This is a genomic window from Undibacterium sp. Ji83W (assembly GCF_049340385.1).
GTDB lineage: Bacteria > Pseudomonadota > Gammaproteobacteria > Burkholderiales > Burkholderiaceae_D > Undibacterium.
On the sequence record NZ_JBMPOZ010000001.1, the window covers coordinates 230,686 to 346,028 of the forward strand.

106 protein-coding genes, 7 tRNA genes and 1 riboswitch (2 of these 114 only partly in view) are annotated in these 115,343 nt (G+C 49.7%); of the genes, 44 read left to right on the forward strand and 69 right to left on the reverse strand.

Features of this window, described 5'->3' with window-relative positions:
• From tpiA to ACO0LD_RS01100, 9 genes are all read right to left on the reverse strand, one after another.
• A protein-coding gene (gene tpiA, locus ACO0LD_RS01060) for a triose-phosphate isomerase (protein ID WP_423002883.1) crosses the window boundary here: on the reverse strand, positions 1 to 411 show its 5' portion. Its footprint begins 333 nt before the window's first position; only the first 411 of its 744 coding nucleotides appear in the window; its start codon is at positions 409 to 411; its stop codon lies off the left edge, out of view.
• 189 nt (positions 412 to 600) lie between these two features.
• Positions 601 to 1,581: an NAD(P)H-quinone oxidoreductase gene (locus ACO0LD_RS01065; protein ID WP_423002885.1), complete on the reverse strand. Its 981-nt coding sequence runs from the start codon at positions 1,579 to 1,581 to the stop codon at positions 601 to 603.
• 155 nt (positions 1,582 to 1,736) lie between these two features.
• Positions 1,737 to 3,878 carry a polyribonucleotide nucleotidyltransferase gene (gene pnp, locus ACO0LD_RS01070; protein ID WP_423002887.1) on the reverse strand — a complete coding sequence of 714 codons (2,142 nt, stop codon included), beginning with the start codon at positions 3,876 to 3,878 and terminating at the stop codon, positions 1,737 to 1,739.
• Positions 3,879 to 4,103: 225 nt separating this feature from the next.
• Complete coding sequence (rpsO, locus tag ACO0LD_RS01075; RefSeq protein ID WP_110253976.1) at positions 4,104 to 4,373, reverse strand: 30S ribosomal protein S15; 270 nt, start codon at positions 4,371 to 4,373, stop codon at positions 4,104 to 4,106.
• Positions 4,374 to 4,514: 141 nt separating this feature from the next.
• Entirely contained in the window at positions 4,515 to 6,053 is a 1,539-nt protein-coding gene (locus tag ACO0LD_RS01080) for a 2-isopropylmalate synthase (protein WP_423002889.1), read from the reverse strand.
• A gap of 534 nt (positions 6,054 to 6,587) precedes the next feature.
• Positions 6,588 to 7,457, reverse strand: coding sequence for a CDP-diacylglycerol--serine O-phosphatidyltransferase (gene pssA / locus ACO0LD_RS01085; protein ID WP_423002891.1), 870 nt, complete (start codon positions 7,455 to 7,457; stop codon positions 6,588 to 6,590).
• A 439-nt stretch (positions 7,458 to 7,896) separates the two neighbouring features.
• Complete coding sequence (ilvC, locus tag ACO0LD_RS01090) at positions 7,897 to 8,913, reverse strand: ketol-acid reductoisomerase (protein ID WP_110253979.1); 1,017 nt, start codon at positions 8,911 to 8,913, stop codon at positions 7,897 to 7,899.
• A 59-nt stretch (positions 8,914 to 8,972) separates the two neighbouring features.
• Positions 8,973 to 9,464: an acetolactate synthase small subunit gene (gene ilvN / locus ACO0LD_RS01095; RefSeq protein WP_110253980.1), complete on the reverse strand. Its 492-nt coding sequence runs from the start codon at positions 9,462 to 9,464 to the stop codon at positions 8,973 to 8,975.
• Complete coding sequence (locus ACO0LD_RS01100; protein ID WP_423002893.1) at positions 9,464 to 11,179, reverse strand: acetolactate synthase 3 catalytic subunit; 1,716 nt, start codon at positions 11,177 to 11,179, stop codon at positions 9,464 to 9,466. The genes ilvN and ACO0LD_RS01100 overlap by 1 nt, the downstream gene beginning before the upstream one ends.
• A 207-nt stretch (positions 11,180 to 11,386) precedes the next feature.
• On the opposite strand from ACO0LD_RS01100, the gene ACO0LD_RS01105 reads away from it, so the two are divergent.
• From ACO0LD_RS01105 to ACO0LD_RS01165, 13 genes are all read left to right on the forward strand, one after another.
• Positions 11,387 to 11,689: a hypothetical protein gene (locus ACO0LD_RS01105; RefSeq protein WP_423002895.1), complete on the forward strand. Its 303-nt coding sequence runs from the start codon at positions 11,387 to 11,389 to the stop codon at positions 11,687 to 11,689.
• Between the two features lie 27 nt (positions 11,690 to 11,716).
• Positions 11,717 to 12,289, forward strand: coding sequence for an RNA polymerase sigma factor (locus ACO0LD_RS01110; RefSeq protein WP_423002897.1), 573 nt, complete (start codon positions 11,717 to 11,719; stop codon positions 12,287 to 12,289).
• Positions 12,286 to 12,702, forward strand: coding sequence for a DUF3619 family protein (locus ACO0LD_RS01115; protein ID WP_423002899.1), 417 nt, complete (start codon positions 12,286 to 12,288; stop codon positions 12,700 to 12,702). The genes ACO0LD_RS01110 and ACO0LD_RS01115 overlap by 4 nt, the downstream gene beginning before the upstream one ends.
• Before the next feature lie 2 nt (positions 12,703 to 12,704).
• The gene (locus ACO0LD_RS01120; protein ID WP_423002901.1) at positions 12,705 to 13,415 is read left to right on the forward strand and encodes a DUF3106 domain-containing protein; all 711 of its coding nucleotides are present in this window, start codon (positions 12,705 to 12,707) and stop codon (positions 13,413 to 13,415) included.
• A gap of 4 nt (positions 13,416 to 13,419) precedes the next feature.
• A complete protein-coding gene (locus ACO0LD_RS01125) occupies positions 13,420 to 13,938 on the forward strand; it encodes an RDD family protein (protein ID WP_423002903.1) in 519 nt (172 codons plus the stop codon).
• A gap of 62 nt (positions 13,939 to 14,000) precedes the next feature.
• Positions 14,001 to 14,672: a TetR/AcrR family transcriptional regulator gene (locus ACO0LD_RS01130; protein ID WP_423002905.1), complete on the forward strand. Its 672-nt coding sequence runs from the start codon at positions 14,001 to 14,003 to the stop codon at positions 14,670 to 14,672.
• Positions 14,669 to 15,250, forward strand: a complete 582-nt coding sequence (locus tag ACO0LD_RS01135) for a TIGR00730 family Rossman fold protein (protein WP_423002907.1) — start codon at positions 14,669 to 14,671, stop codon at positions 15,248 to 15,250. The genes ACO0LD_RS01130 and ACO0LD_RS01135 overlap by 4 nt, the downstream gene beginning before the upstream one ends.
• Positions 15,251 to 15,356: 106 nt before the next feature.
• Positions 15,357 to 15,566, forward strand: a complete 210-nt coding sequence (locus ACO0LD_RS01140; RefSeq protein ID WP_423002909.1) for a DUF3460 family protein — start codon at positions 15,357 to 15,359, stop codon at positions 15,564 to 15,566.
• Positions 15,567 to 15,615: 49 nt separating this feature from the next.
• Complete coding sequence (locus ACO0LD_RS01145) at positions 15,616 to 16,473, forward strand: segregation and condensation protein A (RefSeq protein ID WP_423002911.1); 858 nt, start codon at positions 15,616 to 15,618, stop codon at positions 16,471 to 16,473.
• A 39-nt stretch (positions 16,474 to 16,512) separates the two neighbouring features.
• On the forward strand, positions 16,513 to 17,352 hold the full coding sequence (panC, locus tag ACO0LD_RS01150; protein ID WP_423002913.1) for a pantoate--beta-alanine ligase: 840 nt from the start codon (positions 16,513 to 16,515) through the stop codon (positions 17,350 to 17,352).
• Positions 17,352 to 18,266, forward strand: coding sequence for a cobalamin-binding protein (locus ACO0LD_RS01155; protein ID WP_423002915.1), 915 nt, complete (start codon positions 17,352 to 17,354; stop codon positions 18,264 to 18,266). Before panC ends, ACO0LD_RS01155 begins: the two co-directional genes overlap by 1 nt.
• 93 nt (positions 18,267 to 18,359) lie before the next feature.
• Positions 18,360 to 19,256 carry an EamA family transporter RarD gene (gene rarD / locus ACO0LD_RS01160; protein ID WP_423002917.1) on the forward strand — a complete coding sequence of 299 codons (897 nt, stop codon included), beginning with the start codon at positions 18,360 to 18,362 and terminating at the stop codon, positions 19,254 to 19,256.
• Positions 19,257 to 19,316: 60 nt separating this feature from the next.
• A riboswitch (TPP riboswitch) is annotated at positions 19,317 to 19,416 on the forward strand.
• A 57-nt stretch (positions 19,417 to 19,473) separates the two neighbouring features.
• Entirely contained in the window at positions 19,474 to 21,630 is a 2,157-nt protein-coding gene (locus ACO0LD_RS01165) for a TonB-dependent siderophore receptor (RefSeq protein ID WP_423002919.1), read from the forward strand.
• A 156-nt stretch (positions 21,631 to 21,786) separates the two neighbouring features.
• On the opposite strand, the gene ACO0LD_RS01170 is transcribed toward ACO0LD_RS01165, so the two are convergent.
• The 11 genes from ACO0LD_RS01170 to ACO0LD_RS01220 all read right to left on the reverse strand — a co-directional run bounded on the left by ACO0LD_RS01170 (position 21,787) and on the right by ACO0LD_RS01220 (position 30,945).
• Entirely contained in the window at positions 21,787 to 22,539 is a 753-nt protein-coding gene (locus tag ACO0LD_RS01170) for a CPBP family intramembrane glutamic endopeptidase (protein ID WP_423002921.1), read from the reverse strand.
• A 163-nt stretch (positions 22,540 to 22,702) separates the two neighbouring features.
• Complete coding sequence (locus ACO0LD_RS01175; protein ID WP_423002923.1) at positions 22,703 to 23,254, reverse strand: TetR/AcrR family transcriptional regulator; 552 nt, start codon at positions 23,252 to 23,254, stop codon at positions 22,703 to 22,705.
• 387 nt (positions 23,255 to 23,641) lie between these two features.
• A complete protein-coding gene (locus ACO0LD_RS01180; RefSeq protein ID WP_423002925.1) occupies positions 23,642 to 24,217 on the reverse strand; it encodes a hypothetical protein in 576 nt (191 codons plus the stop codon).
• A gap of 98 nt (positions 24,218 to 24,315) precedes the next feature.
• Positions 24,316 to 25,773: a Ppx/GppA family phosphatase gene (locus tag ACO0LD_RS01185; RefSeq protein ID WP_423002926.1), complete on the reverse strand. Its 1,458-nt coding sequence runs from the start codon at positions 25,771 to 25,773 to the stop codon at positions 24,316 to 24,318.
• Between the two features lie 153 nt (positions 25,774 to 25,926).
• Positions 25,927 to 26,808 (reverse strand): class I SAM-dependent methyltransferase, encoded by an 882-nt coding sequence (locus ACO0LD_RS01190; protein WP_423002928.1) that lies wholly within the window; start codon positions 26,806 to 26,808, stop codon positions 25,927 to 25,929.
• Positions 26,809 to 26,982: 174 nt separating this feature from the next.
• Positions 26,983 to 27,058, reverse strand: a tRNA-Lys gene (locus ACO0LD_RS01195).
• Positions 27,059 to 27,123: 65 nt separating this feature from the next.
• Positions 27,124 to 27,199, reverse strand: a tRNA-Lys gene (locus tag ACO0LD_RS01200).
• Positions 27,200 to 27,369: 170 nt separating this feature from the next.
• Complete coding sequence (ybgF, locus tag ACO0LD_RS01205; RefSeq protein ID WP_423002930.1) at positions 27,370 to 28,131, reverse strand: tol-pal system protein YbgF; 762 nt, start codon at positions 28,129 to 28,131, stop codon at positions 27,370 to 27,372.
• Between the two features lie 95 nt (positions 28,132 to 28,226).
• The gene (pal, locus tag ACO0LD_RS01210; RefSeq protein ID WP_423002932.1) at positions 28,227 to 28,754 is read right to left on the reverse strand and encodes a peptidoglycan-associated lipoprotein Pal; all 528 of its coding nucleotides are present in this window, start codon (positions 28,752 to 28,754) and stop codon (positions 28,227 to 28,229) included.
• A 34-nt stretch (positions 28,755 to 28,788) separates the two neighbouring features.
• A complete protein-coding gene (tolB, locus tag ACO0LD_RS01215; protein ID WP_423002934.1) occupies positions 28,789 to 30,066 on the reverse strand; it encodes a Tol-Pal system beta propeller repeat protein TolB in 1,278 nt (425 codons plus the stop codon).
• Positions 30,067 to 30,081: 15 nt separating this feature from the next.
• Positions 30,082 to 30,945 carry an energy transducer TonB gene (locus ACO0LD_RS01220; protein WP_423002936.1) on the reverse strand — a complete coding sequence of 288 codons (864 nt, stop codon included), beginning with the start codon at positions 30,943 to 30,945 and terminating at the stop codon, positions 30,082 to 30,084.
• Positions 30,946 to 31,262: 317 nt separating this feature from the next.
• On the opposite strand from ACO0LD_RS01220, the gene ACO0LD_RS01225 reads away from it, so the two are divergent.
• The 4 genes from ACO0LD_RS01225 (at position 31,263) to ACO0LD_RS01240 (ending at position 33,812) form a co-directional block, all read left to right on the forward strand.
• Complete coding sequence (locus tag ACO0LD_RS01225) at positions 31,263 to 31,658, forward strand: VOC family protein (protein ID WP_423002938.1); 396 nt, start codon at positions 31,263 to 31,265, stop codon at positions 31,656 to 31,658.
• A 90-nt stretch (positions 31,659 to 31,748) separates the two neighbouring features.
• Complete coding sequence (locus tag ACO0LD_RS01230; RefSeq protein WP_423002940.1) at positions 31,749 to 32,300, forward strand: cytochrome b; 552 nt, start codon at positions 31,749 to 31,751, stop codon at positions 32,298 to 32,300.
• A 92-nt stretch (positions 32,301 to 32,392) separates the two neighbouring features.
• Complete coding sequence (locus ACO0LD_RS01235) at positions 32,393 to 33,322, forward strand: hypothetical protein (RefSeq protein WP_423002942.1); 930 nt, start codon at positions 32,393 to 32,395, stop codon at positions 33,320 to 33,322.
• A gap of 7 nt (positions 33,323 to 33,329) precedes the next feature.
• A complete protein-coding gene (locus ACO0LD_RS01240; protein ID WP_423002944.1) occupies positions 33,330 to 33,812 on the forward strand; it encodes a GNAT family N-acetyltransferase in 483 nt (160 codons plus the stop codon).
• A 163-nt stretch (positions 33,813 to 33,975) separates the two neighbouring features.
• Here the strand turns inward: ACO0LD_RS01240 and ACO0LD_RS01245 are convergent, their stop codons facing one another.
• From ACO0LD_RS01245 to ACO0LD_RS01270, 6 genes are read right to left on the reverse strand one after another with little or no spacing between them, the layout of a single operon-like run.
• Positions 33,976 to 34,473: a lipocalin-like domain-containing protein gene (locus ACO0LD_RS01245; protein WP_423002946.1), complete on the reverse strand. Its 498-nt coding sequence runs from the start codon at positions 34,471 to 34,473 to the stop codon at positions 33,976 to 33,978.
• Positions 34,474 to 34,505: 32 nt separating this feature from the next.
• On the reverse strand, positions 34,506 to 34,730 hold the full coding sequence (locus ACO0LD_RS01250; RefSeq protein ID WP_423002948.1) for a hypothetical protein: 225 nt from the start codon (positions 34,728 to 34,730) through the stop codon (positions 34,506 to 34,508).
• On the reverse strand, positions 34,727 to 36,028 hold the full coding sequence (locus tag ACO0LD_RS01255; protein ID WP_423002950.1) for a PQQ-dependent sugar dehydrogenase: 1,302 nt from the start codon (positions 36,026 to 36,028) through the stop codon (positions 34,727 to 34,729). Before ACO0LD_RS01255 ends, ACO0LD_RS01250 begins: the two co-directional genes overlap by 4 nt.
• Positions 36,029 to 36,042: 14 nt before the next feature.
• On the reverse strand, positions 36,043 to 36,582 hold the full coding sequence (locus tag ACO0LD_RS01260; RefSeq protein ID WP_423002952.1) for a manganese efflux pump MntP family protein: 540 nt from the start codon (positions 36,580 to 36,582) through the stop codon (positions 36,043 to 36,045).
• Entirely contained in the window at positions 36,575 to 38,278 is a 1,704-nt protein-coding gene (locus ACO0LD_RS01265; RefSeq protein WP_423002954.1) for a PQQ-binding-like beta-propeller repeat protein, read from the reverse strand. The genes ACO0LD_RS01260 and ACO0LD_RS01265 overlap by 8 nt, the downstream gene beginning before the upstream one ends.
• Before the next feature lie 17 nt (positions 38,279 to 38,295).
• On the reverse strand, positions 38,296 to 39,330 hold the full coding sequence (locus ACO0LD_RS01270) for a ferritin-like domain-containing protein (RefSeq protein ID WP_423002956.1): 1,035 nt from the start codon (positions 39,328 to 39,330) through the stop codon (positions 38,296 to 38,298).
• A gap of 426 nt (positions 39,331 to 39,756) precedes the next feature.
• Between ACO0LD_RS01270 and ACO0LD_RS01275 the strand changes: the two genes are divergently transcribed.
• Positions 39,757 to 40,557 carry a MipA/OmpV family protein gene (locus tag ACO0LD_RS01275; protein WP_423002958.1) on the forward strand — a complete coding sequence of 267 codons (801 nt, stop codon included), beginning with the start codon at positions 39,757 to 39,759 and terminating at the stop codon, positions 40,555 to 40,557.
• A gap of 82 nt (positions 40,558 to 40,639) precedes the next feature.
• On the opposite strand, the gene ACO0LD_RS01280 is transcribed toward ACO0LD_RS01275, so the two are convergent.
• The 5 genes from ACO0LD_RS01280 to ACO0LD_RS01300 all read right to left on the reverse strand — a co-directional run bounded on the left by ACO0LD_RS01280 (position 40,640) and on the right by ACO0LD_RS01300 (position 45,056).
• A complete protein-coding gene (locus tag ACO0LD_RS01280) occupies positions 40,640 to 41,788 on the reverse strand; it encodes an acyltransferase family protein (protein ID WP_423002960.1) in 1,149 nt (382 codons plus the stop codon).
• Between the two features lie 126 nt (positions 41,789 to 41,914).
• Positions 41,915 to 42,865: a DMT family transporter gene (locus ACO0LD_RS01285; RefSeq protein WP_423002962.1), complete on the reverse strand. Its 951-nt coding sequence runs from the start codon at positions 42,863 to 42,865 to the stop codon at positions 41,915 to 41,917.
• A 90-nt stretch (positions 42,866 to 42,955) separates the two neighbouring features.
• Positions 42,956 to 43,780, reverse strand: coding sequence for an AraC family ligand binding domain-containing protein (locus tag ACO0LD_RS01290; protein WP_423004052.1), 825 nt, complete (start codon positions 43,778 to 43,780; stop codon positions 42,956 to 42,958).
• Between the two features lie 75 nt (positions 43,781 to 43,855).
• Complete coding sequence (rnhA, locus tag ACO0LD_RS01295; protein WP_186951857.1) at positions 43,856 to 44,290, reverse strand: ribonuclease HI; 435 nt, start codon at positions 44,288 to 44,290, stop codon at positions 43,856 to 43,858.
• A complete protein-coding gene (locus tag ACO0LD_RS01300; RefSeq protein ID WP_423002964.1) occupies positions 44,283 to 45,056 on the reverse strand; it encodes a class I SAM-dependent methyltransferase in 774 nt (257 codons plus the stop codon). The genes rnhA and ACO0LD_RS01300 overlap by 8 nt, the downstream gene beginning before the upstream one ends.
• On the opposite strand from ACO0LD_RS01300, the gene gloB reads away from it, so the two are divergent.
• The 4 genes from gloB (at position 45,034) to ACO0LD_RS01320 (ending at position 50,488) form a co-directional block, all read left to right on the forward strand.
• Complete coding sequence (gloB, locus tag ACO0LD_RS01305; RefSeq protein ID WP_423002966.1) at positions 45,034 to 45,846, forward strand: hydroxyacylglutathione hydrolase; 813 nt, start codon at positions 45,034 to 45,036, stop codon at positions 45,844 to 45,846. The genes ACO0LD_RS01300 and gloB overlap by 23 nt on opposite strands.
• 23 nt (positions 45,847 to 45,869) lie before the next feature.
• Complete coding sequence (earP, locus tag ACO0LD_RS01310) at positions 45,870 to 47,066, forward strand: elongation factor P maturation arginine rhamnosyltransferase EarP (protein ID WP_423002968.1); 1,197 nt, start codon at positions 45,870 to 45,872, stop codon at positions 47,064 to 47,066.
• Positions 47,067 to 47,181: 115 nt separating this feature from the next.
• Positions 47,182 to 47,757, forward strand: a complete 576-nt coding sequence (locus ACO0LD_RS01315; protein WP_423002970.1) for an elongation factor P — start codon at positions 47,182 to 47,184, stop codon at positions 47,755 to 47,757.
• Positions 47,758 to 48,097: 340 nt separating this feature from the next.
• The gene (locus ACO0LD_RS01320; protein ID WP_423002972.1) at positions 48,098 to 50,488 is read left to right on the forward strand and encodes a fused MFS/spermidine synthase; all 2,391 of its coding nucleotides are present in this window, start codon (positions 48,098 to 48,100) and stop codon (positions 50,486 to 50,488) included.
• Positions 50,489 to 50,568: 80 nt separating this feature from the next.
• On the opposite strand, the gene ACO0LD_RS01325 is transcribed toward ACO0LD_RS01320, so the two are convergent.
• From ACO0LD_RS01325 to ACO0LD_RS01335, 3 genes are read right to left on the reverse strand one after another with little or no spacing between them, the layout of a single operon-like run.
• Positions 50,569 to 51,378 carry a MetQ/NlpA family ABC transporter substrate-binding protein gene (locus ACO0LD_RS01325; RefSeq protein WP_423002974.1) on the reverse strand — a complete coding sequence of 270 codons (810 nt, stop codon included), beginning with the start codon at positions 51,376 to 51,378 and terminating at the stop codon, positions 50,569 to 50,571.
• Positions 51,379 to 51,424: 46 nt separating this feature from the next.
• Positions 51,425 to 52,084 (reverse strand): methionine ABC transporter permease, encoded by a 660-nt coding sequence (locus tag ACO0LD_RS01330; RefSeq protein WP_423002976.1) that lies wholly within the window; start codon positions 52,082 to 52,084, stop codon positions 51,425 to 51,427.
• Positions 52,084 to 53,112: a methionine ABC transporter ATP-binding protein gene (locus tag ACO0LD_RS01335; RefSeq protein ID WP_423002978.1), complete on the reverse strand. Its 1,029-nt coding sequence runs from the start codon at positions 53,110 to 53,112 to the stop codon at positions 52,084 to 52,086. Before ACO0LD_RS01335 ends, ACO0LD_RS01330 begins: the two co-directional genes overlap by 1 nt.
• Before the next feature lie 260 nt (positions 53,113 to 53,372).
• On the opposite strand from ACO0LD_RS01335, the gene ACO0LD_RS01340 reads away from it, so the two are divergent.
• Positions 53,373 to 53,681, forward strand: a complete 309-nt coding sequence (locus ACO0LD_RS01340; RefSeq protein WP_162059391.1) for a hypothetical protein — start codon at positions 53,373 to 53,375, stop codon at positions 53,679 to 53,681.
• Between the two features lie 82 nt (positions 53,682 to 53,763).
• On the opposite strand, the gene ACO0LD_RS01345 is transcribed toward ACO0LD_RS01340, so the two are convergent.
• Entirely contained in the window at positions 53,764 to 55,017 is a 1,254-nt protein-coding gene (locus tag ACO0LD_RS01345; protein WP_423002980.1) for a DUF1501 domain-containing protein, read from the reverse strand.
• 81 nt (positions 55,018 to 55,098) lie between these two features.
• Positions 55,099 to 56,679 carry a DUF1800 domain-containing protein gene (locus ACO0LD_RS01350; RefSeq protein ID WP_423002982.1) on the reverse strand — a complete coding sequence of 527 codons (1,581 nt, stop codon included), beginning with the start codon at positions 56,677 to 56,679 and terminating at the stop codon, positions 55,099 to 55,101.
• Positions 56,680 to 57,044: 365 nt separating this feature from the next.
• On the opposite strand from ACO0LD_RS01350, the gene ACO0LD_RS01355 reads away from it, so the two are divergent.
• A complete protein-coding gene (locus ACO0LD_RS01355; protein WP_423002984.1) occupies positions 57,045 to 58,622 on the forward strand; it encodes an ABC transporter substrate-binding protein in 1,578 nt (525 codons plus the stop codon).
• Positions 58,623 to 58,701: 79 nt separating this feature from the next.
• Here the strand turns inward: ACO0LD_RS01355 and ACO0LD_RS01360 are convergent, their stop codons facing one another.
• A complete protein-coding gene (locus tag ACO0LD_RS01360; protein ID WP_423002986.1) occupies positions 58,702 to 60,294 on the reverse strand; it encodes a thioredoxin family protein in 1,593 nt (530 codons plus the stop codon).
• 248 nt (positions 60,295 to 60,542) lie between these two features.
• Between ACO0LD_RS01360 and ACO0LD_RS01365 the strand changes: the two genes are divergently transcribed.
• The gene (locus tag ACO0LD_RS01365) at positions 60,543 to 61,595 is read left to right on the forward strand and encodes a sulfate ABC transporter substrate-binding protein (protein WP_423002988.1); all 1,053 of its coding nucleotides are present in this window, start codon (positions 60,543 to 60,545) and stop codon (positions 61,593 to 61,595) included.
• Between the two features lie 78 nt (positions 61,596 to 61,673).
• On the opposite strand, the gene ACO0LD_RS01370 is transcribed toward ACO0LD_RS01365, so the two are convergent.
• The 6 genes from ACO0LD_RS01370 to gltX all read right to left on the reverse strand — a co-directional run bounded on the left by ACO0LD_RS01370 (position 61,674) and on the right by gltX (position 67,838).
• Positions 61,674 to 62,093: a DUF1801 domain-containing protein gene (locus tag ACO0LD_RS01370; RefSeq protein WP_423002990.1), complete on the reverse strand. Its 420-nt coding sequence runs from the start codon at positions 62,091 to 62,093 to the stop codon at positions 61,674 to 61,676.
• 74 nt (positions 62,094 to 62,167) lie between these two features.
• Positions 62,168 to 65,707 (reverse strand): hypothetical protein, encoded by a 3,540-nt coding sequence (locus ACO0LD_RS01375; protein WP_423002992.1) that lies wholly within the window; start codon positions 65,705 to 65,707, stop codon positions 62,168 to 62,170.
• A gap of 341 nt (positions 65,708 to 66,048) precedes the next feature.
• A tRNA-Glu gene (locus tag ACO0LD_RS01380) sits at positions 66,049 to 66,124 on the reverse strand.
• Positions 66,125 to 66,192: 68 nt separating this feature from the next.
• Positions 66,193 to 66,268, reverse strand: a tRNA-Glu gene (locus ACO0LD_RS01385).
• A gap of 33 nt (positions 66,269 to 66,301) precedes the next feature.
• Positions 66,302 to 66,377, reverse strand: a tRNA-Ala gene (locus ACO0LD_RS01390).
• A gap of 66 nt (positions 66,378 to 66,443) precedes the next feature.
• Complete coding sequence (gene gltX, locus ACO0LD_RS01395; protein WP_423004054.1) at positions 66,444 to 67,838, reverse strand: glutamate--tRNA ligase; 1,395 nt, start codon at positions 67,836 to 67,838, stop codon at positions 66,444 to 66,446.
• Positions 67,839 to 68,029: 191 nt separating this feature from the next.
• On the opposite strand from gltX, the gene ACO0LD_RS01400 reads away from it, so the two are divergent.
• The 3 genes from ACO0LD_RS01400 (at position 68,030) to ACO0LD_RS01410 (ending at position 69,256) form a co-directional block, all read left to right on the forward strand.
• A complete protein-coding gene (locus tag ACO0LD_RS01400; RefSeq protein WP_423002994.1) occupies positions 68,030 to 68,926 on the forward strand; it encodes a pseudouridine synthase in 897 nt (298 codons plus the stop codon).
• 72 nt (positions 68,927 to 68,998) lie between these two features.
• Positions 68,999 to 69,075 (forward strand) — tRNA-Pro (locus ACO0LD_RS01405).
• Between the two features lie 104 nt (positions 69,076 to 69,179).
• Positions 69,180 to 69,256, forward strand: a tRNA-Pro gene (locus ACO0LD_RS01410).
• A 76-nt stretch (positions 69,257 to 69,332) separates the two neighbouring features.
• Here ACO0LD_RS01410 and ribD read toward each other — a convergent pair.
• Together ribD and apbC are read right to left on the reverse strand one after the other, a co-directional pair.
• Positions 69,333 to 70,439 carry a bifunctional diaminohydroxyphosphoribosylaminopyrimidine deaminase/5-amino-6-(5-phosphoribosylamino)uracil reductase RibD gene (ribD, locus tag ACO0LD_RS01415; RefSeq protein ID WP_423002996.1) on the reverse strand — a complete coding sequence of 369 codons (1,107 nt, stop codon included), beginning with the start codon at positions 70,437 to 70,439 and terminating at the stop codon, positions 69,333 to 69,335.
• A gap of 13 nt (positions 70,440 to 70,452) precedes the next feature.
• A complete protein-coding gene (apbC, locus tag ACO0LD_RS01420; RefSeq protein WP_423002998.1) occupies positions 70,453 to 71,541 on the reverse strand; it encodes an iron-sulfur cluster carrier protein ApbC in 1,089 nt (362 codons plus the stop codon).
• 182 nt (positions 71,542 to 71,723) lie between these two features.
• On the opposite strand from apbC, the gene ACO0LD_RS01425 reads away from it, so the two are divergent.
• A complete protein-coding gene (locus tag ACO0LD_RS01425; RefSeq protein ID WP_423003000.1) occupies positions 71,724 to 72,416 on the forward strand; it encodes a carboxypeptidase regulatory-like domain-containing protein in 693 nt (230 codons plus the stop codon).
• Positions 72,417 to 72,632: 216 nt separating this feature from the next.
• Here the strand turns inward: ACO0LD_RS01425 and ACO0LD_RS01430 are convergent, their stop codons facing one another.
• On the reverse strand, positions 72,633 to 73,232 hold the full coding sequence (locus ACO0LD_RS01430) for a DUF924 family protein (protein ID WP_423003002.1): 600 nt from the start codon (positions 73,230 to 73,232) through the stop codon (positions 72,633 to 72,635).
• 117 nt (positions 73,233 to 73,349) lie between these two features.
• Here ACO0LD_RS01430 and ACO0LD_RS01435 point away from each other — a divergent pair, with 117 nt between their 5' ends.
• The 4 genes from ACO0LD_RS01435 (at position 73,350) to ACO0LD_RS01450 (ending at position 76,226) form a co-directional block, all read left to right on the forward strand.
• Positions 73,350 to 73,883, forward strand: coding sequence for a GbsR/MarR family transcriptional regulator (locus ACO0LD_RS01435; protein ID WP_422950456.1), 534 nt, complete (start codon positions 73,350 to 73,352; stop codon positions 73,881 to 73,883).
• 110 nt (positions 73,884 to 73,993) lie between these two features.
• Positions 73,994 to 74,431 (forward strand): thiol-disulfide oxidoreductase DCC family protein, encoded by a 438-nt coding sequence (locus ACO0LD_RS01440; RefSeq protein WP_423003004.1) that lies wholly within the window; start codon positions 73,994 to 73,996, stop codon positions 74,429 to 74,431.
• A gap of 8 nt (positions 74,432 to 74,439) precedes the next feature.
• Positions 74,440 to 75,756, forward strand: a complete 1,317-nt coding sequence (locus ACO0LD_RS01445; RefSeq protein WP_423003006.1) for an SDR family oxidoreductase — start codon at positions 74,440 to 74,442, stop codon at positions 75,754 to 75,756.
• On the forward strand, positions 75,753 to 76,226 hold the full coding sequence (locus tag ACO0LD_RS01450) for a DUF2269 family protein (RefSeq protein WP_423003008.1): 474 nt from the start codon (positions 75,753 to 75,755) through the stop codon (positions 76,224 to 76,226). Before ACO0LD_RS01445 ends, ACO0LD_RS01450 begins: the two co-directional genes overlap by 4 nt.
• Positions 76,227 to 76,300: 74 nt before the next feature.
• Here ACO0LD_RS01450 and ACO0LD_RS01455 read toward each other — a convergent pair whose 3' ends face one another.
• From ACO0LD_RS01455 to ACO0LD_RS01470, 4 genes are all read right to left on the reverse strand, one after another.
• Positions 76,301 to 79,318 carry a sugar-binding domain-containing protein gene (locus ACO0LD_RS01455; protein ID WP_423003010.1) on the reverse strand — a complete coding sequence of 1,006 codons (3,018 nt, stop codon included), beginning with the start codon at positions 79,316 to 79,318 and terminating at the stop codon, positions 76,301 to 76,303.
• Between the two features lie 70 nt (positions 79,319 to 79,388).
• Positions 79,389 to 80,726 carry a glucarate dehydratase gene (gudD, locus tag ACO0LD_RS01460; RefSeq protein WP_423003012.1) on the reverse strand — a complete coding sequence of 446 codons (1,338 nt, stop codon included), beginning with the start codon at positions 80,724 to 80,726 and terminating at the stop codon, positions 79,389 to 79,391.
• 450 nt (positions 80,727 to 81,176) lie between these two features.
• Positions 81,177 to 81,908, reverse strand: coding sequence for a site-2 protease family protein (locus ACO0LD_RS01465; protein ID WP_423003014.1), 732 nt, complete (start codon positions 81,906 to 81,908; stop codon positions 81,177 to 81,179).
• A 55-nt stretch (positions 81,909 to 81,963) separates the two neighbouring features.
• Positions 81,964 to 82,851, reverse strand: a complete 888-nt coding sequence (locus tag ACO0LD_RS01470) for a DUF2167 domain-containing protein (RefSeq protein ID WP_423003016.1) — start codon at positions 82,849 to 82,851, stop codon at positions 81,964 to 81,966.
• 250 nt (positions 82,852 to 83,101) lie between these two features.
• Here ACO0LD_RS01470 and ACO0LD_RS01475 point away from each other — a divergent pair, with 250 nt between their 5' ends.
• The 5 genes from ACO0LD_RS01475 (at position 83,102) to ACO0LD_RS01495 (ending at position 89,193) form a co-directional block, all read left to right on the forward strand.
• On the forward strand, positions 83,102 to 84,169 hold the full coding sequence (locus ACO0LD_RS01475; RefSeq protein ID WP_423003018.1) for a hypothetical protein: 1,068 nt from the start codon (positions 83,102 to 83,104) through the stop codon (positions 84,167 to 84,169).
• Between the two features lie 128 nt (positions 84,170 to 84,297).
• Entirely contained in the window at positions 84,298 to 86,358 is a 2,061-nt protein-coding gene (gene metG / locus ACO0LD_RS01480; RefSeq protein WP_423003020.1) for a methionine--tRNA ligase, read from the forward strand.
• A 31-nt stretch (positions 86,359 to 86,389) separates the two neighbouring features.
• Positions 86,390 to 86,869 (forward strand): GNAT family N-acetyltransferase, encoded by a 480-nt coding sequence (locus ACO0LD_RS01485; RefSeq protein ID WP_423003022.1) that lies wholly within the window; start codon positions 86,390 to 86,392, stop codon positions 86,867 to 86,869.
• A gap of 174 nt (positions 86,870 to 87,043) precedes the next feature.
• A complete protein-coding gene (locus ACO0LD_RS01490) occupies positions 87,044 to 88,876 on the forward strand; it encodes an aminopeptidase P family protein (RefSeq protein ID WP_423003024.1) in 1,833 nt (610 codons plus the stop codon).
• The gene (locus ACO0LD_RS01495; RefSeq protein ID WP_423003026.1) at positions 88,831 to 89,193 is read left to right on the forward strand and encodes a pentapeptide repeat-containing protein; all 363 of its coding nucleotides are present in this window, start codon (positions 88,831 to 88,833) and stop codon (positions 89,191 to 89,193) included. Before ACO0LD_RS01490 ends, ACO0LD_RS01495 begins: the two co-directional genes overlap by 46 nt.
• A gap of 56 nt (positions 89,194 to 89,249) precedes the next feature.
• Here the strand turns inward: ACO0LD_RS01495 and phoR are convergent, their stop codons facing one another.
• The 7 genes from phoR to pstS (ACO0LD_RS01530) all read right to left on the reverse strand — a co-directional run bounded on the left by phoR (position 89,250) and on the right by pstS (ACO0LD_RS01530) (position 96,041).
• Entirely contained in the window at positions 89,250 to 90,542 is a 1,293-nt protein-coding gene (gene phoR, locus ACO0LD_RS01500; protein ID WP_423003028.1) for a phosphate regulon sensor histidine kinase PhoR, read from the reverse strand.
• Between the two features lie 147 nt (positions 90,543 to 90,689).
• Positions 90,690 to 91,376 (reverse strand): phosphate regulon transcriptional regulator PhoB, encoded by a 687-nt coding sequence (phoB, locus tag ACO0LD_RS01505; protein ID WP_423004056.1) that lies wholly within the window; start codon positions 91,374 to 91,376, stop codon positions 90,690 to 90,692.
• Between the two features lie 9 nt (positions 91,377 to 91,385).
• Positions 91,386 to 92,096 carry a phosphate signaling complex protein PhoU gene (gene phoU / locus ACO0LD_RS01510; RefSeq protein WP_423003030.1) on the reverse strand — a complete coding sequence of 237 codons (711 nt, stop codon included), beginning with the start codon at positions 92,094 to 92,096 and terminating at the stop codon, positions 91,386 to 91,388.
• A 103-nt stretch (positions 92,097 to 92,199) separates the two neighbouring features.
• Positions 92,200 to 92,979 (reverse strand): phosphate ABC transporter ATP-binding protein PstB, encoded by a 780-nt coding sequence (pstB, locus tag ACO0LD_RS01515; protein WP_423003032.1) that lies wholly within the window; start codon positions 92,977 to 92,979, stop codon positions 92,200 to 92,202.
• A 13-nt stretch (positions 92,980 to 92,992) separates the two neighbouring features.
• Positions 92,993 to 93,865, reverse strand: a complete 873-nt coding sequence (gene pstA, locus ACO0LD_RS01520) for a phosphate ABC transporter permease PstA (RefSeq protein WP_422950471.1) — start codon at positions 93,863 to 93,865, stop codon at positions 92,993 to 92,995.
• Positions 93,865 to 94,809 (reverse strand): phosphate ABC transporter permease subunit PstC, encoded by a 945-nt coding sequence (pstC, locus tag ACO0LD_RS01525; RefSeq protein WP_422950647.1) that lies wholly within the window; start codon positions 94,807 to 94,809, stop codon positions 93,865 to 93,867. Before pstC ends, pstA begins: the two co-directional genes overlap by 1 nt.
• A gap of 188 nt (positions 94,810 to 94,997) precedes the next feature.
• Positions 94,998 to 96,041, reverse strand: coding sequence for a phosphate ABC transporter substrate-binding protein PstS (pstS, locus tag ACO0LD_RS01530; protein ID WP_423003034.1), 1,044 nt, complete (start codon positions 96,039 to 96,041; stop codon positions 94,998 to 95,000).
• A 196-nt stretch (positions 96,042 to 96,237) separates the two neighbouring features.
• Here pstS (ACO0LD_RS01530) and ppk1 point away from each other — a divergent pair, with 196 nt between their 5' ends.
• From ppk1 to ACO0LD_RS01545, 3 genes are all read left to right on the forward strand, one after another.
• On the forward strand, positions 96,238 to 98,418 hold the full coding sequence (gene ppk1 / locus ACO0LD_RS01535) for a polyphosphate kinase 1 (RefSeq protein ID WP_423003036.1): 2,181 nt from the start codon (positions 96,238 to 96,240) through the stop codon (positions 98,416 to 98,418).
• A 2-nt stretch (positions 98,419 to 98,420) separates the two neighbouring features.
• Positions 98,421 to 98,900, forward strand: coding sequence for a phosphohistidine phosphatase SixA (sixA, locus tag ACO0LD_RS01540; protein WP_423003038.1), 480 nt, complete (start codon positions 98,421 to 98,423; stop codon positions 98,898 to 98,900).
• Positions 98,901 to 99,001: 101 nt separating this feature from the next.
• Positions 99,002 to 99,889: an EamA family transporter gene (locus ACO0LD_RS01545; protein WP_423003040.1), complete on the forward strand. Its 888-nt coding sequence runs from the start codon at positions 99,002 to 99,004 to the stop codon at positions 99,887 to 99,889.
• 10 nt (positions 99,890 to 99,899) lie between these two features.
• Here ACO0LD_RS01545 and ACO0LD_RS01550 read toward each other — a convergent pair whose 3' ends face one another.
• The 3 genes from ACO0LD_RS01550 to ACO0LD_RS01560 form a co-directional block, all read right to left on the reverse strand.
• A complete protein-coding gene (locus tag ACO0LD_RS01550) occupies positions 99,900 to 100,766 on the reverse strand; it encodes a UDP-2,3-diacylglucosamine diphosphatase (RefSeq protein ID WP_423003042.1) in 867 nt (288 codons plus the stop codon).
• Between the two features lie 2 nt (positions 100,767 to 100,768).
• Entirely contained in the window at positions 100,769 to 101,533 is a 765-nt protein-coding gene (locus ACO0LD_RS01555) for a GNAT family N-acetyltransferase (RefSeq protein ID WP_423003043.1), read from the reverse strand.
• Between the two features lie 239 nt (positions 101,534 to 101,772).
• Entirely contained in the window at positions 101,773 to 102,252 is a 480-nt protein-coding gene (locus tag ACO0LD_RS01560; RefSeq protein WP_423003044.1) for a hypothetical protein, read from the reverse strand.
• Positions 102,253 to 102,446: 194 nt separating this feature from the next.
• On the opposite strand from ACO0LD_RS01560, the gene pstS (ACO0LD_RS01565) reads away from it, so the two are divergent.
• Positions 102,447 to 103,514 carry a phosphate ABC transporter substrate-binding protein PstS gene (pstS, locus tag ACO0LD_RS01565; RefSeq protein WP_423003046.1) on the forward strand — a complete coding sequence of 356 codons (1,068 nt, stop codon included), beginning with the start codon at positions 102,447 to 102,449 and terminating at the stop codon, positions 103,512 to 103,514.
• A gap of 11 nt (positions 103,515 to 103,525) precedes the next feature.
• On the opposite strand, the gene ACO0LD_RS01570 is transcribed toward pstS (ACO0LD_RS01565), so the two are convergent.
• From ACO0LD_RS01570 to ACO0LD_RS01595, 6 genes are all read right to left on the reverse strand, one after another.
• Positions 103,526 to 104,314: a DUF4184 family protein gene (locus tag ACO0LD_RS01570; RefSeq protein WP_423003048.1), complete on the reverse strand. Its 789-nt coding sequence runs from the start codon at positions 104,312 to 104,314 to the stop codon at positions 103,526 to 103,528.
• Positions 104,315 to 104,341: 27 nt separating this feature from the next.
• On the reverse strand, positions 104,342 to 105,055 hold the full coding sequence (locus tag ACO0LD_RS01575) for a penicillin-insensitive murein endopeptidase (protein WP_423004058.1): 714 nt from the start codon (positions 105,053 to 105,055) through the stop codon (positions 104,342 to 104,344).
• A gap of 2 nt (positions 105,056 to 105,057) precedes the next feature.
• Positions 105,058 to 105,708 (reverse strand): VOC family protein, encoded by a 651-nt coding sequence (locus ACO0LD_RS01580; protein ID WP_423003050.1) that lies wholly within the window; start codon positions 105,706 to 105,708, stop codon positions 105,058 to 105,060.
• A 40-nt stretch (positions 105,709 to 105,748) separates the two neighbouring features.
• On the reverse strand, positions 105,749 to 106,669 hold the full coding sequence (locus ACO0LD_RS01585; protein WP_423003052.1) for a hypothetical protein: 921 nt from the start codon (positions 106,667 to 106,669) through the stop codon (positions 105,749 to 105,751).
• Between the two features lie 803 nt (positions 106,670 to 107,472).
• On the reverse strand, positions 107,473 to 108,777 hold the full coding sequence (locus ACO0LD_RS01590; protein ID WP_423003054.1) for a c-type cytochrome: 1,305 nt from the start codon (positions 108,775 to 108,777) through the stop codon (positions 107,473 to 107,475).
• Between the two features lie 16 nt (positions 108,778 to 108,793).
• Positions 108,794 to 109,522, reverse strand: coding sequence for a c-type cytochrome (locus tag ACO0LD_RS01595; protein ID WP_423003056.1), 729 nt, complete (start codon positions 109,520 to 109,522; stop codon positions 108,794 to 108,796).
• 465 nt (positions 109,523 to 109,987) lie between these two features.
• Between ACO0LD_RS01595 and rpoD the strand changes: the two genes are divergently transcribed.
• Complete coding sequence (gene rpoD, locus ACO0LD_RS01600; RefSeq protein ID WP_423003058.1) at positions 109,988 to 112,801, forward strand: RNA polymerase sigma factor RpoD; 2,814 nt, start codon at positions 109,988 to 109,990, stop codon at positions 112,799 to 112,801.
• 64 nt (positions 112,802 to 112,865) lie between these two features.
• On the opposite strand, the gene ACO0LD_RS01605 is transcribed toward rpoD, so the two are convergent.
• Positions 112,866 to 113,390 carry an AAA family ATPase gene (locus ACO0LD_RS01605; RefSeq protein ID WP_423003060.1) on the reverse strand — a complete coding sequence of 175 codons (525 nt, stop codon included), beginning with the start codon at positions 113,388 to 113,390 and terminating at the stop codon, positions 112,866 to 112,868.
• Positions 113,378 to 113,968, reverse strand: coding sequence for a nicotinamide riboside transporter PnuC (pnuC, locus tag ACO0LD_RS01610; protein ID WP_423004060.1), 591 nt, complete (start codon positions 113,966 to 113,968; stop codon positions 113,378 to 113,380). Before pnuC ends, ACO0LD_RS01605 begins: the two co-directional genes overlap by 13 nt.
• Before the next feature lie 292 nt (positions 113,969 to 114,260).
• Here pnuC and ACO0LD_RS01615 point away from each other — a divergent pair, with 292 nt between their 5' ends.
• A complete protein-coding gene (locus ACO0LD_RS01615) occupies positions 114,261 to 114,758 on the forward strand; it encodes a pilin (RefSeq protein WP_423003062.1) in 498 nt (165 codons plus the stop codon).
• A gap of 96 nt (positions 114,759 to 114,854) precedes the next feature.
• Here ACO0LD_RS01615 and ACO0LD_RS01620 read toward each other — a convergent pair whose 3' ends face one another.
• A protein-coding gene (locus ACO0LD_RS01620) for a TonB-dependent receptor plug domain-containing protein (RefSeq protein ID WP_423003064.1) crosses the window boundary here: on the reverse strand, positions 114,855 to 115,343 show its end. The gene runs 1,815 nt beyond the window's last position; only the last 489 of its 2,304 coding nucleotides appear in the window; the start codon falls outside the window, past its right edge; it ends in the stop codon at positions 114,855 to 114,857.

Sequence of the window (115,343 nt, forward strand, 5' to 3'; positions counted from 1 at the left end):
GCCACTCTCGCGCTGCTCCAGCGTTTCGCCCACACAAACCATGGGCAACACACCATGCTTTAATAACTGCTGCGCCTTCTGCGCCACCAGCTCATTGCTCTCGGCATGATAGGCACGGCGCTCAGAATGCCCGACGATTGCATATTTGCAAGCACAGTCTTGCAACATGGAAGCAGAAATCTCGCCGGTGTAAGCACCATGCGCATGCACAGATACATCTTGCGCACCCCAGCTCACTGCAGTACCACCCAGCAAATCCGCACATTGCGCAAAATAAGGTGCAGGAGCACAAACCAATACATCACAGTGCAAATCGGCAGGCAAACCCGCCTTGACTTCAGACAACAATGAACGGTTGGCAGCAAAACTACCATTCATTTTCCAGTTACCGGCTATTAAGGTGCGTCGCATAGTGAGCCAAAATATAAATAACCGTCTATTGTAGCCTCCGGCGCAGACAGGGTCAAACCGGCAAGACCAGTTTTTACATCAAGAACTTGCTTCAAAGGCATAATTACCTCAGATATATAGGCAATATGACAATACGGCAGGCAATCACACCACATCCCTGTAAAAAACCCAGGAAGCTGGCGGCGCAGCCTAATCCAGAGCCAGCATGATTTTACCTATATGCAAACCTTCCTCCATCATGGCATGAGCTTGTGCAGCCTGCTCCAGAGGAAATACCTGATGTATCACAGGGACGATCTCTTTCGATACCAGCAATGGCCAGACATGCGCTTGCAGCTCAGCAGCAATTTTTGCCTTGAAAGCAACAGAACGCGGTCGCAAGGTCGACCCAGTCACAGTCAGCCGCCTGCGCAAAACCTGCCCCAGGTCAAGCTCGGCAGAAGTACCACCCAGCAGAGCAATGATGGCCAACCTGCCATCATCCGCCAGACAGTTGATTTCTTTAGGTACATAGGAACCAGCTACCATGTCCAAAATGACATCAACACCTTTGCCAGCAGTCAACTCCTTGACGACATCGACAAAATTCTCAGCCTTGTAATTAATGCCACGCTCAGCGCCCAGCTTTTCAGTCGCCCTGCACTTTTCATCCGATCCCGCTGTAGCAAAAACCCTGTGCCCCAATGCCTTGGCAATTTGTATCGCCGCTACCCCTATCCCGGATGTACCGCCCTGCACCAGAAAACTTTCACCTGGCGACAAATGCGCACGCTGAAATACATTACTCCAAACCGTAAAGTAAGTCTCTGGTAAAGAAGCCGCCTCTATCATGGTCAAGCCAGTTGGCACCTTCAGGCACTGCCCCGCAGGTGCCACGCAATATTCAGCATAGCCACCACCCTGCACCAGCGCACAAACCTGATCACCCAATTCAAACCCACTGCCCTGCACATCACCACCAATAACTTCGCCAGCCACTTCCAGACCCGGCAAATCCGAAGCACCTGGTGGCACAGGATAAAAACCAAGGCGCTGCAAGACATCGGGGCGATTCACGCCAGCCGCTGCAACCTTGATCAATAATTCCCCTTTACCCGGCACTGGCACAGGCCTGCTGCAAATTTGCAAGACTTCAGGTTTGCCATACTGAGTGATTTCAATTGCGCGCATTTCAGTTTTCATCTTTAGCCTTTGTGTGAATCCAGCGATACCATCCGCGATTGTAAGCCAATAAAAAAACGCCCGTGCAAGACGGGCGTTTTCAACTCTTACAGACCAGGAGACTGTCGGACTTAGGACGACAAGCTTCCGGCTGCGTGAATTTATTACTGCTGTTGCTGCTGCTGCGGCTGAGGCTGACCTTCAGATTCAGAAGCAGCTGCTTTCATTGACAACTTGAAGCGGCCACGATCATCAGTTTCCAGCACTTTGACGCGCACTTGCTGACCTTCTTTGAGGTAGTCAGCAACAGCATTCACGCGCTCATTGGCGATCTGGCTGATGTGCAACAAACCATCTTTACCTGGCATGATTTGTACGATCGCGCCGAAGTCCAGCAACTTCAATACTGTACCTTCGTAGATTTTGCCAACTTCAACTTCTGCAGTCAGTTCTTCGATACGACGTTTGGCTTCCTGGCCAGCTGCTGCATCAACAGAAGCGATAGTGACTACACCTTCATCGCTGATATCGATTTGCGTGCCAGTTTCTTCTGTCAAGGCACGGATCACTGCACCACCCTTACCGATAACATCACGGATTTTTTCAGGGTTGATCTTGACAGTGATCAGGCGTGGCGCGAAGTCAGACAATTCGGATTTGCCGACAGGTACGGCTTCTTGCATTTTACCCAGGATATGGATACGGCCTTCTTTGGCTTGCGCCAGAGCGACTTGCATGATTTCTTTAGTGATACCCTGGATTTTGATATCCATTTGCAGGGCAGTAATGCCCTCTGCAGTACCGGCTACTTTAAAGTCCATGTCGCCAAGATGATCTTCATCACCCAGGATATCTGTCAGAACAGCAAACTTGTTGCCATCCTTGATCAGGCCCATGGCGATACCGGCAACGTGTGCTTTCATAGGCACGCCAGCATCCATCAACGCCAGGCAACCGCCACAGACCGAAGCCATGGAAGAAGAACCATTGGACTCTGTGATTTCAGACACCAGACGGACTGAGTAGCTGAAATCTTCCGGATCAGGCAGAGCAGCTTGCAATGCACGTTTAGCCAGGCGGCCATGACCAATTTCACGACGCTTAGGTGTGCCAACACGGCCTGTTTCGCCAGTAGCGAATGGAGGCATATTGTAATGCAGCATGAAGCGGTCAGAGTATTCACCCATCAGCGCATCAATTTTTTGCTCGTCACGGGCAGTACCCAGAGTAGCGATAACCAAAGCCTGAGTTTCACCACGCGTGAACAGGGCTGTACCATGCGTACGTGGCAAAATGCCAGTACGGATGCTGATAGGACGCACAGTGCGTGTATCACGACCATCGATACGTGGCTCGCCTTCCAGGATTTGGGAGCGAACGATTTTCGCTTCCAGATCAAACAGGATATTGCCAACTTCTGATGAGTCAGGAGCAGCTTCGCCCTTGGCAGTAGCTTGCTCAGCCAGTGCCGCAGCGACTGTAGACGTTGCCGCCTTCAGCTGCTCAGTACGCGCTTGTTTTTCTTTTGTTTGATAAGCAGCGCGCAACAAAGGCTCTGCCACTGCTGTAACAGCAGCGATCAGCGGCTCATTTTTTGCAGCAGGTGCCCATTGCACTTCAGGTTTGCCACCGTCGCGTACCAGTTCATGGATAGCATCGATCACAGCTTTCATTTGCGTGTGGCCGTAAACAACTGCGCCCAACATGATTTCTTCAGACAATTGCTGCGCTTCAGACTCAACCATCAACACGGCTTGCTCAGTACCGGCAACAACCAGATCCAGCTTGGATTGTTTCAGTTGAGTTGCGGTTGGGTTCAATACATATTGACCATCAATATAACCAACACGTGCAGCGCCAACCGGGCCACTGAATGGGATGCCAGCAACGGAAATCGCTGCGGAAGCACCGATCATTGCAGCGATATCAGGGTCGATTTCTGGATTGACGGACAATACATGAATGATGACCTGAACTTCGTTCAGATAGCCTTCTGGGAACAGAGGACGGATAGGCCTGTCGATCAAACGGGAAGTCAGTGTTTCTTTTTCTGATGGACGACCTTCACGCTTGAAGAAACCGCCAGGAATACGGCCGGCAGCGTAAGTTTTTTCCATGTAGTCCACGGTCAGAGGAAAGAAATCCTGACCTGGTTTTGCATCTTTTTTGGCAACGACTGTTGCCAGTACAACGGTATCTTCTATGGATACCAGGACTGCACCCGATGCCTGGCGAGCGATTTCGCCGGTTTCCAGTGTTACCTGGTGCTGACCATATTGGAAGGTTTTGGTAATTTTATTAAACACAATGTGTCCTTTCTATTTGCCGACAGATTTTCAGGCGCTGTCGTTCACCTCACCACGAGCAATCCGCCTGGACTGCTTTTTGCCTGTTTTTTAATATGGATATCAAAAACCGGGCTAAAACTGAATAAAACTGGGTGAAACTAAAACTCTAGATGGACAAAAAGCCTGCGACAGTCAACTGACGCAGGCTTTTTGCTACAAATCTTTTGCTAAATTCAGCAAGAATTACTTACGCAAGCCGAGTTTTTCGATCAGTGAGCGATAGCGATTCAAGTCTTTACCTTTCAGGTAAGACAACAAACTCTTACGACGGTTAACCATCATGATCAAACCACGACGTGAGTGGTGATCTTTAGAGTGAGCTTTGAAGTGACCGTTCAGATCATTGATACGTGCAGTCAACAGAGCAACTTGCACTTCAGGAGAGCCTGTGTCGTTTTGACCACGGGCATTGTCCGCTACGATAGCGGCTTTTGCATTTTTTTCGATAGACATGATTTTCCTTAACATGCGATAACAATAGTCGCCGCTTTTATAAAAACAGCTACAAAACCATCATTATCGTGACATAACAATCCCGCCGGAATGGCAGGACGCGTGACTATAACACCGTTTTAAGCCAGAATCAAATCTGCTTTAAATCTGCGGATTCAGTTTTTCTGTCTTTGATTGCAATTTATTCAATGCTGACAAATAAGCTTTCGCTGAAGCAACAACGATATCAGGATCCGCGCCTACGCCATTCACAATACGGCCAGCCTTGGAGAGACGCATGGTGACCTCGCCCTGAGACTGAGTACCAGTAGTGATTGCATTCACCGAGAACAACAACAGCTCTGCCCCGCTCTGCACCTTGGAATCGATGGCATTCACGATGGCATCGACCGGGCCATTACCATTACCCTCACAAGTCACTTCCTTGCCGTCAGAAGTAAATACGACTTTGGCGTAAGGCAATTCACCCGTTTCTGAGCGCTGCGACAAAGACACATAATGGAAGGCATCATTATTATGTGCATGCTCTTCGTCAGAGACCAGGGCAAGGATATCTTCATCGAAGATGTCAGACTTCCTGTCGGCCAGTTCCTTGAAGCGGGCAAAGGCTGCATTGACTTCAGTTTCTGATTCCAGTGCGATACCCAATTCTTCCAGGCGCTGCTTAAAGGCATTGCGGCCAGACAATTTACCAAGTACCAGCTTGTTGGCACTCCAGCCCACATCTTCGGCACGCATGATTTCATAGGTATCACGCGCCTTCAAGATGCCATCCTGGTGGATGCCGGACGCATGGGCAAAGGCATTTGCGCCGACCACGGCTTTATTTGGCTGCACGGCAAAACCGGTGATTTGCGATACCAGCTTGGATGCTGGCACGATCTGGCTGATATCTATGCCCAGTTGCAAATCAAAATAATCTTTACGTGTACGCACCGCCATGACGATTTCTTCAAGCGCAGTATTACCTGCGCGCTCACCCAGCCCATTGATGGTGCACTCAATCTGGCGTGCGCCGCCTATCATGACGCCAGCCAGGGAGTTGGCGACAGCCATGCCCAGGTCATTGTGGCAATGCACGGACCAGACCACTTTATCTGAATTGGGGATACGCTCACGCAAAGACTTCAACATATTGCCGTACAACTCAGGCACGGCGTAACCGACGGTGTCGGCAAAGTTAATCGTCGTTGCACCTTCTTTGATGACCGCTTCCAGCACACGGCACAGGAAATCCATATCCGAGCGGCTGCCATCTTCCGGGCTGAATTCCACATCGTCGGTAAAGTTACGGGCATAGCGCACAGCCTGTATGGCTTGCTCCAATACCTGGTCCGGTGTCATGCGCAATTTCTTTTCCATATGCAAAGGAGAAGTCGCGATGAAAGTATGAATACGCTTGCGCTGCGCTGCCTGCAAGGCTTCTGCAGCACGGGCAATATCACGGTCATTGGCGCGCGACAAAGAACAAATCGTCGAATCCTTGATGATGGAGGCAATTGCCTTGATGGACTCAAAATCACCTGGAGACGCTGCTGCAAAACCGGCCTCAATCACATCAACCTTCATTCTTTCCAGTTGCTTGGCAATACGGATTTTTTCATCCTTGGTCATGGATGCACCAGGGGATTGCTCGCCATCGCGCAAGGTTGTGTCGAATATGATGAGTTTGTCGGCCATGTTATTGCTCCTGATATGAAATTAAGTCTGAAATGTTGTAGATATAAAGCTGCACTGTGAATATTCTTTAGCCTACCCTTGCAAGACGCACATGGGTGGTGAGACTACTCGAATTGTGGGTATAGGGGAATTTAGCGCGTGAACGCTAGTAGAGATGCCAGCAATAGCGATAGCAGACCAGACAGGCCTGCCATATTGTTTTCTGCTATTGATGTGGATGTAGATTTCATGCCAAAGACTATAAGCGCAAAGGCAGAAAAGTGCAAGAATTTATAGCAGGAAAATCCTGCTTTTCTCAGGTATAAAAGCAAAAAAGCCGCGATACATTTTCTGTATTGCGGCTTTTCTTGAAAAACACCGAATTTAATCTGGCATTTCACTTTTGTACGCTTCACGTGCGCGCCCATTAATACCTCATCGAACTTACGCAAAATTGTCCCAGCAAGGCGTCAGCGACGAAGACAGTACTTTAGTACCGAATTTATTAACTGCCGGAGCTGCAACGCAGCTGGGGCGGTTTTTCGTAAGTTCGATTTATTTTTCGTCGTGATGATGATCATCAACACTGGTCTGCACGATACTGACTGGCCTGCCCTTGCGCCAGCGCCACAGCAAGACTACATAGCCAGACAAGCCATACAGGACAAACAAACCAAACAAGACCTTGGGCGGATCACTGACCACGGCAACATAAGCCAGCACGATGAGAAAAGGCGCAATGAATGGCACTGACTTACGCAGATTCACGTCCTTGAAACTATAGAAAGGCACATTGGTCACCATCGTCAAACCAGCGAACAAGGTAATACTCCAGGTACTCCAGCTCAGGTCACGCCCCAGGAAATGCAAGTCTTCCATCAACAATACAAACCCTGCCACCAGAGCCGCCGCCGCAGGACTGGGCAGACCCTGGAAATAACGCTTGTCGACAACGCCAATATTGGTATTGAAACGCGCCAGGCGCAAAGCAGCCCCAGCACAATAGACGAAGGCAGCCAGCCAACCCAGCTTGCCCATGCCCTTGAGCGACCACTCATAAGCCACCAACGCTGGTGCGGCACCGAAGGAGATCATGTCAGACAAACTATCGTATTGCGCCCCAAATTCGCTCTGGGTATTGGTCATACGGGCAACGCGGCCATCCAGGCTATCCAGCACCATCGCCACAAAAATTGCCAGGGCGGAACGGTCAAAACTCTGATTCATGGCCATGACAATGGCATAGAAGCCACAAAACAAGGCAGCCGTCGTAAATGCATTAGGCAACAGATAAATGCCACGTCTGGGTTTGGCTGGGGTGCGTATATCGCCCCCTTCCTGCACACTCGCGGCTGTATTCTTGCGCATACCCTTGGGGAAGAGCTTGAAACTACCTTTGGGCTTTCGTTTTAATATAGGTGCCATTCTTGCTATCGTAATCTGTGAAATACATCTCTTGCCATGGCAAGGAAGGAAAAAGTGTGCGAAGTATAACCCCGATTATTGGCAATGAAAACAAACGCAGGGACATGTTTCTACACATTCAAACATCAAATATACATCCTCATTCACATTTAACTAAACATTAAATGCACACATATCTGATAAGCAATCATGTGACCCAGAAAGTAAAAATCGTCCGTTCGGACGATTTTTAGCCTTAGCGCTGCGTGCGCCTACGAGCACACGCTGGATGATGCCCGGCAATCTTGAAAATCAGTTCTTCGACTGATCAACCAGTTTGTTTTTAGCGATCCATGCGCACTTGAAGACGTAAAGAAAATCGCCCCTGCGGGCGATTTTTAGCGTTCGAGCTGTGTGCGCCTACGAGCGCACACTGGATGATGCCCGGCGATCTTAAAAATTAGTTTTTGGATTGATCAACCAGTTTGTTTTTAGCGATCCAAGGCATCATGGCACGCAATTTCGCGCCCACTTCTTCGATTTGATGCTCGGAAGTCAAACGGCGACGGGAGATCAGAGTCGGTGCACCGGCTTTGTTTTCCAGGATGAAGCTCTTCGCGTATTCACCAGTCTGAATATCTTTCAGGCATTGGCGCATGGCGTTTTTGGTGTCTTCTGTGACGACTTTAGGGCCAGTCACATATTCGCCGTATTCTGCATTGTTGGAGATCGAGTAATTCATGTTGGCGATACCGCCTTCATAGATCAGGTCAACGATCAGTTTCAATTCATGCAGACATTCGAAGTAAGCCATTTCTGGCGCGTAACCAGCTTCAACCAGGGTTTCAAAACCAGCTTTGATCAGTTCAACAGCACCACCACACAGAACAGCTTGTTCACCGAACAAATCTGTTTCTGTCTCTTCACGGAAGTTGGTTTCGATGATGCCGGCACGGCCACCGCCGTTAGCCATCGCGTAAGACAAGGCGATATCACGGGCAGAGCCGGATTTGTCCTGATATACAGCGATCAGGTGAGGCACGCCGCCGCCCTGGCTATAAGTACCACGTACAGTATGGCCCGGTGCCTTAGGAGCGATCATGATGACGTCCAGATCGGCGCGAGGCACGACTTGACCGTAATGAACATTGAAGCCGTGAGCGAATGCCAGCACTGCGCCTTGCTTGGCGTGAGGAGCAACATTTTCAGCGTAAACCTGGGCGATGTTTTCATCTGGCAGCAAGATCATGATGACATCAGCAGCTTTGACTGCGTCGTTCACTTCAGCTACGTTCAGACCGGCATTTTTTGCCTTGTCCCATGAAGCGCCGCCTTTACGCAGGGCGACAGTTACTTTACAGCCGGAATCATTCAAGTTCTGTGCATGTGCATGGCCTTGAGAACCGTAGCCGATGATAGCAACGTTTTTGCCTTTGATCAGGGAGAGATCACAATCTTTGTCGTAGAAAACTTTCATTTTGTATCCTAATAATTAAGTATTTTTTGTAGGGAATGGCGTATGCCTGAAACTATTTTTTAAACCTTGAGGATGCGTTCGCCGCGTCCTATGCCTGAACCACCGGTACGTACCGTTTCCAGAATTGCCGTGCGGTCGATTGAATCTATGAAAGCATCCAATTTACCTTTATTACCGGTCAATTCTATGGTGTAGGTCTTTTCGGTGACGTCGATGATGCGGCCACGGAAAATATCTGCGGTGCGCTTCATTTCTTCGCGCTCCTTGCCGACCGCTCGTACTTTGATCAGCATCAGTTCGCGCTCTATGTGCGCGCCCTCGGTCAGGTCAACCACCTTGACTACCTCAATCAGGCGGTTCAAGTGCTTGGTGATCTGTTCGATGATGTCATCAGAACCGGAAGTCACGATAGTCATACGTGACAGGGTCGGGTCTTCAGTCGGTGCGACCGTCAGGGTTTCAATGTTATAGCCGCGAGCAGAAAACAGGCCAACCACACGGGACAAGGCACCTGCTTCATTTTCAAGAAGGATGGAAATAATATGTCTCATCACAGATCCTCCGAACCCAACAACATTTCAGTCAAGCCCTTGCCTGCCTTGACCATAGGCCAGACGTTCTCGGTTTGATCAGTAATGAAGTTCATGAATACCAGTCTGTCTTTCATGGCAAAGGCTTCACGCACTGCACCGTCCACGTCTGCCGGATTTTCTATCTTCATGCCGACGTGGCCATAAGCCTCGACCAGCTTGGTAAAGTCGGGCAAAGAGTCCATGTAAGACTCGGAATAGCGTGAGCCATAATCAATTTGCTGCCACTGCCTGACCATGCCAAGGAAGCGGTTGTTCAGCAAAATGATTTTTGGTGTCAGGTGATATTGCTTGCAGGTTGCGAGCTCCTGTATGCACATCTGTATCGATGCTTCACCAGTGATACAGGCGACAGTCGCGTCTGGATTAGCCATCTGCACACCCATGGCATACGGCAAACCTACACCCATGGTGCCCAGGCCCCCGGAATTGATCCAGCGACGCGGTTTATCGAAACGGTAGTATTGCGCTGCCCACATCTGATGCTGGCCTACGTCAGAAGTAACAAAGGCATCGCCCTTGGTGACTTCCCAGACTTTTTCAACAACGGATTGCGGTTTGATGACTTCACTCGAAGTCGGGTATTTCAGGCATTCACGACCACGCCATTCATTGACCTGCTTCCACCAGGTAGCCAGCGCCTTGGGATCAGGACGCGTCTCAACCGTACTCAGTTGTGACAACATTTCCTGCAACACGTCTTTGACATTACCTACGATAGGAATATCAACCTTGACGCGCTTGGAAATCGACGAAGGGTCAATATCAATGTGAATGATCTTGCGTGGATGTGAAGAAAAATGCTTGGGGTTGCCGATTACACGGTCATCAAAACGTGCGCCAATGGCGATCAGCACGTCACAGTGCTGCATGGCCATATTGGCTTCGTAAGTACCATGCATGCCTGGCATGCCGACGAATTTTTCATCGCTGGCACGGTAAGCACCCAGACCCATCAAGGTATTGGTGCATGGAAAACCGAGCAGATCGACAAGCTTGTTCAGCTCCGGCGCCGCATGCGCGAGTATCACGCCGCCGCCGGTGTAAATCATGGGACGTTCAGCCTGCAACAACAACTGCACAGCTTTGCGAATTTGTCCTGCATGCCCTTTGTCGACTGGCTTGTAAGAGCGCATTTCGACTTCTTTAGGGTAGCTGTAGGTGGTTTTGTGCATGCTGATATCTTTAGGGATATCCACCAGCACAGGGCCCGGACGACCTGTCGTTGCTATATAGAATGCCTTCTTGACGGTCTCGGCCAGATCTCTGACATCCTTCACCAAAAAATTATGCTTTACGCATGGACGGGTAATACCGACGGTGTCGCACTCCTGGAAAGCATCCTGGCCGATAACGGCACTGGGCACCTGACCTGAAATGATCACCATGGGAATCGAATCCATATAAGCAGTTGCCAGCCCGGTTACCGCATTGGTAACGCCAGGTCCGGAAGTGACCAGAGCCACGCCTACTTTATTGGAGGAACGGGAATAAGCATCGGCAGCATGTACTGCAGCCTGCTCGTGACGCACCAGGATGTGTTGAAACTTGTCCTGATTAAAAATCGCGTCATAGATATAGAGTACGGCACCGCCCGGATATCCGAATACGTGCTCAACACCCTCTTCGGCAAGACACTTGACAAGTATCTCTGCGCCTGTAAATTCTGAACTCATAAATTGTGTCCTTTCAAGGTCCATAGGAGATTGATCGGATGTTCTTTCCTGGCGAAATCGACATGTAAATACCGGAAAGCTGAAATCCCTTTATGTGCGGTCACATTCCCCTTTACACATCCGTTGGATATGGTGCCAGGCAAGGCTTAGTGCACTCGTTCAATCAGTATTAAGGCTTTACAACGACAGACTTCTCACGCTTGTGGCATGGGTCAGAACAAACAGCTTCTTAAAGCGAACTTGCCGGTTGCAGCATTGTGGGCTGTTCCAGGCAAGCATTTTATGCCCCGAGATTTTGGGACGGACTCATACGTTACTGCGTCGCAGCAATTTGGTCAAGGAAAATTCTATAAGAAAAGAAATTTATTTCCCTTTAAAATGTTATCAAATGACAAGAAAGCACAAAATTCAGGACATAAGCACGTATTTTTGCTAGCATGTGCGCAATTTTGCATGACCCGCTTCTTTAAAAAGTTCAATCACAATCAAAAGAAGCAGCATCTGCTATAAACCACGTAAAGCACGTAACTGCCAACAATGGCCACAGACAAAGAATTATCCAGCTTTTTGGAAGGTGTAGAACGTCGCGCCTTCAAACATGCTGTCTATACAGTAAGAAATGAAGAGTCTGCTCTGGACATCGTCCAGGAAGCGATGATCAAGCTCGCCGAAAAATATGGTGACAAGCCTGCCGCAGAATTGCCCATGCTGTTTCAGCGTATACTGCAAAACACGATTCTGGACTTTTTCCGCCGGGAAAAAGTCAGAAACACCTGGGTCAGCTTGTTTTCAAGTATTACACCGTCCAATAATCAGGACGACGACAATTTTGACTTGTTGGAAAGCTATGCTGCTGAAGAGGGTTCGGAATCATCAGAATCCAGTGCCGACAAGATAGAACGTGAGCAAGTTCTCAACATAATTGACGAAGAAATAAAAAAACTTCCAGCACGTCAACGGGAAGCCTTCCTCATGCGTTATTGGGAAGACATGGATGTAGCGGAAACCGCCGCTGCAATGGGTTGTTCAGAAGGCAGCGTCAAAACACACTGCTCCAGAGCGACGCACGCATTGGCCATCACGCTCAAGGCTAAAGGAATTCACCTATGAACTATTCAAAAGAAGCGAAAGACCTTGAGTTTGCTTACAAGGTAAGACGGGCGCTGAATGAGTCAGCGGAAAGCCTGCCTGCCCCCACTCTGGACAGGCTGGCACAAGCACGCAAACAAGCTTTAGCCCGCAAGAAGCAAGAAGCGCCTGTGGCAGTACGGGTATTTAAAGGCGCACTGGCTGGAAATTCTGGCTTTTCTTTCCAGGGACCGGGTTCCTGGATGGGTAAGCTGGGCCTGGCCTTGCCCTTGCTGGTATTGGTGGTTGGCTTGCTGGGCATTTATGAATACGAGCAACAGCAAAACATTAATGAACTGGCAGATATTGATGCTGCTGTTCTGGTTGATGAATTGCCTCCTGCCGCTTATGTTGATACCGGGTTCAGTGCTTATTTGAACAAAACAGAGGAGTAGTAGTGACGTTTGCGTTAATACCGAATTCTGTCTGTCTCATTATTCTGTCTCTTGCAATACCGCTGGCTTTTGCTGGCGGTATTTCTGTTCCTGCGTCCAATCCACAAAGTACGGCTAAAGCCAGCAGCAGTTTGCTGGGTGGCAGCACCCTGAGCAAGCCTTTGTGGATAGAATTAAGTGCAGCGCAAAAGCAGGCTCTGGCACCGCTGAGTCCGGAGTGGGACAAGATGTCCGAGCTTGGTAAGAAAAAATGGCTGGAGATCGCCAATCGTTATGCGACGATGAAGCCAGATGAGCAAGCCCGACTACAAGAACGTATGCGCGACTGGGTCAAATTGACACCAGAGCAACGTATGGCCGCGCGTGAAAATTACGCAAAGTCAACGCAACTCAAGCCCGAGCATAAATCTGCTCAGTGGCAGCAATACCAGCAGTTAAGCGAAGAAGAAAAAAAACGCCTGGCTGATGAAAATCAAAAAAAGAAAAGTGTAACCAATCTGCCATCTGAATCTGTCAAGAATCCAAAAATTCTGGCACCGATCAAAGTTGGCCCCAAGCCTGTCGCTGCAACTGCTACTACTGCACCAGTTGCAAAAGCAGTGACGCCACCAGCGACTGTCACTGCAGCACCTGCCTCAGCCGCAATTGCAGGCTCTGGGTCCAGTACGACAGATACAACGGCAGCAAGCATCCCCGCATCCTCAAGCAAGTAATCCTGTGAATTCTGATCTGATCGCTCCAGCTATACGCCGCCGCCTGATTTGCATGGTCTATGAAGCCATGCTCTTGTTTGGCATTGTTTTTGTTTCTGGCTTTATTTTTGACGTCATCACGCAGAGCAGGCACGCCCTGATGTTGCGTCACGCCCGCCAGTTCTGGCTGTTTGTGGTCATTGGCACCTATTTTGTATTCTGCTGGAGCCGTAGCGGCCAAACCCTGGCCATGCAAACCTGGCGCATTAAAGTGGTGGATCTGGATGGCGGCAAACTGCCTGTCATCAAAGCCACCGTCCGCTATTGCCTGGCCTGGATGTGGTTTTTGCCTGCCATGGCGCTGGACTATCAATTGGGCCTGAAAGAATGGCAAATGGCTGGCATAGTAATCGCTGGCATGCTGGCCTGGGCTTACACCGCCCGCTTTGACAAGCAAGGGCAATTTCTGCATGACCGTCTGGCCAAGACCAGATTGATTCACATTCCCTCAGAAATTGAACTGAAAGCACAGTCAAAAGCCTGATACTCTTTTGATGTTGCGTTTTCAATGTTATTCTTATGAAATAAATTATCGAGAAGAATGACATGCAACACAAAGCTCCTCGTCGCACCAGGGAACGCATACTTGAACTATCTCTGCGCCTCTTCAATGAATTCGGTGAACCCAATATCACCACGACCGTGATTGCCGAGGAAATGAATATTTCCCCAGGCAATCTGTATTATCATTTCCGCAATAAAGATGACATCGTTAATTCCATCTTTGTGCAGTTCGAGGCAGAAATCAACAAGAAACTGGCCTTCCCCGAAGGGCGCAAAGCCAATATTCAGGATATCTGGACTTATCTGCACCTGACGTTTGAACTGGTCTGGCGCTATCGCTTTTTCTATCGTGACTTGAATGATTTGCTGTCCAGAAACCGCAAACTGGAACTCAACTTCAAAGAAATACTGACGCACAAGATCAAGGTAGCGACGGAATTGTGTAACGGCTTGCGCGCCGACGGCGAGTTTGAAGCCAACGACATAGAGATTGATGCCCTAGCCACTAATATGGTAGTAGTCGCAACTTACTGGCTGTCGTATGAATATGTGCGCAATCCGCGCAAATATACCGAATTGCAAACCATGTCGGAGTCACTGGCTCGTGGCTGTTATCAGGTGATCGTCCTGATCAGCCCTTACCTGCGTGGCGAAACCAAGAATGTCTTTGAAAAACTGTCGCAAGACTATTTGCGCAAGATCAATCCTGCATGAAAAACATTTGCGTTTATTGCGGCTCCTCTCCCGGCATCACTGAAGACTACGCCATTGCAGCGCGCCAACTGGCCGCTCAACTGGTCAGGCAAGACCTTGGCCTGGTATATGGTGGCGGCAATGTCGGCCTGATGGGTGTCATCGCGGATGAAGTCATGCGCCTGGGCGGCAGAGTAACAGGTGTCATCCCTAAAGCGCTGATGGACAAGGAAGTCGGCCACACTGCCCTCAGCTCGCTGCATATTGTTGCCAATATGCATGAGCGCAAAGCCATGATGGCGGAATTATCGGATGCCTTCATCGCCATGCCCGGTGGCATAGGCACACTGGAAGAATTATTTGAAGTACTGACTTGGTCACAACTGGGCTTTCATGAAAAACCTGTTGGTTTATACAATATCAATGATTTCTACCAGAAGTTACATGATTTTCTCTTGCATACGGTAGAACAAGGTTTCCTGCGGCCTGCGCATCTGGATTTGCTGTATATAGAAACAGATCCTGCTCAGCTATTAAAAAAGTTTGCAGAGTATCGCCCTGTCCACGTCAAAAAATGGCTGGAAGACAAGGATCTGTAATTTCTTTGTCTGGCTTGAGTGTTTCCCCCACGGGCAAAATGATATTCAGATTTCAAAAGCAGAGTAAAATGCGGCTTCATCCGACTTTTTGTGTTTATTTCAAATTATGAAATTCTCCAAGCAATTCTCGTTGTACGAATCTGAAGCAACCAACTTCATCAAAGATTTAAAAAAAGCCAATCCTGCGCTGGAGCAAAGCCAGCGTGATGGCCGTGCCCTGCTGTGGGACAAACAGGCGATAGATCTGGATACGCAAAAACGCACTCAGGAATCGCGCATCAATCAGCAAGCCTACGTGTATCAAAACAAGGGCTGATTGAGCCTGCGTCAATATATAAGCCGCACAGCGATAATCCGGAAAGCTTGTGACCTCCACAAACGCTTTAACGCCAACCGACTTACCTTTGGTTGGCACAGTCGACAGCACGCCTGATGTTGTCGATGGTTTGGCGTTTGCCAAACTGTATGGCGAGCCGCTATTCAAGCTGCCAAATGATCTCTACATTCCGCCTGATGCACTGGAAGTATTCCTGGAAGCATTTGAAGGCCCGCTGGACTTGCTGCTGTACCTGATACGCAAACAAAACTTCAATATCCTCGACATCCCCATGGCGCAAGTCACGCTGCAGTATTTGCAGTATGTCGAACAGATACGCAAACACAATCTGGAACTGGCGGCTGAGTATTTGTTGATGGCAGCCATGCTCATCGAAATCAAATCGCGCATGCTGCTGCCGTCGAACAAAAGCAAAGACAGCGAAGAAGCCGATGATCCACGTGCAGAACTGGTACGCCGTCTGCTCGAATATGAACAGATGAAGCTGGCAGCCTATGACCTGAATGCGGTGCCGCAACTGGGGCGTGACTTTTTGCATGCCCAGGTGTTTGTCGAACAAAACACCGTGCTGCACTGGCCGCAAGTTGATATCGCCGACCTGCAGTCTGCCTGGGCTGATGTACTGAAGCGTGCTACTCTCGTCGCCCATCACAAGATCAGCCGAGAAGAACTCTCGGTGCGTGAACACATGACAGGTATTTTGCGCAAGCTGCAGTCATCCAAGTTTGTAGAATTCTCTGACCTGTTTGATGTCAGCCGTGGTGCGCCGGTGCTGGTCGTGAATTTTGTCGCCCTGCTTGAACTGGCCAAAGAGACCCTGATAGAAATCACCCAGGCCGAAGCCTTTGCACCCATCTACGTGCGTCTGGCCTATTCCCCAGCCTGATCGCAAGAATAAAACTATTCCTCACTAAAGAGCCGTAACATGAAAATCATTTCCTCCATTGAAGAATTGCGCGACCAGTTGAGCGGACAATTGCGTACTGCATTTGTGCCAACCATGGGCAATTTGCATGAAGGGCATCTATCCCTGATGCGGCTGGCAAAAAAACATGGTGACCCTGTAGTCGCCTCAATTTTCGTGAATCGCCTGCAATTTGGTCCGAATGAAGATTTCGACAAATACCCGCGCACTTTCCAGGCTGACGTAGAGAAGCTGGAAAAAGAAGGCGTGTATGTCTTGTTTGCGCCGACTGAAAAAGACTTGTACCCAGAACCGCAAGAATACCGCGTGCGCCCACCAGATGACCTGGGCAATATACTCGAAGGCGAATTCCGCCCCGGCTTCTTTACCGGCGTCACCACCGTCGTATTAAAACTGTTCTCTTGCGTACAGCCACGCGTTGCTGTCTTCGGCAAAAAAGATTACCAGCAGCTCATGATAGTGCGCAATATGAGCAAGCAATTTGCCCTGCCTACCGAAATCATCGCCGCAGAAACTTTCAGGGCAGAAGATGGTCTTGCCCTGTCTTCACGCAATATGTATCTGTCGCCAACAGAACGTGCTGAAGCACCGGCCTTGTATAAAGTCTTGAATGAAGTCGCGGAAGAAGTACGCGCCGGCCATCTGGATATGTTTGAACTTGAGCGTCAGGCCATGGCAAAACTGGCAGCGCGCAACTGGAAACCGGATTACATCTCCATACGCAAACGCGCGGACCTGCAACCGCCATCTGCTGGTGATATCGCCCAGCAATCACCGCTGGTTGTAGTAGCTGCCGCCAAGCTGGGCGGTACGCGCCTGATCGACAATCTGGAAATCTGATGCGCCGCTTGCAATTGCTAACAGGCAGCGTTGCACTTGCAAGCTGCCTCATCGTGGGCCTGGTCGGGAGCCTTGCATTACCTGCTGTTGCCCATGCATCCATCACAGTACTGGACGATGCACAACGCCAGGTCACGGTTGAGAAGCCCGCGCAACGCATCGTCAGCCTGGCACCGCATATTACCGAGATGCTGTTTGAGGCTGGTGCGGCAAATAACATCATCGCAGTGACCGATTACAGTGACTACCCCGAAGCTGCAAAAAAACTGCCGTCGATAGGTAATATTTTCGCTCTGGATCTGGAACGTTTGCTCGCTCTCAAACCTGACTTGGTTATTGTATGGGGTACTGGCAATGCAAAAATCCTGGCCAATAAATTGCGCAGCAACCACATCACTGTCTTTGAAAGTGAGCCCCATAATTTTGAAATGGTGGCAACTTCGATAGAAAGACTGGCGACACTGGCTGGCACAGAAAGTACTGGTAAAGCCAATGCACAAAAGTTCAGGCAGCGTCTCGACAATCTGCGCAAGACTTATCAATTGCCAGCGGGGGCAGCACCTGTCAGCGTATATTATCAAATGATACGCAGGCCATTGATGACCATCAATGACACGCATATGGTGTCCGACTCCATACGTCTGTGCGGCGGCAAAAATGTATTTGGCCAGCTCAAGGAACTGAGTTCCACGATCACCAATGAAGCAGTGCTGGCGGCGAACCCTGATGTCATCTTCAGCAGCGGTGAAAATATCGACAGCATGGCAGACTGGAAGCAATACCCCATCCTGACAGCCGTAAAGAAAAATAATTTCTATGCAGTCAAAGGTGACTGGCTGAACCGAGCCGGGCCGCGCATACTTGATGGTACAGAAGCACTCTGCAAGCATCTGGCCGCAGCAAAAGCAAAATAGGCTTGCGCAAGGCACGCGCAGCAAACAATTCATTTTGCAGCGATAATGTGAGTCTTGCTTGCTGCTGCAAGCTCAATTGATTGATTGCTTCTCATGCGCCAAGGTATTTTGTTTGCAGGCTCCGCTTATTTGCTCTGGGGCCTGTTCCCCATCTATTTCAAAGCCCTGCACGACGTACCAGCACTGGAAATCCTTCTGAATCGCATGCTGTGGTCGCTGCTATTCCTGGTCGGTGTCCTGACCTGGCGCAAACAATGGAGCTGGGTCAGGGTAGCAGCGAAACAACCTAAACTGATTGCTGGATTTGCATTGAGTGCAGTACTGTTATCCGCCAACTGGTTTGTATATATCTGGGCAGTCAATCACGGCCACATCGTTGATGCCAGCCTTGGTTATTTCATTACCCCTCTCGTCAACATCCTGATCGGCTCTGTCCTTTTGCGTGAAAAACTGCGCCCTGGTCAGTGGTTGTCAGTGGCCCTGGCTGCCGTGGGTGTCGCCTGGCTCACCATACAGACGGGCCATTTACCATGGATAGGCCTGGTGCTGGCGACCACCTTTGGTACTTACGGCTTGCTGCGCAAGACCTCTGCCCTGGGTGCACTTGAAGGCTTGTCGCTGGAAACCGCCCTGCTCTTCCCGTTTGCATTTGCATGGTTATGCTGGATGACTGTACAGGGGCAAAACACTTTCATCGCCAGCGGTGTCGATATCAAAATGCTGTTACTCATCAGCGGCCCGATTACCGCCATCCCCCTGCTCCTGTTTGCTGCTGGCGCGCGGCGCATACCGATGACGACACTGGGCTTATTGCAATACATCTCGCCCCTGGTGCAATTATTGATTGGTGTCTGGCTATACCATGAACCTTTTGACTCAAATAAACTGGCAGGTTTTATCGCTATCTGGGCAGCTTTGGTCGTGTATTCGGCTGAGGGTTTATGGCGTAATTTCAGAACTGTCAAAATCGAAGCAAAACAAGGCATTTAGGCATCAAATCGTCCCCAAAAGCCACGGAAAAGCCGTGCTAATGGTTTCGTGTTAAACTGCAGCCTACGCTAGGGGTCCTGGGAGCAATAGTTTCCGGGTGAGAGAGTCCCTTCTACCTGATCTGGATAATGCCAGCGAAGGGAAGCGCAAAGTCCCGGCTCCTCCTGCTTCTTTGTTTGCTCCCGCGCTGTCACCCACAACGCACCAAGAGCAAACCATGTCTAACAATACTGTCAATACTGTATTACGCCCACGCTTATTACGACCTACTGTCATTGCCTTTTCCATTGCCCAGGCTTGTCTGCTGCTATCGTCAGCTTATGCCCAGAGCACTCCAGGCAATGATAAATCGCTGCCAGAAGTGACGATCACTGGCAGCAAAGGTACGGAAACCAAGGTCGAACGCAGCAAGGTCACTGGTTTTATTGATGCAGCGCTATTGGATACGCCCAGCTCTGTCAATGCCTTCAGCACAGCGCAGATGCAAGACTTGCGCATACGCCAGACTACCGATGCGATGAAGTTTGATGCCAGCGTCAATGATGCTTATAACGCCATTGGTTATGCTGAGCAATTTTCGATACGCGGCTTTGCCCTGGATAATTCCAGCAGTTATCGCAAGGACGGTTTTGCCATACCAGGCGACGCCTCTATCCCACTGGAAAACAAGGAACGCATAGAAATACTCAAAGGTATTGCAGGCTTTCAGGCTGGTTTTGGCACACCAGGTGGCATCATCAATTATGTGACCAAGCGCCCGACCAGCTATGCCGTTCGCTCTGCTACATTTGAAATCAGTGAGCGCGGTACTGTGTATGGCGCTGCCGATATCAGTGACAATTCCAGCGACAAGCAGTTTGGCTTCCGCATCAATGCAGCGGGTGAACGCTTGCGTTCTTATGTCAAAGGTGCGGATGGTCAACGCCAGTTTGTTTCTGCTGCATTTGACTGGCACATCACGCCGCAAGCCCTTTTGCAAATCGATGCTGACTACCAGCATAAATCACAATTGTCGGTACCTGGCTTTCAATTATTCAATGGTACAGATTTGCCACGCGGCGTTCCTGCGGATCTGATGCTGAATGCCCAGCCCTGGGCAAAACCAGTAGACACTCGCAACAGCAATCTGGGCCTGCGTTTTGAATATCAGATCAATGCTGACTGGCGCGCCAGTGTCTCTGCCAACAAGCATGAATTCAAGCGCGATGACTACACCGCCTTTCCTTATGGCTGTGGTGCAGCCAATCTGTACCCGGGCTATTGCGCGAATGGTGACTATGATGTGTATGACTATCAAAGCGTCAATGAATCCAAATCACTGTGGGGCACACAAGCCCTGCTGAATGGCAAATTCAATCTGGGTGGTATGCAGCATGAGCTGGCTGTTGGTCTCAGCAATTCACAGCGTAAAGATTATTTTGGCGACTATGTGTATGACTATGCAGGCAGTAGCAATTTGTTCCGTCCTGTCAGCGTAATGCCATCGGCAAATAAAACCGGCCCGGTCTTCTTGCGCCGCACGGACAAAGAATGGTCTGCATTTGTACAAGACATTATCAGTCTGCAAGACAATCTGAAACTGCATCTGGGTCTGCGTCATTTGAACATCTCGCGCACGCAGTTTGATAATCCTGGCTATGACCAGAACAAGTTCCTGTCGACGGCAGCGCTGGTATTCAAACCGACGCAGCAAGTTTCTGTCTACGGCAGTTTTGCACAAGGCCTGGAGCATGGTGGCATCGCCCCTTTTGGAACCAGCAATGAAAATAAAATGCTGAACCCGGGCAAATCCACGCAAATTGAATTTGGCGTAAAGGCAGATGTGCAGCGCGACCTGAGCCTGTCTGCAGCTATCTTCCGCATCAAGAAGCCGCTGGAATATACCAATAGCAGCAATACCTATGTCAGCAATGGCGAAGCCTTGCACACTGGCCTGGAACTCTCAGCCCAAGGCAAGCTGACATCACAACTGAATCTGGGTGCCAGCCTGACTGCGCTGGATGCCAAACAGCAAAACACTGGCATCAGCAGTCTGGACGACAAGCGTGTCATGAATGTGCCACGCTTCAAATCGACGATCTATACAGATTATGCCGTAGCTGAAGTCAAGGGTTTGAATCTGAATGCAAGCTGGCAATATGCCAGCAGCAAGGCATTCAGCCCGGACAATAGCGTGACTGTGCCCGGCTACCATGTAGTGAATCTGGGTGCGCGTTATGCGACACGAATTGGCAGTACAGCCACTACCCTGCGCTTCAATATCGACAATGCCCTGGACAAGTTTTACTGGCGTGATGTGACACAATCCCTGGGTGGCTATTTATTCCCAGGTGCGCCGCGTACTTATAAACTGTCGGCACAATTTGATTTCTGATGGAATCCAGATAGATTCGCTTCATAAAAAAGACAGGTTTTTAAACCTGTCTTTTTTTATTTCTGTTGCCTGCACATCTTGAATGCCGCCTGAATTATGGGTACAGCAATACGGCTAATTTGCGGCGAGCTGCTCTTGCTATCTGTCACAGCGATTTTACCAATTTGCACTTATGAGTCCGAAGCCGGCGATAATATCCCACCCCGCGTGTTCGATAATGCCAGCACGTATATTGCCTCGCCATTTGGCGAGAATACCCAGGATTAGTCCATGCAGCACGATTGCCACTACCGAGCTAAGGCCTTCATAGGCATGTCCGATACCGAACAGAATAGCCTGGAGCAAGATGGCAACGCCGACATTTCCCGTCATTGCTGCAAGCTGGCGCTGGAGATAACCCCGAAACACGATCTCTTCACATATGCCTGCACTGAATGATAAACATATCCAGGCAGTGACTCCCAATAAGCCGGTCGGTGTGGAAGAAAGAATGGGGTTGCCGGATTGCGAAGCATGGTCAGGCAAGAGAGTGTGCACACCGTATGAAAACGCATAAATAAGCGCGAATGCAAGTACTGCATAGGCACAATCGCTGATAAATTTATTCGGCGCAAAGAGCTTTAATTCAAAAAATTCCAAAACCGAACGGCCATAGCCTTGCATGCCTTTATAAATGAAAAATGCCCAATACCAGAGTATGGCGATCATGATCAAATTGGTTTTGATCATTTGAGACGGATCTGGTACATGGGGAACGGCAGGCTTGTTTGAAACGTTCAGCACACCGGCCACCAGCAAAATCATGACAATGCCAAACAAAGTCAAAGTATGTCTGGGTGAAGCCAATAATTTCTTTGGATTTGTTATTATTTCTGTCCCGCTTATTGAGGCGCTGTTGAGCTTGTTCATACTGGGTATATCCTTGTATTTGATGCGTATCGTGTGAGATAAAACATTTGAAAATTTTGTCAATGCTATGCAAACCGGACGTAGAAATCTAGTTGACTTCTGCTATTTTCCCTCTCGACGACTCTCAGGTTTTTACTTCCAAAAAGCATAGGACTCATGATCCCTATGTTTTGAATTTTTTTGTGTGCTGACCTAACAGCGAAACGAAGAATTTCAATGCGGCGGTAGTGCGCTCCAGGTCGCCTGTACTCATATAATCCAGCACCAGACCATCGATCACAGCGCTGCATAAGCTTGCGATTGTGCGGCGGTCGGCTGACTCAGGTATGCCATGTTCAAGCACTTCCAGCCAGCTGGAACTCGTATCGGATAGAAATTGCGCGTAGACTGCGGGATTTTGCAGCGCCAGCACCTGCACCTCAAACAGCAAGCGCACATAGCGAATATTTTCGCTATCGGTAATCCAGTTCCAGAACGACTCCATACTCGCTTCGCCCTGGATGGCATGCATCATTCTGATCACCGATTGCTGGACACGAGCGCGCACTTCCTCCATCACGACAGTGATCAGTTTTTCCTTGGATTCAAAGTGGTAGATTAATAATCGCGCACTGGTCCCGATTTTTTCTGCCAGTGGCCGCAACGATAACTCGGCCAGTCCATGGTCCAGAAAGTAGTTAAGCGCGTTGTCGCGCAGTTCATTTCGTCTATTCATGAAACGAATGTTACATGAAACATTCGTTTCATGTGTGAAATTATTGGAAAATGACTTATTTTTGACACATTTTAAAAATGGGCTTTCTGCCAGGCACCCACACTCAATCGACCGAACTTAAGCGTGCTGTCTGTTGCGTGGCAGTCGAATAATTGACTTGAACGGCTTCTGCACATGATCCTGAGCCTGGAGTTCAGGATTCGTAGCGATACGAGCAAACCTGACTGGCGATGGCTTGCAATGCCCGGGTTAAGCGCTTCGAGAGTTCAGTGCCGATTAGATGCGCCGCCAAATAATGTCTTAGGATGGAGTGCGGCTGATACCTCGCTCAGGACTTTGTTAAACCGACGAGCGAGGATATTGATTGAGCGAATGAAGGCTATACAGCTAACCGACAGCTTTTCCTTCACTTTTCTTGAAAGAAAAATAGTTAAGGAAAGGTAAGGCACCAAAGAGGACAAAGATTAATTGAACTACAAACAATAGAATTTTAATTAATCCATCTGTTGTGGATTGAATTCCAATGGAAGTAACTAAAATCAACATGGACGATGCACTCATATAATCCAGCCATACAGCAGGAGGAGCGACCTTTTTATTCAATTCGTTTACAGGTGAAAGATCAATTAATTTCCTCCCAAACCTGGTACGCAAGAACAAATAAATTACTTGTAAAAAAGGTGCATAAGAAAGAAGCTGCTGCGAATTTTCAACTTCAGTAAATAGCGTTACGCTATAAATTGTGCAAAATAATAAATTAGCAGTAATAAAAATCGGCAACAGGCTGCGATATTGATTCCATTCAATCACTCGTATTTCAGATCGCCATTTTTTCCCGATAAGCGGATACAGAATATTTATTCCAGAACCGTTTTTACCTGATAGTAATAACAAAATAAATCCTTTTTGTTCTACGTTAGCCCTGACAATTAATAAAACATTCGCAAAGTGGGCGCAAGCCACAAGCCATGCTCTTCGAAGTTTGACACTGTATATCGTGATTGGGAATAAATTCCGGTACAAAAAAAGACAGGTTTTTAAACCTGTCTTTTTGGGGATGATTAAACATTTGCTCTGACCAGAAAATCCACGCCTATCTCACGCCAGGCTTCAATTTCTTTTTGCAACCAGTAGGCCACTGTTGGATGGACACTGACCCAGTCACGCTTCATTTCCAGTTCAACCCTGCCCTTCATTTTCAGGCGCACATCTTCAAAATCAATTTCAGCGCGTGAATGCATGAGCATCACCGCCAGGCGCAGTGCCAGCACTGCCTTGGCAAAATCCTGGTCAGCCAGGCCGTCGCCCACTTTGCGCAAATTCCCTTTCTGGCTGAGGATGAGCTTGCTCATCACTCTTTGCTCACGCGTGGTAAAGCCCGCCATGTCGGCGTTCTCTATCATGTAAGCGCCATGCTTGTGATAGCCGGTATGTGAAATCACCATGCCAACCTCATGCAGGATCGCACTCCATTGCAATAAGCGCACATAGGTGTCACCGGCAGGTTTTAATTGCAGATATAGCGACTTCACCATATCTGCCACGCGGTTAGCGCGTGACATATCGGTACGGAATAAATTGGCAAAAGATTCTACGGCAACTTCACGGCGGTCGCGCCTGGTGGCACGCAGGTATAAATCCCACATCACGCCCATGCGCAAACCGGCTTCTATTGGCAGCAAGACAGTGATATTGAATTCTGTCATCAGACCTATGAGTATGGCCAGTCCACCAACCACCATGGCGACACGTTCAGGTTTGATGCCGCTGAGTTCCAGCTGATCTAACTGTCCGCATTGCACGCAGTATTGTTTGAGGGCATTCAGACTCTTCAGGGTCAAAGTGCCATCACCCAGACCACCTTTGCTGATGGCGTCAGAAATCGCACGCATGGTGCCGGAGGAGCCATAGGCCTTGCGCCAGTGTTGCGGCTGGTAAGGTGGTGCAGCATCTTCAAACATAGAGCGTGCTGACAGGATGGCTGCTTCAAATGCAGCATCCGTCAAACGTCCATCCGGGAAAAAGCTCGCGCTATGTTTGACCGTACCTATGCTAAAGGATTCCACCCTGAGAATTTCGTGGCCATGACCAAGTATCACCTCAGTCGAACCACCACCGATATCAAGCACCAGGCGGCGCTCGCCAGGCACTGCCACCGCATTCGATACACCTATATAAATCAGGCGGCCTTCTTCTTCACCAGAAATCACTTCAATAGGGCAACCTATGGCAGCCTCGGCCAGCGGCAATAATTGCGCAGCATTTTTTGCGATGCGTATGGTATTGGTGGCGACTACACGCAGACTTTCTACCGGGTAGGCATTCAGGATTTCACGAAAGCGCGCCAGGCAAGTAATTGCTTTTTGCATGGCCTCTGGCGTCAGGTTGCCATTTTTATCCAGGCCTGCTGCCAGGCGTATAGGGTCGCGCGCACTTTTGATGACTTTGATGACGTCACCTTCATGCCGCGCAATGTGCATGCGAAAACTGTTGGAACCCAGATCAACGGCGGCCAGCATGCTTTTTATCCTTTACTGAGTATGGGTGCAGCAATCAAAAAAACGCGTAGAAAAACCAGATGAATTACAGAATGAGCATAAATGATATTAATCATTTTTTATGACCATACAGTGACCTTGATAAGACGCGGTGGCCTGTGCGCCACAAAATACTCAAGGCTGCACAAAAAATCTTCTCTGCATGGCTTCCAGCCCCGTCGTTTTTAATACTTCGGCCAGGCGCTCCGCCGGTCGCTTGGCTGGCAAGCCTTTATATTCCGCCACGATCAGCTCGTTTTTCATCGAATGCTCCCATCCTACCAGTTCTGTGACTCTGACCTGATATCCATGCGCTTCCAGTTGCAGGCAACGCAGCACATTGGTGATCTGGCTACCAAATTCACGCGTGTGTATCGGATGACGCCACATTTCTGACAAAGGATTATTCTTTACCGCATCGCCTTTGGACTTGCGCAACTCTGCTGCCACTTCAGCCTGGCAACAAGGTACCAGCACCATGAACTGGGCCTTTTTCTTGAGAGCAAACTGAATTGCATCATCAGTCGCTGTATCACAGGCGTGCAGGGCAGTAACGATGTCGATTTTTTCTGGCAAGGCAGATGAAGTAATCGAATCGGCAACAGACAAATTCAAAAAAAACATGCCCGGGAAATCCAGACGCTGCGCTAACTCGGTTGAGCGCTGCACCAGTTCATCCCGCGTTTCTATGCCATAAATCCTGGCCTTGCTTTGCGCTTGTTCCGACTTGAAGAACAAGTCATACAGGATGAAGCCCAGGTAAGACTTGCCCGCACCATGATCCACCAGGCTGATATCGGCATGGTCTTGCTGCAATTTCTGCAATAGCGGTTCTATGAATTGGTACAGATGATAAACCTGCTTGAGCTTGCGGCGGCTATCCTGGTTCATCTTGCCATCACGCGTCAGGATATGCAGTTCTTTGAGCAACTCCAGCGACTGGCCAGGGCGTATCTCGTGCTTTTCCTGCACCTCAGGCGCGGCCTGCTTGTTTGCGCTGCCAGATTTCTTTTTCATGGTAATAAGCTCACTCAAAGTGATATGGGCATGATAGTCCCGCAATGAATCATATGACAGAAGGCCAGAGTGCGCTTTTGTCTTATATTGTTATTGCATTTTATGGGGAGTATGACATCAGCCGTGATGCAAAAACAAAAAAGGACTCAGGTATGACACCTGAGTCCTTTGTTTTGGTAGGCCGTGCGGGATTCGAACCTGCGACCAACGGATTAAAAGTCCGCTGCTCTACCAGCTGAGCTAACGACCCAAAACTGCTACATACTGCTAAAAAATTTAAAGACTTAGTAGTGCGACCTAAGTCTTTGGTATTCGTGGTAGGCCGTGCGGGATTCGAACCTGCGACCAACGGATTAAAAGTCCGCTGCTCTACCAGCTGAGCTAACGACCCGAAGACCAAAATTATAGTGTGTTTCGGCCACCCTGTCAACGGCGCTGAAGGAATAAGGAACTACAGGCCAATCAGGCTGGCCTTGTTTTATCGCCTTGTCATAGGAAAGCAGGGTCCGCAAGAGCAGTATGGCGCCGTCGCCATTATGCAACGGCCACTATGAGCCTGGCTTACTTCAATGCAGCCAAACGGCTCTTGGCTGCCTGGGCAGCTTCAGTATCCGGGTATTTGGCCAGCACGCTTTCCAGTACTTTTTTGGCAGCAGGTTTTTCTTTGAGTTCGATATGGCAAGAGGCGATATTCAACAAGGCATCGGGTGCCTTGGGATGATCAGGATAATTCTTTACCACTTGCTGCATGTTTAAAATGGTATTGCGGAAGTCACGCTGGGCGAAGTAAGAGAAGCCCAGCCAGTATTGTGCAGATCCGGCAAACGCAGACTGCGGATAGTTCGTCAGGAAATTGGTGAACGCTGGTGTTGCTGCTTTATAGTCACCTGCCTTGAACAGGGCCATGGCAGCATCAAATGTGCGCTGTTCATTGACGTCTACAGTCGCTTCCTGGCCATCTACGGTCATGCGCTTGGGCTCCATCTTGCGCACGCGGTTATCAAGGTCCACATAAAAATCTTGCTGGCGTTTTTGGGTATTTGCAAGATCATTCGACAAGACTTCTATCTGACCGCGTAATTTTGAAATCTCTGCGCGTAGCGCTTCATTTTCATTTGCCAGTTCCAGCGCCGTGCCTTTGTCTGCCTTGGTCTCCAGTTTGGAATCGAGCTTGACATTGACCGCATCCACTTTTGCTCGCAAGTCGAGTATGGCTTTGCGCGCTTCATCGTCGTCAAAAATACCGGCAGATGCCATGGAGGGCAAAAATGCGCAAGACAGCGCGGCAGCAAGAATGGTAGTGCGTATGGAATTGAGTTTCATGGCAATCTGAAAAAATGGATACGCACTGCACCTTCAACTGAAAGATGCAGCGCCAAATGCAAAGAAAGCCTCAACCGAGGCTTTCAAACACGAGATTACTTGTACAGAATATCGGAACGACGATTTTCTGCCCAGGAAGCTTCATCGCTACCTGTTGCCTTTGGTTTTTCCTTGCCCAAAGAAACTGCTTCGATCTGCGCATCAGACACACCCAGCAGTGTCAGGGATTTGCGTACTGCTTCTGCACGCTTTTGACCCAGTGCCAGATTGTATTCACGGCCACCGCGTTCATCGGTATTACCCTGGATCAGGATATTGCGGTTTTTGTTTGTGCCCAGGAACTTGGCATGCGCGTCGATCACTGGTTTGAATTCTTCTTTTACAGCATAGCTGTCATAGTCAAAATACACGCTACGTTTGGCCAATGCACCTTGCGTCAACGGATCAACAGTTGCAGTGACTTGTTTCACTGAATTTGTGTCAGTGTTGGTCGCTGTTGTTGTCGTTGTTGATTTTTCTTCGACCTTTTTGTCTTCCAGAGGCACTTTGGAAGCGCAAGCTGTCATCAGAACAACGCTGGAAATCAAGATTGCCAGGGTTTTGGATTGGGATGTAGTACGCATTTTCTCTCCTGATTAATCAATTGGTAAATACTGCTTATTTCATGAAAGGACCCCAGGTGGGCTCCCGAATATCTCCGGCCTGGACCGTCAATTTCTGTTTCACCTTGCCATCAATAGACACTACTGCAAGCGCACCACGACGGCCAGATTCGGTTGCGTACATGATGTAACGTCCATTTGGTGAAAAACTCGGTGACTCGTCCTTGGTGGTATCAGACAGTCTTAATTCCTGGCCGCTGGCCAAGTCCAGTGCATATAACTGGAACTTGCCATCACGACGTGAAATATAAGCCAAAGTCTTGCCGTCAGGGGATATTCTTGGGGTGATATTATACGTGCCGTTAAAAGTTACACGTTTAGGCTCACCGCCGCCAACACTAATTTTATAAATTTGCGGACCGCCACTACGGTCGCTCAGGAAGTAAATCGACTGGCCATCAGCAGAAAATTGTGGCTCAGTATCAATCGAAGAGCTGGTGGTCAATTTTTGCAGGTTACCGCCATTCGCGCTCACCGTAAAAATCTGGGTCTGACCATCGCGTGACAACGCCACTGCCAGCTTGCTACCGTCTGGTGACCATGCTGGGGCTGAATTATTACCCTTGAAATTGGCAACTTCAGTTCTTTCACCGGTGATCAGGTTTTGCACCAGAATCACAGGCTTGCGCTTTTCAAAGGACACATAGGCGACCTTGGTGCCGTCTGGTGACCAGGAAGGGGAAATGATGGGCTCGGAAGAACGCAAGGCGATTTTAGTACCTTCGCCATCGGCATCCGCCACTTCCAGGCGATATTCAGCACCAGCCTTGGTTACATAGGCGATGCGGGTAGAAAAAATACCGCGCACGCCAGTCAGTTTTTCATAGATATCATCCGCAATCCTGTGCGCGGTCAGGCGTACGTTGGCTGGTGGCGCAGTCACAGAAAAACCGGACAAGGTGCTGGATTTAACAGTATCAAACAGTTTATAACGCACATCAAAACGGCCATCGGCCAGACTTTGCACGCTACCGACTACCAGTGCATCTGCACCCTTGGCTTTCCAGTCACCAAAATTGACGACGGCATTTTCGTTCAGGACGACATTCGCATCAATAATCTTGAAGTAACCGCTGCGGGTCAGATCATCCCTGATGATGCTGGTCACTTGCTGAGGGGTAAGAGCCTCGTCGGTAAAACCAGCAATAGCGATAGGTATCTGATTAGAACCTACGCCTGACACTTCTACCCTGATCTGGGCATAAGCCGGTGCAAGGCCAGATAAGTTAGCTACTGCAGCAATCACCGCAGTCACAGCAATTTTTTTCAACATGGACATCATTGGAGTTTATTCTTCCTTCATACGATAAACCAGCGTCAGGCTGGAAGGGACTTGACCAGTCTTGTCACGTGGAAAGGGAGCAGACTTTTCTATACCTGCAGCCACCGCATCATCAAAACCGGGAATCCCAGAGGATTTAACTTTGCGTATTCCACCACGGAGTGATCCATCTGGCAATAGGTTAATGCTGTATTCCACTGTAGGATTACCGGCCGTGCTGTCAATTCCACTGAAATTCGTGTTCGATCTGACCTTGGCAGCAATTTTTGCGATATAGCTTGGGTCGCCGCGGTTGTTCCCGGTGGATTTTTCACTGGTTCCAGAACCACCGCTACCTGTAGTTGCAGCCTGTTTGGTGACACGCGCCAGTTCATCTTTAAACAGTTTGTCGGTCTTTTCTTTTTCCTTGACCAGCAATTTCTTTTTTTCAGCCGCTTCCTGAGCCAGTTTTTCTTCCTTGCGTTTTTGCTCGGCGAGTTTTTCCTGCTGTTCTTCTTTGCGCTTTTTCTCAGCCAATTCACGCTGATGCTCTTCTTCTTTTTTCTTTTCGAGCAATTTACGCTTTTTTTCCTGTGCCAGGGCGATTTCAGGGTCTTCCTGACGCACTTCTTCCTTTACCGGTACAGGCTCTTTAGGTTTTTCTTCTATGATGGGTTCAGGAACAGGGACAGGTTTGGGGGCGGCTTCGCGGGTGGTCATATCCCAATACTCGGCCTCGATTACGGGGCTTTCCTTATTTTGCCAGCTCACGCCTATCCACAAAAAACTTAACAAAACAATATGCACGACAGCAGCCAGTGCGATGGCTCGCAGTTGCCCTGTCTGTTGCTGATGAAAATCCGGATGTGCTTGATTAGAAACCTGATTCATAGTCCTTAAGACTTTATTTGCCTGACTTGGTTCCGGAGATGTTGACCATGTCAGTGACAAAAAATGCGCATTAAAGTTGTAACGGCTGAAATTATAAACCGCAACTGGCTTTTTCCCCAGAGTTCGTCACAAAGTACGAAGTCTGACATCTATATTAACGCATAACAAAAAACCAATCCGTGTAAAATTTGTAAGCGATTTGCGTATATGCTGGAGAAGATGGTCTGAATGCAGCTTCACTCCATCCTTCCGTTTAGGTGCCAATGATGTCAAAAATTCATTCCGCACTTACTCATCTCATAGAGCGAAGGAAAATCATGTCACATTTACCAAACCCAGGTGCCGTCATCTACGCCAAGGACTTGAGCAAACTCAGCTGTTTTTACGAACAGGTCTTGCAGTTGACCGCGACTCATGCTGATGACGACTACACTATTCTTGAGTTGCCACATTTTCACTTGGTCATCCATGCCATCCCTGCACAGATTGCAAGTACTTTTGAGATATCGACTCCGCCGCAGCGCCGGGCAGACACTGCCATCAAATTAATGCTGCCCGTTGCCAGCATCAGCAAAGCCAGGGATGCCGCGGTGAGCCTTGGTGGGCAAATCGATGGAGCAAACTATGAATGGGAATTCCAGCATTACCGTATATGCGATGGGCATGACCCTGAAGGCAATGTGATTCAAATCAGGGAATTTTTACCCAGATAAGTGCAGTGGCAATCCTGAATCTTGCGACGTATTTTGAAACTTTAAGTTCTGCCATCTGTCCATTTCATCTTTAACAGATGGAAGAATCAGATGATGGATAAAGCAGACAAACTCAGCAAGATCACTATTTCTTTGCACTGGATCACAGCGGTCGTCATCATGGGCTTATGTGCTGCGGGCTTATATATGACGCGCGCTGAGGCATGGGCTTTATATCCGGTACATAAATCCATAGGCGTGCTGGTCTTTTTTATCGCCCTGTTGCGTGTCATCTGGCGCGTCAGAAATGGCTGGCCTGCAGCAGCGGCAGATTATTCCCAAATTGAACAGCGGATGGCAAAGATCGTCAAATGGGTATTGATCATAGCAACACTAGCCTTGCCCATCACCGGCATGCTGTTTTCAGGCGCCAGCGGTCATGGCTTTGGCATATTCGGCCTGGTCATCGTGCCAAGCCAGCATATGCCTGGCGACCCCGACCAGGTGTTAGCCTACAGCGAATTCTGGGCAAAGACTGGTGAAAGCTTGCACCAGGCAACTGCCTATATACTGATTGCCGCCATTCTTTTGCATTTGGCTGGTGCATTCAAACACCACTTCATCGACAAAGATGCCACCTTAAAGCGCATGTTGGGCAAGTAATTTATCATACTGACGATGTGTCCATGATATTGAAAAATTACCGCACGCATCATCTTTGAGTGCCAACAATTCATTTTAAGAAAGCCGCAAGCATGCACCATTCCATTTCTACGCTAAGACAACAACTGACAGGGATGAGCTGGTTTGATTTTTTTAAAATACTGATGATGGTTTTCATTGCCAGTCTCTTGCTGACCATAGCATTGCCGTCTTATGCGGTGCTGTTAAAGAAAGCAACAACGATTAGCTTGTTGCTCGTAATTGTCTTGAAAGACTTGCTGGAAGCACCAGCGGCCCTGCGTCGCGCAAAGGCAAGCAGGCATCATGGCGGCAATTGGCTGCAATTTCTCGCCGCGTTTCTACCACCAGAATTTCCGGCGGTATTTCGCTTGGAGCGCACAATGTGGGCAGGATGCTGGCAATGGCTGACAAGGAAAACACCTGCAGCACCTGTTCCAGGCAGGGTCTTTGGTTTTTGGGACAAGGGCAGCTACAGCACTATCTTCATCGTTGTCCTGCTTGCCCTCGCCACTGAAGTACCCTTCTCTGCCCTGATGGTCAGTTTGATGGCGCCCGATGCGCATACTCGCACGCTCGTGCATGGCATCATGCTAATGCTGACGATGTATTCCATGGTCTGGTTGCTGGGTGACCGCTACTGGGTCAGGCACAGCTATCACGTGCTGACCGAAGATGCCTTGCACCTGCAACTTGGCAGCAGAAGTTCAGGTGTGATTCCTTATGCGGCTATTTGTAGCTGCGAGAGATTTGCTGTCGATGACAAGCAGCCGTCATGGAAAAAATTTGATTACCCAGAAAATTCCATCGTCATTACTCCTTTTGACAAACCGAATCTGCTCATCAAGCTGCATGCAAATGCACAGGTGCGGATAAATCATTTTCAATTACAAAAAACTGATGTGCAGCAGATTTATCTCTATGTTGATGAGCCAGGGCAGCTAGCGGCAGCGCTGCAAGCCTGTCTGGCAACCCAGGAAATAGCTGTAAGTAAATTGATATGAGAAAAAAATGATGCAATTTAAAAACCTGGCAGAAACTGATATCAATGTGTTGCTGGAGATGCTCATCGCCTTGGGCCATAGCGATGGCGTCGCAGAAATACACACGGACGCAACTGCTCTGAGGCTGGCACTATTTGGTAAAGATCCTGCTGTCACCGCCAAGTTTGTGGTGATGGATGAAGTCGTTGCAGGCTTTGTCATTTACTCCTGGAAATGGGGTACCTTCACAGGCGTGCGCGACATGTATATGCAAGCCATCTACATACGTCCAGAATTCCGCCGTCAGGGTTTGGGACGCGCCATCATGCAACAACTGGCCAGCATCGCTGTCGATGAAGGCTGCTCCAGAATAGAATGGCTGACAGTCAAGGACAAACAAATGAGCAAGGAGTTTTATGACTCAATCGGTGCAGTAGAGGCAAGCCACATGGTAGTGCGCCGCGTACAGGGCGAGGCTTTGCATAAGCTGGCTGGCTCATCCATGCCTTAAGGTTTGCAGATATTAGTAAACGAGTTAGATGAGCCTGGAAAGTCAGCACTATAGTGGTCACACATCAAGGTCTGCGTTTTACCTTGAGCTATTGAAAAATAAAGCCTTAGCTCGTTTTATGACGAGTAAGGCTTTTCATTTCTACCGGCACATGACACCAGCGTCAAGTCAGGCGCTTCAGACGCCGCAAGTACTGGCCTGGCGTGCCTACATTCAGATAATCCTTGCCATCAAATACAAAACTACGCTTTTGTACTGTGCCGGTATAGGCGCGCATGACATCGGCAAATACATTCATGACTATGGTGCCACCCAGATGCGGATGGTTGGTATCCATCTCCACGGTATAGGTACCAAAATAGGCATACGGGCTGGCAGTGGCAAAACTGTCTATCAGCAGGGAGTGCGGTACTTCCCATGGCTTTTGCGGTGTCAGCCAGGAAGATTGTGGCTGTCCGCTGAAAGGGTCGGCCGGTATCGCCAGTGGTGGATTTTGCGAAATCATCAGACTGAAGTGACCGCTATGGTCATAGACCCAGTAACCTGCTGATGGATTACCCCAAGGGTAGGTTTTCTTGGTCGGGTCGCTGGGGTCGTCACCGATATCCCAGGCTTCGACCATTTCCCAGCTACCGATAAGGGTTTGTGCATTGAGGCTCATATGAAATTCCTTCTGCAAATTTAATCAACTGACTATTTTGGGAAACCTTCATTAATCCAGGTCTGGAACATGGCAACCTGTTCCTTGGTAAAGGGTGGGTAAGGCGGTGGTGGCATGCCCCCCTTTAACTGGCTCAACACCATATCGGCATTGAGCCTGACATCATCATATTTGGTCAGGTCCAGCCGCCACATCATGGAGGCACGAAACTGATTGAACAGCGGTGCGATATCTTTTTCAAACGAAACCTGGCTCATGATGTCAGCTCCATATTATCTACAGGAATTTTCCAGACACAGCCGCTACCGGCACGTGCACGTATATCTTTTTTTGCAGTGAATTCAAAATCACCAAAGTCCACTACATACATAAAAGCACCATCTGGCGAGAAGGCAATATCAATGGGCCTATGCCAGGGCACGGCAACCGAAGCTGGCAAAGCATGCTTGCTCCAGTCGCTGGTATTAACCCGGATGAGATTGCGCCCTACCCTTGGCCCCGGTGGCCCGGTCATGGGACGTTCATCACCAAATTGCGCGACGATGAGATCACCGGCATGGCGCAACCCGGCAGGTATGCGCGCTATTTTTACGGCGCAAGCATTAACATCAAAGGCCAGCAAAGGCTTTTCAGGTACTGGCAATTCTGCATGATTGCTCAATACAAACGCTTGTCCCTCACCTTGCGGATTGCGATAAACAGGTGCATTGATAGGCAGGCCGCCTAGATAATCTGGCCAGCCATACCAGGCTCCAGGTTTTACCTCAAACAGAAAATCAGGACAATTCCAGACAGGCCTTACACCGCGCACGTCGGTACCCTGCTCTGTCGCTATCAACCTGCCATCCGGCAAAAACAATAAACCAAAGGCATTGCGTATTCCCCAGGCCACCAGTTCCAGGTCTGTACCATCCAGATTACAGCGCATGATGCTGGCGGTGCATGGTGTCTGGCCTTGCAAGCGCGTCCCGCCTGCATGCACTTGACCAAAGCGGGCAAACGCGCTGGTAGAAATTTGCTGGCCTTCAGGGGCGGTAACTGTCGCAACTTGGTCGCTAAGCTCAATGTCATAGCCAGGTATATCTGGCGCATGCCTGGTTTCACGCAGCCAGGCCAGGTCGTGCGAATCCGTGCCTATGATGCCGCTGTTGGTCATGGCACCCTGGCCGAAATACATTTTATTATCTGGCCCTACCGCCACCATATTGGTGTGGTAATTGCCGAAGCCGGGCAAATCGTCCAGCAACACCGTCCACGCGTTTGTCTCCAGATCAAGGCGGCTGATGCGGCCCGGATAACCACCTTCGGAGATGATAAGGCTGTTGTCATGCCAGACCAGACCATTGACTGGCTGGCGCAAATTATTCAATAACTCCAGGACACTGCCATCTTGATTGACGCTGAGGACTCGTCCCCCCTTGGCTGCGCCATCAAATGGCAAACCCGTTTCAGCAATATATACCTGCTCCGCAGGAGACACTGCCACGCTGCTGGGAAAATTAAGATTTCGCACATAGGCATGCATGGCCGCGCGTTCGCTTTGGTCTTTTGGCATTGAGTGCCCGCCCGTCAGTCGTTATACATCATGCGCACGGCCAAAAAGCACATATAGGCACCTGCCAGCAATTCCACGCGTTTGGGCAAAAAATTACGTATCCAGTTAGCGAAGTACAGGCCAAAGCAAGCCATGCCCGCACTGATGACACCGATGATGATGGCCGATGTCAGCACAGGTGCACTGGAAAAGCTGACGCCAGCACCAGCGATGACATTATCAAGGCTCAATGCCAGAGGCAATCCCAGTAAAACCCCTGGGTGATTGACGAATTGCGGCAAACCTTTGGCTTCACTCCGGTAAGCCAACCACAAGATAACAACACCACAAGCCAGCATGGCAAATGGCGCAATGCTTGATGCAACCGGCCCAAGCATGGCAATCAGGCCACGTCCGAGAAACAGGCCCAGAATGGCAGCACCCAGCTCGCAGGCGCAAAAAGCCATTGCCAGCATATGCATGCGTTTGCGCTGCATGGGCAAGAGACCAAGGGAGGTGCTGGCCTGCAAATTGTCCAACCCGGCGACGATACCAAACAAGATGACTTCAAGCATGTTGATCCTCCTTATCCTTCAAACCATAGATGCGCAATACTCCGCCCTGTTTGCCAAATACCAGTGCGCCAGCCACCATATAATTACCCGCCACCGCTGGCCCCAGGCAATATCCGTAACCACCATTCATGCCACCGGTCTGGTCACCCAGATCATCATGCCAGAGCATTTTGCCGCTATAGACATCAAAGGCATACACAGCCACTTTGGAGGTGGAAAAGAACACCAGGTCATTGACGACCACAGGCGAGCTCAAACCAGATTCACCGGGTGTCCTGTACATGGGTGGTTGCGACTCTATATACAGACGCGGATCACTGTCATCCATGGCCCAGGCGTCTTCCAGGGTTTCCCAATCCAGAGCGCGCATGAAAGGGGTCGTGCGGTAATCTATGCCCGCTTCTACATTGTGATAATTATTGCCGCCTACACCGATGAACAGACGACCCAGCGCAGTGTGCACCGCTGCCGTGCTGTAGGTGCCTGAATAATTTTCCTGGTCTTCTTCATCTGACTCTTGATTTGGTACATAGGGGTCCATGCGCTGATCATTCGGTGACACATGCGGATCTACCGTGGGTATCTGGGTGCCATCGTTATAGAAAGGCAGTAATTGCCGCCAGTTCAGTAATTCCAGTGTCGCTGCATCAAACCTGAAGAAACCACCATTCTTGCAGCCAGCAGTGACGATGCGGCGGCCATTGATCGTCATCAGTGTCGGTGAGCCACCGAAATCAACATCGACGTCAGTAGCACGATAACTGCTTTCTGCCGGAGGCTGGCTAAAGCCGCGGAATTCACCGCTGGACGCATCCAGCGACAAGATGCCATTGGAGAAGCCTTTGCTGGGCAAGGCACTGTCAGGCACAGGATTGCCAGTAGCACAGTACAGGCGATCCAGCCGCTCGTCATAAGCAATTGAAGACCAGACCGAGGCACCGCGTATGGCAGGATTATTTGGCCCGATGGAATACATGGCTGGCAAAGTGCCACTCACAGATTCAGGCGGCAAGACATTGGGCAGATTGGGCACACCCTCTTCGTACTGGCAAGTGCAATATATCCATTGCACCTGGCCCGTCTGTGCATCCATGGCATAGATGAAACCAAAGCAGCCAGGGTTTTCCCCCTCACCCATGCCAACAAAGACGAGACCACTAGCATTAGTGCCATCTGTAGCCGCAATAACGGGCGATGACCAACCCGCTGCAGGCACACCCACCGAGACATCACCAAGATTGGATGTAGGTTGATTGAAATCAGGATCGGCATGGCGCAAATCCACCACCCAGTTCAAACTCAGGTCAGTTGCATTCAGGCAATAGAACTTGCCATTGAAGGCGCTGAAATAGACTTTATTGTCCCAGATAGCCGGGGTACAACCCATGCCCATGAAGCCATGCGTATCGCCCTCTGCAGGATCTATCGGCCATTCATAATGTGCCACCGTCGTGCCGCTGGACAATTCTATCTTCATGAACTTGCCACCATTGGCACCGGGCAGTTCATGATTATTCGCCAGACCCACGTACAGATAACCGTCGACGATAGCTGGTACGGACAGGACCGGGCCAGGGATGGCTATATCGTGCAGTAATTTGAATTGATCAAGTGTGTCACGACTGATATCACTGCCCTGCACTTCACCCGTGTGCGCAGTATCGCCATGGAACATCCACCAGTTAGTTTGCGTCATTGCTGCTCTCCAGAATATCAGGCGGGAATATAGTCAAATGTGGGGCCGGCAGTCTGGCCAGGAACGACTTCCTGCGTCATCAGCAACTGCGCCTGCTCTCTCAAGGATTGCATGGACAGTAAAGCCAGTGCGAGATTGTCGGGCTGCCCGTTAAAGACATTGTGCAACTTGCGCAGCATGTCAGAATAGGTACTGTTAAAAGTCAGGTTCAGGTCAGCAATGCGCGGCTTGCCTGCATAGCTATGCCGATTCGGATTACTGATGACAGGGTAAATACCGCAGGCCTCAAACTCTATGCGATGACCTTCAAATACCCAGGCAGGCTGGCCTGGTTTTGGTGTGGGATTGGCGATCAGTTTGCGACCATGGTAAATCTCTGCGTATTTGTAGTAATGCGCCAGTTCATGTTCAGGATCAATGGGGCTAGTGTCGCTGCCCTCGCCCTGCTCAACGATCATATCTATCGCCGCCAGCGCAGTTGCCTCATCATAGACACCTTTGTTTTGCAATTCCCTGAAGCCTGTTACCAATTGCTTTTCAGGCGGACCAGTAAAAATATTGCCCATCCTGGACAATTCGCAAATTTCTTTTTTTATGTGCGCATAGAACTCGCCTATGGTTACACCATCTGCCGGGGGTGTTGTGCCATCTACGGTTTTTTCTGGCTCTTCTATGACCATGAATACATCAAGCAGCAATTGCTTGGAAAGTGCAGCCAGGGGGACGATCAGACTGTCCTCCACTGAGCCTGGCAAGTTTCCGGGATAGTGAGGAATGAAGCGCGGATGATCAATTTTTGGATGTCCACCGATGGCATTAAGGACATTGCAGTCCAGCGACATGTGCAGCATCTCTTGCTTGACAATGGATTTGATGAGATGGGCTATTTCCAGATTCTGGTCTGTCTTGATCGAGTACAAGGCATACAAATAAGGCGGAATGGTCGAATGCTCCAGCTCTATGGCTGTCTGCAGGGAATGCTTGAGTAGCTTGAGCCTGTGATCAAAACTATTGTCACGGTGTTCAATTAACAGGTGCTTGAGGCGAATCATGAATTCTCCCGACGGGTAACAGTCCATTAACGCGATATGCCAGCCTGGGTATAGAGATATGCAGGCGACACATTTAACATTTTTACTAGCTTATTTAACATCATCCATCATGATTATAAAATACGCAAGTGCTTAGCTAAAAAACAAATAAAATTTAACAATCCTGTCTCTTTCATGCGCGCATAAACCTAGAGTCCATACATCTGCATCATATCCAGAAAGTCTGTTAAGTAACTCCTGCCGGAATTGAATCCACAAAAGGTACTGTAATGCAATACGTTTTGTGCAAGCACGCAGGGCCTGCAATTTTCCATTGGCATAGTTTTTTCATATTTGCGAGACTTCGCTCCGTGCTCTCCGCCGGGGAGTTGCAGCGCGGCGAAAATGCTGCAGGACTGTTTAGCTTTTATTGATTAAAGGATCACCATGAAACATATTTTTAAACTGACAGCCATCGCTTTTTCCAGCTTGATGGCCATGTCATTTTCTGCCCATGCACAAGACAAAACGGCGCAAGAGCCTGAGTCCACTGCAGTAGTAGGTGCGGGTGTGTTCTATGCACCTGAGTACATAGGCGCGAAGAAAAATCGCTTTGGCCCCGCTATCTATGGCGAATATCAAAACAAGAACGGCTTCTTTGCCAGCACCACGCGTGGTGTCGGTTTTGGTACGAAAGTAGATGACTTTTCTTTCAGCGCAGCATTGGGTTACCGTGCAGGCCGTGAAGATTCCCGTGATTCCAAATCCTTGTTTAGCTCGGATGATTTGAAAGGCATGGGCAATATCTCTGGCTCAGCGATAGCTAATCTGCAAGCAGGCACTACATTTGGCCCAGGTATCAAAGCCAGCTTCAACGCCAATATGGCACTGTCTCATAGAGAAAATGGCAATGCCTATACTTTTGGCCTGTCAGCACCAGTATTCCAGGTCGCAACAGACAAGATAGAAATAGGCGGTAACCTGACATATGGCGATGCAAAATATAACCAGACTTATTTTGGTGTGACGCCGACTCAAAGCGCCAATTCCGGCTACAAGGCATTCTCGGCAAAAGCAGGCTTCTCGCAGGCCACGGCTAATGTGGCGTGGACGCATGTGATAGACAAGAACTGGTCAGTGCGCAGTGCAGTAGGCGTATCACAGGTAATGGGTGATGCTGGCGATAGCCCTTTATCGAAAAAGAAAACAAATCCTTTAGTGATCACTACAGTTAATTATGCTTTCTGATTTTAACGATGTCCGTGTGAGCAACTCATATAGTTAAAATAAAGATGAGGGATATGGGTTCAGTTTGAACCTATATCCGTTTTTATTGCGCAACTTGTAAGCTGGTACGCAAACTTCTGGTTTTGTTACGCAAATACGTATTTGCTGGCTCTGCTACATAACGTGCCACCAAACCAGCAAGTACCGCGCTGAGCAACAGGAATAAAAACAGGCAAGGCAAACGCATTTCATATGACAATGTCTTCTTGCTGACAACATTGCGCATGAGCGCCAGCACGATGATATGGAACAAATATAGCTCATAACTGTGCCTGCCCATCCAGCCCAGCCAGACTAATCCCTTGCGGCTTGCCCAGCCTTGCTGAGATGATCTTATCGTCGCCATCAGGAAAACTGCACTGCATAGTGAAATCAAAGTAAAACCTTCGATTTCATGTCCACCTATGCCACGCAAATAAACGATCGCCAAAGCAAGCATGGAAAACCAGCGCAAACAAATCGTGAGAGTTTTGCTCAGCTCAATTTTTCGTGCGAGCAATGCCGTCAGGCAGCCTATTGCAATCGCATCAAAACAGGCGAAATAGGCATACATGTATTCAATTTCATTTTTCAAATGCTGGCTGCGGTAGATTGGCGCATAAACTATCAAAGCCAGGCAGAGCAAGATAAACAAGCTTTGCTTGCGCAAGACAATGCACAGCAAAGGCAAACAAAGATAAAACATTTCTTCGACAGACAATGACCAGTAAATATTGAGGCAATAATTAAAATAGCCCGCCGATTGCATGAGGACGTTATGCCAGAATGTCAGCACTGAACCCGCCGCAATAAAGAAGTAAGATGCTGGCAATTGATTGCCATTATCCGCATTATCAAAATTCGGTACACCTAGTATACCTAGCGTGACAATGATCAATAATGCCAATAACAGCGGCGGCATGATGCGGGCAATCCGCAATAGATAAAATTCACGCCAGTTGATTTTTGCCAGGCTACCCCAGCGCTTGACAGAGTTGGAAGTAATCAGATAACCGGAAATGGTGAAGAAGATAGTGACGCCATAATTGCCATTCAATACGATGGCGCGCAATAAATCTGGTCCGAGCAAACTACCAAGAGGACTATCTTTCAAACCCAGGCCCAGGGAAAAATGCAATAGCAAGACCAGCAAAATTGCCAGACCTCGTAAAAAATCAATCCCTGCATTTCTGCTACTTATATTTTCCAGCATGGGCAAGCATCCTTAAAACTCAATGAATACAAAAAAGAAGAGGATTGATTCTGAATCAACACATTCGTTTCTTTGTATACCATATTTTCAGGGATGAACTACCAGCGGAATAAGTGAAGCAAACTCCTAGTGAGTAACTTGGGGTTTTACGCGTAAGGCGGTGACTACACCAACAATCAATAAAATGATCCCTAGCAAAACCATGGGTTCCGGCATGCGTTTGCTCAGAATGAATGCGTAGGCCAGCGCGGCCAGTGTCTCAAACACAATAAGCTGCCCTGCCAGGTTGGTAGGCAAGCGCTGGCTGGCCTGGTTCCAGCACATCGTGCCCAGCCATGAGGCAAACAAACCGATGATCAGCATCAATGTGATGAAGTATTGTGGCCTGGGTCCAAACGGCATGGCAAAATCCTGCCCGCTCACACTCATGTATATCCATAAGCCCAGATAACCGAGCAAAGCCAGCGGCAAGGTGGCAACACCCTGGGCACTAGCCCAGACTCTGGGATTGCGGTCAGGGTGGTGACGCAGCCAGTCTGCATTTCTTAATGGGTACCAAGTCCAGCAGGCAACCGCAACCAGGGCGAACAAGCCGCCTATGATATAGGTCCTGATATCTTTGTCAGAGGCTGCCTGCAATGCGCTTATTTCGACACTGTTGACGCAGGCAACGCCAGCAAAAATAATCAATAGTGAAGGCAACATGCGCCGCCAGGCGATGCTGCCATCACGCTGGGCATTGCGATAATTGGCAGTAATGGCGATGACGACGGGCAGCGTCCCTATCAACATGGTAGGTAAGGGCGCACCAGAACGTTGTATGGCACTGGCCAGGCACAGGTAGTACAGGATATTTCCAATTGCTGCCAGCTTCAGTGCTTCCAGCCAGTCTGACTTGTTCAACAAACGCAATTGACGCCTGTCCATCCATGCTATTGGCAGAGTAATCAGGCCAAATGCCAGGTAGCGGCCAAATGATTGTAATGCTGCCGGATATTCAGGCAAGAGCAAAGGCCCGATGAATACCAGTCCCCACATCAAACCTGCTGCCATCGCATATAAAACGCCGATACCCATACTGTCCATCCCCTGAAAAGAAACAGCTTAGAGCATTATGGGGATGGCAGTCTTGTACCAGATTGCGCTTGCGAGCAATCAAAACAGAATTTATGCGCGCATTTGCTGCTGATAGCGTGCCGGTGTCACACCATAACGACGCACAAATGCCTTGTTCAAATGCGACTGATCTGTCAGGCCAGTTGTAGCCGCCACCTGCGCTGGTGGTAAGCCCTTGCCTAATAGGCATTTGGCTTCATACAGACGCAAGGCCATCAGCATTTGCTGAGGTGTCGCATGATACTGCGCCTTGAAGCTGCGTAAAAAATGAAACGGACTTAAACCCGCAACCAGTGCCAGTTGCTCAAGGCTGATACGTTCTGCCATGCTGGCACGCATATAATCCAGGACAGCAGCAAAGCGCTGTTTAGCCAGAGGTGCAGGTGCTTGCGGCGCACTGGCGAAGCGTTTGAATTCGAACAGGATATCAAACAAGAGGCTATCAAAGTTCAACTTGTCGGTGGCTTGCCAGATTTGCTCCAGCATGACACCCAATCTGCGCGCGCTGACCGCATCATGCGCCACCGCATCCTTGAACCACCAGCTGCGCTCACCAGTCACCTCTGCCACCACTTCTGGGTCTATATACATCATGCGGTAACGCCAGCCGGTGTCCGTCTCTGCCCTGCCGGTATGCAATTCATCCGGGTTCATCATCACTACCGAATCTTGCGGAGCCAGATGCTCGCTACCCAGATAACGGAAACGTTCTACCCCGCTGGCGATAGAACCCAGGCCAAAAGCTTCATGGGTATGCGGTTCAAAGGCATGGGCGACGATATGGGCGCGGTATAACTCTACACCGGGGCGATGTTGCGTCCTTTTGAATTCGGCACGGTCACTCACATGTTCAAAGCTTTCAGGCACACCGGGCATGGACAGAGCCCCCTGATCGCTTTGTTGTATGCTGGTGTGAATGTCCACTAAGCTCATGAGGTATCTTGTCTGCTTTTACAGTACTGTTTCAACACCACGGTTAGCCAGTTGATCAGCTCTTTCATTACCAGGGTGGCCGGTGTGGCCACGCACCCAGCGCCAGTCTATTTCATGGATGGTACGCGCAGCATCGAGTTGCTGCCACAGGTCGACATTTTTTACCGGTGCCTTGGAAGCAGTTTTCCAGCCCTTGGCTTTCCAGCCAGTGATCCATTCAGTGATGCCCTTCAATACATACTGGCTATCGGTGTGCAGAGTGATATGACAGGGGCGCTTCAATGCCCCCAGCGCTTGTATAACTGCCATCAATTCCATGCGGTTATTGGTGGTTTCTTTTTCGCCGCCAAATAATTCTTTTTCTTTATTACCCGCGATCAGCAAAGCACCCCAACCACCAACGCCAGGATTACCCTTGCAAGCGCCATCTGTGTAAATTTCTATATTATCCATTTGATTCTTTTGATTTGTTTGCAACTGGCAAGGCATGTGCACTGGATACCCGTTTTTGCTTCCATGCGGGTCCAATCAAATGCATGCCTTTTACTCTTTTCACGGCCTGCAATATATACACTGCACCAAAATAAGGCCACCAGCGTTGTCCTGCTTTTTCCATGAAACGATAACGTTGCAACCATTTTTCCGATTTGAAGGGGGGAGCATAACAACCAAAATCGCTGCTACCCACTTCCATATTCAATAACTTCAACCAATCCTTCAAACGCGGCGGGCTGATGAATTCACCCTCTTTGGGTAGAAAATAATTCTTGCTCAGACGCCCGGTGGCCTGCCTTGCGCCCCACAGGCTGGCTCGGTTGAAGCCGGTGATGATGACCCGACCTTCAGGTATCAATACCCTCTCCACCTCACGCAAGATCTGGTGTGGCTCTTCAGCAAATTCGAGCACGTGCGGCAAGACAATCAAGTCTATGCTGTGTGCATCAAAAGGCAATTCAGCAAAGTCATGGATGACAACGACAGGCCGCTTTTGCCCCGGCTGATTTTCATCCGGCATGCGGGAATTGGTCAGCCAACGATGTGGCATGCGGCTGGCAGCCAGCGCATCAATCTGCGGCAAACCTATCTGCAAGGCATTGAAACCAAAGATGTCCACCGTCAATTTATCGAGCATGGCCTGCTCCCATTGACGGATATAGCTACCTGCCGGCAGCTCCAACCATGCTCCAAGGTCTATAATGTTTTTTTCCAAAGCATCCATGCCTGATATGAAGAATTCCCTGAGTATATTGACTGTCCCCGCCTTTGACGACAATTATCTATGGATTATCCATGACGGCCAGCACGCAGCCGTGGTTGATCCTGGTGATGCCATGCCAATTTTACAAGCTCTGGCGCAACATCAGCTGACATTGTCCGCTATTTTACTCACTCATCACCATGCTGATCATATTGGCGGTGTGCCACGCCTGCTGGAACATGCTGCCGTGCCCGTGTTTGGCCCCAGCAACGACAAGATCGCGGTGGTCACCAAAAAACTCCAACAAGATGATGTAGTGACCGTGCCCGGCATCAACCTGGAGCTTAAAGTGCTTGATGTGCCTGGGCATACACTAGGCCATATTGCCTATTTCGCCCCTGAACAACATTGGCTGTTTTGTGGCGATACCCTGTTTGCCGGTGGCTGTGGCCGCCTGTTTGAGGGCACGCCCAAACAGATGCTGCATTCGCTCGACCAACTGGCTGCGCTGCCAGATGATACGGCAGTGTATTGCGCCCATGAATACACGCTGTCAAATCTCCGCTTTGCCAAAGAGGTCGAACCTGGCAACCAGGATTTGCTGGAACGTATCAAACGCGAACAGGCCAGGCGTGAACAAGGCATACCTACGGTGCCTACCTATATAGGTCTGGAAAAACAGACCAATCCCTTTTTGCGCAGCCGTGAAAGCAGCATCATTAACCGACTTCTGGACAGTGGCAAAATCCCAGTTGCACAAGATGATGTAAGCCATTTCGCCGCTTTGCGCGAATGGAAAAATCGCTTTTAAGAACGCTTTTAAAAACAATTGCAATGCATTCAACAGAAATAAATACAAACCCCGCTGCAAAAACTTTGGCCTTGTTTTGCAAGGTTGTCGATAATTTCGGCGATATAGGCATTTGCTGGCGCATGGCCAGGCAATTGCAGCAAGAACATGACATCGCCGTCACGCTATGGGTGGATGACTTGCGCAGTTTCCAGCGCATCTGCCCACTAGTAGATGCCGATGTCGAAGTACAGGAAATTGCAGGTGTCACCGTCAGGCACTGGCGCGATCAGCAAGGCTCATTTACCGCTACCGACATTGCCGACATCGTCATAGAATTTTTTGCCTGTAATATACCTCCTGGCTATATCGAGGCAATGGCAAAGTGCCAGCCGCGTCCCGTCTGGCTGAATCTGGAAGGCTTGACTGCCGAAGAATGGGTGGAAGGCTGCCACACCCTGCCCTCACCTCATCCATCGCTACCGCTGACCAAGCACTTCTTCTTCCCCGGTTTCAATAACAAAACCGGTGGCCTGTTGCGTGAAACCAGTCTGGATAGTGAACGCACAGCGTTTCAATCTGATGCTGCGGCCATGGAAGCATTTCTGCGGCAACTGGGACTGACTGAAGCCGAAATCCATGCCACCAGGATATCCCTGTTTTGTTATCCTCATGCACCAGTCACAGATTTACTCAAAGTATGGCAGAGTGCAGATACGCCCGTTACCTGCCTGGTACCTGAAGGTGTCGCCGCCGAAGCCATACAGACATTTTTGGGGCAAGCGGCCAAAGCAGGTGCTAGCGTCAGCCGTGGCGCATTAACAGTGCGCGTTCTGCCATTCATCCCGCAGGCCGATTACGACAAATTGCTGTGGGCCTGCGATATCAACTTTGTTCGTGGCGAAGATTCGTTTGTGCGGGCGCAGTGGGCCAACAAACCTTTCATCTGGCATATCTATCCCCAGGATGAAAACCTGCATCACGTGAAGTTGAATGCGTTTTTAAAAACCACCACATCTGTCACGGCAAGCCTGGTTGCCTTGTCGCATGCCTGGAATGGCGTCAGCCATCCGCCGCTGGACTGGCCAGACATATGGCTCGCCTTTCAAGCCGACCTTCCTGAAATTGCACGGCTTTCAGGCAATTGGCAGGAAAAAATGCACGAAAATGGGGATATGACGAGCAATTTATTGAAGTTCGTCAATTCAGTTCGGGCGGCAAGCCAAAAAGATGCAGTATAATGTTGGGTTAATTTTTAACCTGTTTTAAATCTCAATCAAACGTGGGCTTGCGGTGATTTTTTGCCAGTAGGCAACAGATGATTTTTATGCAACCTACTTTTTACGTATACTCGCTATGAAATTTGCAAAAGAAATTCGTGTTGGCAACATCATTATGGTCGATAGCAAACCAATGATCGTTTTGCGCTCTGACGTCAACGGTTCCAGCCGCACAGGCTTCACTTACAAGTGGAAAATGAAAAGCCTGTTGACCAACAGCCCACAAGAAAACGTCTTCCGTGGCGACGACAAGTTTGACGTAGTTGTATTGGACAAAAAACCAGTTACTTATTCTTACTTCGCTGACCCACTGTTCGTATTCATGGATCAAGAATACAACCAGTATGAAATCGAAGCAGAAAACATGGGCGATTCCCTGAATTACCTGAAAGATGGCATGGAATGCGAAGCGGTATTCTATGACGGCAAAGCAATCTCTGTAGAATTGCCAACCACTATCGTTCGCCAGATCATTTACTCTGAGCCAGCAGTCAAAGGCAATACTTCAGGCAACGTTCTGAAAGAAGCCAAGATCGAAAATGCAATCGAAGCAAATTGCCATATCGTTCAAGTGCCACTGTTCGTCAGCCAGGACGACATGATCGAAATCGATACACGCACCAACGAATACAAAAAAGTAGTACGTAACTAAGCAATAAGACGTAAAGACTGTACAAAAAACGCCGCTGAATATAGCGGCGTTTTTTTTCGTCCCAAAACAATGCATCACCATTCCAGCAACATCAAAACCTTCACTGCCAGGCAAAAGAATTTGCTTGGCAAACCTGAAGTCACTCACAAGTCTAGACAACAATCAAAAATCAGATGAATATGCTGTCATGAATTTATTCATTTGACAATATTTACCATGACCATTAGTATTTGAATGTTTTTTACTATTGCTTGCCTAAACATATTTCAATCGTGATGTGAGCGGCACGCAATAGACCCCATCAACAAGCGCCTGGATGACGCTCACTAACAATATACTCGTGAAAAAAATAAACACGCTGTTTGGAATTTTCTTTGCTTCTGGTTTTGCGGCTCTCGCTTACCAGATTTATTTCGCGAAAAAACTTGCCCTGGTCTTTGGCAGTCAGTCCAGTGCTACTTATACGGTACTGGCGATTTATATGGCAGGCATGGCAATTGGGGCGGCCATCGGTGCTGGTCTGGCAAAACGCACGCGTTTTCCGGTACGGACGTATGCCATGGCAGAATTGGCAATCGCCTTGTACTGTCTATGCACGCCCTACATATTTTCATTTGCACATGATATCTATCTGATGATCGCGGTCGGCTACAGGTCTGATTCTGCTTCTCTCGTCATTTATCAGGTTTTACTGGGCGCACTGGTCCTGCTTTTCCCGACCATCTTGATGGGCCTGACCTTCCCCTTGCTGGTGCGTGCCATCGCAGATAGCAAATCCTGTATCGCTTCCATCTCCTGGTTTTACTCCGCCAATACTTTTGGTGCTGCATCTGGTGCTTTATTGTCAGGTTACCTGATCATTCCTGCGCTGGGCATGAATGGAACACTTTGGTTGTCGTCAGCAATAGATATCCTGGTGGCGTTGCTGGCATTCTTGCTGGTGAGTGAAGCTAAAACATCAAATACCTTGCACACGGAAGGACAGGAACAAAGCAATCAGCCAGTACAAAGTTCACACCGTTTCGGCCTGCTCGTCTTGCTCGTTGTCGGCGCGCTTACGATGATGATGGAAGTCTCGACCATCCATTTGCTGGCGGTGGTCATCGGCAATAGCACCTATGCATTTTCCCTGATGCTGACCTGCTTCCTGGCTGGCCTGGCGCTGGGAGGCCGATACGCAGGCAAGGCATTCAAACGTTCTGCCAATGAGCATTTGAATGAAGCATTATTCTTGCTGACCTGCACTATCTTGTGCTCTACATTTTTGTGGCACCTTTCGTCATTGTACTTTTATGGATTGTCACAAAGCTCAGTTCCATATTCATTCTGGTTCCGTGAGTTCTTGCGCGCTGTCCCTGCTATCATTATCGCCCTGCCGCCGGCATTCGCCATCGGTGCCCTCTACCCGGTCAGCATGAACATTGCATCCAGAGGGCAGCATGATGGCATAGGTTTTCCATCCGCCATTAATACCCTGGGCAACATCGCCGGAGTATTGCTTGCGGGATTTGTGCTCTTGCCTGCCATCGGTGGATTTCATACCAGCCTGCTATGCGGCATTGTCGCCTTCGTGTTGTTGTTGGTTTCCACCTGGAATACGCGCGATAAATCTGCCCCGGCATTTCAGCAATATGGCAGCGCCATTGCAGCCACCGTACTCTTGATTGCCTGCCCCAAACAACTGGACTTGAATGTCATCGCCACCGGCATCAATACTTATTTCAGACCTACCTATTATGCAGGTTGGGAAATGATAGACCATGCAGAAAGTGCAGACGGCGGCCTGACCGCAGTTGTGGCAAAAGACATAGAAGGCAAAAAATTTAAAACCTTGACTACCAATGGTAAATTCCAGGGCAATAATGCCATGGAACGCGGCACTGAAATGGCACCTCAGACAGGCTATGGACTCATCCCCATGCTCCACCTGAATAATTATGACAAGGCACTGGTAATAGGATATGGCACGGGTGTTACGGCGATGGCAATCCATGAATCCGGCTTCAAATCCATGAAAATCGTTGATCTGAGCCGTGACTTGGTGAATATTTCCAATCGCCATTTTGCCGACGTCAATCAGCACGTTGCGTCACAAGCCGGAGTATCTTTCTTTTATACCGATGGCAGAAATTATTTATCACTGACGCATGACAAGTACGACCTGATCGCCATACAACTCACATCCATCTGGTTTGCTGGCACAGCATCACTTTACAATCAGGAATTTTATAATTTGGCGGCAAAAAAACTCAATGACGATGGCATACTGAAACAATGGATTCAGCTAAAGCATATGTCAAAACGAGATTTGGATGTCATGATCGCCAGTGTATCCCATACATTTCGCTATGTATGGATATATGCAGTAGGTACCCAAGGTGTCATGATAGCCAGCAATAGTTCAAGTGCATTTCCAAATAGTCAAAAGCAAGAACGCCTGCTGTCCATGAACACAAATGCGAAGATGAAAGCATATCTTGACCTGTACCCTAATGGGGTACGAAGCATTGCCGAAGCACTGATACTGACTCCGGAGCAAGTCAGGTTTATGGTTTCATCCAAGGAATTACTGCTCTCAAATGACAATAATCTCTTACTCGAATACAGCACACCAAAAGGCAATGCGATGAAAGATGCTGATTTCAGAGACAATCTTGATTATCTGAAAAGCTTTGCGTCTAAGCCATCACTGAAACAGGCGGCAACTGAAGCGACACCGATGAACAGATAATATCTGACAGAAGCTGGGCTTCAAAAAAAACATCCCTGCAAAAGAAATTTTGCAGGGATGTTTTTTATATCAACAAACTATTAAAAAGCAGGTACGACCGCACCTTTGTATTTATCTTCGATGAATTTTTTAACTTCAGGCGAATTCAAAGCGGCAACCAGTTTTTTGAATGCCGGACTGTTTTTATTATCTTCACGCGCCACCAGCAAATTTGCATACGGTGAATTTGCATCTTCAATAAACAAAGAATCTTTCACAGGATTGAGTTTTGCTTCTATCGCATAGTTGGTATTGATCAAAGCCAGATCAACCTGGTTCAATACACGTGGTAGAGTCGCAGCTTCCAGTTCCTTGAATTTCAGTTTCTTTGGATTTTCAATAATATCTTTTTGCGTCGCTGAAATATTTTTCGGGTCTTTTAACTTCAACAAACCCTGCTTTGCCAGCAGCAGCAAGGCACGGCCAGAATTGGACGGGTCGTTCGGGATAGCGACCGTAGCGCCATCAGGCAAATCAGCCAGTTTTTTGTACTTGCTTGAGTAGGCAGCAAAAGGTTCTACATGCACCTTGGCGATGGGTACTTCGATATCGTTCTTGTGACTTTTCTTGAATTCATTCAGGTAAGGCTGATGCAAAAAGAAATTGCCATCCAGGTGTTTTTCATTGACCTGTACTGCTGGCTGTATATAGTCAGTGAAAACTTTCACTTTCAAATCTACACCTTCTTTGGCCAGTTGAGGTTTGATAAATTCCAGTATCTCTGCATGTGGCACAGGGCTGGCAGCGATGTTCAAGGTTTCCACTGCAAATGCAGCTGGTGAAAACACGACAGCGGCTGTCAGGCTACCGGCGAGGATAAGGGATAAACGGCGGTTCAAGTTCAAAGGCATATAGGCTCCAATTTAAAAATAAAAACTTACTTAGTTACGTACTTAATTACTTGCGTGTGAATTTCAAAACCAGTTTGTCGCCCACGAATTGCAGCAACTGCACCAGTACAATCAAAATAAATACCGTGACCACCATGACCTCGGTTTGAAAACGTTGGTAGCCGTAACGCAGCGCCAGGTCACCCAGGCCACCACCACCGATCACTCCCGACATGGCCGCATACGACACCAGGGCTATCGTCGTTACTGTTGCTGCAGCCAGCAAACCAGGTAAAGCTTCCGGCAACAAGGCATGCCAGATGATTTGCCAGGTCTTGGCCCCCATGGCCTGGCAGGCTTCGATAATTCCTTTATCCACTTCACGCAAAACGTTTTCTACCAGCCGCGCAAAAAATGGCGTTGTTCCTATTACCAGTGGCGGTATGGTTCCCGGCACCCCCAGCGATGTTCCCATCAATAACAGCGTGAAAGGGATCAACACGATCAACAAAATAATGAAAGGGATGGAGCGTAAAATATTCACCACCACCGACAATACCGCGTAGAGAAAACCCTGCTCCAGCAATTGCTTTTTACCTGTCAAAAACAGCAATACACCCAAAGGCAAACCCAGTAGCACCGTGAACAGCAACGAGGTACCAGTCATCGTCAGGGTATCGAGTGTCGCCAGTGCGATATCACTCCAGTCAATTTGAGAGAAATCCATCAATGCACTCCCCCAGCATTAATTCTTGCGACACTGACGCCAGCATTGAGCAATAAACGTTCAACAGAATGTGACTGCGCTTGCGTGCTATGCAATTCGACCAGCAGTTGCCCGTAAGGCGTGTCCTTGATACGCCCTATTACGCCTTGCAAAATAGCGATATCAATCCCTGTCTGTGCCGCGATACGTGTAATGATGGGTTCATGCGTGCTGGACCCGACATAACTCAGCCGCAGCAAATGGCGGTCTAGGTCTTGATCGCTGCGTTCCAGCACAGACAAATCCAGTGCCTGATTTTCTGCAACCAGGCTTTGCGTCACCGCATGCTGCGGGTGCAGGAAGACATCGACCACATCACCAAGCTCAACAATCTCTCCGGCATCTATGACTGCCACCTTGTCGCAGATCGTGCGTATCACCTGCATTTCATGGGTGATCAAGACGATGGTCAGGCCCAGTTTTTTATTGATATCCAATAACAGGCGCAAGATCGCTTGCGTGGTTTCAGGGTCGAGTGCCGATGTCGCTTCATCACACAACAAAAGATGCGGATAATTTGCCAGAGCACGGGCAATACCTACCCTCTGCTTTTGTCCACCCGACAACTGTGAAGGATACTTACTGCCCTGATCTTGCAAACCTACCAGCTCCAATAATTCTGCCACCCTTACCTGGATTTCCTGTTTTGTATGTTTGCCACTCAGCTTGAGTGGGAAGGCAATATTCTCGATAACCATTTTTGCATGCAATAAATTGAAATGCTGGAACACCATGCCAACACGCTGGCGCAAGGCATGCAGCTGCTGCGTGTCAAAACTGGTGATGTCTTCATCATCAATGATGACTTTGCCTGCACTGGGACGTTCCAGTAAATTCAAGGTGCGCAGTAAAGTGCTTTTACCCGCACCGGAACGGCCTATGATGCCAAAAACCTGACCCGTTTCTATATTGAAATTAATATTATGCAAGGCCCTTACTTCGCGGCCCTGATGACTATAAATCTTTGCTAACTGCTCTATACGTATCACTGAATATCTGACCGGCTGTTGTTGCTGTTGGACTCAACTTTATCGAAGGCAACAAGTTTTTTCCAATCATATATATGCATTTGTATATACAACTATTCGTATAAGCAAAGTTGAAAAATGAATACGCACTATCAATTGAGCGGGCTTGATTAAAATTGACGTATGGCAACAAACTGCAATTTGTGGTTAAATCGCTTGTAATTTTGATCCAGGCTCGCTATGTTGAAATGACCCTGGTTCTAGTCTTAGGAGTTAATATCATGGTCACGTCCGTTACATCTTCGAGCGCAGCGCAAGTTGCACAACAACAGCAACTCTTGCAGCAGGCTGCTGCCGGGCAACAGAAACAAAGTGCGGAAACCATAGGCGCGGCAGCAGACCGCGACTCCGGTACGGCTGATGCCATTGCAGATCAAAAAAGAATTACCGCCTCACAGGCCGAGCAACAGGCGCAACTGGCCAGCAAGCAAAATGTCAAGCAGCCAGAACCGCCGCCGCCAGAGCAGCCCAAACCAGTGGTCAATACCAGCGGACAAGTGACTGGCACAACCATCAATACCACTGCCTGAACGCCGTACCCATACGAAAAAGCCACTCCGATTTAATCCAGAGTGGCTTTTTTACTTACTATGATCAGCAATTAATCAGCAATCAGGCTTTGTTCACAAATAAATTAAAGCTGGACCTGGCGTAAGATTGTTCAGGAAAAACCTTGAGCAATTGATGGTCAGACAAACCCATATGACGCTCACAGACCTGCGTCAATACCGAACGAAAATCGGTAGTCACCGGCACATCACGTCCCTCATATAACTGATCATTGCCAAGGCCACGCCAGTCGCCATATACCTTGCCGCCAGCAACTTTGCCACCTAGCACCCACATGACATTGCCATGTCCATGGTCGGTGCCGCCATTGCCATTCTGTTTGGCAGTACGGCCAAACTCTGACATCACGACTATCGTGGTGTCATCAAACATGGGGCCAAGACGTCTGGCCAGATTCGCCAGGCCCAGACCCAGCGGTGACAAACGATTTGCCAACTGACCTTTGCCTGCTCCCTGGTTGGCATGGGTATCCCAGCCGCCCAATGCCATAAATACCATCTGGATTTTAGGATCATTCTTGAGCAAGGTGGCAACGCGGGTACTATCGTCAGGAAAACCATTGGGCAAAGGTGCGCCGCCATCCGCAGCCTGCTGTTCTTTTTCCATGGACGCGCCCATCATTTCCTGGTGTGCTTCTTTAGCATCACTGAAGGCTTTGGCGTATTTATCGTTGTCCTTATACATCTGTTCAAAAGCTGCACCGACCTTGGGTCTGTCGAGCACATTCGCCTTGGTGCCCGCCGCACCACTGGCGATATTGCTGGCGGCAACCGTGCCTGACAAAATACGGGGCATGACCGCACCGACACTGACAGCGCGCGTTGGTGTCGCCGTGCCCGGCAAATTGCCGAGCAAACGGTTCATCCAGCCATCTGTCGTACCCTTACGTCCAGGCGTACCAGACTCCAGATAATCCTGGGCATCGAAATGCGAACGGGTAAAATCCGGTGAGCCACTGGCATGCACGAAAGCCAGCTTCTTTTGCTGCCAAAGATCCTGCAAATCTGCCAGTGCGGGATGCAGTCCAAAATAGCCATCGAGATCTATTGCACCGTCGCTTTGCCCTGGGCGGGCAAGTGCGATAGTCGGGCGCAGCCGTGCATAATTTGCGTCACCATAAGGAGCCACTACATTCAAGCCATCCACTGCCCCGCGCAACATGATGATGATGAGTTTGTTTTTTGTTGCAGCTTCCGTTGCAGCACCATTTGCCCTGGCGGCCCATGCACCATGGCCAACAGGAATCAACAAACCAGCCCCGGCTGCCATGGAATATAAAAAATTTCTGCGTTTCATTTTGTTCTCTTCGCTGTGGTTGCTACTTCGCTTACCTTGGTTTAGCTTATGCGGCAAAAAGCCGCGAGCCCGCCATCTGCTTCAACGCTGCATGAAGTCCGGGCTACCTAAAATGAGTGATGCACGTAAGGCTTCCTGATTGCCATTCACTATTTCTATGGTGCGACTTGATAAAACTGGCCCCAGGGTTTGTATTAAGGCTGGCGCACTCACTGCAGGCATGACTGCTGGCCTGTCCGTTTTTTCTTCGGCCTGTTTTGCCAATTGTTTTTTACCCATTTTTTCACCATCCTCAATCTCTTTATCGAATGGCAGGCGTCCAGTAGCCAGAGCGGTGGCAAAGTTGATGCGACGGGTAATTGCGTCCGGGTTCATCCAGGCATCCTGGGTGTTTTTATAACCGTCTGGTGTCTGGCTCCCGTATAAAGGCATGCCCAATTGTGCCAGCACACCCAAAGCTGGCCTGACGTTTTGCACAGGCGTATCGCTGGCCCGGATGGCTGATATGACATACTGATACGGGGTTTTGTATTTCACACCTATATTTTGAGGATCACGAAATTCGGCACTGGCAAACAGTGTCTGCAATACCGCCCGTATGTCACCACGGGTATCCAGATAACGTTTGGCTAGCCTCTCGACCAGCGCTGGCGCAGGTTTGTCTGCGACAAAATATTGCGCCAGCTTGAAACTCAAATGATGGGCCGTAGATGGATGCATAGCCAGCACATCAAGCGCAAATTCTGCTTCGGCCTGACCACGTACTGGAATAGTTTTTCCCAGCCATTGCTTGCTACCTTTATCATGCCTGTCTGTATCGAAATAAAAATTCTGATTACTCCTGACCATGGCACGCGGATCAAATGTCCAGCCTGTCAACATGCGCGCCAGCTCGGTCACGTCTTTCTGGGTGTAACCACCATCCACACCGAGGGTATGCAACTCCATCACTTCACGCGCATAGTTTTCATTCAGTCCGCTGGACTTGGCCTTTTGTCCGCCGCCCTTGCCCTGCTTGCCATTGGCATGAAAGTCTGCGGACGTGGATAGCCAGTTATCCAGATAAAACAACATGGCAGGATGCTTTGCCGTCGCTCCCAGCAAATCACGGAAGTTGCCAAAGACATAGGGACGTATGGAATCGCGCTCATAGCTGGCGACAAGTGCGCGGTCCAGACCTTTGCCATTGAACACATTGAAATGATTGAACCAAAAATCGACCATCACTTCTTCCAGTTGATGCGAGCTTTCTATGGCACGGTATAGCCTGGATTCTGCGGTTTGCTCAATGATGCGGCCGACCAGTTCACGGCGTTTCTTTTGCGCAGCATCAGACTCATCGTTGGTATCTTTCAAGGCCTTTTGATAATCAAACAAGACCGAGCCTGCACTCTGGCTCATGATATCGAGCGATTTCAATTTCTTTTGCAAGCCTTCTGGCAAAGACAGAAATTGCGGATTTAGCTGTTGCTCAATATAGGCATCTATCCCCATCTTTTTTACCCGTTCCACATCACCGGGGCGTGGACCGTAAGCAAGTCGATTCAATACATGCAGCGCTTCAGCATCAGTCGACGGTGCTGCTGCATAGACAGGAAAAGGGCAGATATTTAATGTGATTGCCAGCATCAGTAAGCCAGGGATTTTTGCCAGGTTTTTCATATGTTTTTAATACCCATTATTGAAACTGTTGAAGTACTTGCCTTGTGGAATAAGGCCTTGGCTATTCGTTCGTACTATGCAATCAATATAGTTTCATGCGAATAGCTTTCACAAGTAACGATATGTAAATCAGAATAAGCAAAACTGCGGATTGTTACAGGAACAATCCTGCCCGCCCCTCGCATAACACGCTCAAAAACAGGATTCGTGTCGTTCTTGCAGAATGTGCTTCCATTTGTAAGTTGGCCTTATCAAAATAATTAGAATACATTTCCATCTCATTTCAAATATGCAAATACATTTCCTGCTCTGATGAAATGGTCAGGCAATGGTAAGCTTGCAATATCGAAGCTTGAAAGTTGCCAATGTTTTTCATATCAAAAAAACTGTTTATCCCAACCCTGTTTGTCATGACTGCAGGCATTTTGTCGCCTGCCATCAGTCATGCAGCCAACCTGAAAATTGGTCTGGCGGCAGACGTCAACTCCATGGACCCGCATTATTTCAATAGCGGTCCGAATAACGCCATGGCGTCACATTTATTTGAAGCACTGGTCAGCGTTGACTCTGACGGACGCATTGCGCCGGGCCTGGCCTTGTCATGGAAGGCGATCAATCCCACTACCTGGGAATTCAAATTGCGCCATGGTGTGAAGTTTCATGACGGCAGCGAAATGACGGCAGAAGATGTCGTGTTTTCTCTCGACAGGCCAGCGCAGATAAAGAACAGCCCCGGCCCTTACACCAGCTTCACCAAGCAAATCGTTGGCAAGCAAATTGTTGATCCTTATATCCTGCGTCTGAAGACTGCAACGGCGTATGGCCCGCTGCCGCTGGACATGAGCTCTGTCTTTATCGTTTCCAGGAAAGCGGCATTGCAGGCCAGCACGGATGATTTCAATAGTGGCAAGGCAGCAATCGGTACCGGCCCCTACAAATTCGCCAGTTTCAAGCGCGGGGATGCAGTTGAACTGTCAAAAAACGATGCTTACTGGGGTGAGAAATCCGCCTGGGACAAAGTTAGCTTCCGCATTATCACTGCAGGCGCACCACGCATGGCTGCCTTGTTGTCTGGTGATGTCGATGCAATAGAAAGCATACCTCCGGCAGATTTGAGCAAGCTCAAAAGCAATGCCAAATTCAAGCTGGAACAAAAGATTTCCTGGCGTACGCTGTTCTGGCAACTTGATCATCATGCCAGGGTCTCGCCTTACATCACTGACAAGGCAGGCAAACCACTGACGGCCAACCCGCTGAAGGATATACGCGTGCGCAAAGCCATCGCCAAGGCCATTAATCGCACAGCATTGACTGAACGCATACTGGAAGGCCTGGCAGTGCCTGCATCCAACCTGGTCGCGCCTGGCGTGTTTGGCTATAACGATAATTTGAAGGTTGAGGCTTACGATCCCGAGGGCGCAAAAAAATTGCTGGCTGAGGCAGGTTACCCCAATGGCTTTGCCATTACCCTGCATGGACCAAATAATCGTTATATCAATGATGAGCAAATAGTCCAGACAGTTGCGCAATTCCTGAGCAAGGTGGGCATACAGGCCAAGGTTGAAACGCAACCGCTGGCAGTGTACTTCCCTAAGGCAGCAAAGGGCGATTACAGCATGGCCTTGCTGGGCTGGGGTTCACTTGCCGCTGATTTTGCTCTGCGCACGACTTTAGGCACCGTCAATCCCGAGAATGGCTGGGGTAGCTGGAACTGGGGCAAATACAGCAACCGTGCACTGGATGAGGCGATAGAATCTTCCCTGGCCTCTGTCGAGGCGGACAAGCGCGAAGCCTTTGCCAAGAAAGCAATGGCCACAGCCATGCAAGATTACGCCGTTATACCTTTGCACCATCAATACGCCAGTTGGGCACTGCGCAAAGGCTTGCACTACAAGGCAAGGACCGATGAATTTACCTTTGCCCATCAATTCAAACCAGACTGAATTAAAGCAAAATTGATGAAGCAAAAAAATCCCGCGACTTTGCAATCGCGGGATTTTTTTTTAGCCTTAATTAAGCTGTTCAGGATTTATTCAGCACACCCTGGCAAACAGCTTTTTGCGGATCATTCGCGGGTAGCTTGCCACATATGCCATCGAGCTGACTACGGGCTTTCTGGTAAGCGACTTGGTGCTTGCCTTCCTTATTCCAGTCTATGAGTTTTTTACCCATTTTTTCCAGATAGGCACGGTTGCGTTCATAGAAGGCATTATCGACTTTTGCGGCTTCGCCAAAGACACTTTGCACGGCTTTTTCTATACGCGCATCATCATTTGGTGCCAGTTCTACCAGGCTGCTGACATAGTTGGAACCCCATTGCAAACGGGTGGCCGGGCCCTTTGCGGCGTTATAAGCTTGCTCATACCAGTTTGCTGCCCCCACTTTGTCACCACGCTTCTTGGCATTCGAACCCAGGGTGGACATGAAATAGTAAGGGGAATGTGAACGCTTGAGTTCAGCCTTGAGCAAGCTGTCAGAATCATCAAGCAAACCAGCATCACCCAGCGCATGCGCGGCAGCATTGACGACAGATTGGCGCTCATAGGCATCGGTAGTGGCCTGCTCTATAGCAGCTACACGCTTTTGCACATCCTTTTGCAAAGTAGCTTCTGGCTTGGCATTATCCAGACTGGCCAGGGCAACCTGGGCACCAACTGCGCCCAATCTGTCGGTCTTGGAAATCGTGGCATCGTCAGCCAGCTTGACCACCGCCGTGTTCCAGGCACGTACTAGTTTGTTGCGTGGCTCTGATTTGGCGACAGTCAGGAATTCGGTGATCTCCCCTGCCGCATTGCTCAACAAGTCCATATTGTCGCGTGCTGTTTTGGGATCATTGATGGCTTTCAAGACTTTATCTGTTGCCTGGGCCTTGTCGATGTTTGGCAATGCCTGGCCTGGCTTGGCTGTCGCTGCCGCATAAATACCGCGCAGGTACAAACGCGTGGCATGCAAACCAGCCGGGCTCAGTTCAGACAGCTTGAGCAAAGTCGCTACCAGCTCCTTGCCGGGCACCAGTTTTTGCTCGGGGTCATCCCATGAATAATCAGCCAGCAGGCTCCAATCCTCATCCTTGAGATTTTTATTACCCGCCAGTGCCAGCTTCATGGTGTCTTGCACAGACAGCGTGGTATTCAGGGCCTGGGTCAGCACTTGCAAATAGCGTTCAGAATCAACTTCACCAGGCAAACGGGTGATCTCTGTGCCATCAGGTTTAAACAGTATCATGGTTGGATAACCACGCACCTTGAATTGCGATGCAAATTTTTGTGCACCTGGGGTATCTCCATCCAGATATACCGGAATGAAATGACGTGATTTATCGATGAATTCCTGGCGATTGAAGATTGTCGCCTTTACCTGATTACAAGGCGGGCACCAGATTGCTCCCCAATACAGAAACAAGGGCTTGTTGCTGGCCTTGGCCTGGGCAAAAGCCGCATCCACATTATTATCCTTCCGCCAGTCTATGCCACCCTGCACGGCATTAGCTGCATGAGCAGAGGCGCTGGCCGCCTTGCTATCCGCCGCCTGTGCGGGCAATGCCGTCATGGCAGTCAGTGAAATTGAGGTGCTTGCAGCCAACAGGGCTGCCATCAGGGGAGTAGTCATTTTCATCGGTTTTGACCTGGATAAATATATCAAGAGACTTAGTGTAGCAAATTTAATGTCTTTGCAGTACAGCGGACGTAAGCTGTCATCAGACTAATTTTGAGCATGGATATTTGTTTTTCTCCAGCAAGAAATACCTGGCCCGCTTATGCCATGTCACTTATTCCTTATGCGTCTAAGCAAGTAAAAATATCATCGTTCACAAGTCTGGCATTTTTGCGCAAGATGGACGATCTGCAAATCGAGAGCAAAAAATGAGCAAAATCGCACATGTAAAACAGTTAATCAAAACCCGCCAACGCCAGCGCCGCACCACTTTCGCCGCCGCATTGCTGATTGCCAGTGTCAGCCTGCTTGCCTTTTACAGCACCGCACAAGCTGCCACCGGCATCCTGAATGCATCCTATGACGTGACCAGGGAATTATTCAAGGACGTCAATCCCGCCTTTGTCGCTGACTGGAAAAAGAAAACCGGCGAAAGCATCAGTGTTAACCAGTCCCACGGTGGTTCCAGCAAACAGGCGCGCTCGGTGATTGATGGGCTGGAAGCCTCGGTCGTGACCATGAACCAGGCCAATGATATTGACATACTCGCAGACAAGGGATTGCTGCCACAAGACTGGGCCAAGCAATTCCCGAATAATGCAGCACCGTTTTATTCAACCATGGTATTCCTGACGCGCAAGGGCAACCCCAAGCACATCGCCAGTTGGGATGACCTTGGCAAACCGGGCTTGAAAGTCATCATCCCCAACCCAAAAACCTCAGGTAATGGCCGTTACAGCTACCTGGCAGCCTGGGGCTCAGTCATCAAGACCGGCGGCACAGAAGCTCAGGCACGCCAACTGGTAGAAAATCTGTTCAAGAATGTACCGGTGCTTGATGGTGGCGGACGCGGTGCCACCACCACCTTCACACAGCGCGAAATTGGTGATGTACTGGTGACCTTTGAAAATGAAGTGCAACTCGTGCGCCAGGAATTTGGCGACAACTTTGAAGTCGTTTATCCAAAAATCTCTATCCTGGCAGAATCACCAGTCGCGGTGGTAGATAAGGTAGCCGACAAACTGGGTACCCGCAAAATCGCCACAGCCTATTTGCAGTTTCTCTATACCGAAGCTGGCCAGGACCTGATCGCCAAACACTACCTGCGCCCACGCTCAGAAATCGCGGCAAAGAAATATGCAGCCTCTTTCAAGCCTGTGAATTTGTTTACTGTCGATGATGTATTCGGCGGCTGGAAGCAGGCGCAGAAAAAACACTTTGATGATGGCGGTGAATTTGACAAGATTTACATCAAGAAGTAAGTCAATAATACAAATAAAGCCCTGGCAAACAACACGACAGAAATCAGCGCAAACAAAACATCAAACAACGCATATTGTTTATGCACCCAGCATGGGTAGATGCTTTCTGTCGTGATAAGTGAGCGCCAAAAGTATGCAATGCCTGACTTCATCGATGGCGACTTCATCATCCTGATGAAAAATAATCGCCCTGTTTCCCTCGAATGTCAGCTTGTCTGCATATAACTGCTTGAAGGTATCGACCAGGCTGGTCTGGCAATGGAAATACATCGCGTATTGCTCAGGTCTTGCACTCTTCCAATCAATTCTGATCGTACTGCCGGTTTTCACGAGATAACTTGGCTCGCCCCATTTCAGGGTTTCTTCCAGCGTGCTGGCAAGTTTATATTCTGATGCGGTATCGAGGATCAGTTGACGCAAGCGCATCAGCTTTTGCCGTATCAGGGATGGATAGTTACCAAACACCTGTGCGACCAGGGGGTTGTTGATTTTATTCATTCCTGCCCTCCTCTACATTCATAAAGCCTGAACCATCAGTGTGGTTCAGGCTGTATTTTTATTTAGCAATGCTCTTATTTAAGCTTGCTATTTTTTGCGGCTCCAGTTGCACGAATAAATGGATTGTGGGATTCAAACCATTTTTTCGCTTGCTGTTTCAGGCTCTCAGGAAAAGCATTAGCCCTTTCTGAACCCGGGTCCAAATATAAAGCAATACCCAAGGCGCGCAAGCGGTCTTCTGGAGATGAAGTCAATTTGGCCTCCATCGCATAAGCCCACGCATAAGTTGGATTCAGCTTTTGATAAGTTTTACTCCACTTCAAAGCCAGGTCACGATACTTCTTGTCATTCGTGGTTTCAAATAACATTTCACATATCTCTGCCCACTGGAACTCTTTCAAGATAAGCCTGGTGTCATTCTCTCTTCTATTGTTAAATGACAGAGTCAGGTATTGCACTGCCTTTGCTGTCTCGCCGCGCAAACCGGTAAAGATTGCCTTGGATAGGTAGTAATCATGCTCGGCACTGGTGAGCACACCTATTTTATCGAGGTATGCTTCCAGCTTATAAGGGTCACCTGACCTGGCGCTGGCCCAGGAAAAATACGGCAAGGTATATGCATACTGGTTAAGCCTGGCCTCATAATTTACAGGATAAAAAGCCTCCATCTTATAAAATTTTTCTGCAGCTTCTTTGTAATCGCGTTTGCGAAAACTCAGGTAAGCGTCGGCAAACATGATGGAATCTGACCAAAGTTCGCCCGCCGCTATTTTGGTGTTTTCGCGTGAGCTGAGCGGCGAGAAAGGAAGCGCAACCTCATGGCCAGATTCTGAGGGAACGGTAAACATAGGCGGATAGCGATAGCTGCCCGTCGCTTTACCCTCTATCGATTTCATCACTTCAGGCAAATCTGCCGCCGGCATGCGATCGACACTATTGTGCAAAACCGCCAATATCATTGCTGGCTTGTATAGCCCGAATTTGATATTTTTGATTTCATCCTTAAGCAGCCAGGCACTGATGTCTTCCCATGAGCGCTGGTCTATTCTGTATCCAATGTCAGCAGCTCGCCATGCTTCCGGGGATTTGAGTCTCGCTTTGATCTGACCGAACACATCCCATCCCTGCTGGTTTCTACCAAACACGAATTGCCAGGCCATATAGTCGCCGTAGGACCGGGGAATATCATATCGTTGCGCATTATGAAGTGACAATGCGGAAACCTGCTCATAGTCCCCTTTCAGCAAATGCAGTCTGATAGCACCCAAATGACTGGCGCCTGAGCCAGTGTCCAAATCGGCTGCAATTTTATAAAATATTTTTGCATCTTCTGGATAGGCATTCCAGAAAAAGGTATTCCCAGCATCGACGGCATGATTACTCACCTCAACGACACCATGAACATCTGGCTGCTTGAAGCCTGGATACTTTAGAAAAATTTCCTTCGCATGGCGATAGTCGTTTTTGAAACTGATCAGGTAATTGGCATAATGATGATAGCTTGACCATGCATCCGGGTTATTGCGGATTGCCAGCTCATAGTTTTTTATCCTGTTTTGCTCTGTATCAGGGGCTTTATCGACTATCGCCATTAAGCCAGCGCGACTTGGGCTACCGTTAAACCTGTCAGCAACCTGATTCTTCAAGGTCTTTAATTCTGCATCCGTCACGTCCCTTTGTTGTGCGATAGCCAGTGCCAAATTTATTTCAGTTTGCGCATAGTCGAGCTTCACCCGCATCTCATCCATGGTCTTTTTCAATAATGCGGCTTCAGTACGTGCCGTGAAGCTCGTGTACCAGGTCCGGTCAACCCAATAAGGACGCAGTGGCAGATCACCAGCAAAAACACTGAAGTACGGGGTCGATTCCACATTCAAATGCAATTCATGCAGCAACTTCGCTGCGGCGAAAGAGGTTTCAGTTTGCCCTTGCTCCCAATAAGCAGCCAAACTCGCCTGCTTCTTGATTTTATCGATGATTGCCTGACGTAATTCCGGTGTCGCAGCTTTTAATTTGAAATTCAAAACATTCGCCATTGCCAGCGCATAATCAGGATTGCCATTCAAATAGCCAGAAAAATACTCGCCCATTTTTTCCGCGCGTTCGTAATTACCCTGAGATAACGCTGTCTTATTCAGCAATTTCACGACATTTGAAATCAGGTTTGCCTCCAGCATATCGAGATACGCAGCATCGACACACATGGGATGGCTGGACTTACAAGCCTGCAAGGCAGAACCACGTGCACGTCTTATGTGTTCCAGTGCAGACATTCCCAGTTCGATTTCATCAACCTTCTTGCCCTTAGCCTGCAGATCTCTGACTTTGGTTTCAAGATCAAGCCCCTCGATCGGCAGACTTTGATCAAGTTGCCATTTCACTTGTACATTGCTTTGCACGGTCCATTGATCATATTCCTGCAATCTTCTCAAGAACAAAGCTTGCCAGAAAGGCCGCTTGTCCAATGCTGTCACGACAAAAGCTGGAACAGGAGTTTTCAGCGAGACGCCATATGCCTGGCGCAAGTCTTGCAATTCTATCTCCAGCATCAGGCGGGAAATTTCGTTCTTCACGCCCGAAACTGCTTTTTCCATTTCTGGCAGATTGCCGTTGACGAACGCACGGAAAGCGATGCCCTCCGCACTTTTGGTTTGCCCCAGACTTTTCAGGGCTGCTGGCCGGGAATGCAAATAGAAATTTGCACGCGCTTCCAGATATCCAGCGAATTCACCTTTTTGCCCGCTACTGCGCAGGGCAAGCAATGACTGTTCAAATAGTCTCTCACGCGCACGCTCGGGCTGGCCAGGAGAAATTGTGCCCAACACCTGATACAGAATGCTCTCGTTGAGACGATTCGCAGCTGCCGCAGATCTTGCCTGATTTAAATTATCAGGCAAACGCGTCATAACAGCGAGGGAACTTGCACTCGTTGCTGTTGAAAACTTTAATCCCATCGCCTTCGCGATTTCAGGTATTGCTTTTATACGGAAGGTTTCGGCGTAAGTCTGGTTTTCTTCAACAGGGATAGTCAGTGCCAGCGATTTTTCTTCTGGCCACGTATCGCTGATAGTCGATCGCTGAGAATAACGGAATTTGACAAGGCAGTTCCCAGTATCATCGTAGCCTGCTTCCACAATTAATCGTTTCAGCGCGCCAGTCTCATTCGCCAGACGCAGGATTTGCGCTTGCTCGATTTTCCTGTGTCCTTCGCCAAGTGCCCGCTGCACCAGGTAAGGGTTCAGTGACTTCTCGCCGAAATTATCGGCTAATACTGCCGACAAAAACGCAGCCATCAAAGAGCGAGTGCTGCGATCAAATCCATTGATGCGGCTTTCAATCGGTGCGATGAAAAAGTCTGCCTTTTGTCCTGCCAGCAAAGCAGCAAATTGCTCTTTGTCTGCGTTAACCCATACTGATTCTGGAGCAGATGGCAGCACCGGTGCCGGATATCCCGGTATTGAAGAGGCCATCTGCATAAAGACGCTGGGAGCCTCTGCCTTAAGTCCGGATGACGCAGGCAAATCACTGGAGTTACCATCCTTCACAAACGTAGTTGCGCATAACAGGGAAGTGATCAACACCACACCTGAACTTTGCAAAATTTTTTTCTTCATCCTCAACCTTAAAAAGCAAATTTAAAAAAACATTCCGTCATTAGAAAAATAGTCTCATATCAACAAAAAACTAGCAAACATTACAACGAACAGGCAAGATTTTAGAAAGGCTCACTACTTTGACAGGAATGCTGATGTGTTTTTCCCGGAGCATTGGAGCGTTGAATGAAGCTGGATGGAAAAGCAATTGACTAAATTTGAGCGGCTCCCCGCAATGCTGGGGCGGCAGGCAGCACACGCGCATTGACGTGTCGAATAGGGACGAACTGTAAAGCGATCGTGCAGGCGAAAAAAAGCCTTGATTTCTCAAGGCTTTTTTTACTCTCTTAACGAGAACTTACTGGCGTCCCCAAGGGGATTCGAACCCCTGTACTCACCGTGAAAGGGTGATGTCCTAGGCCTCTAGACGATGGGGACATATTCTGTCCGTGTTACTGACCTAAATCACTAACAACTTGTTGTCCACAATAACTTATGAAGTTGATTGGCGTCCCCAAGGGGATTCGAACCCCTGTACTCACCGTGAAAGGGTGATGTCCTAGGCCTCTAGACGATGGGGACAACAAGTATGTTTATCTGCTCTGCCACATTTTTTGGTGGAGGTAAGCGGGATCGAACCGCTGACCTCTTGCATGCCATGCAAGCGCTCTCCCAGCTGAGCTATACCCCCGACGCTGCAGAACAGAAACGAGATTATAGGGGATGCTTACCCGGATGTAAAGCCCCCTACCGCTTTCTAGGCAGCAATAACGCTCAAACGCTGCAAAACCACTTCACGGCCAAACAACTCGATCACTGCATCGATAGATGGTGTTTGCAATTGACCTGTCAGCAGCAAACGCAAAGGCATGGCCAGTTGTGGCATCTTCAGTGAGAAGTCGGCCAGGGTTTGTTTCATGGCGGCAGACAGGGCTGCCTTGTTCCACTCCACGGTTTTGCACAGCTCGGCGTATTGGCGCAAGGCTGGCAATATCGCCTCTGTCACGTGCTGGGTCATCAACGCCGGATCAGCGGCTGGCTGGCGATAAAACAGCATGGCAGCCTGCCCTAGTTCGACAGTGGTATTGGCGCGTTCTTTCAACAGCGCGATTACGGCTGTCAATGGCGGTGCGTTGTCGAACTGTGCGCCTTCGCTCAACATTTGCGGCGCGATCAAATCAGCCAGGCGCTGATTGTCGGCTGCCTTGATGTAGTGGTTATTGATCCATGCCAGTTTTTCAGGATTGAACTGGGCAGCAGAACCAGACAAATGGCTTAAATCAAACCAGCTGCACATTTGCTCCATGGAGAATATCTCATCATCACCATGGCTCCAGCCCAGGCGTGCCAGGTAGTTGAGCATGGCTTCCGGCAGATAACCTTGCAGCGGATAGTCCATCACACTGACAGCACCATGGCGCTTGGACAGCTTTTGCCCATCCGCACCGAGGATCATTGGCAAATGACCATAATGTGGCAGAGTTGCACCGAGTGCATTCAAGATATTGATCTGGCGCGGTGTGTTATTGACATGATCGTCGCCACGGATAACGTGGGTGATTTGCATATCCCAGTCATCGACTGCAACGCAGAAGTTATAAGTAGGTGTGCCATCAGGACGGGCGATGACCAGGTCATCCAGCTCACGGTTACCGATGGTGATTTGTCCCTTGACGACATCCAGCCAGCTGACTTCGCCATCCAGGGGATTTTTGAAACGTATTACCGGTTTGCGGTCAGCCGGAATAGCTGGCAAAGTCTTGCCAGCTTCAGGACGCCAGGTGCCGTCATAGCGAGGCTTTTCACCTGCTGCACGCTGCCGCTCACGCATAGCCTCAACTTCATCGGGTGAGGAATAGCAGTGATAGGCAGTACCTTTTACCAGCATGTCAGCCAGCACTTCGCTATAGCGCTCCATGCGCTTCATTTGATAAAACGGGCCCTCATCGTGCTGCAAACCCAGCCAGTTCATACCTTCCAATATCGCTTGCACAGCTTCTGGCGTAGAGCGTTCAAGATCGGTATCTTCTATGCGCAGCACGAAAGTGCCACCAAAATGACGGGCAAATGCCCAGCTGAACAAGGCAGTGCGGGCACCACCAACATGGAGATAGCCGGTAGGGCTGGGAGCGAAACGGGTACGTACAGTCATGAGATCACAAGCCTGCGCCCTGCTGCCGATGAAGCTGACATGCAAAAGCGCGATAATGGTTAAAACCAGCATTTTACCGTTTTAACATCCCGGGCGGATAGTTTCATGATATCGGGCGGCCCACAGGACTCCAGACTGATGCCTGCGTGATAGTATGGCGACGCCAACGACCACCCGATGTACGATCAGATATGCAAGCCCAGCCTCCCCTGCCTTTACCAGTACGCGACGGTATCGCGCCCAGCTACATCTGGATACCAGAAGGTCATTGGGACAATGTCTTCAGTTTCTTGCGAAATCATTTCCCTGATGTGGGCGCCAGCACCTGGCAAGCCCGGCTGGACAAACAAGAGGTGGTCGATCAATACGGTAAAGTCCTGTTTGCAGATAGCACGGTCAGGCGCGGCATGTGCATTTACTACTACCGTGAAATAGAGAATGAAACACCCATCCCGTTTCATGAAGAAATCCTGTTCCAGGATGAACATCTGCTGGTGGTAGATAAACCGCATTTCCTGCCTGTCATTCCTTCGGGACGATTTTTGCAGGAAACCTTGCTGGTCAGGCTGAAGAAAGATACTGGCTTGATGGATCTGACGCCCATCCACAGGCTGGACAGGGAAACGGCGGGGGTCATGCTGTTTTCACACAACCCAGCCACCCGCGGGCAATATCAATCCCTATTCCAGCGCAAAAGCATGGCAAAGACCTATCACGCAGTTGCAAAGCATTTGCCTGAATTGTCTTTTCCGCTGCGCCATTGTAGCCGTATGGAAGAAGCAGAAAAATTCTTTGTCATGCGCGAAGTGGCAGGCATGCCAAATTCAGAAACCCTGGTCAATATCAAGGAAAGACGTGGCGAGCATAGCCTGTACCAATTGCAGCCAGTGACCGGTAGAAAACACCAATTGCGCCTGCACATGAGCAGCCTCTGTGCGCCTATCCTGAATGATGCATTTTATCCTGTCGCCCTGCCCTGCAAGGCGGATGACTTTTCTGCGCCTTTGCAGTTACTGGCAAAATCCATCTGCTTTGATGATCCGATTACTGGTCAGCAACGCTATTTTGAAAGCAAAAAATCATTGTGATTGCCTTCCCAAGAGGGCTGCGCAGGCAAACGGGTTGACAGCAAGTCTCTAAAGCAGTAATATTGCGGTCTTCGGAGTGTAGCGCAGCCCGGTAGCGCACCTGCTTTGGGAGCAGGGGGTCCAAGGTTCGAATCCTTGTACTCCGACCAAATTCTAGGGATCGTCACAGACGATCCCTTTTATTTCAGTAGATTCAGATTGTGGCTGTTTTAAGCTGAATTGACTAAAATAAACAAATGACAGACCAGTTTTTCGGAGTGTAGCGCAGCCCGGTAGCGCACCTGCTTTGGGAGCAGGGGGTCCAAGGTTCGAATCCTTGTACTCCGACCAGTTAAAAAAGGATCGTTGATTATTCAACGATCCTTTTTTCTTTTCCAGTCAGTTTTTTTCCAGTCAGTTTTTCAAACTACCCGGCTTGCTTGAATCTGGCGAGCACTCGCAGGTCCTCGCCCACCTGGCTGACTTCATGAAATTGCAAGACCCTGGCCTGATCCACATGGGTCAATTCAGGCAAATTAAATAAACCAGCCCCACTACCCAGGAGCTTGGGTGCCAGGTACAACAATAATTCATTGACGCAGTCTTGCCTGATCAATGCGCCATTCAGGGTTGCCCCCGCTTCGACATGCAGTTCATTGATTTGTCTGCGCCCTAACTCCTGCATCAGAGCGAACAAATCCACTTGCTGATTCGCATCTGGCAAGCAGATCACTTCTGCGCCTGCTTGCTCCAGTTGGGCCTGCTTTTCAGTATCTGGCACGGCACACACCAGCAGCACACCGCCTTGCAAAACCTTGGCCTGTGCAGAGATACGCAAGTGTGAATCAACAATGATTTTTTGTGGCTGACGTGGCATATCCATGCCCCGGACATTCAGCATGGGGTCATCTGCCAGCACGGTACCTATGCCAGTCAAAATCGCATCTGCACGCGCACGCCAGTGATGGCCATCCTGTCTTGCCGCTGCCCCGGTGATCCACTGGCTTTGGCCATTGTTCAAAGCTGTGACGCCATCCAGGCTGCCAGCAACTTTCATCCTGACCCAGGGCTTACCCGTTTCCATGCGCTGGAAAAAGCCTATGTTTAATTCCCTTGCCTGCAAAGCGAGATCAGGAAAAGTATCACACTCAACCTCGACGCCCGCTTCCCGCAAGATACTTAAACCACGACCTGCCACTTGCGGATTGGCATCCTGCATGGCAGCAACCACGCGTGCGATACCGGCATCGCGCAGACCATTGGCACAGGGCGGCGTACGGCCAAAATGGCTGCACGGTTCCAGCGTGACATAGGCAGTAGCACCGCGCACGTCATGACCTTTTGCGACGGCATCACGCAAGGCTTGCACTTCTGCATGCGCCTGCCCTACTGGCTGAGTCCAGCCCTCCCCCAACACCTGGCCATCACGAACTATCACGCAACCAACTTTGGGATTAGGCGAAGTTTCTATGGTGGCGTGGTGAGCCAACTTCAGCGCCTGCTGCATGTAAGCATAGTCAGCCTGCTTATCCATACTCGCCTGCACCTCAGGTATTTTGTATGGTGATGGTGGGGAACTTGCTGGTCATGTCTTTTGCCTTTTCAGCAACCTTGATAGCAACTTTGCGGGCGATGTCTTTATACAGGCCGGCGATTTGCCCATCAGGCTCGGCAACCACAGTCGGCGTGCCAGAATCAGCTTGCTGGCGTATCGTCATTGTCAAAGGCAGGCCACCGAGAAAATCAACGCCAAAATCGGCACACATTTTCTGCCCACCACCCTCACCGAAAATATGTTCAGCATGACCACAGTTAGAGCAAATATGGATGCTCATGTTCTCGACGATGCCCAGGATAGGTATGCCGACTTTCTCAAACATTTTCAAACCCTTGCGCGCATCCAGCAAGGCGATGTCTTGCGGTGTCGTCACAATGACGGCACCAGTGACTGGCACTTTTTGCGACAACGTCAGTTGTACATCACCCGTACCGGGTGGCATATCGACGATGAGGTAATCCAGGTCGCGCCAGTTGGTTTGCCCCAGCAATTGTTGCAGGGCCTGGGTCACGAGAGGGCCACGCCAGACCATGGGCTCGTCAGGGTCTATCATGAAACCTATGGAAGATACTTGCAGGCCATGGTTTTCCAGCGGTTCCATGGTTTTGCCATCCACCGTTTCAGGGCGACCAGAGATACCCATGATCATGGGTTGCGAGGGGCCATAGATATCGGCATCCAGGATACCGACAGCCGCACCTTCAGCTGCCAGGGCCAGGGCCAGATTGGCGGCGGTAGTCGATTTGCCGACCCCGCCCTTGCCTGAGGCCACAGCAATAATATTCTTCACATTAGGCATCAGCTTGATGCCGCGCTGTACTGAATGGGCGACGATTTTTGAAGCCACATTGACTGTGACCTTGCCCACGCCTGGCAAGCCAGCAACGGCGGCCACAACGGCAGCGCGTATCAGTTCAAACTGGCTTTTGGCAGGATAACCCAGCTCCACATCCAGGCTGACGTCAGCAGCTTCTATCTTGATATTTTTAACTGATTTAGTCGCTATCAGGTCTTTGTTCGTGTTTGGGTCTGTCACTTTTGCCAATACGGCTTTAATGTCGTCAACTGTAATACTCATGCAATTCTCCATAGATATGCCGCAAGTCTAGCGCAATTTGCGCGTCCAGGCTGCAACTACCCTTGATCACAGGCTTGTTGTAAGTGGGCATATTGAAGAGACGCAAACTTCCCTGTCAAATGAAGTTCAAGCATAATGGCTCTGCGCCCATTTGTTTTTTACAAGAAAATCAGGAGAAATTGATGCAAGTCAAAGCCAAACCGCAGTCCCGCAACAAATTCTGCCTGTCATTGTCCATACTGGGATTGCTCAGTTATTCCCTGACCGCCCAGGCTGGCTTGCTGGTGGGACATTTAACCGATAAAAATGGCCAGTCGGTCAACAATGCCGTTCTCTTTGCGACACCTCTGGACACGCCTTCTCCAGCCAAAAAACCTGGTGAAACCAGTATAGTGGCGCAAGAGAATTATGCTTTCAGCCCTTTTCTTACCGTCATACGCAGCGGCACACTGGTGCGCTTTCCGAACAAGGATAACCACGAGCATCACCTGAAATCATTTTCCCCGGCCAAGACTTTTGAGTTGCGCGTGAACAGCAAGAAAGAAGAACCTGCGCCCATTCTGTTTGATAAAACCGGCGAAGTTGCCCTGGTCTGCCACTTCCACGACTGGATGCGCGGCTTTATCTATGTGGTTGATACACCCTATTTTGCCAAGACAGATGCATCGGGCAGTGCAGCGCTCAATAATCTGCCAGCTGGCAAGTATGAAGTCAAAGCCTGGGCACCGAATATGTTTGGCGAACCGCTGGCGCAAACTGTGCAAGTGGCAAATGAAGGCCCAAGTAATGTCAAATTCCAGTTCAATTTCGTACCCAAAGCACCGCCAGCACCTCGCAATTTGAGCAAGGGTACTGCGACATTTGGTTATGACTGAGAAGACTATCTGTGTGCGCTGATCTTGCTGTACGGTGAGGAATCCTTCCTCTGGCAGAACCTTAGCAGGACGGTAGCAAACCCTTCTTTGACTCAGCCGAATCGGCTCTGATGCAGGGCACGTCCAATGCATCAAAGCCTGTCGCGGCTTACAACACCTTGTTTGCGTGGCAGGAATTAAGGGAAAGTTTGGCAGCACATCGCATGCTGCCACTTTCTAAAAAGACGATCCCGGTTCAGATAAAAATTTCACTTCTTCTGCAGTCGAAGCCCGCCCCAAAATCGTATTCCTGTGCGGGAAGCGCCCAAAGCGCTGGATGACTGCACGATGCTTGATAGCGAACTGATAAAAGCCTTCAAAAGTCTCGCGCTGTGCTTCTGGCACTTCCTGGCGCAAAGCACCATATAAGGCTACTGCCCTGTCCTGGTCTGCCAGCGATTCTGAATGCTCCAGTGGCAGGTAAAAGAAAACTCTTTGTATGTGGCGTAACTGGCGGTCTGCCTGCGCTTGCAAACCTGCTTCACAATAAGCCCTGGCTTGCGCATCATAGGCGAAGGACTCTGGTGTGTTCCTGTACATATTTCTGGGAAACTGATCGCACAGGATGATCAGTGCCAACCTGCCTTCGGCTGTATTTTCCCAGCCAGTTAATTCTTTTTGCATGGCCTGCTCAGTAAGGTTGGCGAAGCCATCCCTGATCGCCGCGTCAAGATCATCGTTCTTGGACCACCATAGCTTGGCCTGGGATTGTGCGGTCCTGGCATCATCGGTATCCAGGCCAAACCAGAAATTTAATACGGCGTGCAGATCATCCATCTATGCCTCTCTTAGATTTAAGTCTCATTATGAGCAATTTTATCTTTTGATTAAGGAAATTAATAATTCTTTTATTTCTGTCTTGACTGAAATAAAAGAATTAACTACACTGTGCTCATGGAACTTACACCCGTCAAACAAAAATTTATCCTGCACTGGGGCGAAATGGGCACCTTATGGGGCGTTAACCGTACCGTGAGCCAGATTCATGCCCTGCTGTATATCGTGGGTTGCCCCATGCAGGCAGAAGAAATTGCAGACACATTGGGTGTAGCAAGGTCGAATGTATCGAATTCGCTGAAAGAGCTGCAAAACTGGAAGCTGGTGAAACTGGCGCATGTCATGGGTGACCGCAGGGCACATTATGAAACTTCGCTGGATGTCTGGGAATTGTTTCGCACTGTCGTACGCGAACGCAAGGAAAGGGAGTTCAACCCCACTATCGCCACCTTGCAACAATGTCTGGATAGCCCGGATCTGGATCAGGAAGACAAGGCCACGCAATTGCGCATTGCCGAAACCCTGGCCCTGATGAAGACCGTCACCACCTGGACCGATGAAATGCTGCGACTGGAACCGAATACCCTGATGAAGCTCTTGAAGATGGGTGCGGCAGTACAAAAATTTGTGCGTGGGGATGACAAGCAATAGCGTTGCAATCATCGCCGCACAAGAAAAAATGCTGAGGCATTTTTTTTGAAGGCAAATTTCTGTTTTGACAGAAACGTCAGAAATAAAAGTTACACGTAAGAAAGGCCAAAATGAGCGACTATCCACTGACCCTGCTGTATGATGCCTCCTGCCCTGTCTGCAAGCTGGAAATGGACAATTTACGTGAACGCGATCAATTGAATAAATTGAATTTCGTCGATGCGTCGGCACCTGGTTTTGATGCTGGCAAATATGGCGTGAACCTGACAGAAGTGATGCGTGTCATTCATGGCATCAAACCTGACGGCACAGTCGTCACTGGCATAGAAACTATCCACCTTGCTTATCGCGCTGCCGGTCTGGGCTGGCTGACTGCAGCCAGCAATTTACCGATACTCAAACCCATCTGCAACTGGGCTTATGAGCAGCTCGCCAAAAATCGCCACAGGGTTTCTGAAGTATTTGCAGATGTCATCATACACATTGCTGCCAGACGCGTTGAAAAACGCAGCCGTGCCTGCAAAGAAGGTAAATGCACCATTAAATAAGTTTTATCATGAAAATTCTTATCTGCGGCGCACAAGGTTTTTTAGGCCGCCATATCAGCCAGGTTTTGCAAGACACGGGACATGAAGTCTGCCATGGTGTACGCAAACCCAAATTGCCTGAACGCCTGACTGATCCTGAGGAAATAGCGATCAATTATGCGCAGGATACCGAGCCAGCCATCTGGGAAAAACGTCTGCGCAGCCTTGGTCAGGTCGATGTCATCATCAATGCCGTCGGCATACTCAATGAAACGACAGAACTAAGTTTCGACGCTATCCATCGCGATGCACCTGCTGCCTTGTTTTATGCGGCGGCCAGATGCGGCGTTAAATCCATCGTTCAAATATCTGCCCTCGGTGCTGCGAACGAGGCTGAGCATCCGGAAGCCATGACAGGCTATATGCAAAGCAAGCGAGCTGCTGACAAGGCTCTCATGGCTAGCGGTCTGAGCTATCTGATCCTGCGCCCTTCTTTGGTCGTTGGTATTGATGGCGGCAGTAGCCAGTTATTCCGCAGTATGGCAAGCTTGCCTTTGCTTGGCTTGCCGGGTCGTGGCGAACAACAATTACAACCCGTGCATGTAGATGATCTGTGTGCAGCAATCGCCATCTGGCTCGCTGATGCAAACCGTCATAGCATGGTCTTGAATGCAGTCGGCCCGCAAGCCATGTCTTACCGTCGCATGCTGGAAATTTATCGACTAGCCATGGGCATGCCTGCACAATGCATGTTCTCTATCCCCATCCCCCTAATGCGTATGGCTGCCAGCGCAGCAAGGCTGTTACCGCAAAATCTGCTGACACCAGACAGTTTGCGCATGCTGGAGCAAGACAATGTCGCTGACGCCACCGACTTTGCTGCACATCTGGGCAGACCGGCAAAATCGCATAAAGACTGGTTCCCTGGCGTCCCCGCCAATATGCTCGCCAGCAGCGCAATTGCGGCCTGGAGCCTGCCATTGTTTCGCTATGTGCTGGCTCTGGTCTGGTTTGTCACTGCAGCAGTATCGTTTGGACTTTACCCCATCTCTGGCAGCCTGGCTTTATTGCAACCTTTGGGTCTTAGCGGCTCGCTTGCGATGTTCATGCTGATGGCCGCATCAACGCTGGATCTGTGTCTGGGCCTGGCTACCCTGCTCTGGCCAAGGCGCATTTTATGGTTGATGCAGATAGCCCTGATTATTGGCTATAGCAGCATCATTGCGATTTACTCGCCTGAATATTATTTACACCCTTTTGGCCCGGTCTTGAAAAACCTGCCCATACTGGCTTTACTCGCATATTTATTCGCTCATCAAAGAGACGCACGAAGAGACACAAAATGAACACCTATCTATTGCTTAAAACCCTGCACGTCCTGTCTTCTGTATTACTGGTTGGTACCGGTTTTGGTTCGGCGTTTTACATGTTCTTTACTAACCGCAGCAAACAATTCAAGGCACAAGTTGTGGTTGCCAGGCTAGTGGTATTGGCTGACTGGTGCTTTACGACACCTGCCGTCATTATCCAGCCACTGACTGGCTTTGCCATGGTGCACATGGCAGGCTGGCCCTTGAGCACACCCTGGATCATGTGGTCTTTTGTCTTGTATCTGTTTGCCGGTGCCTGCTGGCTGCCAGTGGTGTGGCTGCAAATACGCATGAAAGCCATGCTGGAAGTTGCTGATGCCAACAACACGACGGTTCTGCCAGAGCAGTACTGGCGCTATGCAAAGATATGGGAATGGCTGGGCTATCCGGCATTCATCGCCATGATAGCTGTGTACTTTTTGATGGTGAACAAACCCAGTTTTTGATCGCTAGAGGCAGCTAAAGATCCAACTAAATACAGCTAGTCTGCTGGCAGTAACAGACTAGCTTTCCTCGTTATTTAATGCAGCACCTCATAGAACTCTGCCTCAATAATCGATAGCGCTCCTTTGGCAACGACTTTGGCACCGGTATCCGTATTCTTTTGATTGGCGACCTCTTGCATGGCAAATGCCTTGTCGCTGTCGGTCGCCATACCGGTCAATTCGACTTTGACGACACTGCCCTGTACGGCTTTCAAAGGCAGGCTGACATAACCCAGGCTCTTGGGTGTCAATCCTTCATACACCAACTTGCCATCAACGCTGATGCGTATGGGGTAGCTACGTTCACGCCAGCCAGTGAATTTGAAAACAGCTTCAGTCAATGTAGCTGGACGTGCCAGTTCATAGGCTATCCACGCTTCACCTGGCACGCTACTGCTATGCCAGGCGGTGGTTTCATCGTCATCAAAAGACTTGGCAGCAACATCGGCATTGCTACCCGCCGTTACCTTTGCAATATCCATCGCCAGGCGCGAAGCTTTGAATGAAGCGGTAGCTGGAGTCGGGCCTCGTCCCAGGTAGGAAGGCAATTGTGCACTGGCCAGTTGCGCGCCCAGACCGGCATTCACTTTCACAGGAGTTGAAGTAATTTCCAGGCTGGCTGATTTCAAGCCTGCAGCGGTGGCTGTCAGGCGTATTTTTCCGGCCTGGGTAGTACTGCGCAACAGAACGCGATTGACCCCGCCCTCCACCGGCAAGCTGGAAGACAAGATGAAATTATTCTCACCTTGCGCGATGCCACCGCGCCATACTGCCGGGCCATCCAGCTTGAAATCAACCAGGTTCAATGCCACAGGATTACGCTGGCCGTTTGCATCAATGACTTCCACTTCCACCAGCGCCAGGTCAGCTCCATCAGCACGCAAGCCAGTTGGTGCCGACCGGACATTCAAACGCAGGGCAGCTGGCTCACCGGCAGTATTCAATACGGTTTCACAAAGCTTCTTGCCATCTGCTGCATAACCAACAGCACGCAATTCGCCAGCTTGCCAGCTTACGTCCTTGAAGCTGAACAGGAAGCGTGCACTCTGCTCACCCTTGCCTAGTGATTTACCATTCAAGAACAGCTCCACAGCATCCGCACCGGATATTACCGTGATTGCTTTGGTCGTCGCTGGCGTGTAATTCCAGTGGCCGATGATATGTATGCGTGGGCGCTCAATATCCACCCAGCCATCCCAGATAACCTGATGCGCATAGAAACCATCTTTGGGGATGCGCATGGCATCAACCTCGCCACTGCGACGATAATTTTCTGCACCGCGATGGTGGGTATTGGTATCCGAGAAAACGATATTCACGCCGCCGCTGCTGACCCGTTTGCCGGTGCCCGGACGCTCGCGCCAGTAGTCATACCAGCGCTGCACATCTTCTATGGCGTGGGAATCCTGGTTGCGATTGTAGATGCTGGCTTCCTGCCCTTTGTGCAGGGGACCATCACCATCCTTGTGATATGGCGCAGTATAGTTATCCCAGTATTTGCGCAGACCTTCATCACGCGAATATTCCATGGCCCAGAATGGCAGCCTGGCACTCTTGTTGATGTAGAGCATTTCGCCACCGTATTCTGCCACCTGGCTATTCAGCATTTCGCGGCTGCCAGCAGCACGCCCTCCATATGGGTCATACTGGTCACGTATCGCTTTCATCTCACGCATGTGGGCTTCACTGATGCCCTTGTTGCCGGATTCGTAGAACAGGATGCTGGGATTATTGCGGTTATAAATAACGGCATCCCGCATCAGCAGCACCCTTTGTTCCCAGCGACGGCCATCAACATCTGCTTCAGAGTCACCTGCTGGCATGGCTTGTATCAGCCCGACCCTGTCGGCAGATTCCACATCCTGCTTCCAGGGTGTCACATGCATCCAGCGCACCAGGTTGCCATTGCTTGCTACCATCAGTTGATTGCTATAGTCGCTTAACCACGGCGGCACTGACATGCCAACTGCTGGCCATTCATTCGAGGTACGTTGTGCATAGCCATGCATTTGCAGTACACGGTCATTCAGTTTGATCATGCCGTTCGCAAATTCAGTCTTGCGAAAACCAGTGCGTGTATGTACGGTGTCCACAGCACGTCCATTCACCTTCAGGGTCGTGCTGACATCATAGAGATAGCCATAACCCCAGCTCCAAAAATTCAATTTAGCTACGCGTGCTGAGGCCTTGACATCCACAGTCTGGCCAGCATCTATAGTTTGTTCCGGGCTGGCAAATGCAGCGACTTTCTTGCCATCCAGATCGGTGATGGCAACTTCATACACGATCTTGCTGGCAGCCCCAGTTTCATTCCTGACCTGGGACTCGGCGGTAATCGTGGCAGCCCTGCCCGCCACATCAAATTCCCGTGCATAGATGTAGGTGCCAGTAGTGCCCAGATTGGAATATAACGGCAAGGTCTGGTACAGGCGGCTGCTCAAATGCAGGCGGATATTCTTGGGGATGCCGCCATAATTTGCATTGAAATTATTGCTGGCCCATTGATAACGCTGGTTAGTGGCTTTTTCGCGGTATTCCCAGGCATTGTCGGTGCGCACAGCAATCGTGTTTTCCCCCGCAGTCACGACTTCACTGATATCCACGCCAAAGGCCATGACGCCATTTTCATGCAGTGCGACTGTTTTGCCATTCACAAAAACTTCTGCCGCCTGGCGCACGCCCTCAAACTCCAGGAAAACCTTGCCCGCCAAAGCCCCGGCAGGCAAACTGAAGCGCTTGCGATACCAGGCGATGCCAGTCGACAAATCAACGATATCTTTTTTAAAAGCCTCGTCTTCGTTCCATGCACGAGGCAGAGTAACAGCCTTCCAGCTGGCATCATCAAATGCAGGGCTGGCCGCTCCCGGTGCATCGCCGACAAATAGCTTCCAACCGGGGTTGAAGTCATAGGTGCTGCGCGCCGGGATAGTTGGGCTAGTCTGTGCTGCTTGCAGCGCATCCGTATGCAATCCCGCAGACAAACCTATAAGCAGGAATAACAGGAATAAGAAGCAGCCTCTGAAAAATGGCCGTAGTAATCGTAGTGTTCGCATGAAATACATACCCATAAATGGTTGAGGTCAGTACAAATTGCCAGTGCTGCCAATGAAACGGCGGTGCGCCTTAGCGCAGCATGCAAGGTTTTTTACGGTCGAACTTCCAGCCAGGTATCAGATATTGCATGGCCACGGCATCATCCCGCGCGCCCAGACCCATGCTGCGATACAGGCGGTGTGCACGCTCTACTTCGACCATGTCCAGCTCTACACCCAGGCCGGGCGTTTGCGGCACCTGCACCATGCCATCAATGATTTGCAAAGGCTGCTTGCCCAGGCGCTGGCCATCCTGCCAGATCCAGTGGGTGTCAATCGGCGTGATTTCACCAGGTGCTGCAGCGGCCACGTGGGTAAACATAGCCAGCGAGATATCGAAATGATTATTGGAATGCGATCCCCAGGTCAGCCCCCATTGCTGGCACAATTGCGCAACCCTCACAGCTCCGCGCATAGTCCAGAAATGTGGGTCAGCCAGCGGGATATCCACTGCCTGCAGGCGTACTGCATGATCCAGTTCACGCCAGTCAGTGGCGATCATATTGGTGGCAGTTGGCAAACCCGTCGCACGTTTGAACTCGGCCATGACTTCGCGTCCAGAGAAATTTCCTTCCTCACCGCAAGGGTCTTCTGCATAGGCCAGTACATCTACCTTGTCACGGCACAGGCGTATGGCATCTTTGAGTAACCAGCCTCCATTGGGATCAATGGTGATGCGCGCCTGCGGAAAGCGTTCTGCCAATGCAGTGACGGCTTCCATTTCATCTTCGCCACGCAAGACCCCGCCCTTGAGCTTGAAGTCATTAAAGCCGTAGCGCTTATAGGCAGCTTCGGCCAGCTTCACAATCGCTTGTGGAGTCATGGTTTCTTCATGTCGCAAGCGCAGCCAGTCATCGTCGGCATCACGGTTGCTGATGTAGGGAAGCTCAGTACGCCTGCGGTCACCAACAAAAAACAGGTAACCCAGCATTTTTACAGCCGTACGCTGTTGCCCTTCGCCCAGCAGGGCCGCCACTGGCACTTCCAGGAATTTGCCCAGCAGATCCAGCAAGGCAGATTCCAGTGCTGTGACAGCATGCACAGCAATGCGCAAATCAAAAGTCTGGTTACCGCGCCCGCCACTATCCCTGTGCGCAAAGGCATCACGCACACGGCTCAATATGCCTTGATAATCACCTATGCTTTTCCCCATCAGCAAATCACGGGCATCAAGTATGGTCTGCCGTATCGCTTCGCCCCCCGGCACTTCACCAACACCAGTGTTGCCCAGACTATCGCTGAGTATCACGATATTGCGGGTAAAAAATGGCCCATGTGCACCACTGAGGTTAAGCAACATGCTGTCATGTCCGGCAACCGGAATGACTTGTAAATTGACGAGGACTGGCGTACTTGATGGATTGGACATGGTTCTTTTCATCAGAAAATAATGACAAGGCAGGATTGAGTATTCACGTAGAAATGGTAGCGCTATCAATCAAATGCGTCAAGTTTAAGCACTATCTATGCAGTCGCGTGGAAAACAGGATTTTCTACGAATCTCTGCTATGAAACTGATTCAGCCACTGCATAATCTCCACATCAATCAAGCACATGATTATTTTCACAAGCATGGCGAAACTTTGCGGAAAATTGCTTTTTTAACTAAAATCCAAGAAAGAAAATGGTAGCGCAATAAGCAGCATCATTCAGTTACTGGAACGCGTACCTGGAGAGGAGTAAATTCATGCAAGCGGCTAGCGCGCATGAACAAGACTATACAAGGGGAATATGGAGAGGCAGGCGGAATCAGTGATTGAACCCGAGCGTCAATCAGCAAACCCTGCAAGCCAATACCAAGCCTGCAGGACAATCAAAACTAGACACCTTTTACTTGACGCGCAGTCTGCACTAACTCATGCACATCATTCGTCATGACTGCCAGAAAGCCCAGCAAGATAAGATAATAAGCCGCATAGGTAAAACGTACCTCGCCAGACATATTGTAGTAAGCCTTGTTCTCTTCCGCCTCAGGATCATATTTCCAGGCACGCCACAGCTGTGGCCATGCCAGAAAACCGATGATGATGAGCATGGGGCTGGGGCGGTAATAAAACAAAGCCAAAAAGACTGGCAAGCCAACAAACCAGATGCGTGGCGTCAGTACAGCAGTAATACGTCCGCCATCAAAAGGCAACATAGGAATCATATTGAACAGGTTCAAAAAGAAGCCTGAATATGCAACCGCCATCAATAGATCACTATCGTAGTTACGAGCGAGGAAATAACAAAGAATCGAAGCAACTGTTCCAGCCAAAGGCCCGCCTAAACCTATGTATGCTTCTGTCTCGGCATCATGAGGCTGGTCCTTGATTTCGGTCCATGCCCCAAGGAATGGGATGAAAGTAGGCAAGCCAGCGCGCAAGCCGCGCTGGCGGGCTGCAATAAAGTGACCCAATTCATGGATGAACATGAGCAAGACAAATCCTACGGCATACCACCAGCCAAATATCCAGGCATAGAGTGCAACTGAAATAATCATGGTGCCGCCAGACGTCAGCAACTTGCCAAACTTGACGCCAGAAAACAGCAGGAGCAGCAGCTTCATCATTTTTATTACATCCTATTTATTTTTACCAGGACTTCATTCTTCAAGCTTCATAGCTTCAAGCCTTATTACGCCCAAACAGCTTGCCTATCAATGCGCCCAAGCCTACCACGGCAACCAGCGCCAGTTTGGCGAACTTGGCGAAGAAAGCGAAGATGAGGGCAAACAGACCCAGCTTTTTCGCGGCGACACCAGCAACCAGTGCGGCCAGGCCATATTCAGCGACTTTGTCGGTACTGATATTGAAATCGTTGTAACGCTTGCCATCTGTAAATTCCAGATGCCCCAGCAAATCCTTGGCAATGGCTTTTTGTTGTGGCAGATCGTTCAATGCCGTCACCAGGTTCATGCTGATGTAGCCTTCGCGGCCCAGTGCGTAAGTATTGTAATTCACTCCCTGCCTGTCGCTGCTGCCCTGTTTATCCTTGGTAATTGCTGACCACACCAGTCTGTGCGTTGCAGCTTCGTAATTCGGTTTTTCTGCCCAGCCCACCAGTTGCATTTCAGGGATACCGCGCTGTACGCGTTCTTTATTCCCCTCTTCCGTGCCTTCCTTTAAGCTTTTCAGCAAATCGTCGGCATTCCAGTCCTTGGCGTCATCGTCTTTGATGTAACCGGATTTTTGATAGCGTGCGACGATCATCCAATTTCCATCTTCGGGAAAGATTGCACCAAGCAAACTGGGATCAGACGAATTACCCATGGCACGCATGATGCGGCCTGCCTGAGGCATGGGTATAAATATTTGACCTGCAGGCACTTTCAATACCGCCTGATCTATCATTTTGATTTCTGCCGGGCCTGCCTGCATGACTTTTTTTGCTTCGTCGAATGCTGCTTTGACTTCTGCATCGGCCGCTGCATTTTGCGCATAGGCAAAATGGCTAAAGACTGCGACAAAAAAAGCGATTACCCATTTTAAAAACTGCCTGGCGATCATATTCATTCCCTGTAAATTTATATTTTGATGAGCAATATGCCATCACGGCATTTGACTATCATTTATGCGTGCTACCGATTCATGGATTTGTGTATTTATACACACTTAGTTTCCATAAAATTAAGGATAATGCCTTGAAAACTGGACTAAATCAAATCCATGCTTTGGCGATAGACGTTAAAATAGCGGCCTCAGCTAAAGCTCTCACCACAAATAAGCTGCTTGCTCTATTGATATGGCAGGCGCAGGCAAAATCATGACCATCTCCACCGTTAATCCAGCTACAAACCCAGAAAAATCCATGGAGATATTGCCTGCGGCAACCGTCGCAATGGCGGCACAACATCTGGGTGATGTCCTGCAACTGGCGTTTGAGCATACTGATCAGCATCAGGCTGTAGTGGTCTATGACAGGCGCTGCCCTTTGGCAGTGGCACTGACCAGCGCCTATCGCGCTTGCTTGCCCGATGCACGCTTCATCGATTTTGATGCAGAGACACCTGAGCTTATTCTGGCAACCCTGAATGACTTGCAGGCCTCTGACCTGGCGGTGCTGATACAGTCCACCAATTTTCGCCTCGAAGCCTACAGGCTGCGTGTGGAATTATTCAAGCGTGGTTTGAAAGTCATAGAACATCCTCACCTGGCACGTATGGAGGGTGATGAAAACCTGTATTACATAGAATCACTGGCCTATGATGCCAACTACTATCGCGGTACTGGCAATGCGCTCAAACAAAAAATCGATGGCGCCGGCGGTGGCATCGTTGATAGTGGGGGCGCTGAACTGATCTTCAGTGGCCGCTTTGAACCGGCCAAGCTCAATGTCGGTGACTATCGCCAGATGAATAATGTAGGCGGCCAATTTCCTATCGGCGAAGTGTTCACGGAATCAGTGGTACTGGAAGACGTGCATGGCCAAATCCGTATCTTTGCTTTTGGCGATACAACATTTACGGTCAACCGCCCGGAACAGCCGATTACCCTGATCGTGGAAAAAGGCCAGGTCGTCGATACCATTAACTCCACGCTTGAATTTGACCAGGTGCTGGCCAATATCCGTGCTGACGACGGCGTAGTCTGGGTGCGCGAACTGGGCTTTGGCATGAACAAGGCCTTTTCCAAGGACAAGACAGTGCGGGATATCGGCACTTATGAGCGCATGTGCGGCGTCCATTTATCCCTGGGGGCCAAGCACGGCAGCTATGCCAAACCGCATATCAAACGCGGTGAAGGCCGCCATCATGTCGATGTATTTGCCGTCACTGAAGCAGTCAAACTCGATGATGAAGTTGTCTACAGGAATGGTGCCTGGGTAGTTTGAGCCGCATCCATTAGCAAAACAATACGAAAATTCCCTTACTATCCCCTAGTATCAGGGCATAGCGACTGCAATATCTGCATTCGCTGTTAGAATAATGCTCTTGTCCGTTCATAAAAAGTGCATCAACCATGACCCGTAAGCTGTTTGTTACCACTGCCCTGCCGTACGCTAATGCGCCCTTCCACCTTGGTCACATCATGGAATATATCCAGGCTGACATCTGGGTAAGGCATCAGCGAATGTCTGGTCACGAGGTACATTTCGTCGGCGCGGATGATGCACATGGTGCACCTATCATGATTGCAGCTGAAAAAGCCAATATCACTCCACAAGAATTTGTGGCGAAGATCGCTGCCGGACGCAAACAATACCTCGACGGCTTTCATATCCAGTTTGACAACTGGCATTCAACCGATGGCGAAGAAAACCATCAGTTGTCGCAGGACATCTATCGCAAACTGAAATCTGCTGGCTTTATCACCAGCAAAACCATAGAACAGTTCTTTGACCCGGTCAAAAACATGTTCCTGCCTGACCGTTACATCAAGGGCGAATGCCCTAAATGTGGCGCCAAGGATCAGTATGGCGATTCCTGTGAAGTCTGCAGTGCCGTGTATGCTCCTACAGAATTGAAGAACCCTTATTCCGTCCTGACCGGTGCCACACCGATCATGAAATCGTCCGAGCATTTCTTCTTCAAACTGTCTGACGAAAAATGCGTGGAATTTTTGCGTGGCTGGGCTTTGAAAGACAACCGCCTGCAATCTGAAGTAGCGAATAAATGCAAGGAATGGCTGGAAGGCGAAGGCGGCCTCGGTGACTGGGATATCAGCCGCGACGCACCTTATTTTGGTATCGAGATTCCTGACCAACCGGGCAAGTATTTTTATGTCTGGCTGGACGCGCCTGTGGGTTACCTCGCTTCCTTGAAAAATTACTTCGGTAAAATCGGTCGTGATTACGATGCTTTCATGGCTGACCCGACAACTGAGCAAATTCATTTCATCGGCAAGGACATCACTTATTTCCATACCCTGTTCTGGCCAGCAATGCTGAAATTCTCTGGCTATAAAACGCCAGACAATGTATATGCGCATGGTTTTGTGACTGTCTCTGGCGAAAAAATGTCCAAATCGCGTGGCACTGGCATTTCACCACTGCGCTATCTGGAAATCGGCATGAACCCTGAATGGCTGCGTTATTACTTCGCCGCCAAGCTCAATGCCAAGGTCGAAGATCTGGACATGAATCCTGAGGATTTTGTTGCGCGCGTCAATTCTGACCTGATCGGCAAATACATCAACATCGCCAGCCGCGCTGCCGGTTTTATCAGCAAGCGTTTTGATGGCGTAGTGGCGACGGACTGGGCCACGGCTGATGATGCCTTCCTGAATAATCTGCGCAATGTAGCGCCAGAAATCAAAGCATTGTTCGAAGCACGTGAATATGGCAAAGCCCTGCGCGCAGCGATGGAACAGGCTGACCTGGTGAATGCCTATGTCGATTCCAACAAGCCTTGGGAACTGGCGAAAAAGCCAGAGAACGATGCCAAGTTGCAAGAAGTCTGCAGCCGCTTGCTGGAAGCTTTCCGCATCCTGACTATCTTCCTGAAACCGGTCTTGCCACAGTTGGCAGCACAGGTAGAAGCACAATTGAATATCGCCCCATTGCAATGGGCAGATGTTGCGACACCATTGCCACATCATCACAAAATCAATCCTTATACGCATTTGATGCAAAGGGTGGATTTGAAGATATTTGACGACTTGTTTGATGTCCCGGCACCAGTAGCTGCACCTGCTTCTGATACAACAAAGGCTGCAGCTTCGGACATCGAACCATTGGCCGAAGAAATCAAGATCGACGACTTTGCCAAAGTCGATCTGCGCATTGCCAAGATCGTCAATTGTGAGCATGTAGATGGTTCAGACAAACTCTTGCGCCTGACGCTGGATGTGGGCGAAGGCCGTACCCGCAATGTGTTCTCAGGCATCAAGTCTGCTTACCAGCCAGAACAACTGATAGGCAAATTCACCGTGATGGTGGCTAACCTGGCACCACGCAAGATGAAGTTTGGCATGTCAGAAGGCATGGTATTAGCAGCATCAGCCGCCGATGAAAAAGCCAATCCAGGTTTGTACATACTGGAAGCCTGGCCTGGTGCGCAGCCTGGCATGCGTGTTCGTTAATACTTGTGTAGGTTAATATTTTAACCAGCGTATGAATATTGTTGTCCGTGAAGCTGCCATAGAAGATGCGCAACTCATCGCGCATCTGACGCGCACTTGCTGGAATGACAAAGTAGCCGCAACTTCCAGCGGCCACCATGAAAGCAGTGAGCGCGTCTGCAATGATTTAATGCAGGGTGGTGGCTTTATCTTGTTGCTCGATGATGAACCTGTAGGCTCAGTACGCTGGCTACCGTTGGATACAGACAATAATTGCTGGGAAATGCTGCGTATGGGGGTTTTACCCGCATTTCGGGGGGAAGCCCTGTCGCAGCATTTACTGGAAGCCGTCATCCAAGCTGCGCAGGTATCTGGCATAGAAGAATTACGCCTCGGTGTACGCAGTGACCAACCCCGTTTGCTGGACTTGTATGCCGCATTTGAATTCGAGCTAGCGCCTGAGCTTGAGTATTCCCACGCCAATCCGGATGAACCTGCGCCACATGTTATGCGGCGTTTCCTGAAAAATTAAAGAAATCAGCATACTTGCTCATATCTAATATATTTTAGGTATACTCCTCTACAGTTTTGCTGATCCAGCCAAGTACTGACATTTTATTAATATAGTCAGACTTAGCCTGCATTGACATAATCTTCGTATTAAACTTACCCTCACTCCTGTCTATCCTGCTTTGGAAATCCATCCATGAACAGTCCTGTTAGCCCTTCTGCCATTACTTCCCCTATCCCTGCCCGACTGGTGCAATTGCGCGCTGCCATGCAGGCACAGGGGCTGGATGCCTATATCGTGCCATCTTCCGATCCGCATCTGTCCGAATATTTACCTGATCGCTGGCAGGGCCGCAGTTATTTCTCAGGCTTTACCGGCTCGGTCGGCACGCTGATCGTTACGGCTGATTTCGCTGGTCTGTGGGTAGACAGCCGCTACTGGAGCTCAGCAGAAGTAGAATTGGCATCGACTGGCATCAAGATGATGAAAATCGCCTCAGCCGCAGCTACGCTGTACATAGACTGGCTGGCCAGCAATCTGCAGCCTGGTCAAACGGTGGGCGTAGATGGCGCAGTATTGGGGTTGGCGACTGCCAGGGCACTGGAACAGGCTTTGCAAAGCAAGGGCATCACATTCAATACCAGCCACGATCTTTTGGATAAGGTGTGGAACGAACGCCCCAGCTTGCCACAGGCTGCCATCTATGAACATGTAGCACCCTATGCCGTAGTGGCCCGCGCCGATAAACTGGCGATGATACGCGAGCAGATGCGTAGTAAAAACGCAGACTGGCATTTTGTTTCCACTGTCGATGACCTGGCCTGGATCTTTAATTTGCGCGGCGCTGATGTCAGCTATAACCCGGTATTTGTTGGCCATGCCCTGATCAGCCAGACTGAGGCAAAATTGTTTGTATCCGCAGGTAAAGTTCCGGCAGAACTGGCTGCCATACTGTCAAAAGATGATGTCAGCCTGGCTGACTATAGCGAAGCAGCGTCAGCACTGGCCGCACTGCCAGCAGATAGCAGCATCATGATAGACCCGCGCAGGATCACTTATGGTTTCCGTCAAAGTATCCCTGTTGGTGTCAGCGTCATCGAAGCCATCAACCCTTCAGTATTTGCCAAATCCCGCAAGACTGCGGAAGAAGCGCAATTCGTTCGTGAATCCATGGAACAGGATGGCGCAGCGCTGTGTGAATTCTTTAGCTGGCTGGAAGGCGCGCTTGGCAAGCAGCGCATCACCGAGCTGACCATTGATGAAGAAATCTGCGCTGCCCGCGCACGTCAGCCTCACTTTGTATCACCCAGCTTTAATACCATCGCTGGCTTCAATGCCAACGGTGCCATGCCACATTACCGCGCCACCAAGGAATCACATTCCGTGATAGAAGGCGATGGCCTGCTGCTCATCGACTCTGGCGGGCAATACCTGAATGGCACGACGGACATCACCCGCGTCGTTCCTGTGGGCCAGGTATCAGAAGCGCAAAAGCGTGACTTCACCCTGGTTTTGAAGGGCATGATCAATCTCTCACAAATGCGTTACCCGCGTGGCACCCTGTCGCCTATGCTGGACACCGTGGCACGTGCGCCGATCTGGGCCGATGGCATCAATTATGGGCATGGTACTGGTCACGGCGTTGGTTACTTCCTGAATGTGCATGAAGGCCCGCAGAGCATTTCGCCTGCAATAGCAGAAGCACATATGGCGATGGAGCCAGGCATGATCACCTCCAATGAGCCTGGCATTTACCGCCCGGGCAAATGGGGTGTGCGTATAGAAAACCTGCTGCTGAATGTGCCAGCCATGCAAACCGAATTTGGCGAGTACCTGGAATTTGAAACCCTGACACTCTGCCCTATAGACACGCGCTGCATCACAGTAGATTTATTGCGTGAAGATGAAATCAAATGGCTCAATGATTACCATGCTACGGTCTTGCAACGCCTGTCGCCACGCGTCAGTGGTGCGGCGCAAGAATGGCTGAAGGAAAGAACCCAAGCCCTGCTGCGTTCAGCCAACTAATCTCATCGGCTGACATTCTCACCTGCCCACTGTTCCTTCAGTGGGTGATCGTCAATTTCAATGTGAAGAGGCAAGCTATGGAAGACAGCAAACTTTTGCAGGGCAGGGATTTTCATCGTATGGATTTGGCTGACTCAAATTTCAATGAAATAAATTTGCGGGCCAGTAAATTTTTTAGCGTCGATTTAGAAGCTTGCCGCTTCGCAAACTGCTCATTCAAAAACGTCACCATAGAGAGCACAGATATTACTGGCATGAAGATCAATGATATTCCTGTCTCTGAGTTGCTTCGCATCTATCAGGAAAGCAAAAAATAAGAAAAGCCGCTGATGCGGCTTTTCTTATCTTGGTATCTTGCTTTTACACGCTGATTTTATACGCTAACTACAGAACCCGGAAACTGCACGCAGAACTTACTACCTACCTCCGGCGTAGATTCAATCAGCAAATTCGCCTTGTGCCTGAGCAGCACATGCTTGACAATCGCCAGGCCCAGACCAGTGCCCTGGGTTTCGCGTGAGCGGCTTTTATCGACGCGATAAAAACGTTCAGTAAGACGCGAGATATGTTCGGCACTGATGCCTATACCATCATCCTGAACAGCAAATTTGGGGCCATTCGCGGTATCTATCCAGCTGATTTTGATGTGACCGTTCTCTGGCGTATAGCGGATCGCATTCGTCACCAGGTTTGTTAGCGCACTGCGAATTTCGTCATTGCTGCCACGTATATCAGGGCCTGTGCATTCCAGCGTGATCTTGTGCTTGCCAGCAGACAGGGCATGCGCCTCTTGCAGTATCTGCTCCAGCAAACCGAGCATGCTGATACGCTCTGGTCGTGGCGGGTAATCAACAGACTCCAGCCTGGTCAGGGTCAGCATGTCTTCTACCAGACGCTGCATGCGCTCACCCTGCTCTGTCATCAGTTTCAGATGCATATTGCGGGTATGGTTATCCAGGTCATCCTGCATGGAAGCGATTTCCAGGAAGCCGTTAATAACGGTCAGTGGAGTGCGCAATTCATGCGAAGCGTTAGCGATAAAGTCGCGCCGCATCATGTCTATACGTTCTGATTCAGTCACATCATGGGTCACCAGAATCTGGCGGCGGTTTTCAAACGGGATGATGTGGGCAATCAACTTGCGGTCGCGGAAAGACAGTGTCAGTGGCGTCTCGTAGCGCCCCAGGATGATGTAATCCATGAATTCGGGGCTGCGTACCAGGTTGGTCACCCGCATGCCCTTATCCTGCGCATGGCTCAGGCCCAGATGGCTTTCTGCTGCCGGGTTGCACCATTCCAGAAACAATACGTCATCCATGATGACCACGCCATCTGGCAGCAAGGTCATGGCCTGGCGAAAGCGGGCCAGCCATTCTGCCAACTCAGCCTGGTTTTTTTCATCATCACGGCGCAGTTTATACAGGCGTGAAAATATGTCAGTCCAGGCACCCCAGCCATCTGGCAGGCGTGAACTGTTGGGGTTATCCAGCCAGTCAGCCAGGCGCTGTAAATAAAACAGCTGAACGCAAAACAGGGTGACCATACCGATCAAGCCCAATACCAGGCCTGTTACCGGCCCCCACAGATAAATAGCAGATGCTGCTCCCATGAGAACCAGGAAGATGCGCACAAATGCAGAAATCCAGAAAATAAGACGTGGAGACATGTTGGGTCCTGAATATTGCTTAGAATGTAATTCTATACGTTTTGCAGATGCCAGTGAGCAGTGTCGTGTAGCCATTTCCAAACAGGAATGGCTACACGACACTGCATAAAAGACTATGCAGTGGGTAGCATTACTAGAATGGTCGATTTATTTTTCAGACAGCATGTAGCCAACGCTACGCACGGTCTTGATCAGGGACTCGGCACTCTTCAAGACTTTGCGCAAACGCAAGACATGAACGTCTACCGTCCGCTCTTCAATGACGACGTGGTCACCCCAGACTTTGTCAAGCAACTGGCTGCGTGAAAACACGCGCTCTGGATGTGCCATGAAGAATTTGAGCAGTTTGTATTCAGCATGGCCAATATCAACCTTGCTGTCTTCTATCTTGACCGTGCAACTGACAGGATCAAGCACGACCGGGCCTGCTGTCAGGGCAGTCTGTGCATGCTCAGGACTCTTGCGGCGTAGCAGCGCCTTGATCCTGGCTGTCAGTTCGCGTGGGGAAAAAGGCTTGGTGACATAGTCGTCGGCACCGTGATCAAGGCCGGCGATCTTGTCTTCTTCCATGCTTTTTGCTGTCAGCATGATGACGGGGATTTCATTGAACTGACGGTCTGAGCGTATCTTGGACAACAGACGCAAACCACTCTGGTCCGGCAACATCCAGTCCAGCAAAATCAATTGCGGCGTGCGGCGCTGCAAATATTCCCAGGCTTCAGCGGTCGTATTGACGGCAAAAGTGTTCCAGCCCGCTGCACGCAGGGAAAAACTGACCAGTTCTACGATTGCCGGTTCATCTTCTACGATGAGTATTGTTGTGTCTGTAGCCATCATTAATAATTAACTCTGTTGTTCCTGCTTGCTTGCCACATAATCTGAATGACGGATGTCCTTGCCTTCAACGATATAAATCGTATGTTCAGCAATGTTCTTGGCATGGTCACCAATACGTTCTATCGCCTTGGCTACCCACAGGGCATCCAGGGAAGATGATATCGTACTTGGGTCTTCCATCATGAAAGTAATCAGATTACGCATGATGGAACGAAAATCATTGTCGATCAGCGCATCCTGTGCAATCAACTGCACTGCCTTGTTACCATCAAGGCGGGCAAACGCGTCCAGCGATTGATGCAACATATCTGCCACACTGCTCGCCAGTACACGCACGGTTTCATAACCGCTGAACATGGGCACACCGCGCTTATTGGTCGCTGCATCCCTGGAGATACGGGCAATTTTAGTCGATTCATCGCCGATGCGCTCAAGATCAGTAATGACCTTGCCGGTCGCCATGACAGTACGCAAGTCATTCGCGGCGGGCTGGCGTTTAACGATCAGGTGGCTGCACATATCGTCCAGTGCCACTTCCAGACGGTTGACTTCGAGGTCAGACTGGATCACAGCTTCTGCCTGTACCGCATTACCGGTGCGGAAGCAAGACATGGCATCGTGAAAATGGCTTTCCACCAAGCCGCCCATCAACAAGACCTTGGAACGTATCGTCTCAAGATCCATATCATATTGTTTTGAAGAATGTACGCCTGTCACAGGTCTCTCCTGAATTCGCTATTGCAAAAAGTAAACGTCGAAAGTATGTGCAACAAACCAGCCCATGCTTATATGGGCGGGCCTGCACCAATACACGCCGTTGTTAGCCGAAACGGCCAGTAATATAGTCTTGAGTTTCTTTCTTCACAGGGTTCATGAAGATATGGTCAGTCTCACCAAACTCGACCAGCTCACCCAGATACATATAGGCAGTATAGTCAGAGCAACGCGCTGCCTGCTGCATATTGTGGGTGACGATGGCGATGGTGTATTCCTCTTTCAACTCATTGATCAATTCTTCGATCTTGACTGTAGAGATAGGGTCGAGTGCGGAGGTTGGCTCATCCAGCAACAAGACTTCCGGTTTCACGGATACGCCACGGGCGATACACAGACGTTGTTGCTGGCCACCTGACAGGCTCAGACCGCTCTTGTTGAGTTTGTCTTTGACTTCTGTCCAGATCGCGGCTTTTTTCAAGGCCCATTCAACGCGCTCATCCATCTCGCCTTTGGACAGGTTTTCATATAAACGCACACCAAACGCGATATTGTCATACACCGACATAGGGAAAGGTGTCGGCTTCTGGAACACCATGCCCACGCGGGCGCGTAACAGGTTAATGTCCTGATCCGCATCCAGGATATTTTTGCCGTTATAAATGATATTGCCTTCAGCACGCTGACCAGGATACAGGTCATACATGCGGTTCAGGGTACGCAACAAAGTCGATTTGCCGCAACCTGATGGACCGATGAAAGCAGTAACTTTTTTGTCGTAGATATTCAGATTGATATCGCGCAGGCTGCGTGTTGCACCGTAAAAGAAATTCAGCCCGCTGATTTCGATTGCTTTTTTCTGTTGATTGTCTTGAGTAGTAGTCATATCGAGGCCAGTATTAATGCTGTGTTTTTTGGTTAAACAAAGTACGCGATAAAATATTCAAACCGAGGACGCTGAAGGTAATCAACAATGCACCACCCCAGGCCAGCTCACGCCAGTTGTCGTAGGGGCTCATCGCAAACTGGTAAATCACCATCGGCAAGTTGGCCATAGGCTTGTTCATATCTGCATTGAAGAACTGATTGCTCAGGGCGGTGTACAGCAAAGGTGCGGTCTCACCGGAGATACGTGCCACTGCCAGCAAAATACCTGTTACGACGCCTGCTTTGACGGCACGCAAACGTATCAGCAAAGCCACTTTCCAGCGAGGTGCGCCCAGCGCAAATGCAGCTTCACGCAAACTCGTCGGCACCAGGCCCAGCATATTATCGGTAGTACGGACAACCACTGGAATGGCAATCAGCGAAATGGCGATACTGCCAGCCCAGCCAGAGAAATGCTTGACGTGCGCAACATAGATTGCATACACGAACAAGCCTATCACGATGGACGGTGCAGAGAGCATGATGTCGGTCACAAAACGTGTGACGAAGCCAAACCAGCTTTTATCACCATACTCTGCCAGATAAATACCAGCCAGAATACCGATAGGTGTTGAGATCAGGGCGGCACTGACGACCATCACAAAGCTACCAAAGATCGCATTCATCAAACCACCGCCATCACTGCCCGGGGCAGGCGTTGACTCTGTGAACATGGCTACATTGACGGCACTCAGTCCTTTTGTCATGAGGGTAAACAATATCCACATCAGGAAAAATATACCCAGTGCCATCGCAAATGACGACAAACCTATGCCCAGTTTATGCATCAGCAAACGGCGGCGGTACACCGGGTTGCTGGCAGATTGCATTGTTGAGTTTTCCATTATTTGGCTCCTTCTTTTCTGGACAAGCCCAGCAACATCAGTTTGGCAGCCGACAAAACAATGAACGTGATGACAAACAAAATCAGGCCAAGCAAGAACAAGGAAGATGTGTGCAAGACTGTTTCTGCCTCTGCAAATTCATTTGCCAGAGTGGAAGCGATACTATTACCGGCGGCAAACAACGACCAGGACAGGTGATGCGAATTACCGATCATGAAGGTAATTGCCATGGTTTCGCCAAGTGCACGACCCAGGCCCAGCATGACACCACCCACTACACCTATCTTTGTGTATGGCAGTACGATCTTGCGCACTACTTCCCACTTGGTGCAACCCAGGCCATAAGCAGATTCCTTGAGTACCGGCGGCACCACTTCAAACACGTCACGCATGACTGAAGAAATGAAAGGGATTATCATGATTGCCAGGACGATACCGGCTGACAGCATGCCCATGCCTATCATGGGGCCAGAGAACAAAATGCCAATCACCGGCAATTTACCCAGCGTTGCAGCCAGGGCCGGTTGCACATATTGCGAAAACAAGGGCGCAAATACAAACAAACCCCACATGCCATAAATAATACTTGGTACACCAGCCAGCAATTCAATTGCCGTACCCAGTGGACGTTTGAGCCAGTTAGGGCAAATTTCAGTCAGGAACAGGGCTATACCGAAACTGACAGGAAAGGCGATCAGCAGTGCAATGACCGATGTCACCAGTGTGCCGACGATGGCGATCATGCCGCCAAACTTGTCATTGACCGGGTCCCATTCTATGGTCCAGATGAATGACAGGCCAAATTCCTTCATCGCCGGAATCGAGCGCAGGAACAGAGAAATAATAATACCGACCAGCACCACCATCACAAGGGCGGCGAAAGTAAAAGTCAGTTTATGAAAAAAGAAATCTTGCCAACGCTGGCGGCGCATTACTGCAGCCATTTTCGCAAGGTCGATCTGACCGACCTGCGGTAGTGCGTTATTAGCGGGTGGGATTGCAGTTGGTGCAGTCATGTTGACGGAGGACATTTGGGTAGTCATGGGTGTCTTTTCCACCGGAAGGCAATCCGGACAGTTCCGGATTGCCTCGATTTGTTTAGTTCAATGTCTGAACAGGTTGAAACTTTTTATTACCAGAGTGCTTTACCGGAAGCATCTTTAACTTTTGCTTTCCAGTTGTCTTCAATCAGTTTGACAACTGGTGCTGGCAAGGAAACATATTCCAGTTCAGCAGCCATTGCGCCACCGTTTTTGAATGCCCAGTCAAAGAATTTCAATACTTCTTTGCCTTTTTCAGCATCAGCCTGTGCTTTGTGCAACAGGATGAAAGAAGCACCAGTGATAGGCCAGGTGATTTTGCCAGGCTGGTTAGTCAATACCAGGTACATGCCTGGTGCTTTGCTCCAGTCAGCGCCAGCAGCAGCGGATTTGAAGTTTTCATCATCTGGTTCAGCGAACTGGCCATCAGCATTTTTCAACAAGGTGTAAGTCATCTTGTTTTTCTTCACATAAGCGTATTCAACATAGCCTATGGAATTTCTGATTTGCTTGACGCTGGAAGCCACGCCTTCATTACCCTTGCCACCTACACCGACTGGCCATTTAACGGCTGTGGAAGAACCAACCGCAGTTTTGAACTCTGGGCTGACTTTGGTCAGGTAATCTGTCCACAGGAAAGTAGTGCCGGAACCGTCAGAGCGGTGTACGACAGTGATGTCTTCTGCAGGCAATTTCAAACCAGCGTTGATGGCTGCGATTTCTGGCGCATTCCATTTAGTGATCTTGCCCATGTAGATGGCAGCCAGCACTTCACCTGTCATCTTCATTTTGCCAGGAGCGATACCATCCAGATTAACTACAGGAACCACGCCGCCGATAATGGCCGGGAATTGCACCAGGCCTTCAGTTTCCAGCTCTTCTAACTTCAAAGGCATGTCAGAGGCACCGAAGTCTACTGTTTTTGCCTTGATTTGTTTGATACCGCCACCGGAGCCGATGGATTGATAGTTCAGACCGTTGCCACTGGCTTTTTTATAAGCTTCTGCCCACTTTGCATAAATTGGATATGGGAAAGTCGCGCCAGCGCCTGTAATATCGGCAGCATGAGCAGCGCCAAATGTGACAGCGACGCCAATTGCAGCGATGAGAGTTTTGACAACACGTTTGATTTGCATGTTCACCTCAGAGTTAAATAACAGTATTCGGTACTACGAGGCGCACTGTACAAGCCGAATATGACAAGATTATGACTTGAAGCAAAGCCTGTGAAATAATTGTACTTGTTATCATTTTTATGTCATAAACTTGTCATTTAAGACGTCTAGAATGTTTGCGTATATATATGACGGCCTTTATGACATGCAAAAAACTATGCCAAATCAAGAAGCACCCTCTTCAACAACAGCACCGGAAGAAATGAAACAGAAGCCGGACACTGAAATCAAGACGGTTGCCAAGCAAGTCAAGCCAGCGGCACCGGAATTGTCACGCTCGGTGATTTTCCTGGACAGGGAAATGTCACAAATCGCCTTCAACTGGCGCGTGCTGGCCCAGGCCGAAGACCGCAGCATCCCCTTGCTTGAACGCTTGAAATATTTGTGCATCGTCGGCAGCAACCTCGATGAGTTCTTTGAAGTCAGGGTCGCCAGCCTGCTGGCGCAGAACACGATAGATGGTGAACTGGTACAACACCCGACCTTCCAGGCCATGCTCAAACGCGTCAGCGATGAGTGTCACCAATTAGCAAAAAGACAATATGAATTACTGAACCAGGAAATCCTGCCTCAGTTGTCAAAAAAAGGGATACACCTGTTACGCCATTCCGAGCGTAATGAAGCCCAGCGTGCCTGGGTGAAATCTTACTTTGAACGTGAAGTGCGCCCGCTGCTGACGCCAATAGGCCTGGACCCCGCCCATCCTTTCCCGCAGGTGGTCAACAAGAGTTTGAATTTCATCGTGTCGCTGGCAGGCAAAGATGCTTTTGGCCGTGGCACTGCTATCGCCATCGTCAAGGCTCCACGCGTTTTGCCGCGCATCATACGTCTGCCGGATGAATTGTCAAACGATGGCATGGCTTTTTGCCTGCTGTCCTCTGTCATTCACTCGCATATAGAAGACTTGTTCAATGGTCGTGAGGTTATAAACTATTCGCAGTTCCGCGTTACCCGTGACAGTGACCTGTGGGTGGATGAAGAAGAAGTCAAGAATCTGCGTCAGGCTCTGCAGGGTGAATTGCAAACCCGTCAATTTGGTGCTGCCGTGCGCCTGGAAGTGGCAAAGAATTGTCCTGAAAATCTGTCACGTTTCCTGCTCGAACAATTCTCCCTTGATAGTGACCGTCTGTATCCAGTCGATGGCCCGGTGAACATGGTCAGGCTGGGTGAACTGGTAGACCATGTCAAGCAAGCTAACTTGCGCTTCCCACCCTTCTCTGCCAAGGCAGTTGGCAAGTATGCGCATGCAGACATTTTCACTCTGCTGCGCAAGCAAGACATATTATTGCATCACCCCTTCCAGCCTTTCCAGACCGTTATCGATTTCGTGCGATCCGCTTCACAAGACCCCAGCGTAGTCGCAATCAAGCAAACGATTTACCGTACCGGTATGAATTCCGATTTGATGGAATCCCTGATCACGGCTGCCAGATTGGGCAAGGAAGTCACGGTTATCGTCGAACTGATGGCACGCTTTGATGAAGAAGCGAATATCAACTGGGCCGACAAATTGCAACGTGCTGGCGCACAGGTTGTGTATGGCGTGGTTGGTCTGAAGACCCATGCGAAGCTTGCACTGGTGATACGCCGCGAAGAAGGTGGAGTTTTGCGCCACTATGCCCATCTGGGCACAGGCAATTATCACCCGTCCACTACGCGTTTTTATACGGATTTTGGTTTGCTGACTGCCCACCCTGGCATGGCGGCGGAAGTCAATGAAGTCTTCATCCACCTGACTGGTTTGACCAAGCCCAAGAAGCTCGACTATCTGTGGCTGGCCCCGTTTGCCCTTCAACCTCAAATCATCAAGGCCATACGCAATGAAGCGCGCATAGCGCGTGAAGGCCGCCCCGCCCGCATCATCGCCAAGATGAATGCCCTGCTGGATGAATCTGTCATCCGCGCCCTGTATGCGGCATCGGCAGACGGTGTAAAAATTGACCTCATCATACGCGGTGCCTGCGCCTTGCGCCCCGGCGTGCCTGGCTTGTCAGAAAACATCAAAGTGCGCTCCATCATAGGCCGTTTCCTGGAGCATAGCCGCATCTATTACTTCCGCAATGATCTGGCGCATGACGTATACCTGGCCAGTGCCGACTGGATGAACCGCAACCTGTTCCGCCGCATAGAAGTGGCTTTCCCGGTACTGGAAAAGTCATTGAAAAAACGCGTCATTTCAGAAGGCCTGGAACCCTATCTGAAAGACAATGTGAATGCCTGGACGCTAGATTCAGATGGTCGTTACGAGCGCAAGAAAACCCGCGCCAAGCAAGTGCGTTTCTGCGCCCAACAGCATTTGATGCAAACCCTGGGTTCGCTAGCTGACACGGAAAATTAATAATGGACCTTATCCTCTGGCGTCATGCAGAAGCAGAACCGGCAACGGCTGAACTGACTGATGAATTCAGAAAACTGACTGGCAAAGGGAATAAGCAAGCGAGCAAAATTGCTTTCTGGCTTGATAGCACACTGCCTGAAACTTGCAGGATACTGGCCAGCCCCACCATACGCACCAGGGACACGGCTGAAGCCCTGATTGCCTGCGGCAGGAAATACAAGGTCATGCCGGAACTAGGCCCGACAGCCACAGTCAGCGATGTATTGACTGCGGCCAACTGGCCTAACAGCCGTGAACCTGTACTCATCATCGGGCATCAGCCCTATCTGGGTCAGGTAGCGGCAGAATTGCTGGGCCATCCCTTGCAAGAGTACAGCGTACGCAAGGGCAATGTCTGGTGGATCACACAAAAACAGCGTGAAAACGAGATCGTGCAAACCTATCTGAAAGCCATCATGTCGCCTGACCTGGTGGTTAAATAAGCGCTCCTGAAATTCATTTAGTCACAGGTAAAAATACTGGCTCTCTGCAGCAAATCCCGCTTGCTGTTAGTATGTAAGGCCGTCTTTACCCACAAAGCACGATGAAACCCACGCACATCCTTGCCGCCCTGATTGCTGTCATCACCTGGGGTATCAATTTCGTAGTCATCAAAATCGGTTTGCAAGGTTTGCCGCCTGTGCTGTTCACCGCATCGCGCTTTATCTTCTCTGCCCTGCCTCTGGTATTTTTTGTGTCATTTCCCAAGACATCGTGGAAATGGGTAGTTGCCTATGGCATGTTCCAGTTTGCCTTCCAGTTCACGCTTTTGTTTTGCGGCATCAAGCTGGGCTTCCCTGCTGGTCTGGCATCTCTCGTCATGCAGTTACAGGCCTTCATCACCATGGGTCTGGCCGTTGTCATCATGGGTGAAAAACCGCAATTCGTACAAGTGCTGGGAGCCCTGATTGCCTTGTCTGGCATGGCGCTGGTAGCCATGCATCTGGAAGCACAGGCAACCATCATCGGATTCTTGCTGGTGGTTGCTGGGGCGGTGTGCTGGAGTATCGCCAATATCGTCACCAAGAAGATAGGTGTGGTCAATCCCCTGGCGATGGTGGTGTGGGGTTCGGCCATTGCCAGCCCGCCTCTGCTGCTAGCGTCTTATATGATGGAGGGCCTGGATGCCTGGCAAGTAGCCTATGCACAGTTGAACTGGACTTCTATCGGTGCCATCGCTTATCAGTCCTACCCTAATACCATCGTCGGCTTTGGCATCTGGTCATGGCTGATGCGCAAATATCCTGCTGCAACCATTGCACCGTTCACCTTGCTGGTGCCGGTGGTCGGTATGCTGACAGCCTCTATCGTATTGAACGAGACTTTATTCTGGTGGAAAATTTGCGCCGGTCTGCTGGTACTCGGCGGACTGGCATGCAACCAGTTTGGTTTGCGTATCTGGTCCTGGTTCAAACCGGCTGCAGCGACCTGAGCACTCATTATCAGCCAGCGACTGTCTCCAGTTCAGGCTCTTCCACATAGGTATCTGCCACTGCATCTGCCACATGTTCCGGGTGGCAGATGTCATGCCAGGTCACCAGCCTGAGTTCACCCTTGGCATCTTCCACCAGGGCTGACAAGCTCTCTACCCAGTCACCATCATTGCAATACAGGATACCGCCTATGTCGCGGATTTCTGGTTTGTGGATATGGCCGCAGATAATGCCATCCAGGCCTTTGCGACGCGCTTCATCGGCCAGTGCATCTTCAAATTGCGTGATATAGCTGACAGCGTTTTTTACCTTTTGCTTCAGGTATTGTGACAGCGACCAGTAAGGCATGCCAGCGCGGGCGCGCCAGTTATTGAAGATCTGGTTGAATTTCAGGATCATGGTGTACAGGCTGTCGCCGACATAGGCCAGCCATTTGGCACAGGCGATGACACCATCAAACCTGTCACCATGCAAGACCAGCATGCGCTTGCCTGCGGCAGTGGTGTGCACCAGTTCATCCCTTATCTTGATGCCGCCAAAATCCAGGTCAATGAACTGGCGTACAGATTCATCATGATTGCCAGGCACGAAGATGACGTTCGTACCTTTCTTGGCTTTTTTCAAGACGGTTTGCACCACATTATTATGGGTCTGGTCCCAGTACCAGCGGCGCTTGAGTTGCCAGCCGTCGATGATGTCACCGACCAGGTATAGCGTGTCTGAGTCGGTGGCACGTAAAAATTCCAGCAACTTGGCCGCCTGGCAGCCGCTCGTTCCCAGATGCAAATCTGAAATCCAGATAGTGCGGAAACGCTGGGTTTCTTTCTTACCGGTTTTATACAATTTGCTATTCAAGAACTGATCGGCTGGTTTCATGTTTATTGCTCCCCTGTGCCGTAATGGCGTGCGTAACGGTCATCCAGATTCGCCAGTGGCAACATGACGAATAAATCAGCGCTATGGAAATCCGGGTCCCAGGCAGGATCACCACATACCCAGGCACCGGCACGCAGATAACCTTTCAACAGCGGCGGGATACGCGCCTCAGTCGAACTGCTGTCGATTTCATCCAGCGGAAAAGGCGTGTGTGGCGTAACGCGGTATTCCAGCGGCGCAAAATCTGCAGCAGACAGACCACGATAAATCGCGGCGGCATTCTGGCCACCATCCGTCAGGCTGATGCTGGCGCACCCTATCAGGTGTGAACAGCGCTCACGGCGCATATAGGCAGCCAGGCCAGCCCACAGCAGCATGATGACGGCACCACTGCGGTAATCAGGGTGGATGCAGGCACGGCCTGCTTCTGCCACGCTATTGCGTATATGCTGCAGGCGCGACAGGTCAAATTCTGTTTCAGAGTAATAACGGCCCAACTGGCGGGCAGCATTTGGCCCCAGTATGCGGTATGTGCCAACCACTTTCAGGCTCTTGGAGTCGCGTACGATCAGGTGATCACAGTGTTCATCAAATTCATCCTTATCCAGGCCATCAGGATTGGATAAGGCAGACAAACCCATGCTTTCTATAAAGACCTTATAGCGCAGGCGCTGCACTTCTTTCACTTCTTTTGCCGTTGTTGCAAGGCTCAGATTGAGTTTGGAAAAACTGGGATTAGCATCGGCGGGTATCGTGAGTAATCGCATTCATCGTCCTTGTCATGTTGTTCGTTGATCCGACGAACGAAGAATAATCAAGGATTACTTCAGCAATATGACAGTGAGATGTCGGTTTTATGACAAGTCAAAAAAACAACAATCCCCGTCTGGCATATACCAGACGGGGATTGCGATGGTGAAATCAAATAAATGCAGGGCAAAAGCAATACCAAGGCTCTTTCAGAGCGCCATCTTCCTAATACTCATTGCATTTCAGAAAAACTGAATTACTTCTCTTTCTTTGGCCTGCCCGCCTTCAGCGGTGCCAGACCAGCGATCAATTTTTTCAGGGCAGGCACATCGGTCTTGCTCAACAAGGCAACACCAATACGCAGCAACTGGCTTTTCTTGACTTCAACGCCAGCTTTCAGGCAGGCTTTTTTGACTGCACCCAAAGCCGCATATTCACTTTCCGGCATGGTGAAGCTATCACGCACCAGCTTGGCCTTTTTGACTTTTTCTACGACGACTTCGACCAGGGGCTTGACTTCAGCAGCCTTGACGGCAGGTTTGGCGCGCGCCGGGGCTTTTACGGGCGCTTTAGCAGGCGCTTTTTCAACAGCTTTGGCTTCCACGGCAGGCTTGCTGACCACTTTTTTCTTGACAGCCACAACAGCGGGCTTAACAGGAGATTTTTTAAGGGCCACGACTTTTTTCTCTGCACCTGCGACTACAGTACTTACTTTTTTCGTTGCTGCGGTTACCATTCCAGCCTCCAAATTAAAAAACATGTAAACAATATAAACAATTTATTGTTGATATGCAAGGAAGAAGCATAGCCATTAGAAATGACAGGTTCATTACGGAAAAATGATCTTTCAGGAGAAATTTCTCATGACATGAGATAATCCGCGCCATTTCGCATCACCAGTTTCCTCGCTCTTCAGCTTTATCTTTTATTATGATTACACGCAACTCTTTACTCTACCCACTGGTTTTACTCCTTTCTCCCCTTGCTGTTCTTACTAGCGCCCATGCCGAAATTCAAGGCTCAGGCTCTTCCGCAGCAGCGCCCCTGTATCAGAAATGGGCAGATGCTTATAGCAAAAACGGTGGCACTACCATCACCTATCAAGCCAGCGGCTCATCTGCAGGCATCAAGAAAATAAAGGAAAACAGCGTAGAATTTGGCGCCAGTGATGCCGCCCTTAGCCAGGCAGATCTTAAAAAAGATAAATTAATACAGTTTCCTTCTGCCATTTCAGGCGTCGTGCCTGTCATTAACTTGCCAGGTATCAAGACTGCTGAATTGCGCCTGACAGGCGAAACCCTCGCAGGCATTTTCTCTGGTGACATTACGCTCTGGAATGATGCCGCTATCGCAGCTCTCAATCCTGGCATGCGTTTGCCGAATAAAAATATAGAAGTCATCGTGCGCCAGGATGGTTCGGGTACGACCTATAATTTTTCTGATTACCTGAGCAAAATCAACAAAAACTGGCAGGCAAAGTATGGCAGAAACTTTATCATTCCATGGAATAGCCATAGCCATTTGATCCAGGTCAAAGGCAGCAGCAATATTGCTGGCACACTCAAGAAAACACCGTATGCCATCAGTTATATCGACTTTAACTATGTAAGTCAGGAAAAACTCGACTACGCCCTTTTGCAAAATCGCGATGGTAAATTCATTGCGCCTTCAGCTGAGGCATTTTCTTCTGCACTGTCAAACAGCAGTTGGAAAACTGACGCCAATTTTGAAGAAATGCTGACCGACAAAGCAGGACAAAAAACCTGGCCCATCACCATGGGTACTTTTATCGTCATGCAACAGCGTGCCAAGGATGCACAGCAAACTACCGGCGCCATGAAATTTTTCACCTGGGCCTTTATGCGTGGTGACCGCTATGTCAATAGCGTGGATTTTGTGCGCCTGCCAGACAGCCTGCAAGCCAGGATATTCAAGGAAATGACGACAGTCACAGATAAAAAAGGGGAAGTCCTGAACTGGAATTTGAATCCCATGTAAAGATTCAGGATTTAGTCTGGCGCCATGGGTACAGTCCTAGCCCTGGCAATCAGTAAGGCAGCAGTGGTCAGCAACACGGCAAAGCAGCTGGTTGAGCACAGGGCCAGGCGAAAGATGAAAGCTTCTTTCGCCAAGCTGCCAGTCACCATGCTGGACATGCCAAAGGCAAGTGGCAGGGCCAGCAAAAGTGCGGTCAATGCCGTGCTGGCAAATAAAATATAACGCCACTGATCATTCTCTTTAGGTTCCAGTATGACGATGTGCGGTAATCTTTTTAACCATCGCACATAGTAATAAGCCAGTCCTGCTACGCCCAATAAACTACTCAGATGTTGCAGCACATGAAAAACACGGGTATGAACACCCGCTACTTCTACCGGCAAGCGCAACGCATCGAAATAAGCGACAGCAAAACCACTGGCATGGGTAAACGCATCCCAGACTATATGAGTCATCGCACCCAGTATCAGCGCCAGCGAAACCCAGATGAACTGCGCGCCCGACAAAGTTTGGGGCAGCGAAACATGTGCTTGCAATGCCTGCCTTTGTATTTGTGGCAGCAAGTAGATGAAGTGTGCCTGCATCAGCCGCAAAAACATGAATACAGCCCAGCCCAAAGGCAAACACACCAGCAGCAAACCCGACCAGTGATGCGCCAGCGTGGCCAGGTCAAAGGCAAATACATAGTAAGCAAGGTCAGGGGCAATACTGCCTATAACCAAAGCCATGAGATTGAAACGCTGTGGTGCAAGACGATGAAGGGGAAGTATGGCGAGCGGATGGGCAAAGGTCCAGGGCATGATAGGGTAAAGTCAGATCGTCAGGTATTAAGCCGAATTCTTTTTACAGGGCAAATCAAAATCAACATGATAATGCTCATCATGCCTGATCCAGGCGCTTCCCTTCATAAATTTCAAATGTGTTTGCAAATACGGCCCGCGTGTCGTGGCAAATAATTTTGCCAGATAAGGTGGGTCAATAATCACCAGCGCCAGCCCTCTGCCTTTGGCTTTTGCGGCAAGGTCTAGCTGATATAAATGCTCAGCCAAAGCAGCAAAGTCTATGCGGTAGTCACCAAAGCGAGCTTGCGCATCAAAATCAATCTCATAGCCATATTTGTTATCCATATCTCCGGGCAAAGGCCGGGAAACACCTTGCGCGTCGATCACCGGCATCATGAAATCGACTGACAAACCATTTTTATGAGTACGGTGAGGCCGCATGCGCCCACCTTTTTTCCAGCCAGTCTCGCCATACACAAAGACTTTATCGCTGGCAGTTTGCTCTAGCTGTCGATAGGCTTGTGTAATAATATCTGCGACAGTGGAATGCACATAAGTTCGTCCCAGACTCACACCCAGTGCGCTATACGCAGAAAAATTGGGACCTGATGCAGGCAGGCTGACACCATCCTCCAGTCGTCCATTGGACACCGTTCCATAGCAGATGCTTTCTTTAGCCTGTGCAGGACAAGCCAATGCCGCAAGCACACAAAGCACACGAAGCACACGAAGCAGGTAGAGACCGGTCAAGCTGAGCATGTTCAAGACAATATCCGCAATCCTAGTGGCGTCATGATGTGGGCAATTAATTGCGGTGGCTGCCCAGCTGAAAGCGACTTGACCTTGATGTTACCTTGCATGTTCAAGTCCTGCATCAGTTGAGAAATTCTGGCGGCGTCAGGATGCAGCAATTCCAGTTCAAGCAGACTCATCCCCATATCCAGCATTCCTGCTGCAGGGTGATTCGTGGCTTGTGCTGCAGCTTGCCATTCTATCAAGGCAGGGGCAATGCCATCCAAGGGCAAACAGCCGTCTTGCGGTATGGTGATCAGCCAGTGATTGCTGCCACGACTCATGGGCTCTATGCTACCCAGATTTTCCCGTGTCTGGCTTAATGCAGTTTGTATGTCCGTTGTGCGTGCGACCCAATTCGATAAACGAGGCTTGCTATCCGGCGTCAAAGTATCCAGTGCAAACCAGCGTGGCCGTACGGGTTGGACTGCATCAGGATTGACCGCAATAATTTCCAGAAATAATGCTGGCCCCAAACGCACAAACATATTGTGCGTGCCCATGCGTACGTGCTCGCCACCAGGCTGGGGGTCTACACCTAATAGCGCTTTGACATAAGCGGCACCTGATACAAGATCAGGTGCCGTTATCGTGATGTGGTCGAGATCGCAATGTAACAAGTTAGATTCCTCATTTTTTCAGGACGATCAGATCAGACTCTTATTTTGCTTCACTTGGCTTGGCTGGCGCAGTGTTTATCGCAGTCGCGGTATTAACTACCGGTAGTGCATTTCTCCAGTTTTCGGGCGTGCACATTTCCCATTTTGTATTTGGCACATAAAACAGTGCAGCCTGTTTATGGGACAGGAAATGGAAGGATGGCTGTTGTATTGCCTTCACCGAACCGTCAGCAATAAAATATTCAACAGAAAAACGCGGATAAGCCATGACCAGGCCACCAACTGCAAATGAAACGTCTTCTGGCTTGATGATCTCGGCCACTCTGTCTTCGCTGGTACCGGTGGTGACATCCAGCAGACGCAATCTGGTTTTTTCAAACAGCTCACGCTCAGCCATGGATTCACGTGCATTATTGAGTTTGCGCAAAATGCCGAATGGATTAGTGCCGATATCTACCAGCGAGCCGATTTGCGACAAGGACGGATTATTGACGACTTCAACGATACTGCGCCAGGTTGATTTGCCAGAGAATTGCAGGTTGACTGCCGAGCTCGGCTGGCTGGCAGCCAGCAAACCTTCTACCCAGGCAGTGGCATCCTTGGCCCAATGATATTTGATGGCGGAGGTATAGCCGCGGCAGCTATAAAATGCCAAAGCGTCTTGCTTGGAAACTGTACCCGTGAGTTTATTATCGACAAACACCAGGCCACCGACATCGCCATCTGTCATCGCCACATAAGCAATATTGCGTCCCTGAGCATCTTTCATCTCAAAGCGTTCCATGGCTGACTCTGGAGGCACCGTGGTTATCACATATCGAGCATCCGACTTCTGGTCAACTGCAAGGCTCTTGATAGGGCTGGCAGTTTTGCTGGGCTGGTCTACATTATTGGCGGCAAATGCAGGATAGGAGAAGCTCAGCACAAGTGCTGGCAATAAAACGAGAGTAGTCGATCGCATATGATGAAAAAATTTATAAAGTAGCAATCTTAACTGAAATTGCTGCTTGATAGCATTTTTCATAGGCTAGCCAGTACTGAGTCTTAACTTGAAGGGGGGGGTAGACGCGCGAACATCCGTGAGAGGTCTGACGGATTTTATTCATCCGCACAGGCATGTTGGGATCCGGCTTTTAAGCTGATGCTCTTGGCTTCGACTTAAGGCAGCTATGTGCACCGGGGATGATGCCATACCTGCCGTAAAGTGGCTGTTGCACCCAGCGCCGGAAAATCTTTTCTTGGCAAACTGTTTTTGCTGCCATCTGCAAATTCGTGGTGGTGTCACTTCCAGTGCGACAAGTGGCATGGACAGGGGTGTCGGATAACACTATTCCTCTCGCTGCCGAACCAGATAATGCAAGTCCTTTCACTGACCTCACTACATCAGCGTTCACACTAGTGCTCGTGCCACCACCACACGCCGCCAACATAACTGTTAGGACTTACAAAAAACCGCCCCAGCTGCGTTGCAGCTCCTAGCCGTACTTAAAGTACTGTCTTCGTCGCTGACGGTGTAGTCGGGATTTCAGGCAACATGTTGCCTGCCGACGTAACAAACATCCCCTACAAGGGATGTTCCATAAAAGCGATAGCCTTGCTGGGACAATTTTGTGTAAGTCCCAACTGAAGAAAACAGACAATCAGTGCAGCAACAGATTTCAAGCTACCTGCAAATAATTTCTATTAGCACTAGTGTAAAAGCTGATGATGGTCAAGAATGTTTAAAAATGTATGTGAATTGTCATCGAATTGTAATCTGCCGACTTACTCCATGGCCGCAGTACGGTAGCGATTGACTTCTGCCGAGGTCAGCGTGTCAGCTTTATTGCCCCAGGCATTGCGGACATAACTGAGTACCAGGGCGACTTCGCTATCATTAAGGGTATGCGCAAAAGGTGGCATGCCATAGGGACGCGGATTATCTTTGGTGACCGGCGGGAAACCGCCAGACAAAACCATGCGTACAGGGTTAGACAAGGCATGGCTGAGCAAGGAGGGATTAGCCTTGAGTGCCGGATAAATATTTGCTACACCTTCGCCCTGCGCTCCGTGGCAATCCACGCAGTGGGTTTTATACAGCGCACCGCCCTGCTTCATGACTGCATCCATACGTTCTGCGCTCAGTTCCGGGCCTGCCATGACTTTGTCGAGCATGTCTTTTTCTGCTGCTTGCACGGTAGGTATGGCCTGTAGATAGCTGACCATGGATTTGATATCAGCATCTGACAAATGCTGGGTGCTGCCCGCCACTACTTCTGCCATGGGGCCGGATACGGCGGTATGTTGATTCACGCCCGATTTCAACAAGGCGATTAACTCTTGTGGCGACCACTTCGCCAGACTGACTTCTTTGCTATTCGTCAACGCCGGCGCATACCAGCTTGTCAGTTCACCACCAGATAAATCATTCACTCCAGCATTTGCTCCCAGGCTATTGCGACTACTGTGACAGGCACTGCAATGTCCCAGACCATTGACCAGATAGGCACCGCGATTCCATTCTGCAGATTTGCCAGCGTCAGCCTGGTAACTGACAGGACGGAAATAGGCTGCACGCCAAAATGCCAGTAAAGCACGGCTATCATAAGGAAAGCGCAGTTCATGTGCCTGATTTTGCTTCTCTACCTTGGGTAAAGACATCAGGTAGGCATACATGGCATCGGCATCACCCCGCGACACCTGGGTGTAATTAGTGTAGGGGAAAGACGGGTATAGCAAACTGCCATCTTTGGATTTACCATTATGCAAGGCTTGCCAGAAATCTTCAGCGGTCCAGCTACCTATCCCTGTTTTTACATCAGGCGTGATATTCGGTGTTTTGAAATTGCCAAAATCGGTTTGTAATAAGCGTCCTCCGGCAAATGCAGCTTCACCGCGCGCGGTATGGCAGCCCATGCAATTACCAGCTTTGACCAGATACTCGCCCCTGGCTATTTGATCTGCTACTGACAAACTGCCAGTGGGGGTAGTTGTAGCGCTTTTATCATCGACCAGATAATAGCCAAAGCCTGCTACGGCGGCGATGCCCGCCAGCAAAAGCAGCAAAGCGAACAATAGGATTTTTTTCATGGATTTGTTATAAAAATTATTGAGACAGGCTGCCACATTTCATTGGCAATAGCCGGTACTCTGTTACCGTCAATATTGGCGCGACGCTATCGCTGGGCACAGTCTGGGCCGCCAGCCAGCTTGACACTGCCGCGAGATCTGCAGGCTTGAGCTTGCTGGCAATTTGCTGCATGCAGTCAGGTGCATGCGCCTTGCGGCTACCAGTTTGCCAGGCCCCCAGTTGGGCAACCAGATAGTCACGCGGCAAGCCCACCAGCCCCGGCACGAAGGGGGCCAGGCCCGTCATGTTCTTGCCGTGGCAAGAGACGCAGGCGGGTAAATTGCGTGATTTGTCACCTTGCACAACCAGTTGCCTGCCTTGCTCCAGCGAAGTGGCATTCGCTTCACTGGCTTGAGGTGCAGAGTAAGGTGGGTGCAGGCTGGAAAAATAATCAGCAATTTCTTTCAGATATGCATCAGACATATGCGCAACCATATACCGCATGGCAGGATAAGCACGTTTTCCTTCCCTGAAATTCAGTAACTGGTTATACAGATAACCGGCTGGCTTACCGGCAATACGCGGGTAAAAACCGTCAGTCCCTGCCCTGCCCTCGGCACCATGACAGGCAGTACAGGCTTTTAGCCTTTGTTCCAAAGTATCCGGCACCCGCTGTGCAGACTGCGTCGATTGTGCCGACGCGATGAGTGGCAAACCCAATACGACATACAGCAGGCCGGATTTCAAACGAGAAGTAAAGTGCATGGTGATAAAACAAATGATGGCACAAAGACGCTAGCTTAACAGTTTGTCCAATTCCTTTAAGGCGAACAGCAAATCTTCTGATTTATATCAAACATTGCCAAGCAGATCATTCCTTGAAGCTTCAAGCAAAAATGCCACAAAATCAGGCAAAGCCGACGTATTTGCGTCGTACGGCAGTTGTCTGAGCGCAGGTTTCAATACCTATTCAACAGCCAGATAAATTTTTCTGCAAAAGAAAGCAAAGTCTTGCTTGTCAAGAATGCCTAAGCCGGGGATAATTCTGCCCTTTCGTCTCTTTTGAGGCCCAGATTCAGCAAGATGACCTGGCCCGCTTTTACCAGCGGGCTTTTTTATCCGCGCCGCGCCTGCCGTTGATCTGTAGATGATGATCGCCAGCAGCTTTTTCGCCCTTGCTATTGCCTAACACCATTGACAAGCTTTTGTTGTCGTACTCGAATTTGTTACATGAAAAACAGCTTAACTGACTCAAACACTTCTCCTGCAACAAAAACAGGCTCAACGCTGACATTAGGTAAAAAACCGCAACTGCAACTGAGCCGTCCGTCGCTGAGCATCGCGCGCACGGCCACAGTGCAAACTGTACAAGTGGTGGTCCCAGTATCGAACCCCATGGACTCGATCGAGGAAACACCGACACTGGTCACAACGCCAGTGACGGTGATTACCAAGCGTCGTTCCAGATTACAGGCTGCGATGGCTGACGGTAGCGATGCGTCTGAAGAAACTGCAAGCACGTCCATGGAAGTGGAATCAGTGGCAACTGATAGTGACGAAAGCAGCAGTGCTGAGATGTCTGCTGCTGTAACAGACATTATGGCTGACGCTACTACGGACACTGCAGAAAGCGCCAACAGAACCGAAGCTACTGCCAGTAGCAGCGCCACTGATGCAGAGGTAGCCAAGCCGCGTGTAGTCGTCATACGCAAGAGCGGCCCCAAACTGGCTAAAAAATTATTGCTGGCAGATCAGCCTGCGACTGCTGCGCCTGTGGTCATTAAACGCGAAGCGCGCATAGGTTCAGGCAAACTGGCACCGCCTGCACCGGTAGTCACGCTCAAGCCCGTAGCTACGGTTGTGCAAGCCGTGAGCGGCACTTCTGCAACACCTGCAGCGTTTATTGCTTCAGTTGCGTCCACTGCGCCCACTGTGCCAGCCACTTCCGCAACATCAACTGCCTCAAGCACATCTACCGCTCCAGCGGCTGCCGCATCCAGCATCAAGGACATAGATACATCTGCCTATGTCTTGCCAGCGATGCGCGAGCCTGCCAAGCGTGGCCGCAAGTCTTCTGAATTTCATTTTGAAAATGATGAAATCCAGGCTTTGAATGCTGCAGAATCGGCAGAGATGAAGCGCGCAGCGCGCGTCAAGGCCAAGAAGCCGACGCCAGCCAATGCAGCAAACCAGGAAGCACAACTGGAGCAATATCGCAAGCAACTGACCAAATTGATCAATCTGGGCAAGGACCGCAGTTACCTGACCCATGCAGAAATCAATGATCACCTGCCTGACGACGTTGCTGACGCTGAGATGATACAAGGCGTTATCAGCACCCTCAACGACATGGGTATTGCCGTCTATGACGCCGCACCTGATGCCGCGATGATGCTGTTGACCGATAACGTCGCCAACAATGTCACTGAAGATGAAGCAGAGGCCGCAGCGGCTGCCGCGCTGGCCACTGTTGACTCAGACTTTGGTCGCACTACTGACCCGGTACGCATGTATATGCGTGAAATGGGTGGTGTGGAATTGCTGACACGTTCAGGCGAAATCGAAATCGCCAAGCGCATTGAAGATGGCTTGAAAGACATGGTGCAGGCTATCTCTGCCTGCCCTGGCACGATACAAGAAATGCTGGCGATTGCCGACAAGATTTCCAAAGATGAAATTCGCGTGGATGACATCATTGACGGTCTGCTGGACCCTGATGCAAGTGATGCACCAGCCATAGAACTCAGCGACAACGACGATCTGGACGACCTGGACGATGACGATGATGCGGTAGCAGAAAATGCCAGCGGCATCAGCGATGAGCAATTGCAGCAAATGAAAAACGTAGTCTTGCAAAAATTTGCAATCGTCGCGATGCGCTTTGAGCAAATGCAAGCTGCCCGCACTACGGATGGTTATAAATCTCCTGCTTACCAGCAGGCACAGATTGCCATCACAAGTGAGCTGCAAGGCATGCGTTTCAGCGTCAAGACTGCAGAAAAACTGTGCGACTCTCTGCGCAAGCAAATGAAAACGCTGCGCCAGACTGAAAAGCAGATGCTGGAATTGATGGTCAATAAATGCGGCATGCCGCGTGCTTATTTTGTTGAACATTTCCGCCAGAATGCGACTAATCCAGAATGGCTGAACAAGGAAATGAATGGCACATCCAGCTATGCAGCTATCCTGGGCCGCAATATTCATGCCGCCCGTGAATTGCAGCAAAAGCTGATAGACCTGGAACACAATGTCTGCCTGCCTTTGTTTGACCTGCGTGAAATCAACAAGCAGATGGTGGCTGGTGAAAAACGTTCCAGCGAAGCCAAGGCAGCCATGACTGAGGCCAATTTGCGCCTGGTCATTTCCATCGCCAAGAAATATGTCAACCGTGGCCTGCAATTCCTGGACTTGATCCAGGAAGGTAATATTGGTTTGCTCAAGGCCGTGGATAAATTTGAATACCGTCGTGGTTATAAATTTTCTACTTATGCCACCTGGTGGATCAGGCAGGCGATTGCGCGTGCCATTGCCGATCAGGCGCGCACTATCCGCGTACCGGTGCACATGATAGAAACCATCAACAAAATGAACCGCGTGCGCCGCCAGCTCTTGCAAACGACAGGCCTGGAACCAGAACCGGCGGCGATTGCCGAGAAGATGGGTCTGCCTGAAGGCAAGGTCAGGGAAATCCTGAAGATCGCGAAAGAACCAGTCTCGCTGGATGTGCCTATCGGCGACGATGGTGATTCACAACTGGGTGATTTTATCGAAGACAGCATGACCTTGTCCCCTATGGCAGCAGCAATGCAGGCATCAGTACAAGAGAAATTGAAAGAAGCACTGGATTCTTTAAGCCCGCGCGAAGCCAAGGTCTTGCGCATGCGCTTTGGTCTGGAAACCAGTACCGAATTCACGCTGGAAGAAGTAGGTAAGCAATTTGAAGTAACGCGTGAACGCATACGCCAGATTGAATCCAAGGCCATGAAAAAACTGCGCCACCCTGCTCGCGCGGATCACCTGAAGAGCCTGATGGAAAGCAACTAAGTCTGGCTCGGGTCTCAAATAAAAAGCACTGCATCTCCAAGATTGCAGTGCTTTTTTCATTGGATCAACTAAGCAGGAAAGACAAAGCGAACTGCACCTGTTCGAGCCTGGACTGGGTGCTGCCCTCAACCAACAAGAAAGGAATTTCCCTTTCATCCAGCACATCCAATACTTCTTGATGTACGCGATCACGCACATAGGCAGATTCACGTTGCAAACCATCAGGCTGCCAGGGAAAGTCTGGCGCAGTGACTATGCAAAAATCATATTGATGCGACAGTTCCATCTCAGCCAGCTCTGAATCTGGCTCACCAAAATAATGACGGCTGTAGATCGCCGTCATGATGGGGCCAGTATCGCAAAACAGCCATTGCCTGGCCTTAGGCAGCAATTCAGTTTCCCGCTTCACCTGCGTGCGGGCGATGAGAATTTGCTCTTCTGCCTTAGGGACGCGCTGGTTTTGCTCAACAAATTCACGCAAATACTCTGGCACCCACATGGTCTGGTAATGCTTGGCCAAAGCCTCGGCCAATATGGATTTGCCAGAGGACTCGGCCCCCAATATGACGACACGATTTACTGAGGACATGTTTTACTCCAGGCACGCAGGCCCATGATAGCCATGATAACGAAAATTGCATACAACAGTGCCGTCAGCATCAGGCCCTTGTATATATACAGACCGACATACAACACGTCGACGACTATCCAGACATGCCAGTTTTCCAGTTTTTTACGACTCAGCAAAACCTGCCCCAGCAAACTGCCCGCGGTCAGAAAACCATCGGCATACGGCACATCAGTATCTGTATAAGTCTTGAGAAACCAGGCCAGCAAGACGAAAGCCAGCAAAGTCGCACCCAAAGAACTCCGCCTGTCCGGCGTATTCAAACGCGTGACTTGCAAGCGTTCTTGCGCATCATCGCCACGCAGCCAGTTGAACCAGCCCCAGACAGATACCAGGATAAAGACAAACTGCAAACCCATGTCCCCATACAGTCTGGCATCAAAAAACACCGCCGCATACAAGCCGGACGATACGATGGAAAACAGCCAGGCCCAGTGCAACTGCCGTATGTTCAGCGCGACGGTGATGACAGACAAGACAAAGGAAGCCAACTCCAGCAGGTTGGTTGTGAAACCGAATAAGGGGATAGGATCATTCATCATGCAAAAGTTTATTGGCAGGGCTTACGCAAAACCGCCCCAGCTGCGTTGCAGCGCCTAGTCGTACTAAAGTACTGTCTTCGTCGCTGACGCCTTGCTGGGACAATTTTGCGTAAGCCCTAATTAGCTTGTTCGCATTATCAACGATAGCGCTACTTGTGTCATAGCATATTGCGCAACATGACCTTGCCAATCGGGCGACAAGTACAATGTCGTGATATTTAGATTGTGATAAGCAAGACTTATCCGCTATATTTCTAAAAACTCACAAAATCAATAGAAAATCAGCTTTATGAAAAAATATTCGGGCTTTACAGTACTGGAAATGATGGTCGTTGTAGGCATCATTGCCATATTGGCAGCGATGGCAGTCCCATCTTATATGTTCAAGATCGTCAGGGAGCAGCTGGAAGTAGGCATACAGTTTGCCGATATTGCAAAAAAACCCGTGGCAGCTACATGGCAGGCAGAAAAGAAATTTCCTATCGATAATCTCGCCGCAGGCTTGCCAGTTGCAGACAAAATCGTCAGCAACCTGGTCAGCTCCGTTGATATACAGGACGGTGCAATCAATATCACCTTTGGCAATAATGCCCATGGCGTACTGAAAGGCAAAGTCCTGACCTTGCGCCCTGCAGTCGTTGAAGACGCTCCCATCGTGCCAGTGGCCTGGGTATGCGCCACCGGCACGCCGCCAGAGAAAATGACAGTCAAGGGGATAGACAAGACAACAGTACCAGCAGCCAACCTGCCTTCATACTGCAGACCAAAGCAAGAGAGCAAGAAATAAGCAGTGTTGGCCGCTTGGCTTAAACACCAAGCCTCTGTATATAGACAAAGGGCACTTCATTACTGAAGTGCCCTTCTCGTTTCAGTGTTGATAATGTCAGAACTTGTGTTCAAACATGACGCGGGCAGTCACGGTGGTAGGCGTGACCGACGTCTGGATTATTGAACCCTTATCGCTGTAAGTTCCGATATTGACATTATCCTGATGCAGGAGATTGCCCAGGGAAACACGCAAATTGGTTTTGGGATCAAATTTCCACAGGGCATATACATCGAGTACACGCTTGGGCACGGAATAAGAGCTCTGCACCGTAGAAATATTCACCGGACCACCGGTCTGGAAGCTGGCATTACCACCCAGTGTCAGTGGTATTTTATCCAATTTGTAATCCATGCCCAAATTGGCACTGATAGGCGTTTGTGAATCCAGGCGGTTATTCGGGCCAGGCACACTACTGATGCTGGACCAGTTGAAAGAGAGATTCGCCCTGAAATCGATAGCCGGTGCACCTTCCACCATCGCACGCAAAGGGAATTTGGCCTCCAGCTCTATACCCTTGGTCGTTGCCTGACCATCATTGACTGG

What these genes read in the sequence shown, in the direction of transcription:
- ACO0LD_RS01485 (WP_423003022.1), top strand. Translation starts at nt 86,390, where the DNA reads ATGAATATTGTTGTCCGTGAAGCTGCCATAGAAGATGCGCAACTCATC.
- ACO0LD_RS01325 (WP_423002974.1), bottom strand. Translation starts at nt 51,378, where the DNA reads ATGCCTTTGAACTTGAACCGCCGTTTATCCCTTATCCTCGCCGGTAGC.
- ACO0LD_RS01465 (WP_423003014.1), bottom strand. Translation starts at nt 81,908, where the DNA reads ATGATGAAGCTGCTGCTCCTGCTGTTTTCTGGCGTCAAGTTTGGCAAG.
- gloB (WP_423002966.1), top strand. Translation starts at nt 45,034, where the DNA reads ATGTTTTTTTCCAAAGCATCCATGCCTGATATGAAGAATTCCCTGAGT.
- ACO0LD_RS01155 (WP_423002915.1), top strand. Translation starts at nt 17,352, where the DNA reads ATGCGCCGCTTGCAATTGCTAACAGGCAGCGTTGCACTTGCAAGCTGC.
- ACO0LD_RS01340 (WP_162059391.1), top strand. Translation starts at nt 53,373, where the DNA reads ATGGTCACGTCCGTTACATCTTCGAGCGCAGCGCAAGTTGCACAACAA.
- pal (WP_423002932.1), bottom strand. Translation starts at nt 28,754, where the DNA reads ATGCGTACTACATCCCAATCCAAAACCCTGGCAATCTTGATTTCCAGC.
- ACO0LD_RS01315 (WP_423002970.1), top strand. Translation starts at nt 47,182, where the DNA reads ATGAAATTTGCAAAAGAAATTCGTGTTGGCAACATCATTATGGTCGAT.
- ACO0LD_RS01255 (WP_423002950.1), bottom strand. Translation starts at nt 36,028, where the DNA reads ATGCCAAAAGACCAAAGCGAACGCGCGGCCATGCATGCCTATGTGCGA.
- ACO0LD_RS01355 (WP_423002984.1), top strand. Translation starts at nt 57,045, where the DNA reads ATGTTTTTCATATCAAAAAAACTGTTTATCCCAACCCTGTTTGTCATG.
- ACO0LD_RS01435 (WP_422950456.1), top strand. Translation starts at nt 73,350, where the DNA reads ATGGAACTTACACCCGTCAAACAAAAATTTATCCTGCACTGGGGCGAA.
- ACO0LD_RS01475 (WP_423003018.1), top strand. Translation starts at nt 83,102, where the DNA reads ATGACCATCTCCACCGTTAATCCAGCTACAAACCCAGAAAAATCCATG.
- ACO0LD_RS01110 (WP_423002897.1), top strand. Translation starts at nt 11,717, where the DNA reads ATGGCCACAGACAAAGAATTATCCAGCTTTTTGGAAGGTGTAGAACGT.
- ACO0LD_RS01080 (WP_423002889.1), bottom strand. Translation starts at nt 6,053, where the DNA reads ATGGCCGACAAACTCATCATATTCGACACAACCTTGCGCGATGGCGAG.
- ACO0LD_RS01270 (WP_423002956.1), bottom strand. Translation starts at nt 39,330, where the DNA reads ATGATTCGCCTCAAGCACCTGTTAATTGAACACCGTGACAATAGTTTT.
- ACO0LD_RS01370 (WP_423002990.1), bottom strand. Translation starts at nt 62,093, where the DNA reads ATGAATAAAATCAACAACCCCCTGGTCGCACAGGTGTTTGGTAACTAT.
- pstB (WP_423003032.1), bottom strand. Translation starts at nt 92,979, where the DNA reads ATGACTACTACTCAAGACAATCAACAGAAAAAAGCAATCGAAATCAGC.
- rarD (WP_423002917.1), top strand. Translation starts at nt 18,360, where the DNA reads ATGCGCCAAGGTATTTTGTTTGCAGGCTCCGCTTATTTGCTCTGGGGC.
- ACO0LD_RS01170 (WP_423002921.1), bottom strand. Translation starts at nt 22,539, where the DNA reads ATGAACAAGCTCAACAGCGCCTCAATAAGCGGGACAGAAATAATAACA.
- ACO0LD_RS01345 (WP_423002980.1), bottom strand. Translation starts at nt 55,017, where the DNA reads ATGAAACGCAGAAATTTTTTATATTCCATGGCAGCCGGGGCTGGTTTG.
- ACO0LD_RS01240 (WP_423002944.1), top strand. Translation starts at nt 33,330, where the DNA reads ATGATGCAATTTAAAAACCTGGCAGAAACTGATATCAATGTGTTGCTG.
- ACO0LD_RS01105 (WP_423002895.1), top strand. Translation starts at nt 11,387, where the DNA reads ATGGGTCAGAACAAACAGCTTCTTAAAGCGAACTTGCCGGTTGCAGCA.
- ACO0LD_RS01470 (WP_423003016.1), bottom strand. Translation starts at nt 82,851, where the DNA reads ATGAATATGATCGCCAGGCAGTTTTTAAAATGGGTAATCGCTTTTTTT.
- ACO0LD_RS01550 (WP_423003042.1), bottom strand. Translation starts at nt 100,766, where the DNA reads ATGAAACCAGCCGATCAGTTCTTGAATAGCAAATTGTATAAAACCGGT.
- sixA (WP_423003038.1), top strand. Translation starts at nt 98,421, where the DNA reads ATGGACCTTATCCTCTGGCGTCATGCAGAAGCAGAACCGGCAACGGCT.
- ACO0LD_RS01115 (WP_423002899.1), top strand. Translation starts at nt 12,286, where the DNA reads ATGAACTATTCAAAAGAAGCGAAAGACCTTGAGTTTGCTTACAAGGTA.
- ACO0LD_RS01165 (WP_423002919.1), top strand. Translation starts at nt 19,474, where the DNA reads ATGTCTAACAATACTGTCAATACTGTATTACGCCCACGCTTATTACGA.
- ACO0LD_RS01545 (WP_423003040.1), top strand. Translation starts at nt 99,002, where the DNA reads ATGAAACCCACGCACATCCTTGCCGCCCTGATTGCTGTCATCACCTGG.
- ACO0LD_RS01350 (WP_423002982.1), bottom strand. Translation starts at nt 56,679, where the DNA reads ATGAAAAACCTGGCAAAAATCCCTGGCTTACTGATGCTGGCAATCACA.
- ACO0LD_RS01615 (WP_423003062.1), top strand. Translation starts at nt 114,261, where the DNA reads ATGAAAAAATATTCGGGCTTTACAGTACTGGAAATGATGGTCGTTGTA.
- ACO0LD_RS01130 (WP_423002905.1), top strand. Translation starts at nt 14,001, where the DNA reads ATGCAACACAAAGCTCCTCGTCGCACCAGGGAACGCATACTTGAACTA.
- ACO0LD_RS01100 (WP_423002893.1), bottom strand. Translation starts at nt 11,179, where the DNA reads ATGAGTTCAGAATTTACAGGCGCAGAGATACTTGTCAAGTGTCTTGCC.
- ACO0LD_RS01260 (WP_423002952.1), bottom strand. Translation starts at nt 36,582, where the DNA reads ATGCTTGAAGTCATCTTGTTTGGTATCGTCGCCGGGTTGGACAATTTG.
- ACO0LD_RS01440 (WP_423003004.1), top strand. Translation starts at nt 73,994, where the DNA reads ATGAGCGACTATCCACTGACCCTGCTGTATGATGCCTCCTGCCCTGTC.
- ACO0LD_RS01225 (WP_423002938.1), top strand. Translation starts at nt 31,263, where the DNA reads ATGTCACATTTACCAAACCCAGGTGCCGTCATCTACGCCAAGGACTTG.
- ACO0LD_RS01235 (WP_423002942.1), top strand. Translation starts at nt 32,393, where the DNA reads ATGCACCATTCCATTTCTACGCTAAGACAACAACTGACAGGGATGAGC.
- ACO0LD_RS01490 (WP_423003024.1), top strand. Translation starts at nt 87,044, where the DNA reads ATGAACAGTCCTGTTAGCCCTTCTGCCATTACTTCCCCTATCCCTGCC.
- rpsO (WP_110253976.1), bottom strand. Translation starts at nt 4,373, where the DNA reads ATGTCTATCGAAAAAAATGCAAAAGCCGCTATCGTAGCGGACAATGCC.
- ACO0LD_RS01330 (WP_423002976.1), bottom strand. Translation starts at nt 52,084, where the DNA reads ATGGATTTCTCTCAAATTGACTGGAGTGATATCGCACTGGCGACACTC.
- ACO0LD_RS01245 (WP_423002946.1), bottom strand. Translation starts at nt 34,473, where the DNA reads ATGAGCCTCAATGCACAAACCCTTATCGGTAGCTGGGAAATGGTCGAA.
- pssA (WP_423002891.1), bottom strand. Translation starts at nt 7,457, where the DNA reads ATGGCACCTATATTAAAACGAAAGCCCAAAGGTAGTTTCAAGCTCTTC.
- ACO0LD_RS01445 (WP_423003006.1), top strand. Translation starts at nt 74,440, where the DNA reads ATGAAAATTCTTATCTGCGGCGCACAAGGTTTTTTAGGCCGCCATATC.
- metG (WP_423003020.1), top strand. Translation starts at nt 84,298, where the DNA reads ATGACCCGTAAGCTGTTTGTTACCACTGCCCTGCCGTACGCTAATGCG.
- ACO0LD_RS01365 (WP_423002988.1), top strand. Translation starts at nt 60,543, where the DNA reads ATGAGCAAAATCGCACATGTAAAACAGTTAATCAAAACCCGCCAACGC.
- ACO0LD_RS01555 (WP_423003043.1), bottom strand. Translation starts at nt 101,533, where the DNA reads ATGCGATTACTCACGATACCCGCCGATGCTAATCCCAGTTTTTCCAAA.
- ACO0LD_RS01605 (WP_423003060.1), bottom strand. Translation starts at nt 113,390, where the DNA reads ATGTCCTCAGTAAATCGTGTCGTCATATTGGGGGCCGAGTCCTCTGGC.
- ACO0LD_RS01230 (WP_423002940.1), top strand. Translation starts at nt 31,749, where the DNA reads ATGATGGATAAAGCAGACAAACTCAGCAAGATCACTATTTCTTTGCAC.
- ilvC (WP_110253979.1), bottom strand. Translation starts at nt 8,913, where the DNA reads ATGAAAGTTTTCTACGACAAAGATTGTGATCTCTCCCTGATCAAAGGC.
- pnuC (WP_423004060.1), bottom strand. Translation starts at nt 113,968, where the DNA reads ATGAATGATCCTATCCCCTTATTCGGTTTCACAACCAACCTGCTGGAG.
- ACO0LD_RS01590 (WP_423003054.1), bottom strand. Translation starts at nt 108,777, where the DNA reads ATGAAAAAAATCCTATTGTTCGCTTTGCTGCTTTTGCTGGCGGGCATC.
- ACO0LD_RS01400 (WP_423002994.1), top strand. Translation starts at nt 68,030, where the DNA reads ATGCAAGCCCAGCCTCCCCTGCCTTTACCAGTACGCGACGGTATCGCG.
- rpoD (WP_423003058.1), top strand. Translation starts at nt 109,988, where the DNA reads ATGAAAAACAGCTTAACTGACTCAAACACTTCTCCTGCAACAAAAACA.
- ACO0LD_RS01065 (WP_423002885.1), bottom strand. Translation starts at nt 1,581, where the DNA reads ATGCGCGCAATTGAAATCACTCAGTATGGCAAACCTGAAGTCTTGCAA.
- ACO0LD_RS01175 (WP_423002923.1), bottom strand. Translation starts at nt 23,254, where the DNA reads ATGAATAGACGAAATGAACTGCGCGACAACGCGCTTAACTACTTTCTG.
- ACO0LD_RS01430 (WP_423003002.1), bottom strand. Translation starts at nt 73,232, where the DNA reads ATGGATGATCTGCACGCCGTATTAAATTTCTGGTTTGGCCTGGATACC.
- pstA (WP_422950471.1), bottom strand. Translation starts at nt 93,865, where the DNA reads ATGGAAAACTCAACAATGCAATCTGCCAGCAACCCGGTGTACCGCCGC.
- ACO0LD_RS01595 (WP_423003056.1), bottom strand. Translation starts at nt 109,522, where the DNA reads ATGCACTTTACTTCTCGTTTGAAATCCGGCCTGCTGTATGTCGTATTG.
- ACO0LD_RS01585 (WP_423003052.1), bottom strand. Translation starts at nt 106,669, where the DNA reads ATGCGATCGACTACTCTCGTTTTATTGCCAGCACTTGTGCTGAGCTTC.
- ilvN (WP_110253980.1), bottom strand. Translation starts at nt 9,464, where the DNA reads ATGAGACATATTATTTCCATCCTTCTTGAAAATGAAGCAGGTGCCTTG.
- ACO0LD_RS01220 (WP_423002936.1), bottom strand. Translation starts at nt 30,945, where the DNA reads ATGAATCAGGTTTCTAATCAAGCACATCCGGATTTTCATCAGCAACAG.
- ACO0LD_RS01140 (WP_423002909.1), top strand. Translation starts at nt 15,357, where the DNA reads ATGAAATTCTCCAAGCAATTCTCGTTGTACGAATCTGAAGCAACCAAC.
- ACO0LD_RS01135 (WP_423002907.1), top strand. Translation starts at nt 14,669, where the DNA reads ATGAAAAACATTTGCGTTTATTGCGGCTCCTCTCCCGGCATCACTGAA.
- ACO0LD_RS01360 (WP_423002986.1), bottom strand. Translation starts at nt 60,294, where the DNA reads ATGAAAATGACTACTCCCCTGATGGCAGCCCTGTTGGCTGCAAGCACC.
- ACO0LD_RS01495 (WP_423003026.1), top strand. Translation starts at nt 88,831, where the DNA reads ATGGCTGAAGGAAAGAACCCAAGCCCTGCTGCGTTCAGCCAACTAATC.
- ACO0LD_RS01265 (WP_423002954.1), bottom strand. Translation starts at nt 38,278, where the DNA reads ATGACGCAAACTAACTGGTGGATGTTCCATGGCGATACTGCGCACACG.
- ACO0LD_RS01290 (WP_423004052.1), bottom strand. Translation starts at nt 43,780, where the DNA reads ATGCCCGGTGTGCCTGAAAGCTTTGAACATGTGAGTGACCGTGCCGAA.
- rnhA (WP_186951857.1), bottom strand. Translation starts at nt 44,290, where the DNA reads ATGGATAATATAGAAATTTACACAGATGGCGCTTGCAAGGGTAATCCT.
- ribD (WP_423002996.1), bottom strand. Translation starts at nt 70,439, where the DNA reads ATGGATAAGCAGGCTGACTATGCTTACATGCAGCAGGCGCTGAAGTTG.
- ACO0LD_RS01275 (WP_423002958.1), top strand. Translation starts at nt 39,757, where the DNA reads ATGAAACATATTTTTAAACTGACAGCCATCGCTTTTTCCAGCTTGATG.
- panC (WP_423002913.1), top strand. Translation starts at nt 16,513, where the DNA reads ATGAAAATCATTTCCTCCATTGAAGAATTGCGCGACCAGTTGAGCGGA.
- phoR (WP_423003028.1), bottom strand. Translation starts at nt 90,542, where the DNA reads ATGTCTCCACGTCTTATTTTCTGGATTTCTGCATTTGTGCGCATCTTC.
- ACO0LD_RS01280 (WP_423002960.1), bottom strand. Translation starts at nt 41,788, where the DNA reads ATGCTGGAAAATATAAGTAGCAGAAATGCAGGGATTGATTTTTTACGA.
- ACO0LD_RS01455 (WP_423003010.1), bottom strand. Translation starts at nt 79,318, where the DNA reads ATGCGAACACTACGATTACTACGGCCATTTTTCAGAGGCTGCTTCTTA.
- ACO0LD_RS01285 (WP_423002962.1), bottom strand. Translation starts at nt 42,865, where the DNA reads ATGGGTATCGGCGTTTTATATGCGATGGCAGCAGGTTTGATGTGGGGA.
- ACO0LD_RS01425 (WP_423003000.1), top strand. Translation starts at nt 71,724, where the DNA reads ATGCAAGTCAAAGCCAAACCGCAGTCCCGCAACAAATTCTGCCTGTCA.
- ACO0LD_RS01575 (WP_423004058.1), bottom strand. Translation starts at nt 105,055, where the DNA reads ATGCTCAGCTTGACCGGTCTCTACCTGCTTCGTGTGCTTCGTGTGCTT.
- tolB (WP_423002934.1), bottom strand. Translation starts at nt 30,066, where the DNA reads ATGTTGAAAAAAATTGCTGTGACTGCGGTGATTGCTGCAGTAGCTAAC.
- ACO0LD_RS01190 (WP_423002928.1), bottom strand. Translation starts at nt 26,808, where the DNA reads ATGAAAAAGAAATCTGGCAGCGCAAACAAGCAGGCCGCGCCTGAGGTG.
- phoB (WP_423004056.1), bottom strand. Translation starts at nt 91,376, where the DNA reads ATGGCTACAGACACAACAATACTCATCGTAGAAGATGAACCGGCAATC.
- ACO0LD_RS01450 (WP_423003008.1), top strand. Translation starts at nt 75,753, where the DNA reads ATGAACACCTATCTATTGCTTAAAACCCTGCACGTCCTGTCTTCTGTA.
- ACO0LD_RS01300 (WP_423002964.1), bottom strand. Translation starts at nt 45,056, where the DNA reads ATGGATGCTTTGGAAAAAAACATTATAGACCTTGGAGCATGGTTGGAG.
- pstS (WP_423003034.1), bottom strand. Translation starts at nt 96,041, where the DNA reads ATGCAAATCAAACGTGTTGTCAAAACTCTCATCGCTGCAATTGGCGTC.
- ppk1 (WP_423003036.1), top strand. Translation starts at nt 96,238, where the DNA reads ATGCCAAATCAAGAAGCACCCTCTTCAACAACAGCACCGGAAGAAATG.
- ACO0LD_RS01560 (WP_423003044.1), bottom strand. Translation starts at nt 102,252, where the DNA reads ATGGTAACCGCAGCAACGAAAAAAGTAAGTACTGTAGTCGCAGGTGCA.
- ACO0LD_RS01185 (WP_423002926.1), bottom strand. Translation starts at nt 25,773, where the DNA reads ATGCTGGCCGCCGTTGATCTGGGTTCCAACAGTTTTCGCATGCACATT.
- ACO0LD_RS01375 (WP_423002992.1), bottom strand. Translation starts at nt 65,707, where the DNA reads ATGAAGAAAAAAATTTTGCAAAGTTCAGGTGTGGTGTTGATCACTTCC.
- pstC (WP_422950647.1), bottom strand. Translation starts at nt 94,809, where the DNA reads ATGGCTGCAGTAATGCGCCGCCAGCGTTGGCAAGATTTCTTTTTTCAT.
- gudD (WP_423003012.1), bottom strand. Translation starts at nt 80,726, where the DNA reads ATGTCCAATCCATCAAGTACGCCAGTCCTCGTCAATTTACAAGTCATT.
- earP (WP_423002968.1), top strand. Translation starts at nt 45,870, where the DNA reads ATGCATTCAACAGAAATAAATACAAACCCCGCTGCAAAAACTTTGGCC.
- ACO0LD_RS01570 (WP_423003048.1), bottom strand. Translation starts at nt 104,314, where the DNA reads ATGCCCTGGACCTTTGCCCATCCGCTCGCCATACTTCCCCTTCATCGT.
- apbC (WP_423002998.1), bottom strand. Translation starts at nt 71,541, where the DNA reads ATGAGTATTACAGTTGACGACATTAAAGCCGTATTGGCAAAAGTGACA.
- pstS (WP_423003046.1), top strand. Translation starts at nt 102,447, where the DNA reads ATGATTACACGCAACTCTTTACTCTACCCACTGGTTTTACTCCTTTCT.
- gltX (WP_423004054.1), bottom strand. Translation starts at nt 67,838, where the DNA reads ATGACTGTACGTACCCGTTTCGCTCCCAGCCCTACCGGCTATCTCCAT.
- ACO0LD_RS01250 (WP_423002948.1), bottom strand. Translation starts at nt 34,730, where the DNA reads ATGAGCCAGGTTTCGTTTGAAAAAGATATCGCACCGCTGTTCAATCAG.
- ybgF (WP_423002930.1), bottom strand. Translation starts at nt 28,131, where the DNA reads ATGAAACTCAATTCCATACGCACTACCATTCTTGCTGCCGCGCTGTCT.